General features: G+C 63.5%; 110 protein-coding genes and 1 tRNA gene (3 of these 111 running past the window's edge). 68 read left to right on the top strand and 43 right to left on the bottom strand.

Annotation, left to right across the window (positions count from 1 at the left end; translation table 11 throughout):
• Positions 1–1,088: the 3' portion of a formate-dependent phosphoribosylglycinamide formyltransferase gene (gene purT / locus LCM24_RS04695; protein WP_224802959.1), read on the top strand. It extends 85 nt beyond the left edge of the window; 1,088 of the gene's 1,173 nt are visible here — the last part of the coding sequence; its start codon lies beyond the left edge, outside the window; it ends in the stop codon at positions 1,086–1,088.
• A gap of 65 nt (positions 1,089–1,153) precedes the next feature.
• Complete coding sequence (locus tag LCM24_RS04690) at positions 1,154–2,170, top strand: NAD(P)H-dependent flavin oxidoreductase (RefSeq protein ID WP_224802958.1); 1,017 nt, start codon at positions 1,154–1,156, stop codon at positions 2,168–2,170.
• Positions 2,171–2,231: 61 nt separating this feature from the next.
• Here LCM24_RS04690 and LCM24_RS04685 read toward each other — a convergent pair whose 3' ends face one another.
• Complete coding sequence (locus LCM24_RS04685) at positions 2,232–2,591, bottom strand: MarR family winged helix-turn-helix transcriptional regulator (RefSeq protein ID WP_224802957.1); 360 nt, start codon at positions 2,589–2,591, stop codon at positions 2,232–2,234.
• 197 nt (positions 2,592–2,788) lie between these two features.
• On the opposite strand from LCM24_RS04685, the gene LCM24_RS04680 reads away from it, so the two are divergent.
• Positions 2,789–4,438 (top strand): YadA-like family protein, encoded by a 1,650-nt coding sequence (locus LCM24_RS04680; protein WP_224802956.1) that lies wholly within the window; start codon positions 2,789–2,791, stop codon positions 4,436–4,438.
• Positions 4,439–4,581: 143 nt separating this feature from the next.
• Entirely contained in the window at positions 4,582–5,436 is an 855-nt protein-coding gene (purU, locus tag LCM24_RS04675) for a formyltetrahydrofolate deformylase (RefSeq protein ID WP_224802955.1), read from the top strand.
• Here purU and LCM24_RS04670 read toward each other — a convergent pair whose 3' ends face one another.
• Complete coding sequence (locus tag LCM24_RS04670) at positions 5,437–7,584, bottom strand: PQQ-dependent dehydrogenase, methanol/ethanol family (RefSeq protein WP_224802954.1); 2,148 nt, start codon at positions 7,582–7,584, stop codon at positions 5,437–5,439. It lies immediately after the preceding gene.
• Between the two features lie 129 nt (positions 7,585–7,713).
• Between LCM24_RS04670 and LCM24_RS04665 the strand changes: the two genes are divergently transcribed.
• Positions 7,714–8,580, top strand: a complete 867-nt coding sequence (locus LCM24_RS04665; RefSeq protein WP_224802953.1) for a dienelactone hydrolase family protein — start codon at positions 7,714–7,716, stop codon at positions 8,578–8,580.
• 1 nt (position 8,581) lies between these two features.
• Here the strand turns inward: LCM24_RS04665 and LCM24_RS04660 are convergent, their stop codons facing one another.
• A complete protein-coding gene (locus tag LCM24_RS04660) occupies positions 8,582–9,532 on the bottom strand; it encodes a complex I NDUFA9 subunit family protein (protein ID WP_224802952.1) in 951 nt (316 codons plus the stop codon).
• A gap of 172 nt (positions 9,533–9,704) precedes the next feature.
• On the opposite strand from LCM24_RS04660, the gene LCM24_RS04655 reads away from it, so the two are divergent.
• Positions 9,705–9,791, top strand: a tRNA-Leu gene (locus tag LCM24_RS04655).
• A 59-nt stretch (positions 9,792–9,850) separates the two neighbouring features.
• Here LCM24_RS04655 and LCM24_RS04650 read toward each other — a convergent pair.
• The 3 genes from LCM24_RS04650 to LCM24_RS04640 all read right to left on the bottom strand — a co-directional run bounded on the left by LCM24_RS04650 (position 9,851) and on the right by LCM24_RS04640 (position 12,494).
• The gene (locus LCM24_RS04650; protein WP_224802951.1) at positions 9,851–11,389 is read right to left on the bottom strand and encodes a hypothetical protein; all 1,539 of its coding nucleotides are present in this window, start codon (positions 11,387–11,389) and stop codon (positions 9,851–9,853) included.
• 113 nt (positions 11,390–11,502) lie between these two features.
• The gene (locus LCM24_RS04645) at positions 11,503–11,841 is read right to left on the bottom strand and encodes an ArsR/SmtB family transcription factor (protein ID WP_224802950.1); all 339 of its coding nucleotides are present in this window, start codon (positions 11,839–11,841) and stop codon (positions 11,503–11,505) included.
• Positions 11,838–12,494, bottom strand: coding sequence for a peroxiredoxin (locus LCM24_RS04640; RefSeq protein ID WP_224802949.1), 657 nt, complete (start codon positions 12,492–12,494; stop codon positions 11,838–11,840). The genes LCM24_RS04645 and LCM24_RS04640 overlap by 4 nt, the downstream gene beginning before the upstream one ends.
• A gap of 72 nt (positions 12,495–12,566) precedes the next feature.
• Between LCM24_RS04640 and LCM24_RS04635 the strand changes: the two genes are divergently transcribed.
• The 9 genes from LCM24_RS04635 (at position 12,567) to LCM24_RS04595 (ending at position 20,416) form a co-directional block, all read left to right on the top strand.
• Entirely contained in the window at positions 12,567–13,499 is a 933-nt protein-coding gene (locus LCM24_RS04635) for an MBL fold metallo-hydrolase (protein WP_224802948.1), read from the top strand.
• Entirely contained in the window at positions 13,496–13,957 is a 462-nt protein-coding gene (locus tag LCM24_RS04630; RefSeq protein ID WP_224802947.1) for a YeeE/YedE family protein, read from the top strand. Before LCM24_RS04635 ends, LCM24_RS04630 begins: the two co-directional genes overlap by 4 nt.
• Positions 13,954–14,373 (top strand): DUF6691 family protein, encoded by a 420-nt coding sequence (locus LCM24_RS04625; RefSeq protein ID WP_221563379.1) that lies wholly within the window; start codon positions 13,954–13,956, stop codon positions 14,371–14,373. Before LCM24_RS04630 ends, LCM24_RS04625 begins: the two co-directional genes overlap by 4 nt.
• Positions 14,373–14,783, top strand: coding sequence for a TIGR01244 family sulfur transferase (locus LCM24_RS04620; protein WP_224802946.1), 411 nt, complete (start codon positions 14,373–14,375; stop codon positions 14,781–14,783). Before LCM24_RS04625 ends, LCM24_RS04620 begins: the two co-directional genes overlap by 1 nt.
• Positions 14,780–16,003 (top strand): FAD/NAD(P)-binding oxidoreductase, encoded by a 1,224-nt coding sequence (locus LCM24_RS04615; RefSeq protein ID WP_224802945.1) that lies wholly within the window; start codon positions 14,780–14,782, stop codon positions 16,001–16,003. Before LCM24_RS04620 ends, LCM24_RS04615 begins: the two co-directional genes overlap by 4 nt.
• Before the next feature lie 15 nt (positions 16,004–16,018).
• Positions 16,019–17,776, top strand: coding sequence for a SulP family inorganic anion transporter (locus tag LCM24_RS04610; RefSeq protein WP_224802944.1), 1,758 nt, complete (start codon positions 16,019–16,021; stop codon positions 17,774–17,776).
• A gap of 74 nt (positions 17,777–17,850) precedes the next feature.
• The gene (locus LCM24_RS04605) at positions 17,851–19,293 is read left to right on the top strand and encodes a cytochrome ubiquinol oxidase subunit I (RefSeq protein WP_224802943.1); all 1,443 of its coding nucleotides are present in this window, start codon (positions 17,851–17,853) and stop codon (positions 19,291–19,293) included.
• Positions 19,293–20,288: a cytochrome d ubiquinol oxidase subunit II gene (gene cydB, locus LCM24_RS04600; RefSeq protein ID WP_224802942.1), complete on the top strand. Its 996-nt coding sequence runs from the start codon at positions 19,293–19,295 to the stop codon at positions 20,286–20,288. The genes LCM24_RS04605 and cydB overlap by 1 nt, the downstream gene beginning before the upstream one ends.
• Positions 20,288–20,416: a DUF2474 domain-containing protein gene (locus tag LCM24_RS04595; protein ID WP_224802941.1), complete on the top strand. Its 129-nt coding sequence runs from the start codon at positions 20,288–20,290 to the stop codon at positions 20,414–20,416. Before cydB ends, LCM24_RS04595 begins: the two co-directional genes overlap by 1 nt.
• Positions 20,417–20,467: 51 nt before the next feature.
• On the opposite strand, the gene LCM24_RS04590 is transcribed toward LCM24_RS04595, so the two are convergent.
• Both LCM24_RS04590 and tdh read right to left on the bottom strand, forming a co-directional pair.
• A complete protein-coding gene (locus tag LCM24_RS04590) occupies positions 20,468–21,652 on the bottom strand; it encodes a glycine C-acetyltransferase (RefSeq protein WP_224802940.1) in 1,185 nt (394 codons plus the stop codon).
• A gap of 9 nt (positions 21,653–21,661) precedes the next feature.
• Positions 21,662–22,690, bottom strand: coding sequence for an L-threonine 3-dehydrogenase (tdh, locus tag LCM24_RS04585; protein WP_224802939.1), 1,029 nt, complete (start codon positions 22,688–22,690; stop codon positions 21,662–21,664).
• A gap of 74 nt (positions 22,691–22,764) precedes the next feature.
• Here tdh and LCM24_RS04580 point away from each other — a divergent pair, with 74 nt between their 5' ends.
• Entirely contained in the window at positions 22,765–23,331 is a 567-nt protein-coding gene (locus LCM24_RS04580; protein ID WP_224802938.1) for a helix-turn-helix domain-containing protein, read from the top strand.
• Between the two features lie 19 nt (positions 23,332–23,350).
• On the opposite strand, the gene LCM24_RS04575 is transcribed toward LCM24_RS04580, so the two are convergent.
• Both LCM24_RS04575 and LCM24_RS04570 read right to left on the bottom strand, forming a co-directional pair.
• Positions 23,351–24,823 (bottom strand): SLC13 family permease, encoded by a 1,473-nt coding sequence (locus LCM24_RS04575; RefSeq protein ID WP_224802937.1) that lies wholly within the window; start codon positions 24,821–24,823, stop codon positions 23,351–23,353.
• Positions 24,810–25,655, bottom strand: coding sequence for a DUF4886 domain-containing protein (locus LCM24_RS04570; protein WP_224802936.1), 846 nt, complete (start codon positions 25,653–25,655; stop codon positions 24,810–24,812). The genes LCM24_RS04575 and LCM24_RS04570 overlap by 14 nt, the downstream gene beginning before the upstream one ends.
• Before the next feature lie 140 nt (positions 25,656–25,795).
• On the opposite strand from LCM24_RS04570, the gene LCM24_RS04565 reads away from it, so the two are divergent.
• The 4 genes from LCM24_RS04565 (at position 25,796) to LCM24_RS04550 (ending at position 32,796) form a co-directional block, all read left to right on the top strand.
• Positions 25,796–26,713, top strand: a complete 918-nt coding sequence (locus LCM24_RS04565) for a LysR family transcriptional regulator (RefSeq protein WP_224802935.1) — start codon at positions 25,796–25,798, stop codon at positions 26,711–26,713.
• 103 nt (positions 26,714–26,816) lie between these two features.
• A complete protein-coding gene (locus tag LCM24_RS04560) occupies positions 26,817–29,948 on the top strand; it encodes a TonB-dependent receptor domain-containing protein (RefSeq protein ID WP_224802934.1) in 3,132 nt (1,043 codons plus the stop codon).
• Between the two features lie 23 nt (positions 29,949–29,971).
• Positions 29,972–31,189, top strand: a complete 1,218-nt coding sequence (locus LCM24_RS04555; RefSeq protein ID WP_224802933.1) for a M14-type cytosolic carboxypeptidase — start codon at positions 29,972–29,974, stop codon at positions 31,187–31,189.
• Positions 31,186–32,796 (top strand): N-acyl-D-amino-acid deacylase family protein, encoded by a 1,611-nt coding sequence (locus LCM24_RS04550; RefSeq protein ID WP_224802932.1) that lies wholly within the window; start codon positions 31,186–31,188, stop codon positions 32,794–32,796. The genes LCM24_RS04555 and LCM24_RS04550 overlap by 4 nt, the downstream gene beginning before the upstream one ends.
• Here the strand turns inward: LCM24_RS04550 and LCM24_RS04545 are convergent.
• Positions 32,793–34,013 (bottom strand): FAD-dependent oxidoreductase, encoded by a 1,221-nt coding sequence (locus tag LCM24_RS04545; RefSeq protein WP_224802931.1) that lies wholly within the window; start codon positions 34,011–34,013, stop codon positions 32,793–32,795. The two genes, LCM24_RS04550 and LCM24_RS04545, sit on opposite strands and share 4 nt — an antisense overlap.
• Positions 34,014–34,504: 491 nt before the next feature.
• On the opposite strand from LCM24_RS04545, the gene LCM24_RS04540 reads away from it, so the two are divergent.
• Complete coding sequence (locus LCM24_RS04540) at positions 34,505–37,078, top strand: TonB-dependent receptor (protein ID WP_224802930.1); 2,574 nt, start codon at positions 34,505–34,507, stop codon at positions 37,076–37,078.
• Positions 37,079–37,151: 73 nt separating this feature from the next.
• Here the strand turns inward: LCM24_RS04540 and LCM24_RS04535 are convergent, their stop codons facing one another.
• Together LCM24_RS04535 and LCM24_RS04530 are read right to left on the bottom strand one after the other, a co-directional pair.
• Positions 37,152–38,432, bottom strand: coding sequence for an acyl-CoA dehydrogenase family protein (locus LCM24_RS04535; protein WP_224802929.1), 1,281 nt, complete (start codon positions 38,430–38,432; stop codon positions 37,152–37,154).
• Entirely contained in the window at positions 38,432–39,751 is a 1,320-nt protein-coding gene (locus LCM24_RS04530) for a phosphotransferase family protein (RefSeq protein ID WP_224802928.1), read from the bottom strand. The genes LCM24_RS04535 and LCM24_RS04530 overlap by 1 nt, the downstream gene beginning before the upstream one ends.
• 196 nt (positions 39,752–39,947) lie before the next feature.
• Between LCM24_RS04530 and LCM24_RS04525 the strand changes: the two genes are divergently transcribed.
• From LCM24_RS04525 to LCM24_RS04485, 9 genes are all read left to right on the top strand, one after another.
• Complete coding sequence (locus LCM24_RS04525) at positions 39,948–41,129, top strand: molybdopterin molybdotransferase MoeA (protein WP_224802927.1); 1,182 nt, start codon at positions 39,948–39,950, stop codon at positions 41,127–41,129.
• Positions 41,130–41,152: 23 nt separating this feature from the next.
• Positions 41,153–42,148, top strand: coding sequence for a GTP 3',8-cyclase MoaA (moaA, locus tag LCM24_RS04520; RefSeq protein ID WP_224802926.1), 996 nt, complete (start codon positions 41,153–41,155; stop codon positions 42,146–42,148).
• 79 nt (positions 42,149–42,227) lie between these two features.
• Entirely contained in the window at positions 42,228–43,316 is a 1,089-nt protein-coding gene (locus LCM24_RS04515; protein ID WP_224802925.1) for a CaiB/BaiF CoA transferase family protein, read from the top strand.
• 28 nt (positions 43,317–43,344) lie between these two features.
• On the top strand, positions 43,345–44,763 hold the full coding sequence (locus tag LCM24_RS04510; protein ID WP_224802924.1) for an aldehyde dehydrogenase family protein: 1,419 nt from the start codon (positions 43,345–43,347) through the stop codon (positions 44,761–44,763).
• Entirely contained in the window at positions 44,763–45,212 is a 450-nt protein-coding gene (locus LCM24_RS04505) for a MaoC family dehydratase (protein WP_224802923.1), read from the top strand. The genes LCM24_RS04510 and LCM24_RS04505 overlap by 1 nt, the downstream gene beginning before the upstream one ends.
• A gap of 55 nt (positions 45,213–45,267) precedes the next feature.
• A complete protein-coding gene (locus LCM24_RS04500) occupies positions 45,268–45,936 on the top strand; it encodes an exopolysaccharide biosynthesis protein (protein ID WP_224802922.1) in 669 nt (222 codons plus the stop codon).
• 50 nt (positions 45,937–45,986) lie between these two features.
• Positions 45,987–47,915, top strand: coding sequence for a DUF3604 domain-containing protein (locus LCM24_RS04495; protein ID WP_224802921.1), 1,929 nt, complete (start codon positions 45,987–45,989; stop codon positions 47,913–47,915).
• Positions 47,912–48,694 (top strand): peptidyl-prolyl cis-trans isomerase, encoded by a 783-nt coding sequence (locus tag LCM24_RS04490; protein WP_224802920.1) that lies wholly within the window; start codon positions 47,912–47,914, stop codon positions 48,692–48,694. The genes LCM24_RS04495 and LCM24_RS04490 overlap by 4 nt, the downstream gene beginning before the upstream one ends.
• Complete coding sequence (locus LCM24_RS04485) at positions 48,691–49,662, top strand: HupE/UreJ family protein (RefSeq protein WP_224802919.1); 972 nt, start codon at positions 48,691–48,693, stop codon at positions 49,660–49,662. Before LCM24_RS04490 ends, LCM24_RS04485 begins: the two co-directional genes overlap by 4 nt.
• On the opposite strand, the gene LCM24_RS04480 is transcribed toward LCM24_RS04485, so the two are convergent.
• From LCM24_RS04480 to LCM24_RS04465, 4 genes are read right to left on the bottom strand one after another with little or no spacing between them, the layout of a single operon-like run.
• Positions 49,632–51,059, bottom strand: coding sequence for an efflux transporter outer membrane subunit (locus tag LCM24_RS04480; RefSeq protein WP_224802918.1), 1,428 nt, complete (start codon positions 51,057–51,059; stop codon positions 49,632–49,634). The two genes, LCM24_RS04485 and LCM24_RS04480, sit on opposite strands and share 31 nt — an antisense overlap.
• Positions 51,056–52,048 carry an efflux RND transporter periplasmic adaptor subunit gene (locus LCM24_RS04475; RefSeq protein ID WP_224802917.1) on the bottom strand — a complete coding sequence of 331 codons (993 nt, stop codon included), beginning with the start codon at positions 52,046–52,048 and terminating at the stop codon, positions 51,056–51,058. The genes LCM24_RS04480 and LCM24_RS04475 overlap by 4 nt, the downstream gene beginning before the upstream one ends.
• Position 52,049: 1 nt before the next feature.
• On the bottom strand, positions 52,050–52,757 hold the full coding sequence (locus LCM24_RS04470) for an ABC transporter ATP-binding protein (protein WP_224802916.1): 708 nt from the start codon (positions 52,755–52,757) through the stop codon (positions 52,050–52,052).
• Entirely contained in the window at positions 52,754–53,887 is a 1,134-nt protein-coding gene (locus LCM24_RS04465; RefSeq protein WP_224802915.1) for an ABC transporter permease, read from the bottom strand. Before LCM24_RS04465 ends, LCM24_RS04470 begins: the two co-directional genes overlap by 4 nt.
• A 74-nt stretch (positions 53,888–53,961) precedes the next feature.
• Between LCM24_RS04465 and LCM24_RS04460 the strand changes: the two genes are divergently transcribed.
• The 4 genes from LCM24_RS04460 to LCM24_RS04445 all read left to right on the top strand — a co-directional run bounded on the left by LCM24_RS04460 (position 53,962) and on the right by LCM24_RS04445 (position 57,483).
• A complete protein-coding gene (locus tag LCM24_RS04460; protein WP_224802914.1) occupies positions 53,962–54,606 on the top strand; it encodes a TetR/AcrR family transcriptional regulator in 645 nt (214 codons plus the stop codon).
• Positions 54,607–54,686: 80 nt separating this feature from the next.
• Complete coding sequence (gene ftsH, locus LCM24_RS04455) at positions 54,687–56,651, top strand: ATP-dependent zinc metalloprotease FtsH (RefSeq protein WP_090476457.1); 1,965 nt, start codon at positions 54,687–54,689, stop codon at positions 56,649–56,651.
• A gap of 74 nt (positions 56,652–56,725) precedes the next feature.
• Positions 56,726–57,109 carry a hypothetical protein gene (locus LCM24_RS04450; protein WP_224802913.1) on the top strand — a complete coding sequence of 128 codons (384 nt, stop codon included), beginning with the start codon at positions 56,726–56,728 and terminating at the stop codon, positions 57,107–57,109.
• A gap of 74 nt (positions 57,110–57,183) precedes the next feature.
• Positions 57,184–57,483: a hypothetical protein gene (locus tag LCM24_RS04445; RefSeq protein WP_224802912.1), complete on the top strand. Its 300-nt coding sequence runs from the start codon at positions 57,184–57,186 to the stop codon at positions 57,481–57,483.
• A 6-nt stretch (positions 57,484–57,489) separates the two neighbouring features.
• Here LCM24_RS04445 and LCM24_RS04440 read toward each other — a convergent pair whose 3' ends face one another.
• Positions 57,490–58,641 (bottom strand): DUF3667 domain-containing protein, encoded by a 1,152-nt coding sequence (locus LCM24_RS04440; protein ID WP_224802911.1) that lies wholly within the window; start codon positions 58,639–58,641, stop codon positions 57,490–57,492.
• A 108-nt stretch (positions 58,642–58,749) separates the two neighbouring features.
• Complete coding sequence (rpoZ, locus tag LCM24_RS04435; protein WP_100259777.1) at positions 58,750–59,094, bottom strand: DNA-directed RNA polymerase subunit omega; 345 nt, start codon at positions 59,092–59,094, stop codon at positions 58,750–58,752.
• Between the two features lie 109 nt (positions 59,095–59,203).
• Between rpoZ and LCM24_RS04430 the strand changes: the two genes are divergently transcribed.
• Positions 59,204–60,385 (top strand): phospholipase D-like domain-containing protein, encoded by a 1,182-nt coding sequence (locus LCM24_RS04430; protein ID WP_224802910.1) that lies wholly within the window; start codon positions 59,204–59,206, stop codon positions 60,383–60,385.
• 3 nt (positions 60,386–60,388) lie between these two features.
• Here the strand turns inward: LCM24_RS04430 and LCM24_RS04425 are convergent, their stop codons facing one another.
• Positions 60,389–61,912: a replicative DNA helicase gene (locus LCM24_RS04425; protein WP_177201767.1), complete on the bottom strand. Its 1,524-nt coding sequence runs from the start codon at positions 61,910–61,912 to the stop codon at positions 60,389–60,391.
• A gap of 135 nt (positions 61,913–62,047) precedes the next feature.
• On the opposite strand from LCM24_RS04425, the gene LCM24_RS04420 reads away from it, so the two are divergent.
• The 4 genes from LCM24_RS04420 to LCM24_RS04405 are packed head-to-tail and all read left to right on the top strand — an operon-like array spanning position 62,048 to position 64,679.
• Positions 62,048–62,551, top strand: coding sequence for a UPF0262 family protein (locus LCM24_RS04420; RefSeq protein WP_224802909.1), 504 nt, complete (start codon positions 62,048–62,050; stop codon positions 62,549–62,551).
• Between the two features lie 4 nt (positions 62,552–62,555).
• A complete protein-coding gene (locus LCM24_RS04415; protein ID WP_224802908.1) occupies positions 62,556–63,263 on the top strand; it encodes a glycoside hydrolase family 25 protein in 708 nt (235 codons plus the stop codon).
• Positions 63,264–63,282: 19 nt separating this feature from the next.
• Entirely contained in the window at positions 63,283–63,687 is a 405-nt protein-coding gene (locus tag LCM24_RS04410; RefSeq protein WP_224802907.1) for a cytidine deaminase, read from the top strand.
• Positions 63,684–64,679 (top strand): S66 peptidase family protein, encoded by a 996-nt coding sequence (locus tag LCM24_RS04405; RefSeq protein WP_224802906.1) that lies wholly within the window; start codon positions 63,684–63,686, stop codon positions 64,677–64,679. Before LCM24_RS04410 ends, LCM24_RS04405 begins: the two co-directional genes overlap by 4 nt.
• A 10-nt stretch (positions 64,680–64,689) precedes the next feature.
• Here LCM24_RS04405 and LCM24_RS04400 read toward each other — a convergent pair whose 3' ends face one another.
• The 3 genes from LCM24_RS04400 to LCM24_RS04390 are packed head-to-tail and all read right to left on the bottom strand — an operon-like array spanning position 64,690 to position 66,850.
• A complete protein-coding gene (locus LCM24_RS04400) occupies positions 64,690–65,049 on the bottom strand; it encodes a hypothetical protein (RefSeq protein WP_224802905.1) in 360 nt (119 codons plus the stop codon).
• Between the two features lie 46 nt (positions 65,050–65,095).
• Positions 65,096–66,235: a M14-type cytosolic carboxypeptidase gene (locus LCM24_RS04395; protein ID WP_224802904.1), complete on the bottom strand. Its 1,140-nt coding sequence runs from the start codon at positions 66,233–66,235 to the stop codon at positions 65,096–65,098.
• On the bottom strand, positions 66,236–66,850 hold the full coding sequence (locus tag LCM24_RS04390; protein ID WP_224802903.1) for a DUF4136 domain-containing protein: 615 nt from the start codon (positions 66,848–66,850) through the stop codon (positions 66,236–66,238).
• Between the two features lie 103 nt (positions 66,851–66,953).
• Here LCM24_RS04390 and galE point away from each other — a divergent pair, with 103 nt between their 5' ends.
• The 3 genes from galE (at position 66,954) to LCM24_RS04375 (ending at position 68,892) form a co-directional block, all read left to right on the top strand.
• A complete protein-coding gene (gene galE, locus LCM24_RS04385; RefSeq protein WP_090476430.1) occupies positions 66,954–67,967 on the top strand; it encodes a UDP-glucose 4-epimerase GalE in 1,014 nt (337 codons plus the stop codon).
• A gap of 93 nt (positions 67,968–68,060) precedes the next feature.
• Positions 68,061–68,186 (top strand): type B 50S ribosomal protein L36, encoded by a 126-nt coding sequence (gene ykgO, locus LCM24_RS04380; protein ID WP_007165381.1) that lies wholly within the window; start codon positions 68,061–68,063, stop codon positions 68,184–68,186.
• 91 nt (positions 68,187–68,277) lie between these two features.
• Entirely contained in the window at positions 68,278–68,892 is a 615-nt protein-coding gene (locus LCM24_RS04375) for an HAD family hydrolase (protein WP_224802902.1), read from the top strand.
• A gap of 84 nt (positions 68,893–68,976) precedes the next feature.
• On the opposite strand, the gene LCM24_RS04370 is transcribed toward LCM24_RS04375, so the two are convergent.
• A complete protein-coding gene (locus tag LCM24_RS04370) occupies positions 68,977–69,318 on the bottom strand; it encodes a CC_3452 family protein (protein WP_224802901.1) in 342 nt (113 codons plus the stop codon).
• 187 nt (positions 69,319–69,505) lie between these two features.
• On the opposite strand from LCM24_RS04370, the gene LCM24_RS04365 reads away from it, so the two are divergent.
• The 3 genes from LCM24_RS04365 to LCM24_RS04355 all read left to right on the top strand — a co-directional run bounded on the left by LCM24_RS04365 (position 69,506) and on the right by LCM24_RS04355 (position 70,821).
• Complete coding sequence (locus tag LCM24_RS04365) at positions 69,506–70,060, top strand: winged helix-turn-helix transcriptional regulator (RefSeq protein WP_224802900.1); 555 nt, start codon at positions 69,506–69,508, stop codon at positions 70,058–70,060.
• Positions 70,061–70,101: 41 nt separating this feature from the next.
• On the top strand, positions 70,102–70,362 hold the full coding sequence (locus LCM24_RS04360; protein WP_224802899.1) for a hypothetical protein: 261 nt from the start codon (positions 70,102–70,104) through the stop codon (positions 70,360–70,362).
• A gap of 111 nt (positions 70,363–70,473) precedes the next feature.
• On the top strand, positions 70,474–70,821 hold the full coding sequence (locus LCM24_RS04355; RefSeq protein WP_224802898.1) for a hypothetical protein: 348 nt from the start codon (positions 70,474–70,476) through the stop codon (positions 70,819–70,821).
• A 16-nt stretch (positions 70,822–70,837) separates the two neighbouring features.
• On the opposite strand, the gene LCM24_RS04350 is transcribed toward LCM24_RS04355, so the two are convergent.
• A complete protein-coding gene (locus LCM24_RS04350) occupies positions 70,838–71,881 on the bottom strand; it encodes a type I restriction endonuclease (protein WP_224802897.1) in 1,044 nt (347 codons plus the stop codon).
• Positions 71,882–71,931: 50 nt separating this feature from the next.
• On the bottom strand, positions 71,932–73,440 hold the full coding sequence (locus LCM24_RS04345) for a YifB family Mg chelatase-like AAA ATPase (RefSeq protein WP_224802896.1): 1,509 nt from the start codon (positions 73,438–73,440) through the stop codon (positions 71,932–71,934).
• Positions 73,441–73,732: 292 nt separating this feature from the next.
• On the opposite strand from LCM24_RS04345, the gene LCM24_RS04340 reads away from it, so the two are divergent.
• The 6 genes from LCM24_RS04340 to yihA all read left to right on the top strand — a co-directional run bounded on the left by LCM24_RS04340 (position 73,733) and on the right by yihA (position 78,138).
• Positions 73,733–74,482, top strand: a complete 750-nt coding sequence (locus tag LCM24_RS04340; protein ID WP_224802895.1) for an alpha/beta hydrolase — start codon at positions 73,733–73,735, stop codon at positions 74,480–74,482.
• A gap of 148 nt (positions 74,483–74,630) precedes the next feature.
• Positions 74,631–74,765, top strand: coding sequence for a 50S ribosomal protein L34 (gene rpmH, locus LCM24_RS04335; RefSeq protein WP_090478272.1), 135 nt, complete (start codon positions 74,631–74,633; stop codon positions 74,763–74,765).
• 290 nt (positions 74,766–75,055) lie between these two features.
• Positions 75,056–75,439, top strand: coding sequence for a ribonuclease P protein component (gene rnpA / locus LCM24_RS04330; RefSeq protein WP_224802894.1), 384 nt, complete (start codon positions 75,056–75,058; stop codon positions 75,437–75,439).
• Positions 75,436–75,645 carry a membrane protein insertion efficiency factor YidD gene (gene yidD, locus LCM24_RS04325; protein ID WP_100259760.1) on the top strand — a complete coding sequence of 70 codons (210 nt, stop codon included), beginning with the start codon at positions 75,436–75,438 and terminating at the stop codon, positions 75,643–75,645. The genes rnpA and yidD overlap by 4 nt, the downstream gene beginning before the upstream one ends.
• A 70-nt stretch (positions 75,646–75,715) precedes the next feature.
• The gene (gene yidC / locus LCM24_RS04320) at positions 75,716–77,473 is read left to right on the top strand and encodes a membrane protein insertase YidC (protein WP_224802893.1); all 1,758 of its coding nucleotides are present in this window, start codon (positions 75,716–75,718) and stop codon (positions 77,471–77,473) included.
• Between the two features lie 11 nt (positions 77,474–77,484).
• Positions 77,485–78,138, top strand: coding sequence for a ribosome biogenesis GTP-binding protein YihA/YsxC (gene yihA / locus LCM24_RS04315; RefSeq protein WP_221563481.1), 654 nt, complete (start codon positions 77,485–77,487; stop codon positions 78,136–78,138).
• 22 nt (positions 78,139–78,160) lie between these two features.
• Here the strand turns inward: yihA and LCM24_RS13070 are convergent, their stop codons facing one another.
• The 3 genes from LCM24_RS13070 to LCM24_RS04300 form a co-directional block, all read right to left on the bottom strand.
• The gene (locus LCM24_RS13070; RefSeq protein WP_224802892.1) at positions 78,161–79,033 is read right to left on the bottom strand and encodes a helix-turn-helix domain-containing protein; all 873 of its coding nucleotides are present in this window, start codon (positions 79,031–79,033) and stop codon (positions 78,161–78,163) included.
• A gap of 117 nt (positions 79,034–79,150) precedes the next feature.
• On the bottom strand, positions 79,151–80,179 hold the full coding sequence (locus LCM24_RS04305; RefSeq protein ID WP_224802891.1) for a cupin-like domain-containing protein: 1,029 nt from the start codon (positions 80,177–80,179) through the stop codon (positions 79,151–79,153).
• A gap of 55 nt (positions 80,180–80,234) precedes the next feature.
• Positions 80,235–80,651, bottom strand: a complete 417-nt coding sequence (locus tag LCM24_RS04300; protein ID WP_224802890.1) for a VOC family protein — start codon at positions 80,649–80,651, stop codon at positions 80,235–80,237.
• A gap of 281 nt (positions 80,652–80,932) precedes the next feature.
• On the opposite strand from LCM24_RS04300, the gene LCM24_RS04295 reads away from it, so the two are divergent.
• Together LCM24_RS04295 and LCM24_RS04290 are read left to right on the top strand one after the other, a co-directional pair.
• The gene (locus tag LCM24_RS04295; RefSeq protein ID WP_221563490.1) at positions 80,933–81,592 is read left to right on the top strand and encodes a glutathione S-transferase family protein; all 660 of its coding nucleotides are present in this window, start codon (positions 80,933–80,935) and stop codon (positions 81,590–81,592) included.
• On the top strand, positions 81,559–82,452 hold the full coding sequence (locus LCM24_RS04290; protein WP_224802889.1) for a S1/P1 nuclease: 894 nt from the start codon (positions 81,559–81,561) through the stop codon (positions 82,450–82,452). The genes LCM24_RS04295 and LCM24_RS04290 overlap by 34 nt, the downstream gene beginning before the upstream one ends.
• Here the strand turns inward: LCM24_RS04290 and LCM24_RS04285 are convergent.
• On the bottom strand, positions 82,449–82,916 hold the full coding sequence (locus LCM24_RS04285; RefSeq protein WP_224802888.1) for a cupin domain-containing protein: 468 nt from the start codon (positions 82,914–82,916) through the stop codon (positions 82,449–82,451). The genes LCM24_RS04290 and LCM24_RS04285 overlap by 4 nt on opposite strands.
• Positions 82,917–82,945: 29 nt before the next feature.
• Between LCM24_RS04285 and dapE the strand changes: the two genes are divergently transcribed.
• Positions 82,946–84,079 carry a succinyl-diaminopimelate desuccinylase gene (dapE, locus tag LCM24_RS04280; RefSeq protein ID WP_224802887.1) on the top strand — a complete coding sequence of 378 codons (1,134 nt, stop codon included), beginning with the start codon at positions 82,946–82,948 and terminating at the stop codon, positions 84,077–84,079.
• Positions 84,080–84,117: 38 nt separating this feature from the next.
• Positions 84,118–85,356 (top strand): dicarboxylate/amino acid:cation symporter, encoded by a 1,239-nt coding sequence (locus LCM24_RS04275; protein WP_224802886.1) that lies wholly within the window; start codon positions 84,118–84,120, stop codon positions 85,354–85,356.
• Between the two features lie 306 nt (positions 85,357–85,662).
• Here the strand turns inward: LCM24_RS04275 and nth are convergent, their stop codons facing one another.
• Genes nth through dapB form a run of 3 tightly spaced genes read right to left on the bottom strand, consistent with a single transcriptional unit; the run spans position 85,663 to position 87,879 of the window.
• A complete protein-coding gene (gene nth, locus LCM24_RS04270; protein ID WP_224802885.1) occupies positions 85,663–86,313 on the bottom strand; it encodes an endonuclease III in 651 nt (216 codons plus the stop codon).
• Positions 86,310–87,146, bottom strand: coding sequence for an ion transporter (locus LCM24_RS04265; RefSeq protein WP_224802884.1), 837 nt, complete (start codon positions 87,144–87,146; stop codon positions 86,310–86,312). Before LCM24_RS04265 ends, nth begins: the two co-directional genes overlap by 4 nt.
• A 4-nt stretch (positions 87,147–87,150) precedes the next feature.
• A complete protein-coding gene (gene dapB, locus LCM24_RS04260; RefSeq protein WP_224802883.1) occupies positions 87,151–87,879 on the bottom strand; it encodes a 4-hydroxy-tetrahydrodipicolinate reductase in 729 nt (242 codons plus the stop codon).
• 35 nt (positions 87,880–87,914) lie between these two features.
• Here dapB and LCM24_RS04255 point away from each other — a divergent pair, with 35 nt between their 5' ends.
• Both LCM24_RS04255 and LCM24_RS04250 read left to right on the top strand, forming a co-directional pair.
• Entirely contained in the window at positions 87,915–88,619 is a 705-nt protein-coding gene (locus LCM24_RS04255; RefSeq protein ID WP_224802882.1) for an NAD-dependent deacylase, read from the top strand.
• A gap of 31 nt (positions 88,620–88,650) precedes the next feature.
• Entirely contained in the window at positions 88,651–89,127 is a 477-nt protein-coding gene (locus tag LCM24_RS04250; protein WP_224802881.1) for a hypothetical protein, read from the top strand.
• On the opposite strand, the gene LCM24_RS04245 is transcribed toward LCM24_RS04250, so the two are convergent.
• From LCM24_RS04245 to rpsT, 4 genes are all read right to left on the bottom strand, one after another.
• Complete coding sequence (locus tag LCM24_RS04245; RefSeq protein ID WP_224802880.1) at positions 89,124–89,888, bottom strand: HesA/MoeB/ThiF family protein; 765 nt, start codon at positions 89,886–89,888, stop codon at positions 89,124–89,126. The genes LCM24_RS04250 and LCM24_RS04245 overlap by 4 nt on opposite strands.
• Complete coding sequence (locus LCM24_RS04240; protein WP_224802879.1) at positions 89,885–90,316, bottom strand: DUF983 domain-containing protein; 432 nt, start codon at positions 90,314–90,316, stop codon at positions 89,885–89,887. Before LCM24_RS04240 ends, LCM24_RS04245 begins: the two co-directional genes overlap by 4 nt.
• Positions 90,317–90,427: 111 nt before the next feature.
• Positions 90,428–91,885, bottom strand: coding sequence for a chromosomal replication initiator protein DnaA (gene dnaA, locus LCM24_RS04235; RefSeq protein WP_224802878.1), 1,458 nt, complete (start codon positions 91,883–91,885; stop codon positions 90,428–90,430).
• A gap of 456 nt (positions 91,886–92,341) precedes the next feature.
• The gene (gene rpsT, locus LCM24_RS04230) at positions 92,342–92,602 is read right to left on the bottom strand and encodes a 30S ribosomal protein S20 (protein WP_090476377.1); all 261 of its coding nucleotides are present in this window, start codon (positions 92,600–92,602) and stop codon (positions 92,342–92,344) included.
• 222 nt (positions 92,603–92,824) lie between these two features.
• On the opposite strand from rpsT, the gene msrB reads away from it, so the two are divergent.
• Positions 92,825–93,223 (top strand): peptide-methionine (R)-S-oxide reductase MsrB, encoded by a 399-nt coding sequence (msrB, locus tag LCM24_RS04225; protein ID WP_224802877.1) that lies wholly within the window; start codon positions 92,825–92,827, stop codon positions 93,221–93,223.
• Positions 93,224–93,330: 107 nt separating this feature from the next.
• Positions 93,331–95,535, top strand: a complete 2,205-nt coding sequence (locus LCM24_RS04220) for a transglycosylase domain-containing protein (RefSeq protein WP_224802876.1) — start codon at positions 93,331–93,333, stop codon at positions 95,533–95,535.
• 79 nt (positions 95,536–95,614) lie between these two features.
• Here LCM24_RS04220 and LCM24_RS04215 read toward each other — a convergent pair whose 3' ends face one another.
• The 3 genes from LCM24_RS04215 to hflK all read right to left on the bottom strand — a co-directional run bounded on the left by LCM24_RS04215 (position 95,615) and on the right by hflK (position 99,254).
• Complete coding sequence (locus LCM24_RS04215; protein ID WP_224803463.1) at positions 95,615–97,165, bottom strand: Do family serine endopeptidase; 1,551 nt, start codon at positions 97,163–97,165, stop codon at positions 95,615–95,617.
• 132 nt (positions 97,166–97,297) lie between these two features.
• Complete coding sequence (gene hflC / locus LCM24_RS04210) at positions 97,298–98,131, bottom strand: protease modulator HflC (protein WP_224803462.1); 834 nt, start codon at positions 98,129–98,131, stop codon at positions 97,298–97,300.
• A 13-nt stretch (positions 98,132–98,144) separates the two neighbouring features.
• Complete coding sequence (gene hflK, locus LCM24_RS04205; protein ID WP_224802875.1) at positions 98,145–99,254, bottom strand: protease modulator HflK; 1,110 nt, start codon at positions 99,252–99,254, stop codon at positions 98,145–98,147.
• 312 nt (positions 99,255–99,566) lie between these two features.
• On the opposite strand from hflK, the gene LCM24_RS04200 reads away from it, so the two are divergent.
• From LCM24_RS04200 to LCM24_RS04185, 4 genes are read left to right on the top strand one after another with little or no spacing between them, the layout of a single operon-like run.
• Positions 99,567–100,334, top strand: coding sequence for an Mrp/NBP35 family ATP-binding protein (locus tag LCM24_RS04200; RefSeq protein WP_224803461.1), 768 nt, complete (start codon positions 99,567–99,569; stop codon positions 100,332–100,334).
• Complete coding sequence (locus LCM24_RS04195; RefSeq protein WP_224802874.1) at positions 100,313–102,637, top strand: xanthine dehydrogenase family protein molybdopterin-binding subunit; 2,325 nt, start codon at positions 100,313–100,315, stop codon at positions 102,635–102,637. The genes LCM24_RS04200 and LCM24_RS04195 overlap by 22 nt, the downstream gene beginning before the upstream one ends.
• A gap of 10 nt (positions 102,638–102,647) precedes the next feature.
• On the top strand, positions 102,648–103,670 hold the full coding sequence (gene hemH / locus LCM24_RS04190; RefSeq protein ID WP_224802873.1) for a ferrochelatase: 1,023 nt from the start codon (positions 102,648–102,650) through the stop codon (positions 103,668–103,670).
• A gap of 48 nt (positions 103,671–103,718) precedes the next feature.
• Complete coding sequence (locus tag LCM24_RS04185; protein ID WP_224802872.1) at positions 103,719–105,119, top strand: cytochrome P450; 1,401 nt, start codon at positions 103,719–103,721, stop codon at positions 105,117–105,119.
• A gap of 135 nt (positions 105,120–105,254) precedes the next feature.
• Here the strand turns inward: LCM24_RS04185 and LCM24_RS04180 are convergent, their stop codons facing one another.
• On the bottom strand, positions 105,255–105,413 hold the full coding sequence (locus LCM24_RS04180) for a DUF1674 domain-containing protein (RefSeq protein ID WP_224802871.1): 159 nt from the start codon (positions 105,411–105,413) through the stop codon (positions 105,255–105,257).
• A gap of 56 nt (positions 105,414–105,469) precedes the next feature.
• Here LCM24_RS04180 and LCM24_RS04175 point away from each other — a divergent pair, with 56 nt between their 5' ends.
• Positions 105,470–106,717 (top strand): RsmB/NOP family class I SAM-dependent RNA methyltransferase, encoded by a 1,248-nt coding sequence (locus tag LCM24_RS04175; protein ID WP_224802870.1) that lies wholly within the window; start codon positions 105,470–105,472, stop codon positions 106,715–106,717.
• A gap of 2 nt (positions 106,718–106,719) precedes the next feature.
• Here LCM24_RS04175 and LCM24_RS04170 read toward each other — a convergent pair whose 3' ends face one another.
• Both LCM24_RS04170 and msrA read right to left on the bottom strand, forming a co-directional pair.
• A complete protein-coding gene (locus LCM24_RS04170) occupies positions 106,720–108,528 on the bottom strand; it encodes a hypothetical protein (RefSeq protein ID WP_224802869.1) in 1,809 nt (602 codons plus the stop codon).
• Between the two features lie 281 nt (positions 108,529–108,809).
• The gene (msrA, locus tag LCM24_RS04165) at positions 108,810–109,349 is read right to left on the bottom strand and encodes a peptide-methionine (S)-S-oxide reductase MsrA (protein WP_224802868.1); all 540 of its coding nucleotides are present in this window, start codon (positions 109,347–109,349) and stop codon (positions 108,810–108,812) included.
• A gap of 101 nt (positions 109,350–109,450) precedes the next feature.
• On the opposite strand from msrA, the gene LCM24_RS04160 reads away from it, so the two are divergent.
• Positions 109,451–110,356 carry a class I SAM-dependent methyltransferase gene (locus LCM24_RS04160; protein WP_224802867.1) on the top strand — a complete coding sequence of 302 codons (906 nt, stop codon included), beginning with the start codon at positions 109,451–109,453 and terminating at the stop codon, positions 110,354–110,356.
• An 8-nt stretch (positions 110,357–110,364) separates the two neighbouring features.
• A complete protein-coding gene (gene aguB, locus LCM24_RS04155) occupies positions 110,365–111,240 on the top strand; it encodes an N-carbamoylputrescine amidase (RefSeq protein ID WP_224802866.1) in 876 nt (291 codons plus the stop codon).
• Positions 111,241–111,242: 2 nt separating this feature from the next.
• Positions 111,243–111,660: the 5' portion of a hypothetical protein gene (locus LCM24_RS04150; RefSeq protein ID WP_224802865.1), read on the top strand. 5 nt of this gene lie beyond the right edge of the window; only the first 418 of its 423 coding nucleotides appear in the window; the start codon lies at positions 111,243–111,245; its stop codon lies beyond the right edge, outside the window.
• On the top strand, positions 111,652–111,660 hold the beginning of the coding sequence (gene folK, locus LCM24_RS04145; protein WP_224802864.1) for a 2-amino-4-hydroxy-6-hydroxymethyldihydropteridine diphosphokinase. Its footprint extends 489 nt past the window's final position; only the first 9 of its 498 coding nucleotides appear in the window; it begins with the start codon at positions 111,652–111,654; its stop codon lies off the right edge, out of view. Before LCM24_RS04150 ends, folK begins: the two co-directional genes overlap by 14 nt.

The following is a 111,660-nucleotide window of genomic DNA, read 5'->3' as shown; positions in this document are numbered from 1 at the left end:
ATGTCGTGGCCTGCGATGCCTATGACGATGCACCCGCGATGCAGCTGGCGGATGCCCGCGAGGTCTTCTCGATGCTCGACGGCGAAAAGCTGCGAGACGCGGCCGAAAGGCACCAGCCGGACTATATCGTTCCGGAGATCGAAGCCATTCGCACGTCGGTCCTCGCCGAACTGGAGGAAGAGGGTTTCAATGTCGTTCCCTCGGCCAGGGCGGCGCAGCTGACCATGAACCGCGATGCGATCCGCGACCTCGCCGCGCACGATCTCGGTCTCGTGACCTCGAAATACCGCTATGCGAAGAACCTCGACGAGGTGCGCGCAGCGGCAAAGCACACGGGGTTTCCCTGTGTCATCAAGCCAGTGATGTCCTCGTCCGGCAAGGGCCAGAGCACGGTCCGCGACGACGACGGGCTCGAGCCGGCCTGGGATTACGCCTGCGCCAATATGCGCGGCGACCGCAGCCGCGTCATCGTCGAGCAGTTCGTCGACTTCGACTACGAGATCACTCTCCTGACCATCCGGCACAAGGATGGCGTGAGCTTCTGCCCGCCGATCGGCCACCGGCAAGAGCGCGGGGATTACCAGGAGAGCTGGCAACCCACGCCGATGAGCGATGCGGCGATCGCGAAAGCCCAGGACATGGCGCGCACCGTGGTCAATGAACTGGGCGGCCACGGTCTGTTCGGCGTAGAGTTCTTCGTCAAGGGCGAGGAGGTTATCTTCTCCGAACTCAGTCCCCGCCCGCACGACACGGGCATGGTGACGCTGGTCAGCCAGAACCTGACCGAGTTCGACCTCCACGCACGCGCCATCCTCGGTCTGCCGGTGCCCGACCAACTGCGCGCGCGCCCCTCCGCCAGTGCCGTCATCCTGGCGAGCCAGAACAGCGATGCGCTTGCGTACAGCGGGCTGGCAGAAGCCCTCTCCCAGCCCGGCACGGACCTGCGCATCTTCTCGAAGCCGACCAGTCGACCCTTTCGCCGGATGGGCGTGGCGCTGGCGACGGCAGGCGATACCGACGAGGCGCGGCGGAAGGCCCGCGATGCGGCGGCCAAGGTCAGGATCCATTACGGCGATGTCGCCGGTTAGAACGTTGCGCAAAGGCGCGGCCATCCGCTTGCCGTAAGGGCGCTTGCGCCGTAAGCGCTTTTGCCATGAGCAGCTATCCCAAGACCGACCGCCTGATGCAGCGCGGCGCCGACTTCCTCGGATCCGAAACCGCCATCCTGTGCGGTGCGATGAGCTGGGTGTCGGAGCGAAACCTCGTTTCCGCTATTTCGAACGCCGGTGGCTTTGGCGTTATTGCATGCGGCGCGATGACGCCCGAATTGCTCGAAGCCGAGATTGCGGCGACGCAAAAGCTGACCGACAAGCCGTTCGGCGTGAACCTCATCACCATGCATCCGCAGCTCTTCGACCTCATCGAAGTATGCGACAAGGCAGGTGTCAGCCATGTCGTGCTGGCAGGTGGCATTCCGCCCAAGGGCAGCGTCGAAGCCATCAAGGGCGGCGCCAATCCCGCCAAGGTGATCTGCTTTGCCCCCACGCTTGCCCTGGCGAAGAAGCTCCTCCGCTCGGGCGCGGACGCACTCGTCATTGAAGGCATGGAAGCGGGCGGGCACATCGGCCCGGTTTCGACCAGCGTACTGGCGCAGGAAATGCTGCCCGAACTGGCCGAGGACCACATCATCTTCGTCGCGGGCGGCATCGGACGCGGGCAGGCGATTGCAGGCTATCTCGAAATGGGCGCTGCAGGGGTGCAACTCGGCACCCGCTTCGCCTGCGCGAGTGAAAGCATCGCCCATCCCGATTTCAAGAAAGCATTCTTCCGCGCCAATGCGCGCGACGCCGTTGCAAGCGTGCAGGTCGACGCGCGCCTGCCCGTCATCCCGGTGAGGGCGCTGAAGAACAAGGGTACGGAAGAGTTCACTGCCAAGCAGCGCGAAGTCGCCGGCACCCTCGACCGCGAAGAAATCGCGATGGAAGAAGCTCAGCTGCAGATCGAACACTATTGGGCTGGTGCCCTGCGCCGTGCGGTGATTGACGGCGACGTCGAAAACGGCAGCCTGATGGCAGGCCAGTCCGTCGGGATGCTGAAAGCGGAAGAGCCTGTCGCCGACATCATCCAGAAGCTGATGGCCCAGAGCGAAGAGGCCCTGTCGCGCCGCTAACTCAGGCTCGATCCTTCTGGTAATTCGTATGGCGGCCCGCCTTAGGTGAGGCCCCGCGCAGTCAGCATTCGGTTTCCATCATCCGCAGCTGTTCGGGTATTTCGTTCAGCCGGATGAGCCGCGCGCGCCTGTCGTTCGGGTCGATATCCGCCGTCACCAGGCCTTTGGCCTTGAGGCGCTCGATCGCGAGATAAAAGCCGCGATAAGAGGAGCCCGAGGCGTGCAGCAATTCCTTGATTCGCGAACTGCCGTTGTTGAGAAGATGGATAATAATCCTGCCCTCAATAGTGAACACCTCGACCCCCGAACGACCGAACTCGTTCGAAAAATTCTCTAATAGTTTCTGCACTTGCCCGCCCGTTCCGATTCGCGGGAAATACACCCGACCATCGACCAAAATCTGTAAATGGCCCCCAAGCATTCACCGAATAGCGAGATGCCAACCATTATTTGCATCAAGTATTATATGAATAAAAGGCCTACAAGTATATCTTGTATATATAATATAAGACCTCAAAAGCGATATGAATGCCCCTACAAATCGCGTAGCTCCACGTCAACTGGGTCCTCGGATCGCCTGGTTTAATAAATGTTAAATACCTTTTGAGGGGTTACTTTATGCGTACTATGAATATTGCGGGTCGTGCAGCTGTTGCCGGCCTGATGACGAGCGTCGCAGGGGGCGCGCTTCTGGTTGCTTCGCCCGCGGCCGCGCAGGCTTCGGATGAAACTTGCTTCCGCTTTTCGGACGGTACTGTTCAGTGCTCCGAACCCGGTGATTTCGACGTCTTCATTGGCTCGACGGACTACGGCGCTTTTGCTGATGGTGCCTATGACAATCTCGACAGCAAGATCGAGCAGACGGCTCCGACCGAAGCTGAAGTCGCAACCGCGCAGGCAGAACTCGACGCAGCCAATGATGCTGCCGATACTCTCGCAACGGACCTGGCTGCAGTCGAAGCCACGCTCACCGACGACAACCTCGCCGCGTTCGACGATGTAGCATCTGCCGAGGCCGCTCTTGAAGCCGCCCAGGCTGCCGAAGCGGAAGCTCTGGCCGCTCAGACCGATGCGCAGACCGCATTCGATGCGGCTGCTGACGATCTGACCGATGCCAACGTCGCTCTCGGCGCTGCCCAGACCGATCTGTCGGACGCTCAGGATGCTGTCGACACCGCCCAGGCAAATTATGACGCCAACCAGACCACTGCGAACCTCGCAGCTCTGAATGACGCTCTGGCCGACCGTGCCGACGCTCAGCTCGCTCTGGACGCTGCCGAAGAAGATCGTGCCGATGCTCTGGCCATCGCAAACGAAGCCGCCGCAGAACTGACCGCCGCACAGACCGCGTTCAACGACGCAGCCGACGCGACTGTTGCTGCGAACGACGACTTCTCGGACGCCCTTACGGCACTCGACACCTCGCTCGCTTCGAACGATGATTTTGTTGACGCGATCACCGCTGCTGGCGGCGGCTACGCTGCCAATGCAAATGGCCTTAACACCCTCAGCAACGACGCAACCGCCGCTGCGGATCAGGCTGTTGTCGAGCAGGCACAGTTCGACGCACTCGATGATGCGACCAACACCTTCACTCGCGCTCGCGACGTTCTCGTCCCGGCTGCCGAAAGTGACAATGCGGCAATCGCTGCTGCTTCGCAGGCTCTTCTCGGCGACCCGCGCGCTGATGAGACGAACAGCGAAGTCGAAGTGATCGCTGCTCTGGTCGATCACGAAGAGCGTATCACGACCAACACCGCCGACATCGCGACTAACGCTGCGAACATCGCCGACAACTCGGCTCGCATCACGGTCGTCGAAGAAACGCTGGTCGAATACGACACGCGCATCACCGCCAACGCCGATGCGATCGTCGCTGAATCGGAAGCGCGTGCCGCTGCCGACGCTCAGCTCCTCGATCAGCTGACTGCAGAAGAAAACGCCCGTATCGCTGGCGACGCTGCTCTGCAGACCCAGATCGACGGCCTGGGTGGTCGCGTTGGTCTCGTCGAAGCACGCATCGACCAGCTCGATGACCGTATCTCCAGCTCGACCGCTACGGCGATCGCACTGGGCGGCATGGGCTTCCTGCCCGACACGCGTTTCAACCTGTCGGTTGCAGGCGGTTTCTACGAAGGTGCCAACGCAATCGCAGCCAACGCCGGCATCCGTGTCAGCGACAAGGTTGCGATCACTGCCGGTATCGGCGGCGGCCTGAACAAGAACGGCAAGGTCGGTGGCCGTGTCGGCATCATCTTCGGCTGGTAACTCCTAGCAGTCTTATTGGCTGACTACACCGAGGCGGCCCGGAGAGCGATCTCCGGGCCGTTTTTGGTGTCACAAGCGTGGCTTTGAAGCCGTCGAGGAACTCCAGCTTGTTCTCCGGCATGGAGGCGGTCATTTAGCGACGCATGTCCGAACCTCTTGTCCTGACCCTGTCCTGCGCTGATCGACCCGGGATTACCGCGCGCGTGGCCTCGTTCCTGTTCGAACGCGGCGGGAATATTCTCGAGGCGCAGCAATTCAACGACCTGGGCTCTGACGCGTTCTTCATGCGGGTCGAGTTCGATCCCGGCTCGACAGGGCGCGAGCGACTTCGCAGTGACTTCTCATCCCTAGCCGGTGAGTTCGCGATGGAGTGGAAGCTGGCCTTGCGGGATCGGCCCCGGCGTGTGCTGCTGATGGTCAGCAAGTTCGATCACTGCCTCGCAGACCTGCTTTACCGTTGGCGGATCGGTGAATTGCCGATGGATCCGGTGGCGATCATATCCAACCATCCGCGGGACGCCATCGCCCATACCGACATCGGCTCGGTACCTTTCCACCATCTGCCCATAACCCGCGAAACGAAAGCGGCGCAGGAAGCCGAAGTCCGCCGGATCGCGCAAGAGTGCGAAGCGGAGCTGGTGGTCCTGGCGCGCTATATGCAGATCCTTTCGGACGATCAGGCCGCGCACTTCGCCGGGCGGTGCATCAACATCCACCACTCTTTCCTGCCGGGTTTCAAGGGCGCCAAGCCCTATCACCAGGCGTACGAGCGCGGGGTCAAGATGATCGGCGCGAGCGCGCACTACGTCACTGCCGATCTCGACGAAGGCCCGATCATCCACCAGTCGGCAGAACCGATCAGCCACGCAGACAGCCCCGACGAGCTTGTCCGGAAGGGCCGCGAGATCGAAAGCCGCGTGCTGGCCGAAGCCGTCCGCTTGCACCTTGAGGAAAGAGTGCTCCTCAACGGCAAGCGAACGGTCGTCTTCCGCAGCTGATCAGCGCTTCGCCACCCGCGTCTTGGCGCGCTCAGCTTCCATCGCCTTGTCTTCGTTGGCGCGCTTGATGACATACTGGCGGATGGCCTCGATCTCGTCCTCGGAAAGCGAACCGGCAAAGCTTGCCATGCCATTGTCCTGCAATGCGCCCCCATGGACGATCTGAAGCCATGCGGCGGGGTTCTCGAGCGCGCCGGAGCGGCGCAGATCGGGCAATTCCGTCGATCCGACTGCTGCAGGCGCGTGGCAGACGGCGCAGTAGCGAGCGTATTTCGCCCGTCCTAGATCGATCGTCTCGGCACTCGCCCGTGAAAGCGGCGGATCGAGCGGCGCGAGCGCGAAGTCAGGCTCGGCAGGAAGCTGTGCCTCACCGCCCAGCTTGAAGACCAGCAGTCTGCTGATGTTTCGCACCGGCTTCATCTGGTCGATGAGTTCACCGTCCACCGACAGAGCGAAAGCGCCGCCCCAGCCTGCCAGCACGGCCACATATTGCTCGCCGTTGACGGTATAGGTCATCGGCGGTGCGACTACGCCGGTTTGCGCTGCGAACGACCATAGCTTGTCGCCGGTGGCGGAGTTGTAGGCCGCGAATTCGCTGCCCGAATTGCCTTGGAACACCAGGCCGCCGCCGGTCGCCAGGAGCCCGCCGTTCCACGGTCCGGGATGTTCGACTTCCCAGCGCACTTCTTGCGCCACCGGGTCCCAGGCCAGCAGCTTGCCGCTGATCGTGCCCTGGACTTCTCGCCGGATGCCAAGGTCGGGCGGCAGATCGCCTGCGCCAAGATCGTATCCAACGTTGAACCCGCGCGCCCGGTCGGGTTTCCAATTGGCTTCGGGCGCATAGAGCATCGCAGCCTCGAATGCCGGAATGTAGACGAGATTCTCGTCCGGGTGATACGCCATCGGGTGCCAGTTATGCCCGCCGAGCGGTCCGGGCATGACCAGCGCCGGCTCGCCGGTAATATCGACCCGCGTTTCCGGGTTCATGACGGGTCGGCCGTCCTCCGACATACCGGTCGACCAGTTCTGCGGGATATACGGCTTGGCGGACAGGAATTCGCCCGTCGCACGGTCCAAGACATAGAAATAGCCGTTCTTGGGGGCCTGCATCAGCACCTGCCGCTCGCGCCCGTCGATCTCCATGTCGGCAAGGATGATGTGCTGGGTGGCGGTGTAATCCCAGGTCTCTCCCGGCGTTGTCTGGTAGTGCCAGACATAATCGCCGGTATCGGGCCGGATGGCGACGATGCTGGAGAGGTAAAGGTTGTCTCCCTCGCCTTTTCCGTCGGGGCCGGGGCTGCGATAGGCGCGGTTCCACGGGCTGCCGTTGCCAACCCCGAAATAGAGCAGGTCGAGTTCCGGATCGTAGGCCATAGAATCCCACACGGTGCCCCCGCCGCCGATGCCGTCCTCGCTGCCGAGCACGTCGCCACTCCAGGTCGCGGCGGCCGCCTTCAGATATTCGGGCTCATCCTCGTTCGCGCCGCCAGGCACGGTGTAGAAGCGCCAGAGCTCGTCGCCATCCTCCGCGTCATAAGCGGCGATGTAACCGCGCACGCCGAATTCGGCCCCGCCATTGCCGATAAGCACTTTGCCGTCGATGACGCGCGGTGCGCCGGTAATGGTGTAGCTCTTCGACTGGTCGACAGTCACCTTTTCCCAGGCGACCTCGCCGGTTTCGCGGTCGAGCGCGACCAGGCGCCCATCGAGCGTGCCGAGATAGAGATTGTCGCCCCATGCAGCGAGGCCGCGGTTCACGACATCGCAGCAGGCCTTCACACCGGTTTCGCCGGGGACCTGCGGATCATAGCTCCACAGCGGCTCTCCGGTAGCAGCATCGAAAGCAAAGACCTTGCTCCACGCGGTCGTCACGTAGAGCTTGCCATCCATCACGAGCGGCGTGGCTTCCTGCCCGCGTGCGGTATCCATATCCACGAACCAGGCGAGGCCGAGATCCGACACGGTTTCGCGGTTGACCTGGTCGAGCGGGGAGAAGCGTTGTTCGGAATAGGTGCGGCCATGACTGATCCAGTTCGCGCTGTCCTGGTCTGCATTGACCAGGCGCATCGCGTCGATGCCGCCCTCGCTCTCCGCCGAATTGCACGACGCAAGCAGCAGCGCGGCCGCAGCCGCCAAACCGTATTTCATCGCTAATGTCTCCCTCATCGGTCTTCCCGGACCGCTCAACCCGATTGCATCCTGCCTTCGAACTCGGGCCTTGTCCATCGCGAGGACTGGTCTAGGTTGGTCTGCGGACGGGGTAGAGGAGAGACTGCGATGTGTGATCAGGAACGCTTGGCCGATTGGGCACGGAGCGGAATTTCCAGGCGGACGTTCGGTGCAGGTGCCCTTGCCGGCACGGCAGCTGCCTGCACCTCGATGGAGCCGACAAGCGAAGACGCGACCGAGAACATCATCATGCGCAGCACGGTCAGTTTCGCCACCCCTGACGGGACCATGGACGGCGAGTTCTTTCATCCCTCCGACGGGACACACCCTTCGGTGATCTTCTGGCCCGACATTGCGGGCATCAGGCCGGCCAAGCGCCTCATGGCAATCCGGCTTGCGGAGGCTGGTTATGCCGTCCTTCTCGCCAACCCCTATTATCGGGATGTATCCGGCCAGCAGTTCGAAGATTTCGCGGATTTTGCCGGGAATGGCGGATGGGACAAGGTGAAGCCTTGGCGAGCGCGTTTCGACCATGAAACCATCCAGCGCGACAATGCGTCCTGCGCTGCCTGGCTACAGGAACAGCCTGCGGTCGAACCAAACCGGGGTGTGGGCGTCCAAGGCTATTGCATGACCGGCAGCTTTGCCGTGCTGGGCCCACGGTCGGAAGACATGATCTCAGCCGGAGCAAGCTTTCACGGCGGAGGCCTGGTGCGGGACGGCGAATACAGCCCCCATCGCCTGTTGCAGGACGATGGCCATTATCTCATCGCAATTTCGCAGGATGACGATGCGAAGCAGCCCGAAGCGAAAACTTCGCTGCGTGCTGCCGCTCAGGATGTAAACAACCGGACCGAGATAGAAGTCTATCCCGCCGATCACGGCTGGTGCGTGCCGGATTCACCCGCCTACGACCAGGAACAGGCCGAGCGTGCGTGGGCGCGCTTGCTGGTCCTCTACAAGGAAGCGCTGTAGCTTACGCGCTCAGGCGTTCTGCAAAGCGGCCGTGCTTGCGATAGCGCGTCATCCACTTGTCGAGGAACAGGCCGAGCGGCTTGGGCTCGATGCCGAGCTTGGAGAAGCCGGGAAAGTCGCCTGAAACCGTGTTGCCTTGCGCCAGCAAATTCCACTGGTCGCTGCTCATCGGCGTGCCGGGCAGCGCGGCGAAGGTTGCCGAGAGCGGATCGGGCATCGGCAGGAAGGTGCGCTTGCGGCGCTGGGCTTCGGCAATCCGGCGATTGATTTCCAGCATGGTCAGCTTTTCCGGGCCGCCCAGCTCGAAGGTCTTCCCGCCGAACTTTCCGGGGTCTTCGAGGGTCCGCGCGACGGCTTCGGCAACATCGTCGACATAGACCAGCTGAAGTTCCGAATCCGGTCCGAAGACGGGAAGGATGGGCAGGGTGGAGATCAGCTGCCCGAACATGTTCAGGAAATTGTCGTCCTTGCCGAACAGGATCGATGGGCGCAGCACGGTTGCATTGGGGAAGGCTTCGAACACGCGCTTTTCGCCGAGGCATTTCGCCGCTGCATAATCGTTCGAAGTGTCCTCGTCGGGCTCTGCGGCGATCGCGCTGATATGGACGAACGCGCTCGCGCCTTCCTTGGCTGCGGCCTCTGCCATCCAGCCTGGGGCCTCGCCCATGAGCGTGCGAAGATTGTCTTCGAACGAACCGACCAGGTTTACCACTGCATCGGCGCCTTCGATGCATTGTTCGACACTGCGGCGGTTGGTCGCGTCGCAGCGGGCGAATTGCATCTGGCCGAGATTGGCGAGAGGCTTGAGCTTGAATGCCTTTTCGGGATTGCGGCTGGCGATCCGCACGCGCGCGCCCCGCTCCAGCAGCGCCTGCGCCACGTAATTGCCGATGAAGCCGCTTCCGCCCATCAGCACTACCAGCTTGCCGTTCAGTGCGCTGTCTTTTGCCATTTTGATGCCTGTCTTTTCCGGTCTAGAATTCGTGTTGCGCCCCTAGCCACAACCTGCGCGTGCCTGCAAGCGTTCCAAGTAGCGCGATTGCAGTTGACAAGAATCGCCCCCCTTCGCTAGTGGCGCGCTCCTACCTGCGGGCCGGCGAAGGATGACCGGTCGTGCAAAGTGTGCCCAGATGGCGGAATTGGTAGACGCACCGTCTTCAGGTGGCGGCGCTCGCAAGGGCGTGGAGGTTCGAGTCCTCTTCTGGGCACCATTTCCATCGGCCTCGAAAGCGCAAGCGCGAACCTGATAGGTTTGCGACTGTCTCCGTGCTCAAGCTCTCGCAAGGCCCGAGACGAAGTTTACGCCGTCTCGATGGACCACCGAAACCTTCTTCCCGACCAGATCTTCGCTTTCTGCCAGGACTGATCCGGAGTTGGCGTCCTGCGTGTCGACCCGTGCTATGACGCGTCCATTCTCGTTGCGAGCAATGACGTAAGCACTGGCCGGGCCATCCCTGCCGTGAATCACGGTATATGCCTCAACCTCGGCCTCGCAGTCCTCGTTGATTAGCGCAATTTCAGGCCGTTCAGCGATTTTGGCTTGTCGCGCTTCACTGGAGATAGGAGCCCAGGTTGTGGGTGCAGCGGCCGAATAGATGCCGACAGACTCCTTGCTGATGAAGCCCCCGTTGGCGAGGACGAGGCCGTAGGCGTCACGATCGTTTCGCAGTGTCTCGACCATGCTGGCGATGGCGTGCATCGAATAGTTGTTACCCGGCCCGCCGAAGAACGGCAGCCCTCCGGTAACAGTCAGCCGGTCATTCAGAGGATCGAGCCCGAGTGCTTCTGCGGCGAGCATGGGGACGATCGGGAAACAGCTGTAGAGATCACGATGCGCGATGTCGGAACTTTTGAGATCCGATGCCGTCAACGCCTGTTCGAGCGCCAATTCGATCGCCGCGGAACGAGACAGGTCGGGCCGCTGGGAAACCAGCGCATCCTTGATGTCGGCATGGCCGTGCAGGAAAATCTGCTTTTCTTCCGGGATGCCCAGTTCGCGTGCCTTGCCGACGGTGGTCATGACCAGCGCAGCCGACTGGTTCACGGCGTCCTGTGCGACATGCCATTTCAGCAACGGGTCGCACATCGGGTAATTCTCTCTCGACGGGGTGGCGAGAAATTCGGCGCTCAATGCCTTTGGAAACTGCGCGTATTCGTTGGCGGCTGCCACCTCGGAGAACCTGGAAAACATCTTGCTGGCAAGCTCGCGCCATCCGGCGGTCGAAAGGCCATGTCGTGCCCGCCATGCCTGTTCTTGCGCGGCATAGGTCTGGGGCGGCATCCCGAGACCATTGGTCAGCTCGTAACGGGAAAGGAGAGGTTCGCCTTTACCACGGTCTTCGACCGGGCCGTCGGTCCCATCCGACCAATCCAGCCGGTGTCCGTGCTTCATCGCCGCCTTCATGGCGCCAATGACCTCTCCGCCTGCAATTATTGCGACCTCGCATTCGCCCGATGCCAGCGATGCGGCGAGTTCATTGACCATCGCCTGTGGCTGGTCACCGCCAACAGCTGAATAGATCACCTGGCGGGGTGCAAGATCTGTCTTCGCCAACACGGCCTGCGGCAAATTGCTGATCGTGCCGAAGGGGATAACCGGTTCCCTCAGCGAGTCCGGAAACGTGCGAATAAACGCTGCGCAGTCAATCGCAGGGCCGACATTGCTGCTGCTCGTGTCCTCGATCGCCAAGGTCATCGCAGCCCGGATCATCGCGAGCGGATGCGGCGCCTTTTCGGCATCCTGTCCATCCCAGTGGTCGACCACCTGGCCTACGCCGACGATGACAGGAAGATTGTCCTTATCGTGCATATTCGATCGTTCTCCGGTCAACGAGAGCTGAGAGGTGTATCGTCACAATTGCCGGAAACGCCCTCTCCAGCAAATGCGAAACACCGCAATTGCAGGGCGTGAGGCCCGGACCTTCACGAAAGGCGCGCGAAGTTCGCGACACCGGGTGCTGGCCGCCGGGTCTGGCGGGTTTGCGCGTCCTGGCCTGCGTCGGAGTTGCCGATTAGCGCTGCCAGCTTGGCGAGGCGGTCGGCAGCGAGGCTGTAGTAGACCAGCTTCGCCTCCTTACGGGTTTCGACAAGCTCGGCTTTCCTGAGCACGCCCAATTGCTGCGAAAGGGCCGGTTGGCCGATGCCCGTAGCCTGCTCGATCTCACCGACGTTGAGCTCTCCCGATTTGAGGACCTGGAGTATCTGGAAGCGCAAGGGGTGGGCGAGCGCCTTGAGCTCGGCGATCGGCGCGTTCTCGCTCATGCTTCAGCTCCATTGCCCGCTTTTCGCAGGAACCAATCGGTTTCCCTCTGCGCGGCAAAGACGTCGTCGAGTGTCTGGCTTGGCGGTTGGAGAAGAGGCGTGCCGGGCGTCCAGTTGGCGGGCGCCAATCCGTTCTGTTCGTCGATCGCCTGCAAGGCATCGAGCATGCGCAGCATTTCCGGGATCGATCGGCCCATGTTTGCCGGGTAGCAAGTCATCGCCCGGACAACGCCTTCCGGATCGATGAAAAAGGTCGAGCGGACGGTAGCACTGTCACTATCCTGCGGGGACACCATGCCGAAAGCGCGCCCGATCACGAGGGTCGGATCCTCGACGATCGGAAAGCGCACTTCGACATCGAAGCGGTCGCGGATCAGGCGCAGCCACGCGAAATGCGAGAACAGGCTGTCGACCGAAAGTGCCATGAGCGCGCAATCGCGACGCTCGAATTCCTTAGCTTCCCGCGCGAGCTCCACGAACTCGGTCGTACAGACGGGTGTGAAGTCGGCAGGATGCGAGAAAAGGATGAGCCACCGCTCGCGGAAATCCTTCAGGCGCACCGGCCCGACGGTGCTGCGCGCCTCGAAATCAGGTGCGAAGTCGCCAATGCGCAGGCCCGCGGCCTGCTGCGGTGTGGGGTGCTCGATGGTCATGGCTCGTTCTTACCACTTGACTCTGCAAAAGCAATACATATACACATTTAACGTAAATAAAGGAGTTTGGCTATGGCTGGCAACGACACGGCCCTTCAGGCTGCAACGGACCAAATCAATCGCGCCGGAGCTGAAAAGGCTCTTCGCCCGACGATTGCGGGCTTTTTCGACGAGGCAACGTATACGGTCAGCTATGTAGTGCATGACCCGGTGAGCTGCGAGGCGGCGATCATCGACTCGGTCCTGGATTACGAGGCTGCCGCCGGACGCACGTCCTACGGCTCTGCCGACCGGATAATCGAATATGTCACTTCGAATAATTTGAAAGTGACTTGGCTGATCGAAACGCATGCCCATGCCGACCACATTTCGGCAGCGCCGTATCTGCAGGAAAAGCTCGGTGGCAAACTGGCCATCGGCGCGGAGATCGTCCGCGTGCAAGAGGTTTTCGGCAAGCTGTTCAACGCCGGCACCGACTTCGAGCGCGACGGATCGCAATTCGATCACCTGTTTACCGATGGCGAGACGTTCAAGCTGGGCGAAATCGAAGGCATTGCGCTGCACGTGCCCGGTCACACCCCTGCCGACATGGCTTTCATCATCGGTGACGCGGCATTCGTGGGCGATACGATCTTCATGCCGGACTTCGGAACCGCGAGGGCCGACTTCCCTGGCGGCGATGCGCGGCAGCTGTTCCAGTCGATCCGCCGCCTGCTTTCGCTGCCTAACGACACGCGTCTGTTCCTGTGCCACGACTACAAGGCACCGGGCCGTGACGAATATGCGTGGGAAACCACAGTGGGTCAGCAGCGCACTGAGAATGTCCATGTGAAGGACGGCGTGAGCGAGGACGAGTTTGTCGAGATGCGGACCTCGCGCGACAAGACACTGGCGATGCCGACGCTCATCATGCCTTCGGTACAGGTGAACATCCGCGGTGGTCGCCTGCCCGAGCCCGAAGAGAATGGTGTAAGCTACATCAAGATACCGGTGAACGCGGTATGATCGCGGCTTTCACACTCTCCGCATTCCCCGATGCGGCACCGATGGACGGCCTGTTCGGCGGCATCCTGATCGGCCTGGCGGCGGCGCTGATGTTGCTCGGCGCTGGCCGGATCGCGGGCGTGTCTGGCATCGCGGCGCGGGCCACGGGCATAAGCGACAGCGGCATGTCCACATCGAGCGCCTGGATGTTCCTGATCGGCTTGCCGGTCGGGGCCGCCATCGTCGCGATCGCCTCGGGCGGGATGGAGCCCAGCTTTGCAAGCCCGATCTACCTGATCGTCGCAGGTCTGCTCGTCGGAGTGGGCACGCGGCTCGGCAGCGGTTGCACCAGCGGGCATGGCGTTTGCGGTGTCAGCCGCCTTTCGCAGCGGTCCATCGTTGCAACGCTGACATTCATGGCCGCCGGTATCGCGACCGTCGCGATCATGAATGCTGCCGGCCTGGAGGTGCTGCCATGATGCGCCGTCTCCTTCCCCCGCTGGTGTCCGGTTCGCTCTTCGGCGCGGGTCTCGCGCTCGGCGGCATGACCGATCCGGCTCGCGTGCGCGGCTTCCTCGACATTTTCGGCGACTGGGACCCGACCCTGGCCTTTGTCATGGGCGGAGCCGTCATCGTCATGGCGATCGCCTGGCGCTTTCGCGAGCACATGGCGCACCCGCTGTTTGCTGAGAAGTTCTCTTTGCCCGATCGTAGCGATCTGACCGGCCGCCTGATCGGCGGGTCTGCCCTGTTCGGGGTCGGCTGGGGGATAGCCGGACTGTGTCCGGGGCCGGGCATAGCTGCGCTGGTGATCGAACCGGCAAGCGCCGCCATCTTCGTCGTCTCGATGCTGGCGGGCATGTTCCTCGTGCGGCTGGTCGAAGGGAACGCGTAATGGAAATTTCCGAGGTCACCCCCGAATTTGCGGTCGCTCCGCAAATCAGGCCCGAAGACGTCGCCACGCTGCACGAGCGTGGGATCGTCGCACTGATCTGCAACCGGCCCGACGGCGAGGAAGAAGGCCAGCCTGAAGTGGCGGCCATCAGGCGCGCTGCCGAAGAGCAGGGCATGGCCTTCCACCATATCCCCGTCTCCGGCGGCAATTTTCCCGACGGTGCGGTGGCGGCTTTCCGAGCGGTAAGGCGCGGCTCGGGCGGCCCTATCCTCGCTTACTGCCGGACCGGCACTCGCTCGATCACGCTCGATACTCTCGCCAACCCGGATGGCGTGAGCCCTGCCGAACGCGTTCAGCGGGCGAAGGCCGCCGGCTACGATCTATCCGCCATCGAAGGGCAGCTGACATGAAACAATCCCACCAGGTCGTTGTGATAGGCGGCGGTTCTGCGGGGATCGCTACGGCTGCTTCCATGCTGCGGCGGCGATCGGATCTCGACATCGCCATCGTCGAGCCGTCCGACTTCCATGCCTATCAACCCGGCTGGACCATGGTCGGCGGCGGCGTTTTCCAACCCGAACAGACACGCCGTTCCACCGCGAGTGTGCTGCCGAAGGGCGTCAGTTGGATCAAGGCGCGCGCCGCGTCCTTCCAGCCCGAGAACAATCTCGTGAAGCTCGAGGATGGCAGCGAGATCGGCTACGATGTCCTGGTCATGGCGCCGGGCATTCGTCTCGCCTGGGAAAAGATCGAGGGTCTTGAAGAAACTCTCGGCAAGAACGGCGTTACCTCCAATTATCGCTATGACCTTGCTCCCTACACATGGGAGCTGGTGCAGCGGATGAAATCGGGCAAGGCGCTCTTCACGCAGCCGCCGATGCCGATCAAATGCGCAGGCGCCCCGCAGAAGGCGATGTACCTGTCCTGCGACCACTGGAACCGCAGCGGCAACCTTGGCGATATCGAAGTCGAGTTCTGCAACGCAGGCGGCGTGCTTTTCGGCGTGCAGGATTATGTCCCCGCGCTGATGAGCTATGTTGAGAAATACGACATCGCGCTCAAGCTGGGCAACAACCTCGTTGCCGTGGATGGCCATGACCAGATCGCGACATTCGCGACGGACGATGGCGAAGTGACGCGCGACTTTGACATGATGCATGTCGTTCCGCCCCAGGTCGCGCCGCAGTTCGTCGCCGACAGTCCCCTCGCTGCGGAAAGCGGCTTCGTCGATGTCGACCAGCACACGCTGCAGCACGTGCGCTATCCCAACGTCTTCGGGCTGGGGGACGGTTGTTCTGCACCCAATGCCAAGACCGCCGCTGCCGCCCGAAAGCAGGCGCCCGTCGTGGCTGTGAACGCCCTGCGACAGCTGGACGGCAAGGGGCCTACGGCAGGATATGACGGCTATGGATCTTGCCCGCTTACGGTCGAACGCGGCAAGATCGTGCTGGCGGAGTTCGGCTACGGCGGGAAGCTCGCGCCCAGCTTCCCCACTTGGCTGATCGACGGCACCAAGCCGCAACGCCTCTCATGGATGCTCAAGGCTGACGTCTTGCCGTGGATCTACTGGAACGGCATGCTCAAGGGGCGTGAATGGCTTGCCGGACCCGGCGGGCTTATCGCCCAATAACGAGGGGCCTGCTTGATGCTCTCGCGTTACCTGCCGATCCTCGAATGGGGTCGGACATATAATCGGTCGATCCTGACCAACGACCTGATGGCCGCGGTGATCGTGACCATCATGCTTATTCCGCAGAGCCTCGCCTATGCCTTGCTGGCGGGATTGCCGCCGGTCGTGGGCCTCTATGCCTCTATCCTGCCGCTGGTCCTCTATGCCATTTTCGGCACCAGCCGGACCCTGGCGGTGGGGCCTGTCGCGGTCGTCTCGTTGATGACGGCGAGCGCGGCTGGCGCGGTGGCGGCGCAAGGGACGGCGGAGTATCTGGAAGCAGCGATCACACTGGCGATGCTGTCCGGTGTCATGCTGGCCATTCTCGGCCTGCTGCGCGCCGGATTCCTCGCGAACCTGCTGTCGCACCCGGTCATCAGCGGCTTCATCACCGCCAGCGGCATCCTGATCGCAACCAGCCAGCTGAAGCACATCCTCGGCATTACCGCTGGCGGCGACAACTGGCCAAGCATGCTCGGGTCTCTGGCGAGCTCGATCACCGAAACCAATCCCTGGACGCTTGCCATCGGCATCCCGGCGACGATCTTCCTGTTCTGGGTCCGCAAGGGCGCCAAGCCAGCATTGCAACGCTTGGGCCTTCCCGCTCGCGCCGCCGACATGACGGCCAAGGCGGGGCCGGTCGTTGCTGTGGCGCTGACGATCATGGCCGCAATGGCGCTCGATCTTGGCGACAAAAGTGTGAAGCTGGTCGGCGCTATCCCGCAGGGCCTGCCGCCGTTTGCCCTCCCGTCGACCGACCTGTCGCTGATCCAGCAATTGTGGGTCCCGGCGTTGCTCATTTCGATCATAGGCTTCGTGGAGAGCGTGTCCGTCGCCCAGACGCTGGCCGCCAAGCGCCGCCAACGCATCGAGCCGGACCAGGAACTGATCGGCCTTGGCGCTGCCAACATCGCCAGTGCTTTTTCGGGGGGCTATCCGGTCACCGGAGGCTTTGCCCGCTCGGCAGTGAACTTCGATGCCGGCGCTGAGACGCCTGCTGCCGGAGCCTTCACCGCCGTCGGTATCGCGCTGGCGACGCTGTTCCTTACCCCGCTGCTGTTCAGCCTGCCGATTGCGACCCTCGCGGCGACGATCATCGTGGCGGTTCTGAGCCTCGTCGACATGAAGACGCCGGGGCAGCTGTGGCGCTATTCCAAGGCCGATTTCGCCGCGCATGTCGCGACCATCGCCGTCACCCTGATCGCCGGGGTCGAGCTTGGCGTGATTACGGGCGTGGCGGTCGGCCTCCTGCTCTATCTCTATCGCGCCAGCCGTCCGCACGCCGCCATTGTCGGGCGCGTGCCGGAGACCGAACATTTCCGCAATGTCGAGCGGCATTCCGTCTTCACCGTGCCGCATGTCCTCTCGATCCGCATCGACGAGGCGCTGACCTATCTCAACGCGCGCTGGCTGGAAGAATATGTGCTCGAGCGTGTCGCCGAACGGCCGGAACTGAGGCACGTCATCCTAATGTGCAGTGCCGTGAACGAGATCGATGCTTCCGGCCTCGAGAGTCTCGAGGCGATCAACCATCGCCTCGGTGACGGCGGGATCGGCCTGCACCTGTCCGAGGTGAAGGGCCCTGTGATGGACCGGCTGAAGCGCACGCATTTTCTCGATGAATTGAACGGCAAGGTCTTCCTGTCGCAGGACCGGGCATTTGCCGAAGTCTCGAAAGACAATGGCGAACCGCCGCCTCCGGTGGATCACTATCTCGCCCGCGGAATGATCTGATTGTTGCACCCGGGGCAAGTTCCGTTGTGTTTGTTCGACTGCTCCCGTCGCCCCGAATGATGTAAGGCCGTTTCATGCTCGATTTTCTCGATGCTCTGATGCTTGCGCGCATCCAGTTCGCCTTCACGGTGAGTTTCCATTTCTTCTTCCCGGCGTTTTCGATCGGGCTGGCCAGCTACCTCATGGTACTCGAGGGCCTGTGGCTCAAAACCGGGCGGCAGATTTATCTCGACCTGTTCAAATACTGGCTGAAGATTTTCGCGATTGCCTTTGCGATGGGCGTCGTGTCGGGGATCGTGATGAGTTATCAGTTCGGCACGAACTGGTCGGTGTTCTCCGATGTGGCAGGGCCGGTGATCGGGCCGCTCATGGCTTACGAGGTGCTGACGGCCTTCTTCCTCGAAGCAGGGTTCCTCGGTGTCATGCTCTTCGGCATGAACAAGGTCGGCAAGAAGCTGCATTTCGCAGCGACCTGCATGGTGGCGCTCGGCACCTTCGTGTCGGCTTTCTGGATCCTGTCGGTGAACAGCTGGATGCAGACGCCGACGGGGTACGAGATCGCTGCGAACGGCCAGTTCCTGCCCGGGCCGAGCTGGTGGGACATCGTGTTCAATCCAAGCTTCCCGTACCGCTTGGTGCACACTGTCATGGCCGCTTACCTGACGACCGCCTTCGTCGTGGGCGGGGTTGGCGCGTGGCACCTGCTCAAGGACAGCACCAACCTGCACGCCCGCAAGATGTTCTCCATGGCGATGTGGATGGCGGCGATCGTGACGCCGCTGCAGATTTACGCAGGCGACATGCATGGCCTCAACACGCTGGAGCACCAGCCGCAGAAGGTCATGGCGATGGAGGGACACTTCGAAAGCCATCCCGACGGTGCGCCGCTGATCCTGTTTGGCATTCCCGATAGCGAGGCCAAGACGGTCCGCTACGCGATCCAGATACCCAAATTGTCCTCGCTGATCCTCAAGCACGATCTCGATGCGCCCATGGCGGGGCTCGACACGATCCCGGACGATGAAGAGCCGCCGGTGGGCGTGGTGTTCTGGTCCTTCCGCGTGATGGTGGGGATCGGTTTCGCCATGCTCGGCATCGGTGCCTGGAGCCTGTTCGCGCGGTGGCGCCGCAAGCTCTACGATTGGCCGTGGCTGCACAGGGCTGCGCTCGTCATGGCGCCTTCAGGCTTCGTGGCCGTGCTGGCAGGGTGGATTACCACCGAGGTCGGGCGGCAGCCTTATGTGATCTACGGATTGCTGCGCACGGCAGATGCCGCAAGCCCGCTGGACGCACCGGCCGTGGCAGCATCGCTGCTGGCCTTCATCGTCGTGTACTTCGCCGTCTTCGGCGTTGGCGTGTGGTACATCCTGCGCCTGATGGGCAAGGTTCCGCACGTAGGCGAAGCAGGGGTCAAACGCGGCGACACCGGTCCGATCCGCACGGCCGGTATCACCCCGGGCCCGACCCAGAACCCGGGCCATGACGAGCCGCTTCCTGCCGATAAGGAGGACGTGTGATGGACCTGACCGTCATCTGGGCCTTCATCATCGCTTTCGCCGTCTTCGCCTATGTGGTGATGGACGGGTTCGACCTCGGCATCGGCATCCTGTTCCCGACCCTTAAGGTGGGGCAGGGCCGGGACCGGGCGATGAACTCCATCGCCCCGGTGTGGGACGGCAACGAGACCTGGCTGGTGCTCGGCGGGGGCGGTCTGTTTGCGGCATTCCCGCTGGCCTATGCAGTCGTTTTGCCTGCCACCTATCCGCTTATCATCGCCATGCTGCTCGGCCTCGTGTTTCGCGGCGTCGCCTTCGAGTATCGCTGGCGCGATCCGGCACACCGGCCGTTCTGGGACGCAGCGTTCTTCGGCGGATCGCTGGTGGCGGCGATGGCGCAGGGCATGACGCTCGGCGCGCTGTTGCAGGGTGTCGAAGTGGTCGACCGGGCCTATGCCGGGAGCTGGTTCGACTGGCTGACGCCCTACACGCTGCTGTGCGGGATGGGCGTGGTCGCAGGTTATGCACTGCTCGGTAGCACGTGGCTGATCTGGAAGCTCGATGGTGGCGCACAGAAGCATGCCCGCTGGCTCGCGCTTCGCGCCGCAATTGCCACGATCGTGCTGATGGGAGCAGTCAGCCTATACAACATCTTCCTCAACGCCGAATATGCCGAACGCTGGCTGACCGCGCCGGAGATCTACTTCGCCGCGCCGGTGCCGATCATCACGGCGATCATCGCGGTTTCGATGCTGCGGGCGATCGGCACGGACCGCAACAGCAAGCCGTTCTGGCTCTCGATCGCGCTGTTCCTGTTCGGAATGCTGGGGCTGGGCGTTACCATGTGGCCCTATGTCGTGCCGCCGGGTCTCACCATTTGGGATGCCGCGGCGCCCGAGCGAAGCCAGTTCTTCATGCTTGTCGGCGTTGCGATCACAATGCCGCTGATCATCGCCTATACCGCGTGGGCCTATTGGGTCTTCCGCGGCAAGGTTTCGGACGAAGGCTACCACTGATGGCGGACCCCACCGATCCGCAGTCGCCGCTATGGAAGCGGCTGGCCTGGATGGCCGCGATCTGGCTCGCCAGCGTCGCCGTCCTGGGCGCGGTGGCGATGGTGATCCGCTTCTGGCTGAAGGTCTGAGCTGCCCCGGCTGCGCATGGAGCCGGGGCAGGACTCAATTTCTTTCCGCGCTTATTTGCCGAGGCTGGCCCGCGACTGCGTGAAAACGTCCACCGCATGGTCGATGTCGTCGCGCGTGATGGCGGAGGACATCTGCGTGCGGATACGGGCCTTGCCCTTCGGGACGACGGGAAACGAGAAGGCGGTCACGTATATCCCGTTGGCGCGGGCATGGGCGGCGAAATCGGCCGCATCCTTCGCATCGTAGAGCATGATCGGGATAATCGGATGCTCGCCCGGCAGGATGTCGAACCCTTCGGCCTCCAGCTTTTCGCGAAAATAGCGGGTGTTCTCCCACAGCTTGGCGCGCTGTTCGCCGCGGCGGGCGAGCTCGAGCGCCTTGATCGAACCTGCAACCACGGGCGGCGCGACCGAGTTCGAGAACAGGTACGGGCGCGAACGTTGGCGCAGCATCGATACGATCTCCGGCCGCGCGCTGGTGTAGCCACCGCTTGCCCCGCCCAGCGCCTTGCCGAGCGTGCCGGTGGTGATGTCCACCCGGTCCATGCAATTGCGATATTCATGCGTGCCGCGGCCGTTTTCGCCAAGGAAGCCGGTGGCGTGGCAATCGTCGAAATGGACGAGCGCGTCGTATTTTTCGGCAAGGTCGCAAATCTCGTCGAGGCGGGCGATGAACCCGTCCATGGAAAAGACGCCGTCGGTCGTAATCAGCTTGAACCGGGCGCCGGCGGCATCGGCTTCCTTCAGCCGTTCTTCCAGCTCGCCCATGTCGTTATTGGCGTAGCGATAGCGCTGCGCCTTGCACAGGCGCACACCGTCGATGATGCTGGCGTGATTGAGCGCGTCGGAAATGACCGCATCCTCGGCGGTCAGCAGCGTTTCGAACAAGCCCGCGTTGGCATCGAAGCAGGAGGGATAGAGGATCGTTTCGTCGAAGCCGACGAAGTCCGAAATGCTCTGCTCCAACTGCTTGTGGATGTCCTGCGTGCCGCAAATAAAGCGGACCGAGGCCATGCCGAAACCATGGGTGTCGAGCCCTTCGCGCGATGCCGCGCGGATTTCCTCGTTATCGGCGAGGCCGAGGTAATTGTTCGCGCACAGGTTCACGACCTTGCGCGATCCGAGGTCGACGGTTCCGCTTTGCGGCGAGGTGATTTCCTGTTCGGACTTGAACAGGCCCTGTTCCTCGATGCTCTCCAGTTCCTGGGCGAGATGTTCGTAAAAGCGCTGGCTCATCGTATTTCCTCAATTATCCCAGTTCAGCACGACCTTGCAGGCCTCGCCCGAGGCCATGGCCGCGAAGCCTTCCTCGAAGCGGTCGACCGGCAGACGGTGGGTGATGATCGGCGAAAGATCGAGGCCCGACTGGATGAAGACCGACATCTTGTACCAGGTCTCGAATATCTCGCGGCCATAGACGCCCTTCAGCGTCAGCATGTTGAAGATGACCTTGTCCATGTCGACCTTCGGCGCTTCTGCAGGCAGGCCGAGGATTGCGACCTTTCCGCCATGCGCCATGTTGTCGATCAGCGAAGCAAAGCCCGCGGGCGATCCCGACATTTCGAGGCCGACGTCGAAGCCTTCGGCCATGCCGAGTTCGCGCTGCATGTCCTCGATCGTGCGCTTGGTCGGATTGACCGTCGCGGTGGCGCCCATCTTGAGCGCGAGAGCGAGGCGGTCTTCGTTGAGATCGCTGACGACGACGTGGCGCGCGCCTGCGTGACGGCAGACGGCGGCAGCCATGATGCCGATGGGACCCGCCCCGATGATCAGCACGTCTTCACCCAGCACGTCGAACTGAAGCGCGGTGTGCACGGCATTGCCGAAGGGATCGAAGATCGATGCGACATCGAGGTCGATGCCCTGCTGGTGCACCCACAGGTTCGCTGCCGGGAGCACGAGATATTCGGCGAATGCGCCCGGGCGGTTCACGCCGATGCCCTGGCTGTCGGCACACACGTGGCGGCGACCGGCCATGCAATTGCGGCACCGTCCGCACACGACGTGTCCTTCGCCCGAGACGATCTGGCCGACTTCGAAACCGGAGACGTTGTCGCCGAACTCGACGATCTCGCCGACGAATTCGTGACCGACCGTCATGGGAACGGGGATCGTGCGCTGGGCCCATTCGTCCCAGTTCCAGATATGCATGTCGGTGCCGCAAATCGCGGTCCTGCGGATCTTCACCTTCACGTCGTTCGAGCCGACCTCGGGCTCGGGCACGTCCTGGAGCCAGAGCCCCTTTTCCGCCTTGGCCTTGACCAATGCCTTCACAAACCGTCTCCGTCACTATATCAGAATGGCGCCTCTATACTGGAAAAGCGCAACGGTGCAACAAGGGTCCCAGCATGTCGGATAATGCCATCAGCCAGGAGTTCGGTCGCCGTGTGGGGGTCATGCGGCGCACGCACAAGATCACTCTCGACCAACTGGCCGAACGCTCCGGTGTAAGCCGTTCGATGCTCTCCCAGATCGAGCGCGGGAAGGCCAATCCGACCCTCGCGGTAGCGGCGCGGATCGCCGATGCCTTCGGCCTGTCGATCGTGCATTTGATCGAAGAGGAAATCCGCCCGTCGCTGGTCGAAGTCGTCGACGCGGACGACGAGCAGGCCCTGTTCAGCGAGAAGAACGGCTGCCGCCTGCGGACGCTGACCCCGCTGCACATGGAAAAGAACGTCGAGTTCTACGAGCTCACCTTCGCGCCGGGGGGCGAACTCGACAGCGATGCCCATTTTGCCGGAACGCGCGAGATGCTCAGCGTGGCCAAGGGCGCTGTCGAAGTCGCAGTCGGGGTAGAACCGCCCACATCGCTTGGGCAGGGCGATACCGCGCATTACCCCGCCGACCGCAAGCACAAGATCGCCAACCGCGGCAGCGAAGACGCGGTCTGCTACCTCGTCGTGTCCTACGCCTGACCGGCAGGCGCAGCCTTCGTCAAAGTACTGCGGGAACCAGCCAGACCGCGATGATCGAAACCAGGATGATCGCGACGATATTGAGCCATAGCCCTGCGCGCATCATGTCCTTGATCGCAACGTCGCCGCTACTGAAGACGATCGCATTGGGCGGAGTGGCGACCGGCAGCATGTAGGCGCAGCTTGCCGCGATGGTGACCGGGACGACGAGGATCAGAGGGTCGATCCCCAGCTCGATTGCCAGCGCAGCGACAACCGGAAGAAGAGTGGCGGTTGTCGCAACATTGCTGGTCAGCTCGGTAAGGAAGATCACCAGTGTGGTCAGCGCAATCACGAGCAGGATGTGGTTGATTTCGCCCAGCGGGGCGAGCTGCTGGCCCAGCCACAGGGTGAGGCCGGTGGACGATAGCGCTGCGGCCAGCGACAGACCGCCGCCGAACAGGATCAAAACGCCCCAAGGGAGGCGCTTCGTATCTTCCCAGGTGACGAGCGCGTGGCGATCGACGCCGCTCGGGATCAGGAAAGCGAGCAGGGCGACGGCCATCGCTATGCCCGCATCGGTCAACCCTTCGATACCGAGCAGGCCCGAAAGCGGCTTGCGCATGATCCAGCCGAAGACGAGTAGGGCGAACAGGGCCGCCGTGCGCTTTTCGGCAATGGTCATCTTGCCAAGCGCCTCGTGACGCCGGTCCATTTCGGCAATCGTTTCGGCAGACGACACGAAGTCGACCGGAAACAGGAAGCGCGTAAGCAGCAGCCAGCCGAGCGGAAGCAGGATGACGGAGACCGGTACGCCGATCATCATCCACTGGGCGAACGGGATCTCCACTTGGTATTCGCTTTGCAGGAACCCGGCCATGAAGGCATTGGGCGGGGTGCCGACCAGCGTGGCGACACCGCCGATCGAGGCGCCGTAAGCAAGGCCGAGCAGCAGGGCGAGCGTGAAATCGCGCTTTCCCTTTTCGCCCAGTCCCGGGGACGTTTCGCCCACCACGAGCGCCAGCGATACCGCGATCGGAAACAGCATCAGCGTGGTCGAGGTGTTCGAAATCCACATGCTGAGCAGGGCTGCGGCGAGCATGAAACCTGCGACAAGACCCTTCCCGGTGCTGCCCATGTGGCGGAAGATCGCGAGGGCCAGGCGGCGGTGAAGCTGGCTTCGTTCTACCGCCAGGGCGACGAGGAAGCCACCGAGGAAAAGGTATATGATGGGATTTGCGTAGGGCGCTGCAGCTTCGTCGACCGTGGCGATGCCTGCCAGCGGGAACGCGATTATCGGGATCAGAGCCGTGACCGGAAGTGGTACCGCTTCGGTGGCCCACCAGATCGCCATCAATACCCCGATCGCAGCGGCGATCTGCGCGGGGCGATCCAGTTCGTCCGGACTGAACGCGAAAAAGAAGACCGCAAAGGCGACAAGGCCTGCGATGAGGCCGATCGGATTGAACCCGCGCGGCTGGTCGGCGCTGGCGGCCGGGTTAGGCTGGGTCATTCGCTGTCCGTTCGAAGAAACTTGATACGGTATCCTGCGCAACCTGCTGCAGGAAGAGTGCGTCCTCAGCGCTCACCGCGCCGAAATAGTCGTAGGGGTTTCCGACCGGCGATTGTCCGTAGAGCGTCGCGAAGACCGTCGCCGCGGCAAGGTAAGTGCCGAGCATGCTCGGGTGAGAGGAATCGAATGGCTTGTGCAGGACGATATCGGGACGCCGCCGCAATGCCTCTTCGAACGCCAACCCGACGGGGATGACCATGGCATCGAGCCGGTTTGCAGTGTCGATATAGAGCCGCGCGGTCTGCGCGGTCATGTCTGGCGAATACCGGCGATGCGCAGGCGCATAGGCTGGCGTCATGTAGAAAACCGGTTTCGCACCGGTGGCGCGGATTGTCGCCGCGTGCTTCGTGGCTGCCTCGTTGAAACGCTTCCTGCTTTCTTCGGTGAGGGCGGCGGAGCTGATCCCTTGCAGGATTACCAGCTCGAAGGGGTCATCGACCCTAAGGTTGGCATGATCGACCAGGTGCGACACGGCATGATCCCGCAGCGCCGCGCCGCCGATGGTGGCAGATTTGTAGGATGGCTCCGCATCGCCCAGCACTCCGGAAGCGACGACCATGCGCTGGACGTGGTTGTGCAAGCTGTCGTTGTAATAAAAGTAGCTGTTGCCCACGAAGAGTATCGTCTGCGGCTTTGCCTCATCCAGCTGCCTGACTGCGGAAGCCGGTAATGCCTCGGCCGCCGTTTGCGCGGCAAGCGGGGCGCACCCTGTGGCGAACGGCATCGCTGTGACAGCCGACAGCACCAGCAAGCCTGCACGTAAGAACGCCATCGCACTCCCCCAATTCGCCGACCTCTCCCGAACGGCTCCGAGCGAGTGATGCAGGTAGACTGCAGAATCTGCAAGCCGTCCTGCGCCGCCTTGACGAAATGGAGCTTGCCAAGCGGCTTTAGGCGTAGCCATTAGACCTGATGCGACTGCGCCAGATCGAAATTTTCTATCATGTGTACCGGACTGGCTCGATCAGCGCAGCAGCCCGCGATCTAAACGTTTCGCAGCCTTCGGTAAGCAAGGTGCTGCGGCATGCGGAAGACCGGTTGGGGTTTGCACTGTTCATGCGCCGCAAGGGGCGCCTGATCCCGACGGCCGCTGCAGATGAACTTTTCGTCGAGGCCGAAGACATTTACGCCCGGCTCTCCACTTTCAACCGTTCGCTGGAAAACATGCGCAGCAGGAAGGGCGGCCACCTGAGGCTGGGAGTGCTGCCCTCGCTCAGCCTGTCCGTCGGGCCCGAACTGGTTGCGCACCTGCGCGACCAGGACCCCGATCTCAGCTTCGAGCTGACGACCTTGCATTCGGTCGAGATAGAAGCGGCGCTGCGTGAAAAGCGTGTCGACATGTGCATCGGGTTCGAGCCGGTCGACGATCCGCGTATCCAGAACCACCACGTCGGTGACGGCCGCATGGTCATAGTTTCCGGGCAACCTCTCGCCGGCTCTCCTGCAGAGGTGAGCGAACAGGTCCTGCACGGTGCCGAGATGATCGGCATCAGCGAAAGCGGTCCGTTGGGCACGATGATAAGGCAGCAGCTCGACGATCGCGGGATCGTCCCGCAGGAAGTCGCGACCGCCCATACATATCACGTGGCCCTGTCCTTGGTGCGCAAGGAGGTAGGGCTTGCGCTTACGGACCAGTTCACCGCCTATTCCCACCTTGGTGCGGGTTTGCAGCGTTACCTTTTGTCGGATTTTCCCGGCTATTCGATCTACGCCATCACGCTGGCCGACCACCCCGATGAGGGCAAGGTTGCGCCCGCCGTCGACGCGTTGCGCGAAGTCGTCGCAAGGGTCGCCGAAGGTATCCGTAGTCTCCAGCCCAGGGAGCCATAACCTTTCGCTATACCAAGCTTGTGAGAAATTAGCTGAAAGGAATTGCCGTTTTGGCGAAATTCCGTCAGCTTTGTCTCGGGACGCTCAGTGGGGAGAGGTTTTTATGAAATTCGGTGGCAAGACTACGTCCGCGCTGTTCTGCGGCACGGCCCTGGCGCTGGTCGCGGCGCAGCCCGCTTTCGCGCAATCGACTGAAGAAGGTGACGACGAGGACCTTTACGCTGAAGACGCTGCTGCGACAGACGAAAATCTCATCGTCGTAACCGGTACGCAGATCCGCGGCGCTCAGGTCGACGATGTCCTGCCGGTCACGGTGGTCGGGGAAGAGCTTATCGACGCCATCGACCCTGCTTCCGGCGACGAATTGTTCCGCGCAATCCCACAGGCGGGCAGTGTCGAATTCAACGAGCAGAACACGACAGGCGGCGTCAACGGCGCCCGCGGCGATATCGCTTCGATCAACCTGCGCGGGCTTGGCACGGGCAACACCTTGCTGCTGATCAACGGCCGCCGCATGGTGCTCAATCCGGGTTTCCAGACCGAACTTTTCGTTCCGGTCGTATCGCCCGACACCAACACCATCGTGCCCGGCAGCATCCGCCGCGTCGAAGTGCTGCGCGACGGTGCCTCGGCCGTATACGGCGCCGATGCCGTTGCGGGCGTCGTGAACACCATCCTGCGGGGCAATCGTACAGGCGGGTTCATCCAGGGCAATTGGCGCGCCTCGGAAGGCACCAGCCTCTACAGCTATTCGCTGCGCGGCGGTTACGGGTTCGATTTCGCGGATGGGCGAGGTAATCTGACCCTCAACGGCTACTATTTCCACGAGAACGGCCTGCGCGCGACGGCACGCGATTATTCCGCGTCGAGCGACCTGCGCCCCTTCCTTGTCGGCACACCGTTCGAAGGCGATACGCAATTCGACAACCGCTCGATCAATTCTCCCTTCGGTGCCTTCGATATCCAGGGGTCGCGCGCCACATCGTCGAACACCACGGCGCTGCGCGACGATGACTTCCACATCCAGCCGTGCATCAACTTCGGCCCGAATGGCGCCGCAGACAGCGATGGCCGGGTGATCGACCTCGGCAACGGCTTATGCGCCGACAATGGCGGGACCATCGATCGTAATCTGCGTCACGATCTTGGCGCCAATCGGTTCCTCTTCTCAGAGAAGGACCGTTATGCGGCGCAGGCGCTCTTCAGCTACGAGATCAGCCCGTCGGTAGAAGCCTATCTCGAAGGCTCCTACTACCGCTCGGAATCCTTCCGCGAGCGTGAACAGAGCACCATGCTCAGTGCCGTTCCGCTGGGCGTAGAGGCGAGCGCTTACTGGAACCCGCTTGGGCCTACCCTGCTGGCGGACGGCTCGCCCAATCCCAACCGCGCGGATAACGGCCTCGGTTCGGGTGTGACCGACGAAGGCCGCGCGCTCCTGATGGAGGATTATCGCTTCATCGATGCAGGGCCGCGGCGCGGCTATGTCGACAAGGACACCTATCGCATCGTGGTTGGCCTGCGCGGCGACCTGTGGGGATGGGACTTCGACACCGGCTTCCTCTATTCGCAGGCCAACACCACCGATCTTACCGAAAACCGCATCTCGAGCACGCTCGCTCAGGATGCGATCAACCGCACCGATCCGACGGCCTACAATCCCTTCAACGGCGGGTGTTTCCCCGGCGAACTCGGCGCGAATACTGCCGACTGCACGCCCAATCCGCAGTCGGTCATCGATTCGATCACGGTCGACGTCTTCCGCAAGGGCGAGACCACGCTCGCGCTGGCCGACTTCAAGGTTTCGAAAGCGAATATACTCGAACTGCCTGCCGGCGGTGTCGGTCTTGCGGCCGGCGTGGAATTCCGCCGCGAAACCTTCGAGGATGACCGCGATCCGCGTCTCGACGGGACGATCACCTTCACCAATGCCGTGAACGGCGACTTCTTCGGCAGCGACGTCCTCGGGTCCAGCCCATCGCCCGACACCAGCGGCAGCCGCGAGGTCTATTCGGCCTTTGCCGAAGCGCTGATCCCGGTCGTGTCGCCCGACATGGGCATTCCGTTGGTGAACGAGCTGGAAGTCCAGCTCGCCGCCCGCTTCGAGGATTTCTCGGATTCGACCAGCGCCTTCGTGCCGAGGGCTGCAGTGGCTTGGCGTCCGTTCTCCGACCTGCTGCTGCGCGGCGCCTATTCGCAGGGCTTCCGCGCGCCGAACCTTATCCAGATCAACGACGAGGGGACGACGCGTTCCAACTCGGTGGTCCGGGCCGTCGAATGCGTCGCAGAGATCATCAAGGGCGACGAGGACGATGTGCCAGATTGCGGCACGGTCGGTACGATCGACTTCCGGACCGGGGCCGGAACGCTGGAGCCGGAAGAAACGGAAAGCATCAATCTTGGTGCGGTCTTCGAGCCGAGCTTCATCCCGGGCCTGACGCTCACTGCCGACTATTGGCGCGTGAAGCAGGATGGCATCATCGGCATCTTCGGCAATCGCAATGCACTCTTGCTCGACCTCGTTTTGCGTCTTCAGGGCAGCTTCAACCCGAACGTCGTCCGCGACGATCCGGACGCAGGCCAGATCGCACTGTACGAGGGAACGGGTATTCTGCCTGCCGGCGACGTGCAGCAGATCCTCAACCCCTATCGCAACCTCGACCAGCGCACGTCGGAAGGGCTCGATTTCGGGCTCTTCTATGAATTCGGCACCGGCTTCGGCGACTTCGACATTCAGGTCAACGCAGCGCGCCTGCTCGGTTTCGAGCAGGAAGCGGGCCCCGAAGCCCTGCCGCTGTTCACCGAGCTCACGCCGCTGCTGGAGGCAATTCCGGAGCTTTCGATCAGCGATGTTGCGGCCCTCCAGCCGACCGGTTTCGGCGAATTGCTCGAAATCGATGGCCGCCCGAAATGGCGTTATTCCGGCTCGATCACCTGGAGCGATGGTCCGGTGCGGGTGAACCTGTTCGGTCGCTATGTCGGCAGGGTCTTCGATCCCAGCGCCCAGAACGACGAGACGGCCGAATTTTTCGAGGTCGACGACTGGTTCACCATGAACGCATCGATCAGCTACGAGATCGAGGCCGACAACGCTCTCGATGGAACGCGCCTGCGCTTCGGCATCAATAACATCACCAACGAAGCGCCGCCGATTGCCGATGAAAGCTACGGGTTCTATGGCAGCCTGCACAGCGCTCGGGGACGCCAGTTCTCGATCGACCTGCGCAAGGAATTCTAAGGCCCGTCAGCCGGGAGACAGCGATGAATCGCGGAATTTCCGCATGCCTTGCCGGCGCGATATGGCTTAGCGGCTGTGTCGCGCCGGGGACGGCATCACTTGATCGTGCAGTGGAGCCGCTTGCGGTTGCCGACGCGCGTTGCAGCGACGGCTCGGTTGCGATCGACACGGCATTCGATGCCGGCGCGCTTGCTTCCTGCACCGTGGGAGATGATGGACGCATCTCGATCACCCTGTCTCCCGAAGACGCTCCGCCGATAAATTGCAGCGCGTGGTATGCGTTTCGCCTGCACAGCAATGCGCCTCGCTTGGTCGGTATCGACCTCAATTACACCGCCTGTGGCCACCGGTACGAACCCAAGGTCAGTTACGACGGGGTCGAGTGGACGTATCTCGATCCTTCCATGGTCGAAGTAACGGAGATCGACGGTACCAGGATGGCGCGCCTTTCCGTCCGCACCGACGGACGCCCGCTGTTCGTCTCCGCGCAGGAGATTATTGGTCCCGCGACTTACGATGCATGGCTCGACGGGCTCGAAGAAACCGCAATGGTCGAGCGCGAAACGCTGGGACCTTCGGCAGAAGGTCGCGCCATCGAGATCGTGTACCTCGGCAATCCGGCCGCACAGGAGCAGGTGGTCCTGGTCGGCCGCCAGCATCCGCCGGAAGTGACCGGTGCATTGGCGATGTTCCCCTTCGTGGAAACCTTGCTCGAAGACACCGAATTGGCCCGCCGCTTTCGCGAACGATTCCGCATCTCGGCGGTCCCGCTCCTCAATCCCGACGGCGTGGTGAAGGGCCATTGGCGGCACAACACCGGCGGGGTCGACCTCAATCGCGACTGGGGTCCTTTCACCCAGCCCGAGACGCAACTGATGCGGGATGTGCTTGTCGCTATCGACAATGACCCGGACAAGCGCCTCCGCTTGCTCCTCGACTTTCATTCCACCGGCCGCGACATCTTCTATACGATCCCCGACGAACTGCCGACCGATCCGCCGCTCTTCACGCGCAACTGGCTGGCCCGCTATCAGGACCGGATGAGCGGGTATGAAGTGACCCGCGATGCGCGACACGAGGCCGGTCGCCCGATTTCCAAGGCACACGCTTTCGATACCTACGGTGTGCCCGCGGTGACATTCGAGCTCGGTGACGAAACCGACCGGACGCTCATCCGTCGCATCGGGCGCGAAGCAGCCATAGCGATGATGGAAGAGCTGCTCGCAACCAAGCGGCCATGAAAGTTGGCAACGCCGCCCTTCCGGCGTTTGCCGCGATCTTGGCGGGGTGCCAGTCGCTGCCGGGCGATGCGCCGCTTGTTCCCGTCGACCTCCTCATAAGCGGCGGAACGGTTTACGACGGGACCGGTAGCCCGGCGACGGCAGACGACCTGGTCATTTCCGGCGGTCTCGTCGCTTATCTTGGACCTGACGCACGGAGCAGATTTCTCCCGGCGCGCGAGATCGATGCGACCGGCCTGGTCGTTGCCCCCGGTTTCATCGATCCACACACTCATGCGGCGGGCGATCTGTCCTCCGATCGAGCGGACCGCCGCGCCAACCTGCCTTTCGCTTTCCAGGGCGTCACGACGGTGGTGGTGGGGAACGACGGGGGCGGAAGCCCCGACGTTGCCGCGCAGGCCGAACTGGCCAGGGCACAAGGCATCGGCACGAATGTCGCCTATCTCGCCGGCTTCGGCCCCATCCGCGAGGAAGTGCTCGGCAAGGAAGATCGCGCGCCCGAGGCAGATGAGATGGCGGTCATGAAGGCGCGCCTGCGCGGCGCCATGTGCGAAGGAGCATGGGGTTTTTCCGCGGGTCTCTATTATGTGCCCCAGGCCTATTCCCAGACCGACGAGGTTGTCACCTTGGCCAGAGTCGCAAGCGGCCTGGGCGGCTATTACGACACGCATATGCGCGACGAGAGCACGTATAACGTGACCGTCACCGGCGCTCTGGCGGAGACGCTGGAGATAGGGCGCCTGGCCGATATCCCCGTACACATTGCGCATATCAAGGCTCTGGGACCTGCGGTCTGGGGGCACAGCACGAGAATGATCGAGGCGATCGAGGACGCCCGTGCTGCCGGGCAGCGCGTGACCGCGGATCAATATCCGTGGGAAGCGTCCGGCACCCGGATCAGCGCGGCCCTTGTCCCGCGATCAGCCCTCGAGGGTGGCCTCGACGCTTTGCGGAAGCGATTGAAAGAACCTGAGACCCGCGCAGCCATCCGCGCTGCGATGGTCGACGGGATTGCGAGACGGGGCGGAGCAAGCAAGCTCCTGATTACCGGTCGGCTGGGAGAGGCAGAAATCGATACCGGCCTGACGCTCGAGGAATATGCAGAGGCTGCAAATATCGAGCCGGTGGACGCGGCGATTGCAATCCTGATGCAGGGCGATGCCCGCGTTGCTTCCTTCAATATGAGCACGGACGATATCGCCGCATTCGCGGTGCGCGACTGGGTAGTGACGGGTTCCGACGGATCGAGTGGACATCCGCGCAAATATGGCAGCTTCCCGAAGGCCTATCGCGACCTCGTCCTGGGCGAGCCGGGCATGGATCTGGCGCGGTTCGTCGAGCGTAGCAGCGGGCAGACGGCGAAGCTGATCGGCCTTCAGGATCGCGGTCGCCTCGCGCCCGGGATGGCCGCCGACGTGGTCATCTTCGATCCTGTAACATTCGCCCCGCAAGCGACCTATCAGGCGCCGCGGGAACTATCGGTTGGCGTGCGGCACCTCTTCGTCAATGGCGAGCAGGTGATTGCCGAAGGTGCGTACACCGGCAGCCTGCCTGGTCGCCCCTTGCTGAAACGTACCGCTTGCGCACAGGGCAACGACGACAGTTAGGCGGGCGAACCTACGATCTGGGCGAGCCGGTTGGAAGAACCCATCGCCAGTGTCCATCCCAGCATGCCGTGACCGACGTTGATTGCCAGCGAAGACGAAAGCTTGCGTGTGACCGGCAGCGAATTCGGGGTCATCGGACGAATGCCCGCCCACCCTTCGTCGCTTGCCGAATAATCTGCGGCATGGGGCATGACCGCCTGTGCCTGCCTTTTCATCGCCTGAAGGTGGCCGGCGTCGACTGCGGCCCGACTCTCTCCAAGCTCGGCGCGCCCGGCGACGAGGATCCGGTCTTCGAGCCGCGTGAAAACCAGCCTGTTCGCACTGTCGGTAATCGAGACTTCGGGTGCCTTGCGTCCGGCAGGCGCGGTAAAGGAATAGCCCTTCATGGGCACGATCGCTTGCCTGTGGCCGAGCGGGGCAAGCAGCCGGTTCGCCTCGTGCCCGCCTGCCACGACTACCATCGATGCCGAGTGGGCATCGCCATTGGCGAAACGGACAACGCTCTCCGCGTTTCCATCCTCGATCTCGACTGCCCTCATGCCACCCCGGAAGATGGCTCCGTATTCCTTCGTGATGGTCTCGAGCAGGCGCTTGCAGAACAGGGCGCAGTCTGCCGTCTGGTCTTGCGGCGCATGGACGGCGCCGGCGAATTGCGGAGCGAAGCCTTCGAGCGCAGGCTCGATCTCCATCGCAGCCGAGCGTGAAACGATGTCCTGCGGCTGGCCGAACTGCGCAGTCAGGCGCAACGTGGCGCGCGCATCCTCGACCGATTTCGTAATGGGCAGCAAGACCAGCTTGCCGGCATCGCGCAGGCCGAAGGAAAGGGCGTGATCGTCCAGGAGCCTGTCCATGGCGCGGCGGGATTCGCTTGCCAGCCGGCTGCATTCCAGCGTGTTGCGCGCGTAGGCACCACGGCGGCACTGCCAGATGAAAGATGCCAGCCACCGGGCGTAAGCAAGGTCGGGCCTGAGGGAGAGCCGGAAGGCGGGGTCGTATCCAAGGGCGAGCTTGGGCAGTTTCGCGACAAGGCTCGGCGAGGCGAGCGCGCCCGTATGCGAATAACTCAACTGACGACCGTTTCCCCGGGAAGCTCCGGCCGCCACATCAGGGGCGGCGTCGACCAGTTCCACCGTCCATCCCTTCCGTGCGAGGGCATAGGCGCTGGTTACGCCGATCACCCCGGCGCCGATGACAATGGCAGTCCCCGTCGAACCCATGGGAGATAACCTGCGCTCTTGGGAAACAGCACGCCAGAGCGAGGCGTGATGCTTGGCATAGCCCCCATCTATGGCTTGGCTGGCGGCATCCGATGCCGCGCCTTCAAGCACACCCAGTGTTGCAGCACTGCACGGTGCGCCGCTCTCGCGCCAGGTTTGGCAACGCGGGCCCTTTTCTTTCCGGCCATCAATTTCTTAACTGGTCTGCAAGTGCGCTTCATGCAGAGGTCCGGCTTCCGTAGCGTCACCCCAAAGGCACAGGCCTGGGTGCATTGGGCTGGCTGAAGGTCCTTGTCGATTAGGGCAAATAGGGTTTTGACAAAGATGACCTGAACGTGGTGAATTCCGCCCGGGTTGTTGGGAAGAGAGCTGGATCCGGGAAAACCCGGACAAGTCTGGAGAGAGAGATGAACTACCGAACCAAGATAGTAGCGGCTGCATTGTGCGGGACCGTATTGTCCACGCCGGCCTTCGCGCAAAACACCGAACCGATGGATTCCAGCGCGTCGACCGACGGGCAGATCGACGGCGACAGCGAACTTCTCGGCGGCGACACCGACGTCATCATCGTGACCGCGACCAAGCGCGCGCAGGACGTGCAGCAAATCCCGCTGGCGGTGACGGCAGTCAGTCCGGCACAGCTGGAACAGCAGGGTGTCGTGAACGTCCAGAACATCACCCAGGTTTCACCCAGCTTCTCGACCTCGCAAGCGCAGAACTCTTCCGGCACGGTGGTGTTGCGTATTCGCGGTGTCGGTACGACATCGAACAACATCGGCTTCGAAAGCGCGGTCGGTATCTTCGTCGACGGCGCCTACCAGTCGCGCCCGGGCATTGCGCTTTCCGAATTCGTGGACGTCGAGCGCGTCGAGGTTCTGCGCGGTCCGCAAGGTACGCTCTTCGGACGCAACACCTCTGCCGGTGCGCTCAACATCATCAACAAGCGGCCCGACCTGTTCGAATTCGGCGGTTTCGTGAATGCGACCTATGGCAATTACGACCAGCTGAGCGTGCAGGGCGCGGTCAACATGCCGATCGTGCAGGACAAGGTCGCGGTTCGCCTGACCGGTGCCTGGCGCGAACGTGACGGCTTCATCACCGTCAACGACGCGAACGGCAACTTCCTCGAAGACACCAACAGCGTCGACCAGTTCCTTGTTCGCGGGCAAATCGGCTGGGAAACCGACGGCGGCTTCCGCGGCCGGATCATCGGCGATTATTCGGAATCCAGCGGCGACTGCTGCGGTCCGGTAGAGTTGCTGCAATCGCCGGTCGAAACCGGCGGTCTCTTCGGGATTGTCGGCGTCGGTCCGCGGGGCGGCATGTCGGCTCCGGTCGTTGCCACCAACCCTTTCGACACGACGACTGCCGAAGAAGCGACCGAAAACCAGATTGCATCGGCCGATACCGAACACCTGTCCTCGACAAATCAATGGGGCATCCTCGGCGAATTCGAGCTCCCGCTGAGTGACAGCATCGATGCGGTCTACATCGGTTCGTACCGCAAGTACGAGAACGACGAGAGCTACGATTCCGATTTCTCGGGCCTCGATGTGTTCAACATCCTTCCCGGTGGCGGCACCACGATCGAGACCATGACGCACGAGCTTCGCTTCCAGGGCGATGCCGGCCGACTGCAGTGGATGCTGGGCGGATACTACTCCAACGAGAAAATCGACCAGACCGTCGTCGCCGGGCTCGGCGCCGACTACGGCGAGCTGTCCGGAGCTTTGCTGGCCGGCGGCAGTGCGCCGATCGTACCGCCGCTGGGCATTTTCTATGCCGCTGCGGCCAACGGGCTTGCGCTCGATCCGGCCAACCCGCTCACATTCCTGAGTGGCGGTGTCGACCCGGCAGGCACGACCAGCACCAATTTGTTCGAACAGGACAGCACCAGCTGGTCGATCTTCACGCACAACACGTTCGACGTGACCGACAGGCTCAGCCTGACGCTCGGTGCGCGCTGGTCGGATGAGAGCAAGGACGGCAGCTTCGACCAGCTGGCGGTCAACAATCCGACCTGCCTCGGCTTCCTGAATGGTGGCGTGACCCGTCTCGGCCAAGCAACTGGCGCGGCGGGCGTTCCCGCGGCTGCGATCCCGGGCGTGGTCGGTGCGCTGGCCCCCACGGCTTTCGTGCTCAGCTGTTTCCCCTTTGTGGCACCGGCCATCGGCACGGACGCAATCCCGCTTCCGCTGCCGCGCGAATTTGCCGGCGAGTTCAGCGATGAAGAGCTGATCTACACGGTCAAGCTGGGCTACGATTTCGGCGATGTGAATGCCTACGGCAGCTTCACGCACGGCTACAAGGCGGGCGGTTTCAACCTCGATTCCACTGCCGCGGTCGGCGGCGCCGACCCGCGCTTCGATAGTGAAGAAGTCGATGCCTACGAACTTGGCCTCAAGGGCCGGTTCCTCGATGGCGACCTGACAACCAATATCGCTATCTTCTACCAGGAATTCAGCGACTTCCAGGTCCTCGAATTCACCGGAGCCCAGTTCCAGACCTTCAACGTGCCCAAGGCGCTGTCGAAGGGCATGGAATTCGAAGCGCAGATCCGCCCCGCTGCCGGTCTGACGGTCAATGCGGGTGTTACCTACACCGATGCGTCCTATCCGGACGATTGCGCGACCGATGCCGATCCGCTGCGGGTGCGCAACCTGTGCGGTGCTCCGCTCACCAACGCCCCGGAATTCGTGTCGATCGTCGGCACGACCTATCGCGGTGATATCGGCAACAGCCTGAGCTTCTTCCTGAACGGCCAGATCCGTGCGGAGAGCGATCGTCGCACCTCGACGCAGCCGCGCGAAGTGCCGACAACCGCAGCAGATCTCGGCAACACGCCGCTGCTGCCGTTCGATTACCAGGACGGCAACATCAAGATCAACCTGCGCGCCGGTATCGGCGGAGCGGATGAACGCTGGGGTATCGAAGGTTGGGTCACCAACCTCACCAACGTCGTCACGCGCGGTGTGACCTTCAACACGACCCTGCGGTCGGGTTCGCGGTCTGCCTTCACGCAGGAACCGCGGATGTATGGTGTGACGGTCCGCGGCAAGTTCTGATCGCGGGACATGTCGATGAATTGGGGGCGGCCTTCGGGTCGCCCCTTTTTCGTTGCGGGTAGCGGCCGGCGTTCTAGCCCTGCCGTCTTGGGCCCAGATAGCCGAACAGGTAGGCGGCAACCTTGCGCATCTGGATTTCCTCCGCGCCTTCGGTGATCCGGTAGCGGCGGTGGTGGCGATAGATATGCTCGAACGGCTTGTGGCGTGAATAGCCGATCCCGCCATGCACCTGCATCGCGCGGTCGGCAGCTTCGCAGACCAGGCGGTTCGCCCAGTAATTGCACATGGACACCTTGTCGGAGATCGTCCGCTCGATCTCCTCGTGCGGCATATTGTCCATTTCCCAGGCAGTCTTGTAGATCAACAAACGCAGCATTTCGCATTGCGTCGCCAGTTCGACCAAGGGGAACTGGATCGCCTGGTTGCGCGCCAATTCCTCGCCGAAGGGTTTGCGTTCACGCGCGTATTTCACGCTCTCCTCGACGCAATAGGTTGCTGCGCCAAGGCTGCTCGCGGCCTGCCGGATGCGGTTCTGGTGGACGAAGCTCTGCGCCAGCGCGAGGCCGCGACCTTCTTTGCCAAGGATCGCGCTATCGGGCACCCATACATCGGTGAAGCTTAAGCGCGGATGGTCGGTGGGCATGTTGAAGGTCCACATCCACTCTTCGATCTCCAGTCCTTCGGTCGGATTGGGGACGAGGAAACAGGTAATCCCGCGCGCCGCGCCGTCTTCACCGTCCGTGCGGGCGAAGAGCGCGCAGTGCGTGGCGACATGCATGCCGGTGATCCACATCTTCTCGCCGTTGATCCGCCAGCCGTCGACACCGTCGCGCGTTTCGCGCACCGCGCGGGTTTCCATGTGGGTGGCATCCGAACCGTGGTCGGGCTCCGTCAGGCCGAAGGCGACGCGCCGCGTGCCCTCGAAACCGCCGAGAATGAATTCTTCTTTCTGTGCCTCTGTCCCGAAGGTCTCGAACATGGCGACGAAGGGGAAATTCCCGACAATACTGTGTTCGTTCTGGAGGTCGTTGTGCAAGCCGAGCCCACGCTGCGCGAAACGGTCGCGGATGACTGCCATCCACAGGTTCGACCCGTCCTTGCCGCCGTATTTCTTCGGCGCGGAAAAGCGCCAGTGGCCGGCCTCGTCCGCCACTTTGCGTGCCTGGCGCAGCAGGTCTTCCCACTCGTGGTTCGGTAAGCCGCCCCGTTCCCAGTCGGTGCGCGCATTTTCGCGGCGGTGGTCGAAGAAACGGATGTTGTCGTCCTTCGCGACCAGCGGTTCGATCTTAGCCTCGATGAAGGAAACGAGTTCGGCGTAGTAGTCCTCGAGGTCCTGCGGAATGCTGAAATCCATCAATCGTCTCCGATCCATTGGCGCCGCGCCACCGCGAGCGAGGGGTATTTGGGCACATCCGCCGAAAGTTTTGCGAAGGCCATCTCGCGCAATTCGGCGAGCAAGCCGGGGGACGCGAGATCGATTTCGCCTTCCAGCAGTGCCTCGGCAAGCTCGGCATCACCTTCGACCGGCATGAGCGCATCGTCCCGGGCGATCATCCCCAGAGCGTTACGGGCAACCGCGAGCTGGAAGCGGTCGTGTCCTTCCATGCGGTCCTTGATCGTCGCGAGCCATTCCGAGATGGCCGTCGCGATTTCACCGCTGGTCGCCTCTCCCTGCGCCTTGGGCGCTTCGGGCGCAGCGATCGACTGGCCGCGTTCTTCCTCCGGTGCATCCTCCTCCAGCAACAGCAGTAGGTCCAGTTCCTGCTCACTGGTCCGGCGCGAAATGACCACGCGTTCCAGCATGCGGTCGTCGCCGCTGCGCCAGTAACTCGCCATCTTGAGGCAGCCCAGCGCCCACCAGACGGTGCGATAGACAGTCCAGAAGCGGAACCGGGCCGGATCGACGGTTCTGCCGCCAGCCGCCTCATATGCCGCGAAGTAATCTTCCAGCGAGCCGAGGCCGAGGGCCGGACGATCGTACCCACCGAAACGCCAAACGGCCATGCATCCGAAGGCGAGGTCTTCGTGCCAGTCCCCGAAATGCGCCAGCTCCCAGTCGAGCACGCCGGTCAGGTGGCTGTCCTCGGCAAGTAGATTGCCCAGCCGGAAATCGCCATGATTGAGAACCGGATCGACCGGGTCGGGCAGATTGTCCATTAGCCAACGCAGGCCCAGGGCAATGATCGGCCTGTCGCCGGCTGCATCCTCAAATTGCTGGCGCAGGTTCGCCACCGCTTCGGCGTAATCCATGACGGGGACATCGTCCGGAAGATCGCTAGCGCGGAGCGAATGGATGCGGGCGAGATCTCCGGCAGCCTCGACCAGAATTTGCCGCTGGGCGTCCATCGACTGGATTGCGCGCGGATCGGGCGTGCCGGGCAGCGCTTCCATGATGAAGCCGGAGCCAAGGCCGTCGCTTTCCTCCAGGACACCGGCAATGCGGGGCGCGGTCACGCCCTTCTTTTGAGCCGCCTCGATGATTGCCGCTTCGGTGGCATGGCCGAACGGGCGCTCGGTCATGAACGCCATGCTCGGCGCGCGGCGCAAGACGTAGTCCTTGCCGCCCGCGTGGAAGCGCCAGCTCTCCATTGTGGCGCCGCCGGTCAGGCGTAGCGCTTCGCCGGGCGTTCCAAGGCCGAGGCGTGCGCACGCCTGTTCGAGTCCCGTGTGCATTGCGTCCGATTTTCCCCCTTGGTCCATAGTGGGTGTATGTGCCCCATGACTGCCGCGCCCTCAAGGATGGTCTCGCACGGTTGCATGGCTGTCGCCCTTCGCTAGGGGTGGGGCGTTAACGAAGCGGGATGAAGAGAAAGCGAATGACCGATCGTCAGCTGAAAAATGCTTTCCCTGCCGCGGTCGGGCCGAAATCTTGATATCGTTCGACGAAGCCAGCGCGATCCTGCGCGAAGCGGCACGGCCCCTGGAAGAGGTGCTGGTCGCGATCGGGGAGGCTGCCGGACTGCGTCTTTCGCGCTCCGTCGAGGCCCGCATGGATGCACCGCGTTTCAATGTCTCCGCGATGGATGGATACGCTGTGCGCGATGCCGACCTTCCCGGACCTTTGCGCGTCGTCGGCAAATCCTATGCCGGTTCGCAAGCGCTACAGGCTATTTCGCAGGGCGAAGCGGTCCGCATTTTCACTGGCGCGCCGGTTCCCGAGGGTGCCGATCGCGTGCTGGTGCAGGAGATCGTCGAGACGCGGGGCGAGCAGCTCGAGATCGTCGGCGAATATGGCGAAGCGCGGCACATCCGCGCCCGGGGGTCGGACTTTCGCGAAGGCGAGACCTTGCTGGAGGCAGAGACACGGTTGGGGCCACGGCAACTGGTCGCTGCTGCCGCCGCCGATTGCGCAGAGGTCTGGGCGTGGCGGGCACCGCGGATCGCGATCCTAGCCACCGGGGATGAATTGGTCGCGCCCGGCACAGCTAGCGACCGTCCCGGCGCCTTGCCCGACAGCATCACGCCGGCCCTTGCCGAGATGGCCCGCCAGTATGGTGCGACGATCGTCGGCAGCGAGGTCGCACCGGACGATCCCGACAGGATCGAGGAACTGGCCGCCCGATTGCTTGACCGGTGCGATGTCCTGGTAACGATCGGCGGCGCATCGGTGGGAGAGCGCGATTTTGCCAGTCGTTCGATAGAAGGAGGTAACTTTCGCACTCTCTTTTCCAGGATCGCAATGCGCCCGGGCAAGCCTGTCTGGTGCGCGAAGGGTGATGGTGAGCGCTTCGTTCTCGGCCTGCCGGGCAACCCGACGTCTGCGCTCGTCACTGCGCGGCTCTTCCTCGCTCCGCTTGTCACCGCGCTTGCGGGTGGAAGTTACGACGAGGTGCTGGACTGGCGAGAACTCGCACTGGCGGAGGACCTGCCCGCCCCCGGTCCTCGCGAACATTTCGGGCGCGGCGCTCTCAGCAAGGGGAAGGCACTGCCCTTCGCCAACCAGCAATCGGGGGCGCAGGCCTTGCTGGCAAAGGCCGATCTGCTCCTGCGTCAAACCGGAGGATCCGGCGGTCTTTCGGCAGGGCAGTCCATTCAGGCGCTCGACTTCTGACCGGGCGTAGCTACTCTCCTGGCATGCATGATGCGGCGCCCCTGATCGACGGCTTCGGCCGGCGGATCGACTACGTGAGGATGTCGGTCACCGACCGGTGCAACTTGCGGTGCACCTATTGCATGGCAGAGGACATGCAGTTCCTGCCCCGGCGCGACCTTTTGACGCTGGAAGAGCTTGCGGGACTTGCGCGCCATCTCGTCGCTCGCGGCGTGAAGCGCATCCGCCTGACGGGTGGAGAGCCGCTGGTCCGGCGCGGATTTCTCAACCTCGCGAGGGAACTCGGCGCCCTTCGCGCAAATGGGCTGGAAGAGCTCACCCTGACAACCAATGGCGTCCTCCTGTCCCAGATGGCGGAAGAGCTTTTCGCGGCCGGGATCGAGCGGATCAATGTGAGCCTCGATACGCTCGCCCCGTCGCGCTTTGCCGCGATTACGCGGGGCGGGGATGTGGCGCGCGTGATCGAGGGGATCGATGCAGCGCGTGCGGCAGGCATTGCGGTCAAGATCAACATGGTCGCCATGCGAGGCGTGAACGATACCGAGTTCGTATCCATGGCGCGCTGGTGCGGCGAGCGCGGCTGCGACTTGTCACTGATCGAGACCATGCCGCTCGGCGAAGTGGAGGGTGAGCGGGCCGACACGTACCTGCCCCTCACGCACGCGCGCGCGGCTCTCGAACGCGAGGTGACCCTGATGCCGACGAGCTACCAGACGGGCGGTCCGTCGCGCTATTTGGAGGTGGCCGGGACCGGGCGCCGGATCGGCTTCATCACGCCGCTGAGCGAGAATTTCTGCTCTTCCTGCAACCGCATCAGGATCGCGGCCACGGGCACGGTTTATGGCTGTCTGGGGCACGACCAGAAGGTCGAGTTGCGGAACATCATGCGTGAAGGCGGCGAGGGCGCGCTCGATGCGGCGATGGACGCGCTCCTGGCAGGCAAGCCCCGGCGGCACGACTTCGATATTGCGGCCGATACGCCTGCGACCTCCCGCCATATGAGCGTTACCGGAGGCTAGACGCGAAAAGCGTTGCAATTGCGAACCGTTTCGACTTGTCTCCGGGTCAGAGAGAAATCGAGATCGTGGAGAGAGAAGAATGGCCGAACACGCCGCACACGGACCGCTGACCGGATTGAAGGTGGTGGAGTTCCAGGGGATCGGCCCGGGACCGCACGTGGCCATGATGCTGGCGGATCTCGGCGCGGAAGTCGTGCGGATCGAGCGTCCGGGACACCAGCCGATGAACCCCGTCGTAGAACGGGCCCGCCATCGTGCCGCCGTCGACCTCAAGAGCGAGGAAGGACAGCAATTCGTCCATGAGGCGTTGAAGCATGCGGACGTTCTGGTCGAAGGCTTTCGTCCCGGCGTGATGGAGCGGCTGGGCCTTGGCCCCGATGTGTTGCTCGAAGCCAATCCGCGCCTCGTCTATGCGCGCATGACCGGATGGGGGCAGGACGGTCCGCTGGCGCAGGCTGCCGGGCACGACCTCAATTATATCGCCATCACCGGCGCACTCGATTCCATCGGGGCGAAGGGCGAACTGCCGATCCCGCCGCAGAACCTCGTCGGCGATTTCGGGGGCGGGTCGATGTATTGCGCCATGGGTATTCTCGCCGCGCTCTACGAGCGTGAGCGCAGCGGCAGGGGACAGGTCGTCGATGCGGCGATCGTCGATGGCGTGACCAGCCTGATGAGCTTTTTCTACGGACAGCCGCACAGCGCCCTGCGGACAACCGAACGCGGCGCTGGGCTGCTCGGCGGGGCGGCGCATTTCTATCGCTGCTACACCTGTGCGGATGGCAAGGAAGTCAGCGTCGGTGCGATCGAGCCGCAATTCTATGCCGAACTGCTTCAGCGCGCGAATGCCCCTGAGGAATTGCGCGAAGGGCAGATGAACCCGGCGAACTGGGACGATTACACCGAGAAGCTCGCGGCCCTGTTCAAGACGAAGCCGCAGGCGGAATGGGTCGAACTGCTCGAAGGCACCGATGCCTGTTTCGCCCCGGTCGTCCCGCTCGACGAGGCGAAGGATCATCCGCACATGAAGGCGCGCGGTGCTTTCGTCGAACATGGCGGTCGCTCGCACACGGCGCCCGCTCCGCGCTTCGACCGCACGCCGGGCACGATCCGCGACAGTGCACAGGACGGCGAAGAGGTGGTGGCGCGCTGGTCGCAAGGGAGCTAATGGACCGCGCATAAGGAGAGAAATTCCCATGCGCGATTGCACCAAGTTCTACATCGACGGCCAGTGGGTCGACCCGGTCACTGAGAATACCCAGCCGGTCGAGAACCCCGCAACGGAAGAAACCATCGGCCACATCAGCTTCGGCAGCGCGGCCGATGTCGACAAGGCGGCCAAGGCCGCGCGCCGTGCGTTCGAGACGTTCAGCCAGACGAGCAAGGAAGAGCGCCTTACCCTGCTGCGCGCGATCCAGGCCGAGATCGCCAATCGCAAGGACGATCTCGCGCTGGCGGTCTCCGACGAGATGGGCGCGCCGATGAGCCTCGCGAACGGCCCGCACACCGGCCTCCTCGCAGGCCACTGCCAGACCGCAATCGAAGTGCTGGAAAAGTTCGAATTCGAACGCCAGGACGGCCCGACGCTCCATATCTGGGAGCCGATCGGCGTGGTCGGCATGATCACCCCGTGGAACTGGCCGCTGAACCAGATCGCCTGCAAGGTCTTCCCCGCGCTGGCGACCGGCAACACGATGATCCTCAAGCCGAGCGAGATCGCACCGTTCGACGCCTATATTTTCGCGGAGATCATGGATGCCGCTGGCGTTCCGGCTGGCGTGTTCAACCTCGTGAATGGCGATGGCCCCGGCGTGGGTGAAGCCATCTCGGGCCATCCCGACATCGACATGGTCAGCTTTACCGGCTCGACCCGTGCGGGCGTGCTCATTGCCAAGAACGCCGCCGATACGGTCAAGCGCGTGGCGCAGGAATTGGGCGGCAAGAGCCCCAACATCATCCTCGACGACAGCGCCTTCACCCAGTCGGTCATGCGCGGCACCACCGCGATGATGGGCAATTCGGGCCAGACCTGCACGGCACCCAGCCGCATGCTCGTGCCTCACAAGCGCATGGAAGAAGCCAAGGCTGCGGCCAAGGAAGCTGCCGATGGTGTCATTCCTGGCGACCCCAAGGGCAATGCCACCATCGGCCCGGTCGTGTCGAAGGCCCAGTGGGACAAGATCCAGGGCCTCATCGAAAAAGGCATCGAGGAAGGCGCGACGCTGGTCGCGGGCGGTCCCGGAAAGCCGGAAGGCCTCGAGACCGGCCATTACGTCAAGCCGACCGTCTTCGCCGATGTCACCAACGACATGACCATCGCGCGCGAGGAAATCTTCGGGCCGGTCCTCGCGATGATCGGCTATGACGATTACGAGGACGCGATCCGCATCTCGAACGACACCGAATACGGCCTCGCCAGCCACATCATGGGCGAGGATATCGAGACCGCGAAGAAGCTCGCCAAGCGCATCCGTGCAGGCCGTGTCGCCATCAACGGCGGCTACGACATGAACGCGGCGTTCGGCGGCTACAAGAAATCGGGCAACGGCCGCGAATGGGGCGAGTGGGGCTTCCACGACTTCCTCGAAGTCAAGGCCGTCATGGGGCATAGCTGATGGCGGGCCGGCATTTTGACGAATGGCAGGTCGGCGACAGACTGACCCATGAAATCCGGCGTACGGTGACAGAGGCGGACAACCTCTTCTTCACCGTGATGACCCACAATCCGCAGCCGCTCCACCTCGACGTGGAAGCGGCCAAGGAAAGCGAGTTCGGGCAAATCCTCGTCAACGGGACTTATACCTTCTCGCTGATGGTCGGCCTGAGTGTGGGCGACACAACGCTCGGCACGCTGGTCGCGAACCTCGGTTACGACAAGCTGGTGATGCCCAAGCCGGTGTTCATCGGAGACACGCTGCATGCCACCAGCGAGGTCATCGCCCTGCGCGAAAGCAAGTCGCGGCCCGACACCGGCATCGTTACCTTCCTGCACGAAGCGGTAAACCAGCGCGGCGAAGTGGTCTGCCGCTGCGAACGCTCGGCCCTCCTGAAAAAGAAGGGCTGACCCTCGCCTGCACCCCTTTTCGCCCTTCGCGCGTTGAAGGGCGAAGGGGAGCGCAATGGCCGAAGAAAAATCCCAGTCCGAACCCGATGGCGTCGAGAGCGTTCTGGGCGAACTCGACGACCTGACGACCAAGAACGACAAGGTTTGTGTCGGCGACGTCCTCGACGATTTCGGCGGGCGCAGTTTCGGCCCCTTCATCATGATCCCGGCCCTGCTGGAGATCACGCCGGTCGGCGGCATTCCCGGCGTGCCGAGCTTCCTTGCCGCGGTCATCGCGCTGATCGCCGTGCAACTCCTGTTCGGCAAGGAGCATATCTGGATGCCGCAATGGCTCCAGGAACGCGCAGTCGAAAGCAAGAAGCTCCACAAGGGCATCGCCAAGCTGCGCGGGATCGCCCACTGGCTGGACGAACACAGTCACGGACGCCTCGAGGGACTTACCGAGGGCGTGTGGATCAAGATCGCGGCGGTGGTCATCCTGTTGCTGTGCGCAACTGTCCCGCCGCTCGAAGTCCTGCCGTTTGCCAGCAGCGCGCCCATGCTGGCGATCGCCGCCATCGGCCTGGCGCTGACGGTCCGCGACGGGGTCATCATGCTCGCAGCACTTGCGCTCGCCATCGCGGCGATCGGCGGCGGCACCTATTATTACTACACTTCGGACGAAGAGGGTTCGGGCGGCGGCATGGCCATCATCCAACCCGCTGCCTATCGCATAGTTGCTTGACGTAAACGCGATTGCTCTTGCACATTCCCCAGCGGATGAGGGGATGATGCATGGACTTTCGTATCGGCGTAATCGCGAGCGCTCTGGTGCTGGCAGGCTGCGACCTTATGAGCGGTGGGGGCGTCAGCGAGGAGCAGCGCGGTGACGGCACCGATACCATCGAACTGGCCGAGTTTCCCGACCGGCCCTATTGGGGCGACACCCACCTCCATACCGATGTTTCGGTCGATGCCTTCGGCTTCGGCGTGCGGCTCGGCCCGGAAGACGCGCTGAAGTTCGCGCGTGGGGAAGAAGTCACCGCGACCACCGGCATGAGCGCACAGCTCGACCGGCCGCTCGATTTCCTCGTCATTGCCGATCACTCCGATGCGATGGGGGCGACCCGCAGGCTCTATGATGCACCGCGCATGATGGTGCGCGACCCCACGCTGCGCCGCTGGCGCGACATGATGCACGAAAGCTCCGACCAGTCGACCCGCGCGGTGGCGGAACTCATTACCGCAGCTGCAAATGACGAGATACCCGAGGCGCTTCGCGATCCCGAGCGCCAGGCCAAGGCGACGCGCGAATTGTGGGACCGGCACCTGGGCCTGCTCGACCGCTATAACGAACCCGGCAAGTTCACAGCCTTCGCCGGCTTCGAATGGACGCTGATGCCGGGCGGAAACAACCTCCACCGCGTCGTCATGTTTCGCGACGGCAGCGCGCGGACCGCGCAGGTCCTGCCCTATCCGGGACTGGACGGCGATGTCACCGGCCTGTGGGATTACATGGATTCCTACGAACAGAGCACCGGCGGCAAGGTGCTGGCCATCCCGCACAATTCGAACCTGTCGAACGGCAAGATGTTCGAATTCTCGGGCCCCGACGGCGGACCGATGGACGCCGATTACGCCCGCCGCCGCGCGCGCCACGAACCGGTGGTCGAGGCAACGCAGATCAAGGGCGACAGCGAGACGCACCCCTTTCTGTCACCCAATGACGAATATGCCAGCTTCGGCGTGGCGGGATGGGAGCTGGGCAATCTGCCGCTCACCGCGCGCAGTACGCCGGACATGTTCGCGGGCAGCTATATCCGCTCGGCCCTCTTGCGCGGCCTGACGCTGGAACAGCAAATGGGCGAGAATCCCTATGCCTTCGGCCTGATCGGATCCACCGACAGCCACACCGCGCTGGCCACGGCGGACGACGACCAGTTCTTCGGCAAGCATACCGGCAACGAACCGCGCGCCGACCGCGCAATGGCGGCGCAGAACCTTGGCACAAGGCAGGGCCGTTTCGGCTGGCACTATCTCGCCAGCGGCTATGCGGCAGCCTGGGCGCGCGGCAACACGCGCGCGGAGATCTTCGATGCCTTCATGCGGCGCGAGGTCTATGCAACGACCGGCCCGCGCATGGTGGTGCGCCTCTTCGCAGGTTTCGATTTCGGCGAAAGCGACTGGGAAGGCGACTGGGTGCGCGCAGGCTATACGCGCGGCGTCCCCATGGGCGGCGACCTGGTGGATGACGGCAGGGCGCCGACCTTCCTCGTCAGCGCGTTGAAGGACCCCGACGGGGCCAATCTAGACCGGGTGCAGATCGTGAAGGGCTGGGTCGATGCGAACGGCGCGGAGCAGGAAAAGGTGTTCGACGTCGCGTGGAGCGCGCGCCCCATGGATGCCGCCTCCAACTCGCCCGTGCCGCCGGTGGGCGATACGGTGAACCGGTCCGAGGCGACCTATGAGAATTCGATCGGCGCGGCTGAATTGCGCGCCACCTGGACCGATCCCGAATATCGCCGGGGCCAGCGCGCCTTCTACTATGTGCGCGTGCTCGAAATCCCCACGCCGAGCTGGGTGCTCTACGATGCCAAGCGCTTCGGCCTGACGCTGCCGAGAGAGGTGGTGCAGGCCAACGTCATCCAGCAGCGGGCCTATTCCTCGCCCGTCTGGCTGCGTCCCCGCGGCACCCCGGGCGATGCACCGCCGATCATGCGATGATGCGCCGCCTGCTGCGCGATCCGCTCGCGCATTTCCTGGTGGCGGGGGCTGCTATCTGGGCCGCGCTGTCCTTTGCGGGCGAGCCGGTCGATCCGGCCGAGCGGACCATTGCGCTCACGAAAGAGGAGCAGGCGAACCTCGCGCTTGGCTTCGAGCGCACGATGGGCCGCCCGCCCACCGATGCGGAGCTGGATGCGCAGATCGAAAGCTGGGTGCGCGAAGAGGTGCTCTACCGCGAGGCGCTGCGACTTGGACTCGATGCGGGCGATCCGGTCGTGCGGCGGCGATTGTCGACCAAGATGGACGATCTGGCAGGGGCCGAGGTGGAAACCGCCCGGCCGAGCGAGGAGACGCTGGCGGCGTGGCTGCGCGACCATCCCGGCCGGTTCGCGCAAGGCGAGCGGTTCACCTTCTCGCAGGTATATTTCCGGAGCGAAGATGCGCTGCACGAAGCGCTCGACGCAGCGGGAGATGCATACGGGGACGCCATCTCGCTGCCGGAGCGCATGACCGATGCCAGTTATGCGGACATCAAGGCGGTCTTCGGATCGCAATTCGCGTCGCAGATCGCCCGGATGCATGAGACCTCCGGTGCGCAGGTGACGTCGGGCTACGGCTACCATCTCGTCGACATCGAAGAGCGTGTCGAGGGGCGGCAACAGCCCCTGTCGGAAATCCGCGACAGGGTGGAGGCCGACTGGCGTAGCTCGACTGCTGCCGCGCGGCGCGCAAGGGCATTCGAGCTCCTGCGCGAAGCCTACCGGATCGAGGTCGAATGATCCGCTGGCTGCTGGCGCTCGCCGTCCTCCTCATCGCAAGCCCCGCCTTGGCGGACGAGTTGCGGCCCGTCTCGATCCAGCTGGAGCAGGTCGACGAGGAGCGCTGGAACCTCGGCTGGAGGCAACCGCTCGCTTCGCCGCAGGCCGACCGGACCGCGCGTCCGGATTTGCCGGAAATCTGCGATTTTCCGGGCGAGCCGGTGCTCGATAATTCCGCGCTCGCGGTGGCCGGACGCGCGCAAGTCACCTGCGAGGGCGATATTGCCGGGAGCCGCGTCGGCTGGCCCGCCCTCTTCGGACAAGGCGATGCGATCCTGCGCGTGGCCCCTCTGGATCGACCGGTCCAGGTCTACCGCCTGACCGCTCAAGAACCCTACGCCGAGGTCGAAGCGCGGCCATCAAGCATGCAGGTCTGGCGCGGCTATTTCGTGATCGGGGTGGAACATATCCTGGCGGGATGGGACCATTTGCTGTTCGTGATCGCGCTCGTCCTGCTGGTCGGGCGGACTTGGCCGGTGGTCAAGGCGGCGACGGCCTTCACGGTGGCGCATTCGATCACGCTTGCGGCGACGACGCTGGGGGTCACCGGCTTGCCGCAGCGTCCGGTCGAGGCCTTGATCGCGCTCTCGATCGTGTTTCTCGCGGTCGAGATCGCGCGCGGCACGAAGGATACGATCACGCGCCGCCTACCGTGGCTGGTCGCCTTCGCCTTCGGCCTCCTCCACGGCTTCGGTTTCGCAGGAGCCCTGCGCGAGATAGGCTTGCCGGAAGGCGAGGTGCCTGCAGCGCTCGTCAGCTTCAATCTCGGCGTAGAGGCAGGGCAGCTGCTGGTGATCGCCGCCGTCCTCGCTGCCTTGGCAGTGATCCGGCGCGTGCGGGCAGGGGCCGAAGCGCCCGCCTTGCGTATCGCCTCCTACGCCATCGGCATTACCGGGGCCTACTGGCTGGTGGACCGCGTGATCGGCTGAGTGTCGCCGCCCAGCGCCTGCCACAAAATCACCCGTGCGCGCTCCGCCCGTCCAAGGGCCGCAGCCGCGCGTTCGCCGCTGGCATCGGCCGCACGGCGGGCTTCTAGAACGGTCAGGAAATCGGCAAGGCCTGCGCGTTGCCGCACTTCGGCGAGCGAGGCGGCGCGTTGCAGGCTGGCGGCTTCCTGCGCGGCAGCGGCGGCTTCGCGGTCGGCGGCAGCGACGAGACCATAGGCCCCTTCCGCATCGCCGAGGGCGGTGTAGACGGCACCGCGATAGGCTTCGAACGCAGCGCGTTTTTCGGCAGCGGCACCGTCGATCTCGGCCTCGATCCGTCCGAAATCGAGCAGGGGTGCGGCCGCGGACGCGGCTAGGCTACCGATAATGGAATCGCTGTCGAACAGGTCGCCCGGGCTGAAGGCCAGCAGGCCAATGGCGGCCGACAGGTCGAATACCGGGAAGCGGCGGCGGGCGGCTGCGGCCAGTTCCGCATCTTCCGCGGCGAGCGTCGCTGCGGCGGCAAGAACATCCGGGCGATTGGCAAGCAGGGCGCTGGGCAGGGTGGCGGGCGCAGCAGGCAGTCCGCTTTCGCGAGGCGACATCGCCAGGGCCGAGCGAACCTGGGCGCCGCCCTGCGCGGTCAGGGTGACGAGGCGGCCGATCAGGCGGGCTCGCTCACTCTCCAATGCAGCGAGGCGGCTGCGCGAGGCGTCTGCCGCACTTTCCGCTCTCACGCGGTCGAAGCCGGGCGCGATGCCCGCATCTTCGCGCACCCTGGACAGACGGGCGAGCTCTTCGGCTGCGGCAAGGTCGTCCTGGATGGCGCCGGCCCTTGCATCGAGCGTGCGCCAGTCGATCACGCTGGCGGCGATCTCCGCGAGCAGGGAGTTGCGCACCCCGCGGGCGCTGGACGATGCGGCATCGATCCGGGCGAGCGCTGCGCGTTCCTGTGCGCGCAGGCGGCCGAAGATGTCCGGGTCCCAGCGCGCGGTGACATTGGCGGCATAGGACAGTTGTTCGGTGTCGAACGCGATAGCGGACGGCAGGTCGCCGCCGAATTGCGCCGGGTTGCTGCGGCGCCCCTCGACCGTTGAATTCGCGCCCACGGAGGGAAGGCGGTTCGCGCCCCGCAGGTCTGCGCCTGCACGCGCCTGGTCGATCCGCGCTAAAGCCTCGCCCAGCGTGGGCGAACTGGCGAGAGCCTGCGCGGCCAGCGTGTCGTAGGCAGGATCGTCAGCCGGAAGCAGGTCGGCGAGGCCGGTCGCCGAGGCGGCGTCGGGAGCGAACAAATATTCCGGCGGCAGGACCGGTGTGGGTGTGGCGATTTCGGGCGGCGGCCCGGCAACGCACCCGGCCAGCGCCAGCGCGCAGGTGGAGGCGAGTAGCAGGCGCATCATTCGCCGCCCTTGGCCGGGATATAGGCATCGACCTGCTGGCCGACCCGGAACAGCGTCTCGCCCGTCGATGCCGCTTCGGGCAATTCGTAGAGCACTTGCAGCACCCGCACGTCGACGCGCTCGGCAGCGGAATTGGTCAGCGAGCGCTTGGGTACCACCAGCGGTTCGGCGCGCACGAAGGTCGCTTCTACCTGCTGGTCGGATGCGCCACGCGGGCTGACGGTCGCCGCTGCGCCCATGTCGAGGCGGGGCGCCTGCTCCTCGTCGATATCGATCCGGACATAGAGCGGCTGCGTCTGGCCCATCTCGATAAAGGGCTGCGATCCGCCGCCGCCCATGGTGCTGACATATTCGCCCTTGCGGATATTCACCGCCAGGATCTCGCCCGCGATGGGGGCGCGGACGGTCAGGCGGCCGATTTCGGTCCGCGCGCTGGCGGCCCGCGCCTCGGCGGCTTGCAAGCGGGCACGGGCAAGTGTCAGGCGCTGGGCAGCGGCGCTCGCTTCGCCTTCGGCGCGGATTACTTCGGAACGGCTGACGGCGGCGGGATCATCGACATTGCGATAGAGTGCCAGTTGCTGCGATGCCGTGGCGCGCGCGGTCTCCGCCTCGGAAATCGCGGCGCGCGCTTCGCCGATGGCGGCTTCCGCTTCGCGCAGGGCAGAGCGGGCTGCGCGGTCGTCCACCGTGAACAGCGTCTGGCCCTCGCTCACGCGGTCGCCGGGCTGGACGAAGAGGCCGGTGACGAGGCCCGACAAGGCCGAGCCGATCTGCACCACCTCGCTCGACGGTTCGACCACGCCCGATCCGGCGACGCGTGGCGCATCGGCCAGCTGTTCGGGGGCGCGCGGCGGCTCGTTTTCCGGCTCGGACAATTCGCGATCGGGCAGGCCCGAGACGATGAAGACAATGGCGAGCAGCAGCGCCAGCCCGGCGATGGCGGGCAGCACCTGCCGGGAAAAGCTGAGATTGCGGAGATTGAAAGCCATATCAGTGTTCCTCGGGCATTTCGGTGCCGTCATGGATGATCTTGCCGTCCTCGAGCACGAGGATGCGGTCGGCGAGATCGAAAACGCGATTGTCATGAGTGACGATGATGCAGGCGCGATCTTCGGCGACGGCCACTTCGCGCAAGAGGTCCATCACCCGCCTGCCGGATGATGCGTCGAGCGCGGCGGTGGGTTCGTCGCACACCACCAGGCGTGGTTCGTGGACGAGCGCGCGGGCGATGGCGACGCGCTGCTGCTGTCCGCCCGAAAGCTGGTTCGGCAGCTTGTCGGCCTGGTCCGCGATATTGAGCTTGGCCATCATTTCGACCGCACGTTCGCGGGCCTCGTGACGGTCCATGCCCTGTGCAATCAGCGGGACGGCGGCATTGCTGGCCGCATCGATGGCCGGGATCAGATTGTACTGCTGGAAGATGAAACCGATGTTGTTGAGGCGGAACTCGACCAGTTCGGTATCGCTCAACTCGTAAATGTCGGTGCCGAAGACCTGCACCTCGCCCTCGGTCGGCCAGAGGATCCCGCACATGATCGAGATCATGGTCGTCTTGCCCGAACCGCTTTCCCCCACGAGATAGGTCAGCTCGCCCGCGCGGATGTCGAGGTCGATGCCGTGCAGGACGGTTATCGTCTGCTGGCCGGCCTTGAAGTCGCGGGTGACGCCGCGCGTGCAGATGGCGGGGGCCTCGCTCACCGGAACACCGCCGCAGGTTCGGTCTTGAGGACGTTGCGCAGCGCCAGCCAGCCGGTCAAAGCCAGAATCAGCGTCACCGCGACCAGGCTGATGATCGGAATCTGCCAAGGGATGTAGAAGCCCTTGAAAGTCGGGTTGGCCGAAAAACTCCAGATGAAGGCCAGCGTGCCCAACACGCCGAGGCCGTAGCCGACGAAGCCGACCAATGCGGCCTGCGCGGCCACCATCTTGCGGATCTTGCCATTGGTGACGCCGATCGCCTTCAGCGCCCCGAACTGCTTGATATTGTCGCGGATGAAGAGGCTGAAGGTCAGGCCGACGATGGCGACCCCGACGATGAAGCCGAGCGCGACGGTGATCCCGAAATTGAGCGGGATGCCGGTATTCTCGATAATGAAATCGACGCCGTCGCGGGCGAATTCGTCGCGCGTCTGCGCCTTCAGTCCCGTCTCGCGCTCGATCTTTTCCGATAGCGCCTTGGCCTGCGAGGGGTCTTCCGCGCCGACCAGCACGAAGGACAGGCGGTTGCGCGTACCGGGCACGTAATTCAGCGCCTGGCTATACTTTGTGTAGAGCACGACGGTGCTGGTGAAACTGGGCGTCGCATCGGCAATGCCGCGGATCACGGCGCGCTGGTCGTTCAGTTCCAGCCGCTCCCCGATGGGCGACTGCCCGGGGAACATGCGGGTCATGCCGACGTCGTCGATAATCACGCTGTCGGGCTGGGAGAGGACGTCGGGAGAGCCTTCCACCATGTTCTTGGGCAGGCCGATCAGCGTCGCATCGTCCACGCCGATCACCGCCACGCCTTCAAGGTCGCCGCTCTTGGTGCGCACGCTGGCCTGGGCGCGGATATGCGGCACGGCCCATTCGACACCGGGCACGCCGCGCACCTTGTCGAGCGCGGTGGAAGGAAGGGCATAGGATACGTCGGTCGTGCGGCTGACCGGGTCCATCACCCAGACGTCGGCGCTGGAGACATTGTAGACCCCGCTGGCCCCGCGCTCGAGCAGGTTGACGAAGATCGTCAGCTGCTGGGTGATGAGGAGCGTCGAGAACGCGATGCCGAAGACCAGCCCGTAGAACTTCTGGGCATCCCCGGTCAGCATTCTGATTGCGATCCAGATCACGGCGCTTGGTTGCCTTTGCTGTGCGACTCGTTCATTAGTGAACGCGGGCGTTCAACTGAACGGGACCGTTCACTTTGTCAACTGCTGCTGAAAAGCGATCGATCGGAAGGCCGGCGGACCAGGCCAAGCGGGAAGCGATTCTTGCTGCGGCCGCCCGCTCCTTTTTCGAGAAGGGCTTTGCCGCCACCTCCATCGAGCAGGTTGCTGCGGATGCCGGCGTATCGAAGGTGACGATCTACAATCATTTCGGCGACAAGCAGGCGCTGTTCGCGGCCTCGGTCGACCGTGAGTGTGCGACCATGCGCTCCAGCCTGGAGCTGACCTCGCTGCCGACGGGGACCTTGCGCCAGCGGCTAACCGCGATTGCAGAGGCGATGGTCGCCTTCCTGACGCGCGATGAAATGGTGCAGTTCGACCGGCGCATTGCCGCCGAAACCGAGCGTGATCCCACCATCGGCGAGGCGTTCCTGGAAGCAGGCCCCTACCGTATGCGCACAGCTTTCGCGGGCCTGCTCGACACGATGGTCGCAAGCGGTGAGCTGGCGATCGACGACACTGCGCTCGCGGTCGAACAGTTCGTTTCCATGTGCAAGGGGATGGGCGATCTGGAGCGCCGTTTCGGCCGCCCGGTCGACGCGGAACTGGAGCGCAAACGCATCGATGGCGCCGTCGATGTCTTCTGCCGCGCCTATGCCGTCGAAGAGTGTGATCGGAAATAGGACGAATTGGCGAGCCGTCTAAACTTGCCATTCACCTGCGCGATCCTACATTCTGGTGAGATTGAAAGGAATGTCCGCTCATGCGCGATCAGAATCAGGACCAGCAGCCCGATCCCGAGGGTAACGGCCCTAACCCCTGGCTGAAGAGTCTCCTCGTCTGGGGCGGGGTATTTCTCGGCCTGCTCCTGGTCGTCTCGATGTTCGGCAACTCGTCCGGTGGCGGCGGTACGCCGCTGCTCTATTCCGACTTCAAGGAACGCGTCGCAGCAGGCGATGTGAAATCGGTCGAGATTTCCGACGAGCAAATCACCGGCACGACCAAGGAAGGCGAGGTGTTCAGCACCGTACCGGTCGCCAGCGACACATCTCTGCCCAAGCTGCTGGAAGACAATGGCGTTCAGTATTCGGGCAAGGAAGCTGGCAGCCAGAACATCCTGCTTTACGCGCTCATCAACATGCTCCCCTTCATCCTGATCCTCGGCATCGCGATCTTCGCGCTGCGGCAGGTGCAGAAGGGCGGCGGCGCCGGCGGCGCAATGGGCTTTGGCAAGTCCAAGGCCAAGATGCTCACCGAGAAGCAGGGCCGCGTGACCTTCGAAGACGTGGCCGGCATCGACGAAGCGCGCGAAGAGCTGGAGGAGATCGTCGAGTTTCTCAAGGATCCGAGCCGCTTTTCCAAGCTCGGTGGCCAGATCCCCAAGGGCGCGCTGCTGGTCGGCTCGCCTGGTACCGGTAAGACGCTGCTCGCACGCGCCATCGCGGGTGAGGCGGGCGTGCCTTTCTTCACCATTTCGGGTTCGGACTTCGTTGAAATGTTCGTCGGCGTCGGTGCAAGCCGTGTACGCGACATGTTCGAACAGGCGAAGAAGAACGCGCCCTGCATCGTCTTCATCGACGAAATCGACGCGGTCGGTCGCAGCCGTGGCCATGGCCTCGGCAATTCGAACGACGAGCGCGAGCAGACGCTGAACCAGCTGCTGGTCGAGATGGACGGCTTCGAAGCCAATGAAGGCATCATCATCATCGCGGCGACCAACCGCCCCGACGTGCTCGATCCCGCACTGCTGCGCCCGGGCCGCTTCGACCGCCAGGTTGTGGTGCCGGTCCCCGATATCGACGGGCGCGAGAAGATCCTTGCCGTCCACATGCGCAAGCTCCCGCTCGCTCCCGACGTGAACCCGCGCACCATCGCGCGCGGCACCCCGGGCTTCTCGGGTGCCGACCTTGCGAACCTGTGTAACGAGGCGGCCCTGCTGGCTGCGCGCCGCAACAAGCGTCTCGTCGCGATGCAGGAATTCGAGGACGCGAAGGACAAGGTTATGATGGGTGCGGAACGCCGCTCCATGGTCATGACCGAAGACGAGAAGAAGATGACCGCCTATCACGAGGCAGGCCACGCGCTCGTTTCCATCAATGAACCGGCATCCGACCCGATCCACAAGGCAACGATCATCCCGCGCGGCCGTGCGCTGGGCATGGTGATGCGCCTGCCGGAACGCGACAACTACTCGTACCACCGCGACAAGATGCACGCGAACCTTGCTGTCGCCATGGGCGGCCGCGTGGCGGAAGAAATCATCTTCGGTCACGACAAGGTCTCGAGCGGTGCGAGCGGGGACATCCAGTATGCCACCGACCTCGCGCGCAACATGGTCACCAAGTGGGGCATGAGCGACAAGCTCGGACCCCTCCAGTACGAGCAGAGTCAGGAAGGCTATCTCGGCATGGGCCAGACTGCGCGGACCATGGGCGGCGCGGAAACCAACAAGCTGATCGACGCCGAGATCAAGGAATTGGTCGAAGGTGGTCTCAAGCGGGCGACCGACGTGCTGACCGAGCAGGAGGACAAGCTCCACCTGCTCGCCCAGGCGCTGCTCGAATACGAGACGCTTACCGGTGAAGAAATCGACCAGCTGATGAAGGGCGGAAAGATCGACCGTCCCGATGCTCCGACCGGCCCGGTCGCGGTCAAGCCGACCACCGGCAGCGCCGTGCCCAAGTCGGGCAAGAAGTTCGGCGGAGGAACCGCGCCGCAGGCGGGATAAGGACTCCGTTCGGCTGGCGTTCAGCGCCGCTAGGAAAAGGCTCCGTTCCCGGACAAAGGGAGCGGAGCTTTTTCATGTACAGGCAGATTCTCGGCGGCATTGCCGCACTTACCCTCGCAACCTCCGCACAGGCCGGTCCGGCCGATGTGAATGCGCAGGCGTTCTATGTCGATGCGGTGGAATTGGTGGACAAGGGCATGGGCGCCCTGTTCGACAAGCGCACCAAGCCGCGCATGGCGCAGCTGAAGGCGGCAGGGCAGCTGGCGAGGGAAGAGAACGAGGCCGGGAAAGCCAAGGGCAAGCCGGTCTATTGCGTGAGCGAGGCGGAGCGCAAGAAAGGGCTGGATGCCAAAGCGGCGGTCAGGATCCTTGGTGCGCTGCCGGAAAGCGATCGCCGCAAGATGACGCTGGCCCAGGCCTGGCGCGCGGCGCTGATCCGCGAATACCCCTGCCGCTGAACCGCTGGCGGAAACGCAGACGGCACATCGGGCGTTATGAAGGTCGAACCGTCATAATTGCGAGGATGCCGCACATGAACCGTCTTGCCATTGCCAGCCTGTCTGCCCTTGCCCTTGCGGGCGCTACCGCCTGCTCCGACCAGACGCAGGAGGATGCATCGCGCACAGCCGAACTGGCCGGAGACGATATCGAAGCGAATGCCGCAGTCGTCGGCGAAGTCATCGAGGAAGGCGCGAAGAATGCGGCCGGTGCAGTGAGCGAAGGCGCAGCCGACGTGGAACGGCATATCGAACAAGGCGACAAGGAAACGCCGGACACCGCTCCCATCCTTGGCGACAATCTGAACCAGGATCAGGAAGATCCAGCCGGCTGAGCGGCCTCAGAACGCTCCGAGTACGAGGAGCAGCTGCAGGAACAGCGCCAGGATCACGATGATGAATACGGACATCAGCGCGAGCCGCCAGATCGCCGAGAAGCGCGAGAGGCCATAAGTGCCTCTCAAATGCTTGTAGATATGGATCGGCGGGATGAAGATGCTTGCCAACGCCACGATTTCGCTCGAGATGCCGCTAATCCCCACGATGGTGAGGCCGAGGGTCAGCAGCGTCATGAAACTGAGCGAATAAGTGACGAAAATGGCGTGGTCATACGCCTTGAACTGCCGCTTCCACGCGAACATCAGCCACACGAAGGGTATGGATAGCGGGATCAGTAGCCAGCTGAACTTGTAGAAGTTCGTCTGCAATTTGTAGAGCATCAGCCCCGGGTTCTTGCGCCACTTTTCGACCGCACCGTCGACCCAGTCGACGCCAGAGCCGCTGACCCGCATGGTGGTGCCGTCGACTTTTTCGAGCGGGATGACCATCTCTCCGTTCTGGATCAATTCGTCGCCCGTGCCTTCCTGCCTCAGGAAAGGCACATTCTCCTGCGCCTGGCGCAGCGCCGTGATCTGGTCGGTGTATTCCTGTTGCCGTCGCTCGAGAACCTCCCTGCGCCCCGGATCGAGGTCCGGCTCGGCCAGTTCTTCTTCCGTGCTCTCCAGCAGCTTTTCCCGGCGGTCGAGTTCGGTCGCGGTGAATTCGGCCAGCTCTTCGCTATTGTCGCCCGGAATATCGGTCGGTGCGCTGATCCCGGCCAGCTGGAACACGGCGAACATCAGGAAGATCGAGAACAGGAACAGCGCCATGGGCGACACGAAGCGCATGCGCTCCCCGTCGATATAGCGGCGGGTGAGTTCGCCGGGCTTGAAGAACAGTTTTGGCAGCGTGCGCCAGGTCTTGCCGTCGAAATGCAGCGCGCCATGCATCAGATCGTGCAGGAATGCGCCCATCGTGCGGTGGAGATGCGCTTGCTGACCGCAGGAGTGGCAATGCGCTCCGATCAGTTCGGTGCCGCAATTGAGGCAGGCGTTTTCGGCGAAATGGCCCTTTTGGAGCGGCGTATTACCCGCGCGTCCCGCGCCGCCGCTGACCGCCTTGGCAAAGAGCCCCCCTTCGACGGCCGTCCCCAGACCTTCCCCGATATCGCTCAACCGATCCTCCTGTCGCAGGCGAATCTATGCGTGGATTGCGCGCGCTGCAACGCAAAAGGCCGCCCCGAGGGACGGCCTTTTACCTGACTTGCGAAACTGGGAAGGCGATCAGCCTTCGTAGTCGGCACCGATCGAGGTCGAACGGGTCGGGGCCGAAGCGGTGATCCGCAGTGCCTCTGCCGACTGGCTGAGCGAACCGATTTCGTCCATCTCGTCGTCGTCGTCCGGGAGGATCTTCTGCAGGTTGGTCACCGCAGCTTCCTTGAGGTCCTTGGGCTTGACTGTCTGTTCGGCGATTTCGCGCAGGGCGACGACCGGGTTCTTGTCGCGGTCACGCTCGAGAGTGATTTCCGCACCGCCCGAGATTTCACGTGCCCGCTGGGCAGCCAGCAACACGAGATCGAAACGGTTGGGGATCTTGTCTACGCAGTCTTCGACGGTAACGCGCGCCATTGGGCACTCCGATATATTCTAGAGAATCCGGGAAAGAGGGCCAAATAGGTGCACAGGCGCAAAAGGTCAAGAATTTGCGCCTTTCGCACCAGCCGCTAAGGCAGGGGTGATGGGAGCAAGCGAAATGCAGGGCGAGGCCACTCAATTCCGCGATCCGGAGCCGTTCGAGTTTGATGCTGCCGGCCAGCACCTGGCCTTCTATCCGGCCGGTGCCGATCGCCGCGCCGCGCTGTTCGAGCTGGTCGAAAGCGCAAAAGAGAAGCTCGACGTGTGCTTCTATATCTTTGCCGAGGACACGGTGAGCACCGAATTTCGCGATGCGCTGGTGGCGGCGGCGAAGCGCGGGGTCGACGTCACGCTCATCGTCGACCGGTTTGGGGCGGATGCATCTGATCTTTTCCTGCGCCCGCTGATCGATGCAGGCGGCACCTTCCTGGTCTTCTCCGCCAAGTGGACGCGGCGCTACCTCATCCGCAACCACCAGAAGCTGGTCGTCGCCGACGGCAAGAGGGCGATGTTCGGCGGTTTCAATATCGCCGACGACTATTTCGCGCCGCCCGAAGAGAACGGCTGGAACGACCTCGGCATCGTGATCGAAGGTTCGGCGGTCGAGGGGCTGAACGACTGGTATGCCAAGCTGCGCTCATGGACCGAGCGCGAGGAGCAGCACGCCCGTGAGATCGCGCGTACCGTGCGCGACTGGGAATGGAAGGAACCGGACGCCACCTGGCTTGTCGGCGGGCCGACACGCGGCTTGTCGAGCTGGGCGCGCTGCGTGTCGGACGATCTCGTCGAAGGCGAGCGGCTGGATATGTTCATGGCCTATTTCAGCCCGCCCAAAAAACTTCTGAAGCACATGGGCCGCATCGCGCAGAAGGGCGAGACGCGGCTGGTGATGGCGGGCAAATCGGACAATGGCGCCACCATCGGGGCGAGCCGGTCGCTCTATGATTTCCTGCTGTCGAAGCGGGCCAAGATCTGGGAATTCGTGCCGTGCAAGCTGCACACCAAGCTGATCGTGCTGGACGATTCCGTCTATATCGGCAGCGCCAATTTCGACATGCGCAGCCTCTACATCAATCTGGAGCTGGTGCTGAAAATCGACGATGCCGCGCTGGCTGACCGGATGCGGCAGTTCGTCAGCGATCACATCGCGGCATCGCAGCAGGTGACGATCCCGCTGCACAAGAAGCGCGCGACCTTGTGGAACCGGATCCGCTGGAACCTGAGCTGGCTGCTCGTCTCCGTGGTCGACTACACCGTTACGCGCAGGCTCAACCTCGGCATCTGAACTCTATTCGTAATCGTCGTAGCCGCCGCGCAGTTCGGGCGAGGTGAACTTGGTGAACTCGCTCTGGAACAGCAGAGGCACGTTGCCGGTCGAACCGTGACGCTGCTTGGCGACGATCAGCGTGGCGCGATTGACCAGTTCGAGGTGCCGCGCTTCCCAGTCGGCATATTTCTGGCGCACGTCCTCGCTGCTGGTTTCGTCCGGCGTGTCGGGCTTGAGCGCGTTGTGGTAATATTCGCCGCGGAAGATGAACCACACCATGTCGGCGTCCTGCTCGATCGAGCCGGATTCGCGAAGGTCGGACAGCTGCGGGCGCTTGTCCTCGCGCTGCTCCACCGCACGGCTGAGCTGCGACAGCGCGATGACGGGCACGTTCAGTTCCTTGGCCAGCGTCTTCAAGCCACGGCTGATTTCCGAGATTTCGTTCACGCGGTTGTCGTTTGCGCGGCCCGAACCTTGCAGAAGCTGCAGGTAGTCGACGATGACGAGGCCGATGTCGTGACGGCGCTTCAGGCGGCGGGCGCGGGTGCGCAGCGCGCCGATGGTGAGGCCGGGCGTGTCGTCGATATAGAGCGGGAGCTCGTTCAATTCCTGGCTGGCAAAGGACAGGCGCTGGAATTCCTCGCGGCTCAGCTTGCCCGAACGCAGTTTCTCACTGGAAATTTCCGCAGTCTCGGCAAGGATACGCGTGGCCAGCTGGTCCGCGCTCATTTCCAGGCTGAAGAAGGCGGTGCCAGCGCCCGGGGATTCGCTGCGGTCGATGCCGATCTTTTCGTCGTCCATAAGGCGCCGTGCGGCATTGAACGCGATGTTCGTGGCAAGCGAGGTCTTGCCCATGCCGGGACGCCCGGCAAGGATGATAAGGTCGGAATTGTGCAGGCCCGAAGTCTTGTCGTTGACCGTGTCGAGGCCGGTGGTCTTGCCCGAAAAGCGCCCGCCCGAATTGATCGCCGCCTCGACCATCTTCAGCGCGCCGAGCGCCGCGGTGCGGAAATCCTGCGCCTCGTTACCGGAGGTCGCGCCTTCCGCGACCTTGTAGAGATCGGCTTCGGCCTGGCTGATGCGGTCCATCGGCGCGACTTCGTCCGAGGTGTCGAGCGCCCCTTCGACGAGGTTGCGGCCCACGTGGACCAGTTCGCGCAGCAGGGCGAGGTCGTAAATCTGTTCGGCCAGCTTGCCGGTTGCCAGCAGGCCCTGACCGTCCTGCGTCAGTTTGGCGAGATAGGTGACGCCGCCCAGCTGTTTCAGCGCCTCGTCGCTTTCGAAATAGGGCTTCAGCGTCACCGGCGTCGCGATCGAATTGCGGTCGAGCAGCTTGTGGATGCGCTCGTAGATGCGCTGGTGCACCGGTTCGTAGAAATGATGCGGCTGGAGCGGGGTATTGAGCTCCTGCACGACCTGGTTGTCGATCAGCACCGCGCCAAGGAATGCGGCCTCCGCCTCGATGTTACTGGGCAGGGTCTGGCCCTGCTTGTCGGGGGTGGAAGTCGAATCATCGGCGGGGAAGAGGAGATCGGTGTCGGCCATGCGCGGCACCATGTGGCATTATGGACCGCTCATAAACCGCCAATATTAATCGGTCGCGGATAGCCCTGTGGATGGACAGATAAAAGTTCAACCTTGCCCCGTCGTGTCGCAGTTGCGAAAGCGTCACTCACGACCATGACCGAATCCGCACCTTCCAACCCCGATCACCGCATTGCGCATATCGATCTCGATGAAGAGACGATCATCTGGCGCAACGCGGATATCGAACAGGAACGCCGGATCGCGATCTTCGACCTGATCGAGGAAAACACCTTCAAGCCGCTCCGCGCGGTGGAGCGCGGGGCGGATGGCCCCTATCACCTGACGCTGGCTGTGCGGGACGGGCGCTTGCTGATGACCATCGCCAACACCGAGGGCGAGATGGTCGAGGAATTGCTGCTGGGCCTGGCGCGTTTCCGCCGCCCGATCCGCGAATATTTCGCCATCTGCGACAGCTATTACCAGGCGATCCGCAAGGCGACCGCGAACGAGATCGAGACGATCGACATGGCCCGGCGCGGGGTGCACAACCAGGCGGCCGAGCTGTTGCTGGAGCGGCTGGAGGGCAAGATCGAGACCGACTTCGCCACCGCACGCCGGCTGTTCACGCTGATCTGCGTCCTGCACATCAAGGGCTGAAGGCATGGCGCGGCGCAAGAAGAAGCCCGGATCGGGCTGGTTGCTGAAGCTGGTGTTGCTCGCTGCGGTCATCGCAGGCGTCGCGGCGATCTGGCTGTGGAACGAGAAACGCTATTGGCGGCCCGACGAGGACACCTATCCCGACCAGGGCGCGCTGATCGGCGAAGAGGACGAGAACGTCGACTTCGAAGTGCTCGCGGGACTTGGCGCAAGCTTCGTCTATCTCGAAACCAGCAAGGGTGCCCGCGACAAGGATTCAGGCTTTTCGGACAATCTCATTGCAGCGCGCGAGGCGGGTCTGGAGGTCGGCACGGTGCATGAATTCGACCCGTGCGAGCGGGCCGACGGACAATCGGCCAATTACGTCACCATCGTGCCGCGCGACGAACAATTGCTCCCGCCCGCGATCCGGCTGGCGCGCACCGCCGACGAATGCCCGACACGGGTTTCCGACGCCGCGGTGCAGAGCGAATTGCTGACGCTGGTCAACCAGATCGAAGCCCACGCGGGTGCGCCGGTGGTGCTGGCGCCTAGCCGCGATTTCGAGGAACGCTATCGCCCCGCCGCGCGGCTGGAGCGGGCGCTATGGCTCGAAGGCGACATGGACGAGCCGGGCTATGCGGGAAGGCCATGGACGGTCTGGACAGCGAATGCGTCGCACATGACGCAGGCTGCCGATACGCCGCTACGCTGGCTGGTCGTGCGGCCCTGATCCGGCTAGGTGGTAGCGCATGACCGATGACAACCTGATCGCCGCCGCCCGAGAGGCTGCCGCACATTCCTATTCACCCTATTCCAGTTTCGCAGTCGGGGCCGCCTTGCGCTTTGCCGACGGTAGCGTCGTGACCGGCACCAATATCGAGAATGCGAGCTACGGGCTTGCGCTGTGCGCGGAAACGTTGGCGGTGTCGAAAGCCATGGCCGACGGGGTGCGCGGCGGGCTGGAAGCGGTCGCAGTCACCGGACCGGGCGACATGCCGATCACACCCTGCGGACGCTGCCGCCAGGTGCTCAACGAACTCGCGCAGCTTGGCGGGACCGATCCGCTGATCCTGTGCGTCGGCCCCGATGAAGTGCGCCGCACCACGCTGAGCGCGCTCTTGCCCGAAGCTTTCGGCCCGGCGAGCCTCGTTTGATCACGCGGCGCAGCGCGATGGGCGGATTTGCCGCCGCCTGCGCTGCGCTGACCGTCTCTCCGCTTGTCGCTGCGCCCAAGCGTGTCCGGCCCCCGCGCTTGCAGGCAGGGGACAAGGTGGCACTGGTGGCGCCGGCCAGCGCCGTGTCGGCTGCCGAGATCGAGCGTGCGCGGCACTGGGTGTCCAGCATGGGGCTGGTCCCGCAATTCGGAGCGAATGCCGAGGCGAAGTTCGGCTATCTGGCAGGCACCGATGCGCAGCGGGCAGCGGACCTCAATGCGGCCTTTGCCGATCAGACCATTCGCGGCATCTTCGCCATTCGCGGGGGCTATGGCGCGGCGCGCATCCTGCCTTCGCTCGATTGGCCGACCATCCGCGCCAATCCCAAACTCTTCATCGGGTATAGCGACAACACCGCCCTCCATCTCGCGATCGCGCGCGAGGCGGGCTTTGCGACGCTCCACGCGCCCAATGCGGCGAGCCCGTGGAGCGAGGCGGCGAGTTGGGAAAGCCTGTGGCGGCTGGCCTTTACGGGCGAAATGCCGGTGCTCGAGTTGGGTGCCGATCGCATGCTCAAGTCCGGGAAGGGCGAGGGGCGGCTGCTGGGCGGTAATCTCACCATCTTTTCCACCCTGATGGGCACGGGCCGCCTGCCTGCAATGGAGGGTGCGGTGCTTTTCCTGGAGGACGTGAACGAGGAGCCGTACCGGATCGACCGGATGCTCCAGCAGCTGAAGCTGGCGGGCGTTCTCGATGGCGCTGCGGGCGTGATCTTCGGGCGTTGCCGGGCGTGCAGTGTCGCCGATCCGGAAGGCGAAAGCTTCACGCTCGACGATGTGCTGGACCAGCATCTCGGCACGTTGGAATGCCCCGTCGTGACCGGCGCGAATATCGGCCATATTCGCGGCCAGCTCTGCCTGCCGCATGGCGCACGCGTCGCATTCGATGCGGATGGCGGGACGTTGACGCCGCTGGAGCCGGTAACCGCCTAGCCGGGCCGTATCAGCTTTCCTTGCAGCGGATCCACCGGGTCCGGCCGTCATATTCGACCTGTCCGTCGAAATGATAGCCTACCCGCTTCGTGCGCATCAGGAGCAGCGATTTCATCGCATCAGGTGAGGTGAGCTGGAGCCGCATTTCGTCATCGTCGAGCCACCATTGCGGTGCGTACGAGGCGATCAGCTTGCCGTCCACGCGCAGCCGGTGCCCGACCAGCGGCGCGCCTGGCACATGGCCGAAGCCGAGCGCGATCTCGATCTGAGGACCGGTGGCGGTCTTGCACAGGAACCCCCCAGTCGCCTGCGCGGGGGCGGCGATGGCGGAAAGGCCGATCAGGCCGAGAAGGGCGAGGGGCAAGCGCATGGGTATCGCCTACCCTGCGCTCGCTTAACCCAGCATTTCCGGTAGCTTACGCCTCGCGCGCTTCCAGCCACTCGAGCAGGCTCGCAAGGCAATCGCGCGCGAGCATCTTGCAGCGTTCGGGCGACCAGCCCTGTTCCGGCTCGGGGCTTGCGGGATTGTCCTTGTAAGGCATTTCCAGCGTCATCGCGGTGGCGCCGAAACGCTCTGCGACCTGGTTGGTGCTCATCGACAGGTTCGCCTTGCCGGGAGCGGCCTTGGTGTAGCCCTGTTCGGTCTGGAAATCAGGAGTCCGGCGATCGAGGATCGCCTCGTAACCGTAATAGCTGTCGCCTTGCTCGTCGGTCCAGCCCGGGATGCCTTCGAAGCCTGCAAGGAAGCTCACTGGAATGGCTTCGTCGCCGTGGACGTCCATCGCGAAATCGACGCCGGTTTCATCCATGCGGTTGCGGATGGCGAGGACTTCGGGGCTCTTTTCGGCGCTGGGATCGTCCCATTCGCGGTTGAGGTTGGTGCCTGCCGCGTTGACGCGCAGATTGCCGCGCTTCGACCCGTCGGGATTGCAGTTGGGCACGATATGGAGGCGGCATTTCTCGCGCAGGAGGCGGCCGACGCTGTCGCTCGGATCGGTGAGCACTTCGAGAGCGCCTTCCATCCACCATTCGGCCTGCGTTTCGCCGGGATGCTGGCGGGCATAGAGCCAGACCTTGAATTCGCCTTCGCCCATTTCGAGGCAGTCGATCGGCTGCCCGTCGAGCGTGGTGCCAAGGTGCAGGTGATCGACGCCTTCCGAGGCGGCCGCTTCGGACACGAGGTCGTGATGACGCTCCATCGAATAGGGCGCGAAATAGGCGAACCAGGCGATGTCGCTGGCAGGCGTATAGCGGATCGTCAGCGTGCCGCCGTCTTCGTTCTTGTCATAGGACGATGCGGCGCGGCCCCAGTAGTCGCGGTCTTCCGAAACGCAGGCGTCGTAGCCGGGCCAGCCGCCGGGATAGGCGCTGGATTCCAGGTCCGTGATCCTGAGCACCAGTTCGCGGCCCTGTGCCCCGCTGACGCGGAAGTGGAACCACTGCTTGAATTCGCTGCTGGTATCGAGCGGGATAGCGAGCTTCGCGCTCGCGCCGTCGATGGAAAGGACTTCGATATTGCCGCTGTCGAAAGCCGCATCGATCCGGATATCGCTCACTTAGGGAACCTCGATTTCTATCGTTTCGCCATTATTGCCGGGAAAATCGCTGAACAGCGCGGCGGCGAGGGTTTGTGCGTTTGCTTGCGCCGGTGCAAGCTCTGAATTGTCGGGAACGCGCAGGTCCGCGCGGCCTTCCCACAGGTTTGCTTGCGAAGCGGCGCTGCGGATCGTGACCGACAGTTCGCTGCCGACCTTGTCGCGCTCTCCGCCGCCAAGATTGATGCCGATGCCGACACCCACGCCCGAACCATAGGAGCCGGTGCGACCGCCCACGCCGACGCTGACCGGAGAGCGGCGACCCTGCGCGGTGAGGACATAACGCTCGATCCTCACGGTGGCGACCTGGTCCGCCGATGCGCGGTCGGTCTCGACATAGCCGAGGCTGCGAAGTTCTTCGGCGACGGCCGATTTATACGGCATCAAGGCAAGGCTGTTGTCCTCCCCATCTTGCGCGCTGGCGACGAAGATCGTGCCTTGGCCAAGCTGCGAGGCGGCCTCCGGCGCTACGAAGCGCGTCACCTCGACCGGGCCGGGCGTGGTGGCGCAGGCGGTGAGGGCGAGGGCCGAAAACAGGGCCAGGGGTGGCGCGATGCGGCAGGTGGTGCGACTCATGGGCGGGGTCTTTCCGATATGGGCGTTAAAGAAAGAAGAACGCGCCAGAACCGGCAAGGCTCCGAGATTGCCCCTCGCGCGATTTCTGCTAGGGGCCGCTGCCATGGACAGGGACGCGAAAGTACCGGTGCTCGTCACCGGCGGTGCAGGATATATCGGAAGCCACGCAGTCTTGGCGCTGCGCGATGCGGGCTGGCCCGTGGCGGTCATCGACAATCTGTCGACCGGCTTCGCTTTTGCTGTGCCTGAGGATGTGCCGCTGTACGAAGGCGATATTGCCGACGCCGTCCTGCTGGAACAGATTTTCCTCGAACAGGGCACCAAGGCGATCATGCATTTCGCCGGCTCGGTGGTCGTCCCCGATTCGGTCGAAAACCCGCTTGGCTATTACGAGAACAACACGGTGAAGAGCCGGACCCTGATCGAGGCTGCCGTGCGCGGCGGGGTGGATCATTTCATCTTCTCCTCGACCGCGGCGACCTATGGCACGCCCGAGACATCGCCGGTCACGGAAGATACTCCCAAACAGCCGATCAACCCTTATGGCTGGTCGAAGCTGATGACGGAGCAGATGCTGACCGATGCCAGCGCCGCCCACGGGTTCAATCACTGCGCGCTGCGCTATTTCAACGTTGCCGGTGCCGATCCCCAGGGGCGCACGGGCCAGTCGACCGCGGGTGCCACGCATCTCATCAAGGTCGCCTGCGAGGCGGCCACGGGCAAGCGGGACGGGGTGTCGGTTTTCGGGACCGATTTCGACACGCCGGACGGCACGGGCGTGCGCGACTATATCCATGTCAGCGATCTCGCTGCCGCCCATGTGCTGGCACTGGAAGCGCTGATCGAACGGCCCGACCGTTCGCTGACGATGAATTGCGGCTACGGGCGCGGGTTCTCGGTTCTGGAAGTTCTCGATGCTGTCGACCGGGTGACGAACGTCACGATCGAGCGCCGGATGGAACCGCGCCGCGCGGGCGATCCGGGCGAACTGGTGTCCGATCCGTCACGCATCAGGGCGACCCTGCCATGGAAGCCGCAATATGCGGACCTGGACCAGATCATTACCCACGCGGTGCAATGGGAACGCAAGCTTGCGGAAATTCGCCGCGAAGCTTGACGGGAATCACCACCGCCGCTAACGGGCGCGCTTGAAATTGGCGCGTCGGGGCACCATCTCCGGCGCGTATTTATTTGTGAAACGAGACTTATCATGAAGATCCGCAACAGCCTCAAGTCGCTCAAGAACCGGCATCGCGACTGCCGCGTGATCCGTCGTCGCGGGCGGACCTACGTCATCAACAAGACCAACCGCCGCTTCAAGGCCCGCCAGGGCTAAGCAGCGATGTGGGGCATCTGCCCCGCAAGCGTCATGAACCGGCCCGGCTCCTGCAAGGGAGTGCGGGCCGTTCGTGTATGGAAGGCGCATGATGGGCGATAATTCAATCGAGGCAGTCGTATTCGACGTCGGCCGGGTCCTATACCAGTGGCAGCTCAGCGCCCTGTTCGAAAAGATCGTCGACGATCCAGAGCGGCTGGAGAAGGTGCTGGGCGAAGTCGTGACCGAGGAATGGCATTTCCTCCACGATGCCGGACGTCCGCTTGCACAGATGGTGCCGGAACGTATCGCGCTCTATCCCGACTTCGCGGAGGAAATCCGCGCCTATGCCACCCGCTTCAACGAGACCATCCCGGGGCCTGTCCCGGGTAGCCATGTGCTGGTGGAACGGCTCGACGAGGCGGGCATGCCGCTGTTTGCGATCACCAACTTCGGCGCAGAATTCTGGGCCGGCTTCCGTCCGCAGGAACGCATCTTCGACCGGTTCCGCGATATCGTGGTCTCGGGCGAGGAGCGGGTCGCCAAGCCCGATCCGGCGATCTTCGCGCTGGCGGAACGGCGCTTCGGCCTGCCTGCCGCCTCAATGCTCTTCATCGACGATAATCCCGCTAATATCGAGGCGGCACGCAACTGCGGCTGGCAGGTGCATCACTTCACCGAGGCTGGCCTGCTCGAGAAGGATCTGGCTGAGCGCGGCCTTATTTGAACAAAAAAGGCCCCGACACGAATGCCGGGGCCCTTGAGTTCCACCCTGATGGAGAGGGGGTGGGGGATATGATGGTGCGCGGGATCAGCCGTTGCACTTCGCCAGCTTCTCGGCGTCCAGTTCCTTGCCCTTGGCGGTGAAGGCTTTCACTTCGCCGAGGTCGCGCTTGAGGTCGCGGCAAATGCGCACCGGGCGCGAAGTGCCCTTGCGAGCGACGCAGCTCGTTTCCGAGCAGATCCATGCAACGCCGCCTGCAACCGTGGTGCGTTCTGCAGCAGGCTGGGCGAGTTCGGCGGTGTAATACGGCACTTCGCTGCGTGCTTCTGCAGCGGTGGGGGTGGTAAGGGCGCCGAAGGTGAGAGCGGTGTAGGCGAAAGCCGACACGAACACGCTGATCTTGGCGCTACGATCGAGGGAGAGGGTCATCGTACATTCCTTCAGTGCATTGCGTTTTTCTCAACTGGCCGTGCGAAAAATGCAATGTAGGTTTCAATTTGCAACCAGTTGCGAATCACCACCTAGATAATTAGGTTGCGCGATGCAACCCATTTTTCAAAGAATTTGGCTTTGCGACGAAAAGCGGTAAATAGGTTGCACGAGAAGGACTGAATTTATGGGCGATATCCGCGAACCACTACGCGAACTGACAGAATGCGGCCTGCCGCAGGCACTCGAGGTCATGGGCGAACGCTGGAGTTTCATGATCCTGCGCGCCAGCTTCAACGGCCTGCATCACTTCGAGGAATTCCTCAGTGAGCTGGGCATTGCGCGGAACATCCTGTCGAACCGCCTCGCCAAGCTGGTGGAGCACGGGATCCTCAAGCGCGATCCCTGCCCGGACGACCGGCGCAAGATCGAATACCGCCTGACCGATAAGGGCTTCGACCTGCTGCCGGCCATGGTGGCATTGCGCCAGTGGGGCCAGAAATACGGCGGCGAGATCGTCGAGAACCCAGTACTGGTGGACGAAATCGACCGCCTGCCGATCGGGCCGACCTCGATCCTCAGCCATGACGGACGCATCCTTGGCCCGGCCGATCTTGCCCTGGTGGAGCGCAAGAACCTCGGCGTGCGCGCCGACGGCTCGACCGCCAGCCCGGTCATGACGCTCGAGAACGGCTCGGTGGTGGACATCGCCACCGCGCGCAAGGCCAAGGACGCCGCCTGAGCGATTCCGTCGAACGCACCGACGACGGGCGCTACATCATCGTGCGCGGCCGGCTGTGGCGCGCCTCCAATCCCGATTTGCCGGAAACCGAGCGAGCGCGTCTCGTCGCGCAGCTGATGGATGCGCGCCGTGCAGTCGGTGCGGCGCTGCGCGATAAGGACGCGGCGGCAGAGCGAGCCGCCCGCCAGCAGGTGCATGAAGCCAAGGTGGCGCTGGGCGAACGCGGGCCTGTGTGGTGGGACGACGGCGCGCCCGATTACAATCGCCACTTGGTGAAGAACACGCCCTACGCGCAAAAGTGACGTCACTTTTCACGGTGGCTCCGTGACGTCATCGTTAAAACGATCTCAACGCCTTGCTGTCATCGCGGTGTCTGCACACGGGATTCATTCCCCAACAAGCCGGGCCATAATGTGATCGAAATCGAAGTTCAGAACGAGACCCACCAGTCGGTCTTCCGGATCAAGACCGTGGCGGTGCCGCGCATCGGCGAGGGCATCCGGCTGCGCGAGCCGGGCGGATCGTGGGCGTCCTACGACATCCTCGACGTATGGTACCAGCAGGCCGATTTCGGCGAGGTCTGGATGCCCTACATCCACGTCCGCATGACGCCGGACGAATTGAAGGCCGTCGAAATGGCCAAGTCGAACCCCATGGTCGACAAGGCGCAGGCCGTCCCGATCGAGGACTTTCTGAAGAAATTCGAAGGCGATGCAGAGCACGAGCCGACCAGGCTCAACCTCGATATGTCCGAGAGCTGAGGATCGGGGTTCGTCCCTATCCCTCTTTTAGCATGATGCGAATGCGCTCCAGAATCGACTCACGATATTTGTAGATGTCGCGGGTTTCCGAAACGGGGTTCAAAGTCTCATTCTTGTCCGCGTCAAATGTTCCGAGATGCCGTGTAGTCTGAGAATTGAACCTAAGGCGCGCGATAGGCTTGCGATTGTTGTCGTCCAACAGGACCGCACAATACGATTGAGAGTCCCGCATGGCGATGCGAGTTGGCTCGACAAGTTCTGAACCGATAGCGCTAATTATACGGAAGCCTTCCAGTTCGTCTTCGGTAGTTTCGATCTCAGAAGTGCTGGCTGGTTCACTATCAGATGTGTCCGTCATTGCGGAAGTCAGGCGTTCATTCAGACGTTCACGGATGATGGCGTTGAATGCGTTGGGAATGTGCCGCGCAACCGCAGCCTTCAATCCCGCAGTCAGGTTTCTATCGGTCACTTGGCGCGCGATTAATTTGACGAGTTCGGGTGATGGATTTTCCATCTCGTTCTCGATTGCCTTAGTCACAGCACCTTCCATCTGAAGGCTCGCGGCGGTTTCAACGATACGCCCGATATCAAAATCAGCGCGTTGAAACTTCGCTAGCGCTCGAACGTCCGACTTCCGCAAATGGCGTAGGTCGAACTCAAAAAAGGGTTTCTCATCCATCCTGTTCGTTGAATCGAGGTCAGAATAGAATTTGAACTCGGCGCCGTTCGTGAGAATGGCAAACTTCGCTTCCGTCACCCCGAAATACCGATAGAGCTGCGAAGCGTGCTTGAGGTTCAGCGCCTGAGTTGAGGGCTTGCATTCGATGAGCAAACTGATTTTACCGTCCACCCGGATGGCATAATCGACCTTCTCGCCCTTCTTTGTGCCTACGTCGCACGTGAACTCAGGGATCACTTCTTCGGGATTGAAAACGTCATATCCTAGAGCTTGTAGGAATGGCAGAACCAATGCTGTCTTCGCTGCTTCTTCTGTCGATAAGACATCTTGGTGTTGCTTGACCTTATTCGCTAATATTTCGAGACGGTTTTCCAGTTCCATTCCATTCCCTCCAAAGTCACGGAACTAGTTCCAACGTTTTTTTACTGTGGTCAAGCGCGCGGAGGTTGCCGCCGGTAGCTCAATGCCTCCGCTACATGGATCCGCCCGACCTGCTCTGAACCTGCGAGGTCCGCAATCGTGCGCGCGACGCGGAGCATGCGGGTATAGGCGCGTGCAGACAGGCGCATGGCCGTCGCCGCCTGTAACAACAGCGCCCGTCCGTCCTCGTCCGGCGCGGCAAAGCGGTCGAGCGCGTCGCCCTGCAATTCCGCATTGGTGCGCACGCCGGTTTCCTCCTTGCGCGCAGTCTGACGCTTGCGGGCGGCTGTCACCCGCGCTGCGACCTCGGCGCTTCCTTCTGCCGGAGGCGGCAGGGCGAGGTCCGCCGCGCTGACGGGATCGACCTCTACATGCAGGTCGATCCGGTCGAGCATGGGGCCCGAAACCTTGCTCTGGTAGTCGGCGGCGCATTTGGGAGCGCGCGAACAGGCGAGGGCCGGGTCGCCCAGGTGCCCGCAGCGGCACGGGTTCATCGCCGCGATCAGCTGGACATTGGCGGGGAAGGTGACGTGCGCATTGGCGCGCGCCACATCGACCTTGTTTGTCTCCAGCGGCTGGCGCAGCGAATCGAGCACGGCCCGCTGGAATTCCGGCAGCTCGTCGAGGAAGAGCACGCCGAGATGCGCCAGGCTCACCTCGCCCGGCTTCACCCGCAATCCACCGCCGGTCAGCGCCGCCATGCTCGCCGAATGGTGCGGTGCGCGGAACGGGCGCGCCCGGCTGATGCGCCCTTCTTCGAGGATCCCCGCCACCGATTGCACCATGCTGACTTCCAGCGCCTCTGCCGGGGTCAGTTCGGGCAATATGCCGGGAAGACAGCTCGCCATCAGCGATTTGCCGGCGCCCGGAGGGCCGACCATCAGCAGATTGTGCCCGCCCGCCGCCGCGATCTCCAGCGCGCGCTTGGCGGTTTCCTGACCCTTGACCTGCTTGAGATCGGTGAAGGGCGCGGGCTCTTCGATAAGGCCGCGATCGGGTTCGGCAAGCTGGGCGGTGCCCTTCAAATGGTTGAGCAGGCTGACGAGGTCGGGGGCGGCAAGGACCGGCACATCGCTCGCCCATTTCGCTTCCGCCCCTTGGGCTGCAGGACAGATGAGGCCCTTTTCCGCCTCGCTTGCATGGAGCGCTGCCAACAGGACGCCGGGCGACGGCGCGACGCGACCATCGAGGGCCAGTTCGCCCACCACGACCCAGTCCTCCAACTGCTCGGCATCGGTGATCCCCATCGCCGCCAGCACGGCGAGCGCCACGGGCAGGTCGTAATGCGAGCCTTCCTTGGGCAAGTCGGCCGGCGAGAGATTGATGGTGATCCGCTTGGGCGGCAGCGCGAGGCCCATCGATGCAAGTGCGGCGCGCACGCGCTCCTTGCTTTCGCCGACCGCCTTGTCGGCCAGACCCACGATATTGAAGTTGGGAAGGCCCGGCGCGAGGGAGCATTGCACCTCCACGCTGCGCGCCTCCAGCCCGAGATAGGCCACCGTCCGGACCAATGCGACCACGCTTAACCCCCGCCTGAGTATTCGTCCGCAGGCACTGCCAAGAAAGCCTTTGATTGTCGAGGCTTGCACGCGAAAAGGCGTGGGGAAGAGGTGCGGTTAACCCGGTGTTGACCATGACCCTTGGCAGGTCGGAAAGGGAGCCGGGCGCATGGGGTGGCCCATGCTTCGCGCGGCCCTCCTTCTGCTAGCCATGCTTGCCTCTGGATTTGCCTCCCCTGTTGTGGCGCAGTCGTTGGGCCTCGTGAAGCTGCCAGCTGCCTTCGTCGGGAAGCCTCCCGTATATATGGCGCCCGTGAGCGCCATCGCTGAGGTCGCGCCGCACAAGGCCGCCGTCAGTGCGGACACGCTTGTGCTCGCACCGCCACCGCCCGCCGCCACGACGCGCTTCGTGCCGCGTCCCGTGCCGCAGCCACAGGCGATCACGGCAAAACCCTATTCCGCCGTCGCGCACCGCCTGCCGTCGATCGACACCAGCGCGCGCAGCTATGCGGGGGGTATCGCGCAATATGGCCCCTTCCGCGTGATCGACGAGAATCGCGTCGCGCTGATGGGCGAAACCGACCGCGAGAGCCCGCGCTGGTTCCGCGTTATGCTGCGCAACCATCCCGGCCTTTCGCAGATCGACATGGTCGAATGCCCCGGAACGCGGGACGATATCGCCAATCTGAGGCTTGGCCGGATGATCCGTTCCGCCGGCCTTTCGACCTATGTTCCGCGGCGCGGTTCGGTGCGTTCCGGCGCGGTCGAGTTGTTCCTGGCAGGTGCGGTGCGCGAAATCGCGGAAGGTGCCGAGTTCGCCGTGCACAGCTGGATGGACGAACAGGGGCGGGAAGCGCACGAATTTGCCATGGATGCGCCGCAGAACCGCCGCTATCTGAGCTATTATCGCGAGATGGGCATGAGCGAGCGTGATGCCCGCGCATTCTACAGCTTCACCAACTCGGTTCCGCATCGCGAAGCACGCTGGCTGGGTGCCCGCGAAATGCGGCGCTGGATTGGCGGCGCACCGCGTCCTGCGCAGATTGCCCATGCCGCGTTTTGAGCGCCTTGAAGGACTTGACCGACACTAAGCTTTGGCCTAAGCGCCCCTCCACCAATGCGGTCGCCGGAAGCGGCGGCCCTTTTTGTTGGCGCGATTCGCCTCTTCGCGTGTTGCCCGACGAACAACGAATTTTTTGAAGGACCATCCGATGAAGCGGACTTTCCAGCCCTCGAACCTCGTGCGCGCCCGTCGCCACGGTTTCTTTGCGCGCAAGGCTACCCCGGGTGGCCGCAAGGTGCTTCGCGCTCGCCGCAACCGCGGCCGCAAAAATCTGTGTGCCTGAGGCCCACAGGTTTTTGCTGATTTTTGATTTTCGCACGCCCATCCGGGCATGCGATATCCTCGCTCCCACGACCTGAAGGTCGTGTCGCTGCGGACGGGCAGTCGCCCTTGCGGGTCGCATTTGCGACCCGTTTTCGTGCCAGCTTCCCATTTTGGCGACGGCAGTCAAAGCGCGACCGCGCGTCGCGGCTGATGCCGCGAAGCCAAGCCGCACGGATGTGCGGCGCCCGGCGTTTGAGGGCGCGAACAAAAGACTCAAAAGCCTCTCCTCATTCGACTAGGCCTATCGGCATGCCCCACGGTCTTTCCGTCATCCGCAAGCGCAGCGACTTCCTTGCTGCCAACCGTGGGCTGCGCAATGCCAAGCCCGGGTTCGTGCTGCTGACGCGGCCGAACGAGGGCAAGGGCAAGCGCTATGGCATCACCGTCACCAAGAAGGTCGGCAATGCGGTGGTCCGCAATCGGATTAAGCGCCGGTTTCGCGAATTGCTCTGGGCCGCGCTGCCGGAACACGGCCTTGCCGATCACGACCACATACTGATCGGTAGGGACGGTTCGATCGAGCGCGATTTCGCCGCGATGACACAGGAACTCGAGGCAGCGTTGTCGAGAGCGAGCGAGGGCAAGGGCGACCGCGCGCGTGGCCCCCGCAAACGCCGGAGCCCGCGCGCATGAAGTATCCGCTGATCTGGATCGCGCGCGCCTGGCAGCTCGGCCCCAGCCGCATCCTCCCGCCGACCTGCCGCTTCACCCCCTCGTGCAGCCAGTACGCGATCGAGGCGCTGCAAAAATATGGGGCGATCAAGGGTGGATGGTTGGCGTTCAAGCGGCTATTGCGCTGCCAGCCATGGGGGGGCTGCGGGCACGACCCAGTACCGTAAGCACCGCCTACTGTCTTGACTAGATAACACACCATTCCCATCTGAACCGAAATCAAACCCGGGATCGACCTTGGAAAACTCGCGCAATATCATCTTCGTAGTCGTGCTCTCGATGGCCCTGCTGTTGGGCTGGGACGCTGCGATGAACTACTTCTACCCGCAGCCGGACGAACCCGTGGTCGCGGCAGAGACGGCGACGACTCCGGTCGAAGGCGGCGAGGTCGTGCATTCGCGCACCGGCGGGCTGACCGATCCGGCGGCCATCGCGCAGGAAGTGGCCGATCTCGACACGGCGCTGGCATCGGGCAACCGTGTTGCCATCGATTCGCCCAAGGTCGCCGGTTCGATCAACCTCGTGGGCGCAGTGGTCGACGACCTTGTGCTCAAGGATTACGCCGAGACGACCGACAAGGACAGCGGCCCCGTGCGCCTCTATTCGCCGCGCGGAACCCCGGCACAGCATTTCGCGCAATACGGTTTCCTCGTGAACGGCCAGAAGGTGCCGGACGAAACCGTGTGGAGTGCCGATGGAGAGGTTCTGTCTGTCGGAACCCCCGTCACGCTCACGCATGATGCGGGCAACGGGCTGGAAATGCAGCTGCGCTATTCGATCGACGAGAACTACATGATCTCGGTCGAACAGAGCATTGCCAACCGTTCGGGCGTGCCCATCGTGGCGCAGCCCTATGGCCTCGTCAGCCGCACCTCGGACACGGCCAGCGCCGACTTCTTCATCGCGCATTCCGGACCCATCGGCGTGTTCGGCGACAGCGCGAATTACGATTTCGACTATAGCGATCTCGACGATGACGGTCCGGCAAATCCGGAAGGCCGCGCCGAGTGGCTCGGCTTCACCGATATCTACTGGCTGTCGGCCCTCGTGCCGCAGGACGGCGCCGCACCCGAGGCGACTTTCCGCGCTCTGGGCAACGACACCTATCGCGCCGACATGATCTACGATCCGGTGACCATTCCTGCCGGGCGCAAGTACACGACGGATTCGCGCCTCTATGCAGGCGCCAAGGATTCCACCATCCTCGACGCTTACGAAGATGCGGGCCTCCAAAAATTCGGCCTCGCCATCGACTGGGGCTGGTTCCGCTGGTTCGAAAAGCCGCTGCTGTGGCTGCTCAAGAACCTTTACGACCTGGTCGGCAATTTCGGCGTGGCAATCATCGGCCTCACCATCGTGGTGCGCGGCGTGATGTTCCCCATCGCGCAGAAGCAGTTCGCTTCCATGGCAGCGATGAAGGCCATCCAGCCGAAAATGAAAGCGCTCCAGGAAAAGTACAAGGAAGACCGCGTCAAGCAGCAGCAGGAAATGCAGAAGCTGTTCAAGGAAGAGAAGGTCAACCCGCTGGCCGGCTGCCTGCCCTTGCTGCTGCAGATCCCGATCTTCTTCGCGCTCTACAAGGTGCTATACCTCGCGATCGAGATGCGTCACCGCGACTTCCTGTGGATCGACGACCTGTCCGCGCCCGATCCGGCGACCATCCTCAACCTGTTCGGCCTGCTGCCGTTCACGCCGCCCAGCTTCCTCGCCATCGGCGTGCTGGCCGTGCTGCTGGGTGTCACCATGTGGCTGACGTTCAAGCTGAACCCGTCGGCGATGGACCCGATCCAGCAGCAGGTGTTCTCGATCATGCCGTGGGTGCTCATGTTCATCATGGCTCCGTTCGCAGCAGGCCTGCTGCTGTACTGGGTAACGTCGAACATCCTGACGCTGGCGCAGCAGAAATACCTCTACTCCAAGCATCCGCAGCTCAAAGCCGCGGCTGAAAAGGAAAAGGCCGAGAAAGCTGCTGCGGCGGCCAAGGCCAAGGGCTGATTGGGCAGACAATGACCGACGAAGAAGCCGCCGAACTGGCCCAGCTGGAACGGCGCGCGAACAAGCTGTTTTCGGGCCGGGTGGAGTTCCTCCTCTCGGCTCCGCAGCTTAAATTCCTGCCCGAGCCGACCGTCCCCGAAATTGCCTTTGCGGGGCGTTCGAACGTGGGCAAGAGCTCGCTGCTCAATGCGATCACCGGTCGCCGCTCGATCGCGCGTGCTTCCGTGACGCCGGGCCGCACGCAGGAACTCAATTTCTTCGAAGTGGGCGAACCGACCCAGTTCCGCCTCGTCGACATGCCCGGCTACGGCTTTGCCAAGGCGCCGGTGAAGGTCGTCGAGAAATGGAAGAACCTGGTGCGCACCTATCTGCGCGGCCGCCAGGTGCTGGTGCGCAACCTCGTGCTGGTGGATGCCCGTCACGGGCTGAAGGACGTCGACCGCGAGATGATGAAAATGCTCGACGAGGCGGCCGTGGGCTACCGCGTGGTGCTGACGAAGGCGGACAAGATCAAGGCGAGCGAACTGGCCAAGACCGTGGCCGCGGTCGAGGCAGAGGCGAAGACCCACGTCGCCGCCTATCCGCAGATCCATGTGACCAGCAGCGAAAAAGGCATGGGCATCGGCGAATTGCGCGCCGCCCTGCTTCAGGACGCCGGTATCTAAGACCCGGCATTGCCGCCGGCTGTCATTCCTCGTCGGAAATGAAGCCGCTTGGCGGCTGGAGCACCTGCATAGGCTTGCCGGCAATCTCCGTGCGCGCCTTGGCGGCGGCCCACAGCACCGGATGAGGCTGGGCCGCGTAGGCGCTGGGCGTCGTATCCATGAACCGGCGAAAGTCGCGAATGAAATGCGCCTGGTCGACATACTGGCTGTCGAGCGTGTCGATCCACGCCAGCGACGGGTCGAGCATGAATTGCGCAAGGCTGCGCAGAAAACGCTGGCGGCGCAGCAGCAGCCGGGGGCTGAACCCGAAGACGGCAAGCGACAGCCGTTCCAGCGCCCGCACCCCGATCCCCGTCTGCTCCGCGAGCGCAGCGACGGAATTGACCTCCGGATCGAGCAGGGCGCGGTGGGCCCTGTAGATCACCTCTTCCCTGTGCGCCGGGCGATCCAGCATGGCGAGCAGGTGCTTGTCGATGCGCGCGGCCACTTTCGGCAGGCTCTGATGGCGCCGGTCGCATTCGAGCAGGGGTGCGAAATCCGCGAACGGGCTGTCTTCGCCGATCACCTCCCAATAGTCGGCGAACTCGTTTGCGCGCAGGTCGAGGAACCGCGCCCAGCCGAGCGGCAGCAGGCTGATCGACCAGTAGCGGCCCGGCGCGAGCGAGAAATGCGTGGCGTGCGTGGTCGGACCAATCGCGCAGATCGGATTGCAGTCGACCAGCTGGCCGGGACCGGTGCAGGCTGCCATGTCGCCACCCACCGACATGCGGATATTCGGCCATTCCGGATAGACCTGGTCGAATATCGTCGGGGTGTCCGGATCGACGATGGTCAGCGAATAGGTGGAGACGTAGGGCCGCAAGGCAGGAGCAGGCAGCGCGTAGCTGACAGTCACACCCGTATCCAGGTTTGCGGCTCGATCTAGTACTGCGAACTCTCCGATGGCGGTTCACTTGACCGGTACATCTACCTGAGAGGGCCGGACAACTCCAGCGGCTTGTCGCGCGATGGCCTAGCGACGGAAACGAGGGCTGAAGACCTTCTCCATTGTCTTCGACAGACCCGCCCCCAGCGATTGCCACATCTGCACACGGCTCTGCTCGGTATGCGGGCCGAGACCGCCCCTCAACTGCGGCTCGACGTGGTCCATCGGCTCGCCGTGCTGCTTGAAAACAAAGGTCTCGAACATGGTCTGCCAGGCATCGCGCATGGGTTCGGGCAAGTCGCGCACCGCGAGGATCGAATGGAGCATGGCATCGAGCGGGGTGCCCATTCCCTCGTGCTCGTTCCACCAGTAATTCACGAGCACGTTGAGATCGCCCTCGGCCTTCACATGGTGCCACCACATATAGGGAATGAAGATACCGTCGCCCGGCTCGAGATCTGCGACCAGCGCCTGTTCCTGCGCCTCGCGAAAGCGCGGGAAGCGCTCGAAATCGGGGTCTTCCAGCTTGACCATCGACACCGGAGCATTGGAGGGAGACGCCTCGAACGGGGCCATGTAGAGATTGGGCGTCTGGTCGGGCGGGAAGAGGGTGAAGCGCCGCTTGCCGCTGAGAACGTATGCGACGTTCTGCATGACGTCGAAATGGGTGTGCGTGCCGGTATTGTTGCCCATCCAGACGCGCGGCTGGACCTGTGACGACAGGATCGGCAGGTGCAGCGCGCTCGCCAGCTCTTGGCTGAGGTCTGCCACCTTGGTCGATTCCAGATAGAGCATCTGATCGCCCCTGTCGGGTGACAGGACGCTGTCGATGAAGCGCGAGAATGGCATATTGCCGCGCTGGAAATTGAGGCGCGAGACATCGCCGTCGAAGAAGAAGGTCGGGCCTGCATCGGGGTTGGAGGCGAGCACGTTGATCGCACGCTCTCCGATCGCCTGCTTGAGATATTCGGCCAGCTCGCCCGTGCCGCGTTTCGCCATCTGCACGGGCGCGAGGTCTGCGGCCACTTGTCGTAGGATCGCCGGGCGGGCTGCGGGATAGATCTCGTCCCTGAAGGTCTGGGCGCTCGGGCGCTCGTATTCGCGTAGTTCGGGCATTGCCGCGCGTGCCTAGCCTACAATTACGTGGAAGGGAAAAGCTGTGGGCGCGCGATCATGTCGCGAACAGCATCGCATCGTCGGCAAAGGCCTTCATCTCCAGCGCATTGCCGCTGGGATCGCGAAAAAACATCGTCGCCTGTTCGCCTGGCTGGCCCTTGAAACGGATCGTCGGCTCGATAGCGAATTCGACCCCTGCCGCGACGAGACGGTCGGCCAGCGCCTGCCAGTCCTCCATCGTCAGCACCACGCCGAAATGCGGCACCGGCACGTCATGCCCGTCGACCGGATTGCTCGCGCGGTCACCTGCTTCGCCGCCGGTATGCGCTACGATCTGGTGGCCGAAGAAATCGAAGTCGATCCATTCGTCGCTCGATCTTCCTTCCGCGCAGCCCATCAAGCCGCCGTAGAAATTGCGTGCCTCTGCAAGGTCGCGGACGGGAAAGGCGAGGTGGAAGGGGCGCAGTCTCATGGCCGAAGGATAATGGACCGGCCGCCTGCAATAAAGGATTTCCTACGCGGCGATGGCTGTGCATGGCCGGTTATCGGAAGTCGCGGTTGGTGGACGGTGCGGGGGGACGACTGTCACCCTGTCGTCAATTGCATAAGGCCATGAACTATAACCGGAATATCCCTTAAGTCCCGGGTGACAATGTGTCGCCTTCGTCAGCCGCCCTCGCTTCACCCATTCAGGCTCGACAGCAGGTTGCTGAACGCCTACCCCGCATGATGCAAGGCAATGGTGGAGCCCGCATGAAGATCATCGTCGGTAACAAGAATTATTCGAGCTGGTCGCTGCGCGGCTGGCTGGCCGCAAAGCAATCGGGCCTGTCGTTCGAAGAGATCGTCGTGCCCCTGTTCGGCGAAAACTGGGAAGCCACCAAGCAGGGCGGGGAAATCCGTCCCTCCAGTGGCAAGGTGCCGATCCTGTGGGACGACGAGGTCGTCGTGTGGGACAGCCTCGCCATCCTCGAATATCTTTCGGACAAGGTCGGGCGCGACCGCTTCTGGCCCAAGGACGACGCAGCCCGCGCCATGGCCCGCTCGATGGTCGCCGAAATGCATTCCTCCTTCGCCGCCCTGCGCAGCGAATGCCCGATGAACGTGCGTAAGCGCTTCGACGGGTTCGAGCCGAGTGAGGCCTGCAAGGACGACATCCTGCGCATTCTCGGCCTGTGGGCGGAAGCGCGCAGCCGCTTCGGCAGCGGCGGGCCGTTCTTGTTCGGCACCTTTGGGGCGGCGGACATCTTCTTTGCGCCCGTTGTCAGCCGGTTCATCAGCTACCAGATTGCGGTCCCCGGCTTTGCGGCGTCCTATATGCAGGCGCTGTGGGAGCACGAGTGGATGCAGGCATGGATTTCGGCATCGGAAAGCGAAGAATGGGCTATCGAGCAATACGACACGGTCTCCTGACCGCACTGGCGGCGCTGGCCGCGCTGCTACCGGCACAGGCGAGCGCGTGGGGCTTCTACGCCCACCGCACCACGGCCGAGATCGCGAATGAGAACATCCGCCCGGAAACGCGCGCCGGTATTGTGAAGCTGCTGCGCGCCGCGCCGGAACTCGGTGTCGCCGGCTGCGACCTCGCTACGCTGGAGGATGCGAGCGTTTGGCCCGATTGCCTGCGCAAGGATTACTGGCGCTGGGGGTACACTTTCGCCTGGCACTATCGCACCACGCCGGTGTGCGAGGCGTATGAGCCGCGCAAGAATTGCTCGGGCCAGAATTGCATCCTCGCCCAGATCGAACGCAACCAGCGCATCCTTGCCGACGAAGGCCTGCCGGCGAATGTCCGCCTGGAAGCGCTTGCCTTCCTCGTCCACTTCATCGGCGACGTGCATATGCCGCTGCATTCGGGCGATCACGAGGATCGCGGGGGCAATGACATCGAAACCGCCTATGGCATCGCGCCGGGATTGAACTTGCACTGGATCTGGGACGGCCCGCTGGCGGAACGTGCGATAACCTCTTCGCCCACGCCGCTGGTGCGTCGCTACAGCGCCGAAGAACGCGCTCAGCTGGGCGGCGGGACACCTGCCGATTGGGGTCGCGAGAGCTGGGAGACGAGCCGCGATTTCGTCTATCCCAACGCTTTCGACCGGCCCCCGTGCGAAGGTGCGGACCTGCCCGAAGAAACGGCGCTGACGCAGGAAGATATCGAGCGCGCGATCCCGATCTCGCAGCGCCGCGTCGTGCAGGCGGGCATTCGCATGGCCGAATATCTCGATGCCGCCTTCGCCCCCGGCCCGCTGCCGGAACCGGAGCGGAATTAGGGCACGCGGCTGGTCGGGTAGGGCGTGCCGTCTTTCCTGAAATAGCCATCGGGCGTGAAGACCATGTCGATGTCGGGATATTCGCCCCGGTCGGTATCCCTGTCGCCCCCGCTAATGGCGATGAAGACGCAGGGAAGGTCGCCGCGATTATGGAGCCGGTGCCCGTTCGGCTCTCCTGCGGGCCAGGCAAGGATATCGCCGGGGCCGACGGGAATCTCGCCCTCGTCCTCGATGAGGACGGCCTCGCCCTGGAGCATGATGACCAGCTCGTCCTGCCCCTCGTGCCAGTGCCGCTGCGAGGAATAGGCGCCCGGGTCCAGCACCACATGGCTCGCGCCGAGCTTGGTGAGCCCGGCGACCGGCGCGAGGCGGCGGTAGTTGCGCCCCGCCACGTCGGCATCGAAGGGCGGCGGATAGCCGGTCGCATTGGTCTGGGGGATGGCGTCGAGATCGAGCTTGGGCATTGGCACTCACTCCTGCTAGCGGACACAACATGACCGAAGTCCTCGAACTCGCCAAGCGGTTGATGGCCGCTGAAAGCGTCACTCCCGCCACGGGCTCCGTCTTCGACCGGCTCGAGGCCATGCTCGGCCCGCTTGGTTTTGCCGTGCACCGCTTCACCCGCGGCGATGGCGAGCCGGGCAGTCCCGAAGCGCCGGTCGAAAATCTCTTCGCCATTCGCCGCGGGCCCGAGGGTTCAAAGCATTTCGCCTTTGCCGGGCACCTCGACGTTGTCCCCCCGGGCGGCGGCTGGCACTCCGAAGCCTTCGAGCCGGAAGTGCGCGGCGACTTGCTCTATGGCCGCGGCGCTGTCGACATGAAGGGCGCTATCGCCTGCATGGTCGACGCGGTCGCCCATGTCCCTGCCGATGCCGGCACGATCAGCTTCATCATCACCGGTGACGAAGAGGGCCCGGCCCTTCACGGCACCCGCGCGCTGATCGACTATATGGGCGAACACGGACACCAGCCCGACCTGTGCCTCGTCGGAGAGCCGACCAGCGTCAATCGCCTGGGCGACATGATGAAGATCGGTCGCCGCGGCTCGGTCAATATCTGGCTCGAAGTCGAGGGCACGCAGGGCCACGTCGCCTATCCGCACCTGGCGGATAACCCCATCCCCAAGCTGGTCGCCATGCTGGCGGAACTGGATGCGCTCGTGCTCGACGAAGGGAACGACTGGTTCCAGGCGTCGAACCTGGAAATCACCGATCTCGAAGTCGGCAACATGGCGCATAACGTCATTCCGGCGAAAGCCGAGGCGCGTATTTCGATCCGTTTCAACGACGAACATTCCGGAGCTTCGCTGTCCGAACTTGTCGGGTCGATTGCGGAAAAGCACGGCGGCGTGGCGAAGCCCATCATCTCTGGCGAACCTTTCCTGACCCCGCCCGGCGAGTTCAGCGATGTGATCGCCCGCGCTGTGAAGGCGGAGACGGGGATCGACCCCGAACCTTCGACGACAGGCGGCACTTCGGATGCCCGCTTCCTGCGCGCGGTTTGCCCGGTGATCGAGTTCGGCCTCGTCAACGCGACCATGCACAAGAGTAATGAGGCTGTGGCCATTGAGGACCTTTCCACGCTAAGCCGCATCTATACAGCGATTGCGAAAGACGCGCTGGGTTAGACACACCGGCACGAAGACCGGGACGAGAGGGGATAAGAATGCTGAAGGTCTGGTTCGAAATTCCGCTTTGGCAGCGCGTGCTGACCGCCCTGATCCTGGGCGTGCTGACCGGCTATAGCTGGGGCCCGGATGCGGAAAGCATCAAGTGGATCGGCGACTTCTTCATCAAGTCGATCAAGATGCTGGTCGTGCCGCTGATCTTCTTCAGCCTGGTGGCCGGTGTCGCTGCCATAGGCGACCTCAGGAAACTGGGCGCTGTCGGCGGCAGGGCCATGCTGCTCTTCATCGTGACCGGCCAGATCGCGGTCTGGCTCGGCCTCGCGCTGGGCACGCTGGTCAAGCCTGGTGCGGGCGTCGACACCAGCGCCATTGCGCGCGGCGAGACGCCGGTGCCGAACGAGACGACGGCGGTCGACATGATCCTGTCCATCGTGCCTGAAAGCCCGGTGCAGGTGATGGCCGATGTTGCGGTGCTGCCGCTGATCGTCTTCTCGCTCCTCATCGGGATCGGCATCCTGATGGCGGGCAAGGACGGCGAGCCGGTCCAGAAGATCTTCGATAGCGGCGCAATCGTGATGCAGAAGGTCACGATGATCGTGATGGAACTGACCCCCTTCGGCGTCTTCGCGCTGATGGCCTGGGTGGCCGGCACGCTCGGCCTCGACGCGCTGGTCAGCCTCGCCAAGCTGGTGGGCCTCAATTACCTCGGCTGCCTGCTTATCATCGGCGTGATCTACGGCAGCATGATCAAGTTCCTCGCCAAGCTGCCGGTGCGCGACTTCTTCCGCGGCATCGTGGACGCGATGGCGGTGAGCTATTCGACCGCTTCGTCCAATGCCACGCTGCCGGTGACGCTGCGCTGTGCAGAGCGCAACCTGGGCGTGTCGAACTCGGTCGCGGCTTTCGTGATCAGCCTCGGCGCGACGATCAACATGAACGGCACGGCCATGTACCTCGGCCTTGCCACGCTGTTCGGGGCGCAGATCTTCGGGGTCGACCTGTCATGGGGCGACTACTTCCTGATCTCGATCCTGGCGACGCTCGGCGCAGTCGGCGCGGCGGGTATCCCGGGCGCAGGCCTCATCATGATGGCGCTGGTCTTCGGCGCGGTCGGCGTGCCGCTCGAAACCATCGCCTTCGTGGCAGGCGTGGACCGGATCATGGACATGATGCGCACCACCACCAACGTCAGCGGCGATGCTGCCGTGGCGACCACGGTGGCGGTGATGACGGGCGAGATCGACAAGGCCGAGATGGTATCGGCGGACGATGTTTAGCGGGGAGGTACATAGCCCCTACCGCAGGGGACGGCGACACATGTTCCTGATTGTGGGAGCGGCACTCGCAACTGTTTGGGGGGTCCCGTTCATCGGGTTGCGGCTCGGATATGAGTTCGGCGATTTACAAAACATCATCCTTCCGCTCATGGCAGGGTTGCTGCTCTTCCATGCGCGATCGTTCTTTATCCGTTGCCCTCAATGCGGGCGTTCTGTTTTCAAGAGGGATTACGGAATAGGTCTCCCTCTTTGGTCGCCAATCCCAGCGAAGAAATGCGGCGGGTGTGGTCGCGATCTGACTCAGGTCTAGCGCCCCTTCGGCTTCTCCAGCACCTTCTTCCGGTAGCTGCACAGATCCACCACCTTGCACCGCCAGCACTCCGGCGTGCGCGCCTTGCAGACATAGCGGCCGTGCAGGATCAGCCAGTGATGCGCACCGAGGCGGAAGGGCTGGGGAACGCGCTTTTCCAGCTTCGCCTCGACCTGCTCGGGCGTCTTGCCCTTGGCGAGGCCGGTGCGGTTGCCGACGCGCAGGATATGCGTGTCGACCGCGAAGGTCTCCTGCCCGAACCAGCAATTGAGCACGACGTTCGCGGTCTTGCGGCCCACGCCGGGTAGCCGGACGAGGTCATCGCGCGTGTCCGGCACCTCGCCATCATATTCGTCGACGAGCAATTGCGAGAGCAGGATGACATTCTTCGCCTTGGAGTTGAACAGGCCGATCGTCTTGATGTGCTCTTTCAGGCCCTCTTCGCCCAGCTCCAGCATCTGCTGCGGCGTCTCGACCTCGCGGAAGAGGGTGCGGGTGGCCTTGTTCACGCCGACATCGGTCGCCTGCGCTGACAGGGCCACGGCCACCACCAGCTGGTAGCAATTGCCGTATTCAAGCTCGGTCTCGGGCGAGGGATTGTCCTCCGCCAGGCGGCGGAAGAATTCGAAAATCTGGTCCTTGGTCACGTATCCTCGCGGGTGTCTTCGTCGTCGAGCTCGCCCCTCTCGCGGGCTTTCTCGTTGGCTCTTCCAAGGGCTTTCTGGATTTCCTCGCGGCGGTGCTGCATCGCATCGCTGAAGGCGGCGGCGACGATGCCGGTCGGCAGCGCCACCAGCAGGACGCCGGTGATCGCCACCAGCGATCCGACTACGCGGCCCGCCGAGGTAATGGGATAGGCATCGCCATAGCCCACGGTGGTGAAGGTGATGACCGCCCACCACAGCGCACGCGGGATGCTGCCGAACGCCTCGGGCTGCAATTCGCCCTCGATCCAGTAGAGCGCGCTCGCTCCGCACAGCAGGAATACAAATGCGAAGGCGATGCAGACCAGAAGGTCATAGCTGCGCTCGCGGATGGCCATCGCCATTTCCTTCGTCGCCGCGGTGAAGCGGCCGAACTTCATGATCGAAATGACCCTGAGCAGGCGCACGACGCGCAGGGCTGCGGCATTGGCGATGAAGAACGGCGCAAAGGTCACGAGGATGACGACGAGGTCGATCACGCCGAGCGGCGAGAGCATGAAGCGCAGCCGTTTCGACAGGGCCGAGCCGGGGCCGGGATGTTCCGGCGCCGCATAGATGCGCGCCGCATATTCGGCGAGGAAGACGATCCCGAACACCAGCTCCGCCATCAGGATTTCGTCGTGCCACTGGCGGTCGAACTCGACCTCGGTCGACATGATCGCGGTGACGACGGCGGCGATGATGACCCAGACCAGCACGATGTTCAGCAGCGTCAGGCGGCCATCGGTCTTCGCGCCGATATGAAGCTGGTGGTAGAGGAGCTGCCGCAGGTTCATCGTGTCAGAGGCCGAGGACCTCCTCCATGGTGTAGCGCCCTGCCTCGCGCGACAGCAGCCATTCGGCGGCCTTCACCGCGCCGCGCGCGAATATCTCGCGGTTTTCGGCGCTGTGCGACAGCGTCAGGCGCTCCTGCTCTCCGGCAAGGATGACGCTGTGTTCGCCGGCAACGGTCCCTCCGCGCAGGGCGGCAAAGCCGATGGCACCGCGAGCGCGTGCGCCGGTCTGTCCGTCGCGCCCGCTTTCGCGGTTATCGGCAAGGTCGATCCCGCGTCCCGTGGCCGCAGCTTCGCCCAGCAGCAGGGCAGTGCCGGAAGGTGCATCCACCTTGCGGCGGTGATGCATCTCGACGATCTCGATATCCCAGTCGTCGCCAAGGCGCTCTGCCGCCTCGCGCACGAGGTGAGCCAGCAGGGTGACGCCGAGCGAGGTATTGCCGGTCTGCAAGACTGCTGTCGCGCGGGCCGCCTCGTCGATCGCGTCGTGATGCGGCTGTTCGAGGCCGGTGGTGCCGATCACGATGGGCACCCCTGCGCCAACGGCGGCGTGGAGGTTGGCGGCCAGCGCACCGGGTGCGGAAAAGTCGATCAGCGCATCGCTTGAATCGGCAAGCGCCGCCGGATCGCCGCCCTTGTCGATCCCGCCCGCATAGTCGTGGCCCGATGCCTCGATGACGCGCTTCAGCGCCTCGCCCATCGCGCCTTTGCTGCCGATTACGCCGAAACTTGCCATTGCCCCTCCTTGCACTTGTGTGGTTCATGGAACCTATGGCCGAGCTACGCAACATTGTCGTCCTGACCGGGGCCGGCATTTCCGCCGAAAGCGGGATCGATACCTTCCGCGACGCAGGCGGTTTGTGGGATAAGCATCGCGTCGAGGATGTGGCTACGCCGCAGGGGTACGAGCGTGATCCGGCGCTGGTCCAGCGCTTCTACGATGCGCGGCGCGAGGCGGTGCAGAAAGTGGCGCCCAATCCGGCGCACGAGGCGCTGGCGCGTCTGGACCGGGAATGGGAAGGCGGGTTGCTCATCGTCACCCAGAATGTCGACGATTTGCACGAGCGCGCCGGGGCGAGCCGCGTAGTCCATATGCATGGTGAATTGCTCAGCGCGCTATGCCCGATTTGCGAGCGTCGCCACCGCTGGACCGGTCCGCTGATCGATCGCCCGGAATGCCCCAGTTGCGAGGCGCGTTCGCTCAGGCCCGATGTCGTCTGGTTCGGCGAGATGCCTTACCAGATGGACCGCATCTATGCCGCCTTGCGCAGCGCGCACCTCTTCGTATCAATCGGCACGAGCGGCGCGGTCTATCCCGCCGCAGGCTTCGTCAGCGACGCGCGCGAGCTGGGTATGAAAACGCTCGAACTCAACCTCGAACGCAGCGAAGGATCGCACTGGTTCCACGAATCGCGGGAGGGACCGGCCGGCAAGCTGGTCCCCGAATGGGTCGATGAATTGCTCGGAACGGGGTAATTTCTCAATGTTTCGCGGCTAGGGAGGGGTCATGTCGCGCAGAGCCAAGACCATTTGCGCCATCCTGGCGCTGCCGTATCTCTATGTCGCCTATTTGTGGTGGGAGATCCTTTCGTCCGAAAGGGGCCTGCTCACGGGCGACGTGATCTTCTACACGCTGGCCCTCCTGGTCCTGACCCCGGTCGTGATGGTGATTGCAGGCGGCACTGCCTTCGTCAGCGCGCGCCGGAATACGAAAGCGAGCCTCGCGCAACACGACTATGCGGGGGCAGCGAAGAGCGGAGGATGCGCCTATTATGGCCTGCGCGCATTGATCAGCGGCGGGCTGCTGCTGGCCGGAATGGTGTGGTGGGTGCTCGATACGCCGGAGCCGGGGCGCGACCGGCTCGGGCGGATATGCGAGGAAAGTCGAAACGGGTCGAGCGTGCGCTGCAGGCCCGATCCGGAACGCAAGAAATCGGCGCTCGACCAGGCAAACGAGAAACGCCAACAGGATTGGTGGCGCTAGCCGCAGCCGTTGCAGGCCGGATCCTTGGCGATCGAAAACGCCCGCAGCCCGGGATTGAGGCCGTCCAGCAGGTAGACCTTGCCCCAGTCGGACCGCCCGAAGGCGCTGACCCCGTCCAAAAGGATGCGGACTGCCTGCATTGCACCGAATGTCGCCACCCATCCGGCCATCGCGCCCAGCATGCCGTCTTCCGCGCAAGTGTCGCAATCCTCGGCATCGAAGGCATCGCCGACGAAGCAGCGATAGCATGACTGGTCCGGCAGATGTCCGGCAAAGGCCCCGACCTGTCCCTGGAAGCGCCCCACTGCGGCAGAAAGCAGCGGTACGCCTGCCCTGACGCAGGCGTCGGAGACCGCCAGTCGTGTGGCGAAATTGTCGGTCCCGTCCATCACGAGATCCGCGCCTGCGACCAGCGCATCGACATTGTCCGCATCGATCCGGCGGTCGCTGATTTCCACCTCCAGCACGGGGTCGAACAGCTTCACCCAGCGCTTGGCGCAGGTCGCTTTCCCGTAGCCGATATCGCGATCGTTATAGAGGGTCTGGCGCTGGAGATTGCTCGCATCGACCTTGTCGTCGTCCACCAGTGTCAGTCGGCCGATCCCGGCGGCGGCGAGATACTGGAGAGCGGGAGAGCCGATCCCGCCGAGGCCGACCAGGACGAGATGCTTGTCCGCCAGCGCGACCTGTCCCGCGCCGCCGATCTCGGGCAGCACGATATGGCGGGCGAAGCGTTCGAGGCGCTGTTCGCCGAGGCTCACGGCTGCGTGTCCTCATCGATCTCAGGCAAGCGCTCCTTGCGGAAACCGTGCATCCCGTTCCACCACTGGAGCCCGATTACGGCACCCTTGGAGGGCTGGAGCATGAGCACCATCATCGCGACCGCCAGGGGTATGATGATGGCCAGCACGGCCCAGGCAGAAAGGGTCTCGCTCGAGCCGAGCGCAATGATGACGGGTGCGAGGAGGTGGCCGGTGACGAAGATCGCGATGTAGGCGGGAAAATCGTCGGCGCGCTGGCCCGAGATATCCAGCTCGCAGGAGGGGCACGTGTCCACCGGCTTCAGCCAGCGGCGGAAGATTCTTCCGTCACCGCACCGCGGGCAGCGGCAGCGCGCTCCGCGCAGCAGGGTTTCCCAGATCGAGGCGGGCAGGTCGGGGCGCTTGGCCGATGGATCGTCGAGGGGCATACGCAGCCTTTGCCGCGTAAGACGCGCGCTGTCGACAACCCTGTGAACAGGGTGTCGACAAGCGGTGTGCTGGTTGTGGAGCGATCCGAAGGGCCGCGGCGGTGCCCGCCGTCAGCTTTCCAGTTGTCTCAGCAGGCTGCGCACGTCGCCGTCCATGTCGGCATCGCGCTCGCGCAGGTCCTCGATCAGGCGCACGGCATGGATCACGGTAGAGTGATCGCGGCCACCGAACTTGCGCCCGATTTCGGGATAGCTGCGCGGCGTCAGCACCTTGGAGAGATACATCGCCACCTGGCGCGGGCGCACAACCGCACGTGCACGGCGCTTGCTGCTCATTTCCGAGCGGTCGATCCGGTAGAACTGGCAGACCGTGCGCTGGATTTCGTCAATGGTGATCCGGCGGCGGTTGGCCGACAGGATATCGGTAAGCTGCTCTTCGGCCAGCTGTAGCGAGACTTCCTGGCCCGTCAGCTGCGCATAGGCGATCAGCTTGTTGAGGCCGCCGACCAGCTCGCGCACATTGCGCGTGATGGTGCGGGCGAGGAATTCGATCACGTCTTCCGGCACGGCCAGCGGCGCGAACTTGCTCAGCTTGGAGTGCAGGATCTTCTTGCGCAGTTCGATGTCGGCGGGCTGGATGTCGGCCACCAGGCCCATCGACAGGCGCGAGAGGAGGCGCGGTTCGACACCGTCGAGCGCCTGCGGTGCGCGGTCGGCGGCAAAGACCAGGCGCTTGCCTTCGTTCAGCAGCGCATCGATCGTGTAGAGCAGTTCTTCCTGGGCGGAAGCCTTGCCGATGATGAACTGGATATCGTCCACCAGCAGCAGGTCGAAGCTGCGCAGGCGGGCCTTGAATTCGATCATCCGGTTGGCCTTCAGGGCCTGGACGAATTCCACCATGAAGCGTTCCGCGCTGCAGTAGAAAATGCGGCTGCGGGTGTGGGTCTTCAGGAAGGTGTGACCGATGGCGTGCAGCAGGTGCGTCTTGCCCTGGCCGGTCGCGGCCTTGAGGTAGAGCGGGCTGAACTGCGGCTTTTCCGTCGCGGCCATGCGCTGTGCGGCGTTGAAGGCGAGGATGTTCGCTTCGCCGGTTACGAATGCGGCGAAGCTGAGCGATGCGTCGAGGCCGACGCTGGAAGTGAAGCCCTGGTCGCCGAGCGTATCGGCGCCGATAGCCATCATCGAGGTGTCGCTGTCGTTGGCGGGGCGACGGCCATCGCCGTGGAGACGCAGGTCGGCAACCTGACGGCGGCCGGGGTGAACCGAAATGTTCACCTTGCGCACTTCGCTGCGGGCGATCTTCCAGGCCAGGCTGAGGCGATCCGCAAACCGGTCCTTTACCCAGTTGGCGCTGAATTCGGTCGGCAGAAAAAGGTCGAGCGTGCCGGTTTCGGCGTCGATCTTCCCGACCTGGATCGGCTTGATCCACTGGCTGTGCAATTGATGTCCCAGATCCTTGCGCAGGCCCTGGCTGATATCAGCCCAATCGGCTGCCAGGTTTACCGCTTCCAGATCCTCCATCTCGTCTTTCGCTTTCCGCTTATTGGCGAGGTCACCCGATTTGACCATGTAAATTCAACCCCCCGTATCCGGACCCGTCCAAAGGCCGGAAAATTCTGTTCTTGTCGTAGGGGCGGCACGGCTCCGCCGTTGCCCGGAATCGCATGATTCACGGGCATCCCCCCACTTGACCGTCGATGTAAATGGCCTGGGCTGTCCCCCCCAGGCAGAACCATTTGATAGGTCGCAGACGGGATGAGTCGCAAGGGGGATAACTGCAAAAAATCTGAAATAAACTTGTTGACTCGCGCAAGGCCGCAGACCGCCGTTCAAACCCCTGTTTTTCCGTCGATATGCTCGTCCGGCAAAGGCGAATCGTTGGAAACGCTCACTTTTGGTCGAGGCGCCCGCGAAAGGCTCTCACGCAAATCCGTTGCTCGACCCCAGATGTGTCAAAGGGGCCGACACCTGTGGCGTCGACCCCTTTGTCAATTTCGTGCCCGGCGTTGCCGCCGGAGCCGCGAATCAGAGCGCAGCGACGCGCTTCGAAAGACGGCTCAGCTTACGCGAGGCCGTGTTCTTGTGCAGAACGCCGCGAGCAACGCCGCGAGCCATTTCGGGCTGGGCTGCCTGGAGGGCGGTCTTGGCGGCATCCTTGTCGCCAGCTTCGCAGGCCGTTTCGACCTTCTTCACGAAGTTGCGGATGCGGCTCATGCGCGCACCGTTGATTTCGGCGCGGCGTTCGTTGCGGCGGATGCGCTTTTTGGCTTGCGGCGTATTGGCCATGTCTGTCCTCGGTCGGGCCGCATCAAACTTGCGGCGGAAATCTGTTTGGTCGTGTCGAAAGAGGCGGATGCCCCGCCGGAAAGCGGCGCACTTAGCGGCGGGTGTCCGAATCGTCAAGCAAATCGTCCAGCCCAACGCGACACGGCATCGCATCGAAGCGAGGAACCGCGTGCACCGCCTCCTGTTGCTCCTATATGGGTAGGGTATGCGAAAGGACAATATGTGACCGACAAGCTGATCAAGAGCGATGCCGAATGGCGCGAAGAGCTCACGCCCGAACAATATCACATCCTCAGGGAGAAGGGCACGGAGCGCGCCTTCACCGGCAAATACGACAAGAACGCTCAGGAAGGCGAATACCACTGCGCGGCGTGCGGCCAGCTCTTGTTCGAAAGCGACGAGAAATACGACAGCGGCTGCGGCTGGCCGGCCTTCACCGCTCCGGCAGATGATACCGCCGTCGAAGAGCATCGCGATACGAGCCACGGCATGATCCGCACGGAAGTGGTGTGCTCCAATTGCGAGGGCCACCTTGGCCATGTCTTCCCCGACGGCCCGGGCGAAACAGGCCTGCGCTATTGCATCAACTCGGCTGCGCTGGACTTCGAACCGGAAGAGTGATCGTAAATGCGTGCAAAGAACCGTGCGTTCAGCCGGGGTTGAGGCTCGCCATGCGAAATTGCGGCATCTATAAGGCACGGCTTGCCGCATGAGGGAATTTTCGACGGATGGATAAACGAGGCAGCCGGCGCAAGAGGGCAACGCGCGCAGAGCGGGCGAAACGTGCCGAGGCCGATGGCCGCAACCCGCCGAGCCGGTTCTGGCGCTGGATCAAGCGGCTGTTCCTCTGGGGTGCCGTCGCCGCTGTCCTCGGCGCTGTATTCCTCGCTATCGCCGTCGGATTCGCCGCGCGATCGCTGCCAAGCTATTACCAGCTGAAGGCGACCCAGAACGCGCAGACGATCGTCGTGCGTGCACGCGACGGCACGGAGATCGTCGAGCTCGGGCCCAGCTACGGCAAGTGGCTGTCGTCCGACGAAATCCCGCAGGTCATGAAGGATGCGATGATTTCGGTCGAGGACCGGCGTTTCTATTCGCATCCCGGCGTCGACCCTTACGGCCTGACACGTGCCGTCTATGTCTGGGCGACCGGGCAGAACCGGCTGGGCGCGACATCGACCATCACGCAACAGCTGGCCCGCAACGTCTTCCTCAATTCCAATCGCACGATCGACCGCAAACTGCGTGAAGCGGTCCTGGCGATGGCGCTGGAATGGAAGTTCTCGAAGGAGCAGATCCTCGAGCTCTATCTCAACAAGGTCTATTTCGGCGGCGGCGCCTACGGCATCGATTCCGCGAGCCGGAAATTCTTCAGCCACCCGGCAAGTGAACTGTCGGTGGCCGAGGCCGCGATCATCGCCGGTCTCGTAAAAGCCCCAAGCCGCTATTCGCCCACCGCAGACGTCGATGCTGCGGTCGGGCGCGCCAGCGTCGTCCTGCGCCTGATGCGCGAGCAGGGACGCATCACGGCAGACGAGGCCCGCGTGGATGTTTCGGCCGTCAATCTGAAGGAAGAGGTGGGGCAGAACTCCGTCCGCTACTTCACCGACTGGGCGCTCCCGCAGCTCGACCTGCTGCTCCCGGAGACCTTCGAGCCGATCGAGGTCTGGACCACGCTCGATGTCGGCATGCAGCGCGCCGCAACCGCAGCAGTGCAGGCGAACGTGCCCGAAGGCACGCAGGGCGCGCTGGTTAGCCTCGACCGCGACGGTGCCATCCTGGCGCTTGTCGGCGGCACCGATTACGTCGAGACCAATTACAATCGCGCGACCAATGCGCTGCGCCAGCCCGGATCGAGCTGGAAGCTGTTCGTCTATCTCGCAGCGCTGGAAGCAGGCTACACGCCCGACGACCGCGTGGTGGATACGCCGGTGAAGATCGGCGACTGGAGCCCGCGCAATTCGAACGGGCGCAATATCGGCGAAACCGACCTGCGCACATCCTTCGCCTATTCGGTGAACACGGTGGCGGCGCAGCTCGGCAACGAGGTCGGTTTCGGATCGGTCGCCTCCATGGCGCGCCGGTTCGGCATCACCACGCCGATCAACACCTATCCCGCCATGGTGCTGGGATCGAACGAGGTTCGCCTGATCGACATGACCCGCGCCTTTGCGGCCATTTCGGCAAAGGGCGCCTCGGTCGAACCCTATGGTATCGTCAAGGTGACGACGGCGGATGGCGAGAAGCTCTACGAACACAAGCAGGCCCGCAGCTCGCAGCTCGTGCCCGACCATGTCGCGGCCGGCATCACCGACCTGCTTCAGGCCGCCGTCCAGACCGGCACCGGCCGCGCCGCGCAGATCGGGCGGCCCGTGGCGGGCAAGACGGGTACCACCAGTTCCAACAAGGACGGCTATTTCGTCGGCTTCTCGTCCGGCATCACGACCGGGGTCTGGATGGGCCGGGACGACAACCGTCGAGTGGGCGGCTTGCAAGGTGGCCGGGCGCCTGCACAGGCGTTCTCGGCCTATATGCGCTATGCCGTGAAAGACCGTCCGGTCGAGGAATTCGACACCGACCTCAAGCTTCCCGACTGGCAGATCGAGGAGGATGACGAATACTTCTTCGGCGATCCGGAAGACTATTACTACATCGACGAGCAGGGTAACCTGATCGAGCCGGGCCGCCAGCCGGCGGGTCCCGAGGGACAGTTGCCGTTCCCGGTAGAGGGCGAAGGCATGCCGCAGCAGCAGCCGCAAATGCAGCCCCAGCCGCGCCCGCAACCTACCGACCCGACGCGGCCCCCTCTACGCGAGCAGCCAGCCACCGGGCGCGGTGCCGACGGTGCACCGCAGGCCATCGGCGACGACTTCCTTGACCGGGCGACGGGTCGGAACCAGCCGCGCCAGCAAAGCGACAGGCCCCGCCAGTAGCCGGGTAGGTCGAAGGGAAAGAAAAAGGCCCTCCCGGCGCGAACCGGAAGGGCCTTTTTCTTTGGCTGCGTCCTCGGCCTTAGCGGCTGAGGCGGACAGCTACATACTGGGCCGGACGACCGCGGCGCTGGACGCGCAGTAGAACTGCTTCGCGATTCTCTGCCTGTGCCGTGCGGACCGCGCCTTCAAGATCGGCAACGGTGGTGACCGCACGATAGTTGGCGCTCAGGATGATGTCCCCGCGCTGCAGGCCTTTGCGGGCTGCGTCGGAGTTCTGGTTCACCGCCGCGATAACGAGACCGTCGGTATCCGCGCCTGCACCAAGCTGGCGGGCGATCTGCGGCGTGATTTCCAGCACCTGGAGACCCAGGCGATCCTCGATGATCTCGCTGTCGGCAGGTCCCATGTCTTCTTCGGGCTCTGCATCGGGATCGAACATCTGGCTCTGGCGAAGCTCTTCTTCGCTGGGGCGCTTGCCGACCGTAACGTTGAGACGGCGACGTTCACCCTCGCGGAAGATTTCGAGCGGGATGGTCGTGCCCGGCGCGATATTCGCCACGAGATAGGACAGGGTCTGGTCGGGCGTCACTGCACGGTTGTTGACCGACAGGACGATATCGCCCGGTTCCAGTCCGGCCTCCTCGGCAGGCTGGCCCGGCTGGACCGACTGCACGAATTCGCCGCGATTGCGCTGCAGACCGAGCGATGCTGCCACGTCTTCGGTCACCGGCTGGATCTGGATGCCCAGATAACCGCGCTCGATCTCCACGCCTTCGCGCAGTTTCGCAACGATAGGCGCTGCGGTCTCTGCCGGGATGGCGAAACCGATGCCCACGCTGCCGCCGGACGGCGAATAGATGGCGTTGTTGATGCCGATCACATTGCCCTGCATGTCGAACAGCGGACCGCCCGAGTTGCCGCGATTGATCGCTGCGTCGGTCTGGATGTAGCGGTCGTAAGCGCCCGCGCCGGTGTTGCGCAGCACGCTGGAGACGATGCCGCTGGTAACCGTTCCGCCGAGGCCGAAGGGGTTGCCGATCGCGACCACCCAGTCACCCACTCGGGCCTGGCTGGAATCGCCGAAACGGACGAAGGGGAAATCTTCGCGACGGTTCACCTTCAGCACGGCAAGGTCCGACTGCGCGTCGGTGCCGACCAGTTCGGCTTCGTATTCGCTGCCGTCGGGCAGGGTCACCGTGATCTCTTCAACCGTGCCGCGGCCCGAGGGGCTGACGACGTGGTTGTTGGTGACGACATAACCGTCGGCCGAGATGAAGAAGCCCGAACCCAGCGACTGGCCTTCACGATACTGAGGTTCACGCTGCTGGCCACCGTTGCGGCGGTTGAACAGGTCTTCGAAGGGAGTGCCGGCGAAAGGATTGCCGTTATTCGTCGGCACCTCGATCCGCTGGCGGGTCGAGATGTTGACCACGGCGGGCTGCAATTGCTCGGTCAGGTCGGCAAAGCTTGCCGGCGCTCCGGCACGCGGCACGACATTGGACATGCGCATGTCGTCGTTCTGCGCGACCTGGGCACCTGCGGGATAGCCTGCGAGCGAAAGGGCTGCGCCTCCGGCAAGCAGGGCGGCGGTTACGGAATAGGCATATCGCACTGGCTTCACGTCCTTCATTTCCTCTTCGATATTATCTGCGCGCGGCACGCATCTCTTCTATGCGGTCCCGCGCCTGCGGTTCCGGAAAGAAGAGAGTGCAAAGGGGCGCTGAATGCCCCTTGAACGCCGCACGGGCGGTTCGACGAACGGTCAACGCCGTCCGCGGAACTGCCTCAGATACTCATTGTCCGGCGACAGGATGATGCTGCTTTCCGCATCGCCGTTCTCGGGTGCGAAGGTAGCATCATAGCTCTGCATGGCGCGGTAGAAGTCGTAGAACTGTGCATCCTTGCCGAAGGCTTCGGCATAGATCCGCGCGCTTTCGGCGTCCGCTTCGGCGCGAATGATCCGCGCATCCCGGCCACCCTGTGCACGAATGGTGCGCGCTTCACGCTCACGGTCCGATTCCATGCGGCGGAATGCGGATTGCAGCGGCGCGTCGGGCAGGTCGGTGCGAGTGATCTTCACGTCCACTACCTCGGCACCGTACTGGCGTGCCTGGCGGTCGAGATTAGCGGTCACATTCGCCAGCGCACTGCCGCGCTCTGCGGTCAGCATGGACTGGAAGGTGCGGCGACCGAGTTCCTGACGCAGGACCGAGTTGAGGATCGGCTGGAGCGCATTGCGCACCCCGTCGGTCGATCCGGCACGTTCGACCATGGTCACCGGGTCGGTGATGCGGAAGCGCGCGTAAGCGTTGACGAGCAAGCGTTGCTGGTCGTTCGAGAGCACTTCCTCGTCGCTCATCTCGAGGTCGAGCAGGCGCTTCTCGATGCGCACGACGCGGTCGATGAAGGGCACGCGGAAGTAAAGCCCCGCGCCGGTGTTGCCATTGGGCGTATTGACCACGCCGACGGGCTCACCGGTCCTGACGATGACGACCTGTTCTTCTTCAGGCACGACATAGGCGCTCATCAAGAGGCCGACGAGCACGAAGCCGAGGACGACGAGGGTCGCCTTATGATCTTCCCAGATGCGTTGCATGTTCATGGCCATGTTACTGGCCCTCCTGCGCGGTGACAGTCGTGGTCGGGTTCGCCTGCTGGGCACGGCGCCTCAGTTCGGGCAGCGGCAGGTAGGTCTGCACCCCGCCAGTTTCGACCACGGTCTTGTCGGTCTTCGACAACACGCGCTCCATGGTTTCGTAATAGAGACGCTGGCGCGTCACTTCGGGGGCGAGGCGATACTGTTCGTAGACCTTGTCGAAGGCCTCTGCCTCACCTTCTGCCTGTGCCAGCACCTGCTGCGCATAACCGCGCGCCTGGTTGCGCGCCGCGTCGGCGTTCTGTTCGGCGACCTGCACGTCACGGAAGGCATCGACCACCTGTGCGGGCGGGTCGGCCTTTTCGATTTCGACACCCAAGACGCGGACACCGGCTTCATAGCTGTCCAGCGTTCGCTGCATCCGCTCGCGCACATCCTGCTCGATGGCGGCACGGCCCTGGCCCGAGAAAGTCTCGTCCAGTTCCTTTTCCGCAACCGCAGCACGCATGGCGGCTTCGGCGACTTCGTTCACCGTTTCGACCGGATCGACCAGTTCGAACTTGTAGTTTTCGAGGTCCTTGATGTTCCAGCGCACGATGAAGCTGAGGTCGACCAGGTTCTGGTCGCCGGTCAGGATGAGTTTCACCTGCTGGCTACCCTCCGGAACGCGCACGACGCGGACGCCCTGAACGTCTTCCACGTCGACGGTTTCGATCGGGAAGGGGGCGGAGAAGTTAAGGCCCGGCTCCATCGAGCGGGTGTAATTGCCCAATGTCTTGACCACCGCTTGCTGCTGCGGACCGATCAGGTGGACGCTGGTTGCCAGCAGGCCCAGCACGATGATCGCCACCACGGCAATCGGGAACCAACTCTTGCCGCCGGGGCGCTGGGGCATGCGGAAATTGGGGCCCCCGGGACCACCGGTGCGGCGCGGACCTTCGGGGCCGCGGCTCTTGAAGATATCTTCTATATTGGGACCGCGGCGGTCCCCGTCACCGCCTCCGCTGCCTGGCGGGAGCCACGGGTTCTTCGGCCCGTTCGACTTGCCGCCCTTGGGCGCATCGCCATCACCGTCTCCGGATGATCCGCCCTTGGATCCCCAGGGATTCTTGCCACCAGCCATTGCAAGGCCGATCCTTTTTCCAAACCCGTCCATAATTCTCATAAATGTCTTATAGGTAGCCTTTGCGGGAAAAACAGGGGTTGCGGCCTGTAATTCGATGCTACAGCAGCCCCCAGCATGGCGACGAGCGATTTTACCGACAACCTGCCCCCCGAATTTGCCGACCGCGTGAGCGGTGCGACATTGAAGGAAGGGCGCGCGACACTGGTGCTGGATGCCGCAGGGCTGGGCGAGGAACAGCGCGCCGCGCTGGAGCGCGACATCACCCAGCGCCTGACCGCACGCGACGATGTAGAAGAAGTGCGCGTCGTCATGACGGCAGAACGCAGCGCACCGCTGTTGATCGCTGTCGGATCGGGTAAGGGCGGCGTTGGCAAATCCACGCTCACGGCGAACCTCGCCATCGCCTTGGCCCGTCGCGGTACGAAGGTCGGGCTCGTCGATGCCGATATATACGGCCCGTCGCAGCAGGTGATTTTCGGCACTGCCGATGCCAAGCCCGAAGCACGCGACAACAAGCTGGTGCCGGTGGAAAGCCGGTTCGACATCCCGATGCTTTCGATGGGGCATCTGGTCCAGCCGGGCCGCGCGATCGCGTGGCGCGGGCCGATGGTCGGCAATGCTTTGTCGCAGATGATCGACGCGCATTGGGGCGACCGCGAAGTCATCCTGATCGACCTGCCGCCGGGCACGGGCGATGTTCAGCTAACCATGCTGCAGAAATACAAGCCGGCCGGCGCCGTGCTGATTTCGACACCGCAGGATCTCGCGCTGATCGACGCCGCGCGCGCAGGACAGCTGTTCGAGGCGGCCGGGGTTCCGGTTATCGGGCTGGTGGAGAACATGGCAGGATATGCCTGCCCCCATTGCGGCGAGGTATCCGACCCGTTCGGGGCGGGCGGTGTGGAAGCTGCTGCGGAGAGGCTGGAACTGCCGTTCCTTGGTCGCATACCGCTCGACCTTGCGATCAGGCAGGGCAGCGATGCGGGTGATCCCCCGGCTGCCGGAGACACCGAGCTGGCAGCCCCTTTCAACGCAATCGCCGACAGGTTGGCCGAATGGATTTCCGCGAGAAGCTGATCTCTGCCAAGGACCGGGTCAAGTTGCCCGATGTCTCCCGCCGCCAGCTGCTGGTCGGCGGCGCTGCGGCTGGCGGCTTGCTGGTCGCCTGGACGCTCTGGCCGCGAAATTACGCCACCACCCTGGTCCCGGGAGAAGCCGAGGCAGATTTCGGGGGTTGGCTGACCATAGGCCGCGATGGCGTGGTGACGGTCGCTATTCCCCAGCTTGAAATGGGGCAGGGCGTGACCACCCTGCTGGCCCAGATCGCCGCAGTCGAACTGGGCGCGGACTGGCGCCAGGTCGGGGCGGAGCCGGTCATGCCTTCCGGCCTCTTCCCGAACCTGCCGCTGGCCGCGGACTGGGCACACTTGTGGGCGAATTTCCCGTCGCTGGCCGATACGCCCGATGCCTGGCTGGTCGACCGCTTCGCTTCCGCGCAGGCCTTTAACGCGACCGCCGCCGGCACCAGCCTTGCAGCCTACGAAATGCCCCTGCGCATCGCTGCCGCCAGCGCGCGCGACATGCTGGTGCGCGCCGCTGCCGAGCGCTGGGACGTCGTGCCCGAGGAATGCGAGGTTGCAGACGGCTTCGTGCGCCACGCCACCGGAGGCGCGCTGCGGTTCGGCGAACTGGTCGACGAGGCCCGCGAACTCGATCCGCCCGATCCCGCGCCGCTGCGCCCACAAGCAGCGTTCGAACAGCCCGTATTCGGCGAAGCGGATGCGCAGACCAGCTTCCCGCGCATCGACCTGCCCTCCAAGGTCGACGGCAGCCATTTGTTTGCAGGCGACATCCGCCTGCCCGGCATGGTCTTCGCCTCCATCCGGCACGGCCCGGTCGGCCTGCCCGAACTCTTCCGTTTCGACGCCGATGCGGTTGCGGGGATGCGCGGGCTGGTCGGGGTTGTCAAATCGAAGCGCTGGCTGGCCGCCGTCGCGGAAAGCTGGTGGATCGCGGACCAGGCGCTCTCACGGATGCGCGCCCATTTCACCGGTCCCGGCGCACTCGAACAGGCCGTACTCGACACCGATCTCGAACGCGCGTCGGAGCAGCGCGAAGAACTGGCAGAGCGGATCGTCGAAGTCGGCGATCCCGACGCGATGCTGGAAAACGCGCCGTTTGTCCGCCGTTATGAGATAGCGCCTGCGGTCCATGCCCCGCTCGAAACGGCGAGCGCGACGGCTCGCTTTGTCGACGGGCGGCTGGAATTGTGGATGGCCTCGCAGGTGCCCTCGCTGGCGCGCGAGGCGGCTGCAAAGGCGATCGGCATTTCTGCCGAGGACGTTGTGCTTTATCCGGTGGCCGCAGGGGGCAGTTTCGATGCGCGGCTGGAAAAACAGCACGCCATCGAAATCGCCCAGATCGCGGCGGAGATCGGGCGGCCCGTCCAGCTGACATGGTCGAGGGTGCAGGACTTGCAGGCGGTCCCTCCGCGCGCTCCGGCAACGGCGGACATGGCCGCTGTGACAGGCGCGGACGGCCAGCCGCTGGCGTGGCGGGCGCGGATCACGACGCCGCCCTTCATGCGCGAGATGGGACACCGCCTGTTCGACAACCTCGTGCCGGAGGCGGCGCGTGCGGAGAGCCGGGGCGAAGCGGACGCGCTGGCAGTGGCTGGAGGGATGCCGCCCTACGGCATCTCTGACGTCGCAGTCGACCACGTCCCGGCCAGCATTCGCCTTCCCGTCACGCGGATGCGCGGCGGGGCGGAGGCTATGACGGCGTTCTTCACCGAATGCTTCATCGACGAACTGGCTGTCGAAGCAGGACGCGATCCCTTCCTGTATCGCATGGCGTTGCTAGGCGGCGCGCCGCGCATGGCGGAATGCCTGCGCCGTGCGACGAGGCTGGGCGAATGGGACGGCGCGCGCTCGGGTAGCGGGCAGGGCGTGGCCATGGTGCGCATGGGCAACGATCCGCAGACGGCAGGCCATATCGCCTGCGTCGCGCAGGCGGGGATGGGCGCCGGCGGTGCGCGGGTGACAAGACTGTCCGCCACGGTCGACATCGGCAGGATCGTCAATCTCGACATTGCCCGCCAGCAGATCGAGGGCGGACTGGTCTTCGGACTTTCCTTGGCGCTCGGTTCTTCGGTCAGGTTCGAAAACGGCCACCCGGTGCCGCGAAACATGGGGGCGCTGGGCCTGCCGCGCCTTGCCGATTGCCCGGACATAGTGGTCGATTTCATTTCGAGCGATGCGGAACCCTTCGATCCGGGAGAACTTGGTGTAGCCGTGGCGGCGCCCGCCATCGCCAACGCCCTGTTTGCGGCGACCGGCCTGAGGATGCGGCGCCTCCCGTTGTTGTCAGAAGGTTTGTGAGAGGTTCGTTTTGACCTGGCAGGATCAGAAACTTCCCCATGATCATCCGCCCGTGAAATCGGGCAAGGTCGGCGTGCTGGTGGTGAACCTCGGCACCCCCGACGCGCCTGAGAAAGGCCCGGTGAAGCGCTACCTTGCCGAATTCCTGTCGGACCGCCGCGTGGTGGAGATCCCCGTGATCGCCTGGCAGCCTATCCTGCGGGGCATCATCCTCAACACGCGTCCCAAGAAGAGCGCGCATGCCTATTCGCAGGTCTGGACCGAGGATGGCTCTCCGCTCGCGGTAATCACCCGCAAGCAGGCCGAAGCGATGCAGGCGCGGCTGGGCGATGGCGTGATCGTCGACTGGGCCATGCGCTACGGCACGCCGTCGATACCCGAGCGGATACAGGCGCTGATGGACGAGGGATGCGAGCGCATCCTCCTTGCCCCGCTTTACCCGCAATATAGCGGGGCGACGACTGCGACGGTTGTGGACAAGGCTGCGGACAAGCTGCGGGAAATGCGTTGGCAGGCGAGCTTGCGGACCCTGCCGCCCTATCACGACGACCCGGCCTATATCGATGCGCTGGTGGCGGATCTGACCCGCCAGCTGGACGCGCTCGAGTTCGAGCCGGAAGTGCTGTTGCTCAGCTTTCACGGCATGCCGCAGCGCACGCTGGAACTGGGCGATCCCTATCACTGCCATTGCCACAAGACCTCGCGTCTCCTGCAGGAAAAGCTAGCCGGGACGGGCCTTCGTTTCCGCACGACGTTCCAGTCGCGCTTCGGTCCCGCCAAGTGGTTGGAGCCTGCGACGGATGCTGTTCTGGAAGAAGAAGCAAGGGCCGGGACCAAGCGCCTCGCCATCGCGGCGCCGGGCTTTTCGGCCGATTGCCTCGAGACGCTGGAAGAGCTCGCGATCCAGGGCAAGGAGCAGTTTACCGAGGCGGGAGGCGAGCAATTCGCTGCCCTTTCCTGCCTCAATGCGTCGGATGCCGGGCTCGACATGCTGGAGCATATCTTGCGCAGGGAATTGTCGGGCTGGATTTAGGCTGCGCGATTACTTACAAGGAGGTAAGTAGTCAGGAGCAACCTAATTATGGCCACCCTCGCACCGCACCAACCGGCTGAAATCGCACCCACTCACTGGACCGAAGGCAATCCTTCGCCCGACGAGTTGGCGCATATTCCGGGAGAGGGCGGTTGGCCGGTCGTCGGCAACACTTTCAAGATGCTGGCCGATCCGCACGGCTTCACGCGTCGCGCGGTGGAGAAGTATGGCCGTGTCTACAAGAACAAGGCTTTCGGTGGTTGGAATATCGCGCTGATCGGTGCGGACGCGAACGAGCTGGTGCTGTTCGACCGCCAGAAGCTATTCAGCAGCGAACAGGGTTGGGGGCCGATCCTCGACCAGCTTTTCCCGCGCGGGCTGATGCTGATGGATTTCGACCATCACCGCGTCGACCGCCGCGCGCTTTCCATCGCGTTCAAGCCCGGCCCCATGCGCCATTATTCCGGCAGCCTCAACCGCGGCATCGCGCAGCGGATGGAGGAATGGGGCGCAGGTAGCCTGCAGTTCTATCCTGCCATCAAGGAACTGACCCTCGACCTCGCGGCAGACAGTTTCATCGGCATCCCGTGGGGGCCGGAAGCCGACCGCATCAACGAGGCCTTCGTCTACATGGTGCAGGCCAGTGTCGCCCCGGTGCGCAAGCCGCTGCCCTTCACCCTCATGCGCAAGGGCGTGAAGGGCCGCGAATTCCTGGTCGACTATTTTACAAAGGAAACCCATCGCCGTCGCGCCGAAGGGGGCGGGCAGGACATGTTCAGCCAGTTCGCCACGGCGGAATATGAGGATGGTTCGCTCATGCCGGTGGACGAGGTTGTCGACCACATGAACTTCCTGATGATGGCCGCGCACGACACGATCACCTCCAGCGCGACTTCGCTTGTCTGGTTGCTGGCGAAGAACCCCGAATGGCAGGAAAAGCTGCGGCAGGAGATCGAAAGCGTGACCGGCGGGCTAGGCGCGTCGGGCAAGCCGCGCGATCTTGCCTACGAGGATCTCGGCAAGCTCGAACTCACCGAAATGGCGTTCAAGGAAGCGCTGCGCATGGTGCCGCCCGTGCCCTCGACCCCGCGGCGGGCGCTACGCTCGTTCGAATATGGCGGATACCGCATTCCGGCGGGCGCACATGTCGGGATCAATGCCCACTTCGTCCACCACGAGGAAGAGCACTGGGAAACGCCGCACGAATTCAACCCGATGCACTTTACGCCCGAAGCGGTGAAGGCGCGTCATAAATACGCCTGGATCCCCTTCGGCGGCGGTGCGCACATGTGCCTGGGCCTGCACTTTGCCTATATGCAGGTGAAGGTGCTGATGGCGCAGATGCTGCCGCGCTACCGTATCGAACTGGCCGGCGGCGATCCCGATTGGCAGGCTTGGCCGATCCCCAAGCCCAAGGACGGGCTGAAGGTGGTCCTGAAGAAGATTTGAAGGTTTCTGTGTCGCACCCGCCTCCGCGGGTGCGTCCTCGGCGCTGTTCCTCCGCTACGCTACGGGCGCCTGCGGGCGGGCGGTCGCCCTTGCGGCCCGCAAGAAGCGGGCCGGCTCTCCATCACGGAGCTACCACTAAAAATCTATCGCGATGCCGTCCTTGACCCAGTCGCCATAGCGGGTCGGGCTGAGGTCCTCGTCGACCTCGCCTTTCTCGGGCTTGGGCGGCGGTTCGCTGCTCCAGTGTTCGGGCTTCTCGAATTTCTCGGGCCGCTTGGTCGCGCGTTTGGTCATGCATATGAAATGCGCAGGCTGGCGCACGGTTTCAAGAGCGGGTAGGCGCTTCGCCCATGGCACAGCCCCCCGGAATTCATGCGCGCAAGGCCGCGCTTCGCCTGCTCGATGCAATCATGCGCCGCGGCGAGACGCTCGACACCGCCTTTGGCGCGGCCACGAAGGACGTGCGCAAGTTCGAGGATAAGGCCCTTGCGCGCGCCATCGCGAGCGAGGTTCTGCGTTGGATGGTCGATCTCGATGCGGCAATCGACAGCGCGACGAAGAGCAACCTGCCAGGCGATGCCAAGGCGCGCATGGTGCTGCGCATGATGCTGGCCCAGTGGCTGCGGCTGGACACGCCGCCGCACGCAGTGCTGGCGACGGGCTTGCCGCTGCTGGCCGGTGGGCCGCGCCGCTTGGCGCATGGCGTATTCTCGACGCTGACGAAACAGGAATTGACGCTGCCCGTAGCGCCGACGCTGCCGTCCGATGTGGCCCAGCGATGGGGAGACCGAGCAGGCCCGATCGCCATCGGCCTCGCCGAACCGCCCCCGCTCGACCTGACGCTGAAGGATGCGGGCAATACCGAGATCTTCAAGGCGAAGCTTGCCGCCGACAGCCTGATGCCCGGCCATTTGCGCCTGCCGCGCGGTGAGAATGTCGAGAAGCTGGCGGGCTTCGGCACTAAAGACGGTGGCGGGGCATGGTGGGTGCAGGACCTTGCCGCTTCTCTGCCTGCGCGCCTGCTGGGCGAAGGCGAAGGCCGTCACGTGCTCGACCTGTGCGCTGCGCCGGGCGGCAAGACCCTGCAGCTGGCAGCGCAAGGGTGGAAGGTCACCGCGCTCGATATTTCGAAGCGCCGTCTTGACCTCTTGAAGCAGAACCTGAAGCGCACCGGGCTGAAGGCCGGAGCCGTGCGCGCCGATGCGCTGGCGTGGGAGCCCAAGCACCAGTTCGACGCGATCCTGCTCGATGCTCCCTGCACGGCAACCGGCACCTGCCGCCGCCACCCTGACGTGCTCCACCGCATCGGCCAGCGCCAGATCGAGGAAATGGCCGAGCTTCAGTCCGCATTATTGGAGCGCGCCCAAGGCTGGCTGAAGCCCGGCGGCACGCTGGTCTACGCCGTTTGCTCGCTGGAGGGTGAGGAAGGCGAAGCGCAGGCCGAACGCGTGACTTTGCAACCGCACCCGATCACGCAGGAAGAGTTGCCCGAGGGCCTGTCACCCACCCCCGCAGGCTGGCTGCGCACCGATCCCGGAATGCTGCCGGACCACGGCTGCCTCGACGGCTTCTTCATCGCGCGCTGGCGGGTGCAGTAACGTTACTTGCCCGTCAGATTGAACGATTTCTGATAGATGAGCTTCACCGAAACGTCGTCGTCCTGATCCAGACCTTCGGCATCTTCCTTGCCGGATGCCCAATCTATGCGAAAACCAACGGCGGAAGTTTTGTCGGCATCCGTGAATGCAAGTACGGGAAGGGTCACCAGCCACGGCTGGTCCTTCAGCCTGTCTTTGTCATTCCAGCTCACTTTCGGTGATGCAATCAGGTTGACGCCGCCCCACTCTGGAAAGGCTGCTCTCATCTCCAGCGCGATCGTCTCCACGGTTTGCAGATCGGGTTCTTTCCCGTTGAACCTTGCGCAGTCATTGGTCGTGAATGGGGTATCCGCACTGATACCCGGACAGAAAAGCGGTCTTTGATAGGACGATGAGTAGCCGAGCGTTTTCGCGATCGAATATGAAGGTATGAGCGAAATTCCGAATTTCGAATCCGCGGGCGTGAGCCTGACAAAGGCGTAGGGGGATACCTCCGATACCCATTCGGACTGGCGCTGCAGGGCGCTCTCCTTGAACGCATCGTCAAACTTCCCGGCGAAGTTCGCAAGAAACAGATCAGGTAGCAGGTACTCGTGCGAAGAGCGGCCCAATTCGACGTTCACGCCCACACCCCACCTGGGTATTGGCTTCCTGCCAGAGAAATAAAGGGCAGTAACCTGGTTGGCGATGTCTTCGTTGACCAGCTTGCCTTTGTCGTCGCGCGCATAAACCCAATTGGTGAGCGACAAGCCCTGGCAATCGGTGGGGCTGGAATTGGAAGCGAGGCTGCGCGCTTTTTCGCAAGCTTTCACCGCGTCTGCTGACACTTTTTCGGCGCGGGCTTGCCACACCTTGCGCCGTTCTGATGAGTAGAAATTAGCAGATAAGGAGGCCGTCAAAGCTGCCTTACTGCCGATCTGATCGGCCGTGTCGAGGGATGTGTTCCGTTTGAACAGGGTGCCGTCGCCCGCCTTCAAACCCACGCTGGCACTGAAATAGCCCGCTTGTTGAACGAAAGGGTTCTCAGCCCCTTGGGAGCGTGCGCCGAACCGTCGAAAGTTCCAACTGTCTGAGAAGGATAACGATACCTCACCGCCGGATTCCGCGCCTTCCAAAAGCGCTGTGAGGCCTAGGGGTGTAAGGACACTCCCAGGTATCTTGACGTCCGCGCCGGGAAGCTCCCTTGGAATTACGGACTGGTTCGCTAATTCGGGCGCCAAGACTTGGCATGAGCCGACGTCCAGCCCGATTGCCGGATCAGCGACCATTGACCGGCAACCGTCCAGAATTTCGGGTTTGGTTTCGTCGGCCGCGCTTGCTGCAAGGTCTGTAACCACGGCTCCCTGATCTTGGGCTAATTGCGCATACCGGAAGCCGGCGGCACGAGCTGTCTTTACCTCTGCAGTAAGCGCATCCGCCTGTTGGGTGAGCTCTTTGACGAGCATATCTTCATACGCTCTTATGGCCGGATCCGAGGATGCATCCCGACGCACGATGGCCGCGGCCTTTCGCTTCTCGACATTCGTAAGAGTTTCAGAGCGCTTCGCAAAGTCCCTCAGGGTGGTCACCGCGTTGTCTACCGGCGCCTTTCCCTCTTCGATCACGATTTTCTCGGCGCTATCGTCCGGGAGATTGTCGATACGGGCCTGTAGCTGCATCTGAGCTTTCTCGAGCAGGGCCAGGCAAGACCACAATTCCGGGTTTTCCGAGGAACAGGGGTTAGAGCCCGGCACCTGTCCGGTATCCGCCATCGCGGCATTGCTCATCCCGAGCAAGAATGCTGCTCCAATAAAAACATCTCTATTTCGCATAATCGCCCCCTGATTATCCGAAATGACCCATACACTATTCCACCGAAATAATGAAGTCTGCAACATTTGGCGGGATGGAGCGAGAAATTCTTTTCCTAATCTGGCGAATTATGTCCTTTTGCGAACCTCGCCGGGAATCCTTCTACTCATCACGCTTCTGATCTTGGGAAAGGCGGACTATGGGTCCAAAGCTTCTCCCCCAGGACCGTGTTCCACCCGTTCCACTCTGTAGGGCAGGCAGGGGGCAATCCTACCTGCGTCCTACAGCGGGAATGAGGGGCTCAGGCTTCGGGCTTGAGGTACTTCTGGAAGCTCTTCCTCAGCTTCATCAGCTTGGGGGGGATGACCGCGAGGCAGTAGGGATTGCGCTGGCCTTCGCCGTCCCAATACTCCTGGTGGTAGTCTTCTGCCGGGTACCATTCGCCGGTCTCGATCGTGGTCACCGCGCTCTGGCCGGCGTGGTCCTCGTTCCAGCGCTGGATCGCCGCTTCGGCCTCTGCGCGCTGGTCGTCATCGAGGGGGAAGATGGCGCTGCGGTACTGGGTGCCGATGTCGCCGCCCTGGCGGTTGAGCTGGGTCGGATCGTGCGTGCCGAGGAAGACGTCGTAGAGATCAGCGAGCGCAAGCTGTTCGTCGTAGAAGGTGACGCGCACGCCTTCGGCATGGCCGGTCGTACCGGTGCAGACCTCCTTGTAGGTGGGGTTCGGCTTGTCGCCGCCGATGTATCCGCTCTCGACCTCGCTCACGCCGATCACGTCCTTCATCACCGCTTCGGTGCACCAGAAGCACCCGCCTGCGACAATCGCCTGTTGCTGCGCCATGTAGTCATTCTCCTTGTTGGACTGCGAGATAGGAAGCCTCTCCCCGCTTGTCATCCAGTGCGTGTGCAGGCAGGAGGCGCGGAACAGTTTCAAGGAGAGACATGATGCGTACACTGCTTGCCGCCGCTGCCGCCGCGACCACCCTGGCGATCGCAGCGCCTGCCATTGCCGACGGTCACGGCAAGGGAGAGCACATGGGTCATCACGCCGGCCACGATATGGCCGAGCATGTGAAAGACACCGCCACCTTCATGAAGCACCACGGCGAGGCCCTGTCGGGTGCCATCCAGCATCCCACCCGCGCCGAAGACAGCCAGCGCGACGCGTTCCGCCACCCAGCCGAAACGCTCGCGTTCTTCCACGTAGGCCCGCACATGAAGGTGGGCGAATACGCCCCCGGCGGCGGCTGGTATTCGCGCCTGCTCGGCCACTATCTCGGCGGCGAGGGCGAACTGGTCGGCCTCTATGCCAACCCGCTCAACGCAACCAGCGATGCTGAGCGACAGGACCGCATCCGTGCCGCAGTTGCCGGCTTCGGCGAGGAATTGGCGGGCTATACCGGGCTCGCCGCAGACAACTTCTCCGGCATGACGCTGGAGACGATCCCGGATGACCAGAAGGGCACGTTCGACCGGATCCTCGTCATCCGCAGCCTCCACGGCATCACCCGCGCCGGCATTGCCGATACCGAGATCCGCGCCATGCGCGAACTGCTCAAGGACGACGGCTATCTCGGCGTGGTCCAGCACCGCGCGAAAGCCGATGCACCCTGGTCCTATGCCAATGGCATTAAGGGGTACTTGCGCCAGCAGGACGTCGTCGATTTCATGCGCCTCAACGGCTTCGACCTCGTCGCTTCGAGCGAGATCAACGCCAACCCCATGGATAGTGCCGACCATGAAGGCGGCGTGTGGGAAATGCCGCCGGTCCAGAGCACCAAGCGCGCCGATCTCGCCGACAAGGGCGAAAGCGACCGCATGACGCTCCTGTTCAAGAAGCGTCCCTGAGGCCCGCCATGCGCCAGCTGACCGTCGCCGTCCTCCAGCTTGCCCTTGCCCGCAAGGACGAGAGCGAGAACGTGGCCGCCGTGGCCGCGCTCGTGGAGGAGGCGGCAGGCAAGGGCGCGCAGGTGATCCTGCCGCCCGAGCTGTTTGCGGGCGAGTACTTCTGCCGCGAAGAGGACGAAGCGCTGTTCGCCCGCGCGCGCCCGACGGCGGAGCATCCCTCGGTCCTCGCCATGCAGGAGCTGGCGGCAAAGCTGAAGGTGGCGATCCCGACCAGCTATTTCGAGCGTGACGGGCACCACTATTACAACACGCTGGCGATGATCGGGCCCGATGGCGTGATCATGGGGACCTATCGCAAGAGCCACATCCCCGATGGCCCGGGGTACGAGGAAAAGTACTACTTCCGGCCCGGGAACGACGGGTTCAAGGTTTGGGATGTGCCTTGCACTGGCGGAACTGCCCGGATCGGCGTCGGCATCTGCTGGGACCAGTGGTATCCCGAATGTGCCCGCGTCATGGCACTGAAGGGCGCCGAAGTCCTGCTCTATCCCACGGCAATCGGATCGGAACCTTACGATGCCGATCTCGACACCAGCCGCATGTGGCGGCGGGCCATGATCGGCCATGCCGTGTCGAACTGCATGCCCGTCGCAGCGGCGAACCGGATCGGCCACGAAGGGCCCGACGACCGCCAGCAAAGCTTTTACGGACACAGCTTTATCAGCGACGAATGGGGCGACCTGCTTGAGCAGTTCGGGAGCGACGAGGACGGGGTGCTGGTGGCCACGCTCGACCTCGATCGCGCCGCGACCCATCGTGCGGGAATGGGTTTCTTCCGCGACCGCAGGCCGCAGCTCTATTCCCGGATTTGCGAGGATATCTGACCTTGGGTGATGGGGGCATCGACCAGGGTCAGCTTGACCGACTGTTCACCTCCGCACTCGAAGCGGCGGTGGCCCGGATCGAGAAGGACGGCCATTTCTTCCCCTTGATGTTCGAGCTGAGGGCCAGCGGCGTCATCCACAATCTGGCCGTGCTCGACCTCGCGCCCATCGACGGGAAGGAGGGGGTGCAGGATCGCCTCGCCGCCCTGCTGCGTCCGAGGGCGGAAAGCGGGCTGATCCACGCGGCGGCCATCATCACGCACCGCGCCTCCGACAAGTCCTTCTGCGTCCAGGTGCGGGCGTCCAACTATAGCCAGGATATCGAGGTGCCGTTCAGCGTCGGTGTAGAAGGACTGATCAAGCGTCGGCGCAGGGTGACGCTTGGCGACTTCTCCGCAAAAGAAGCGGCCAATGCGATCT

This window comes from Qipengyuania aquimaris (assembly GCF_020171965.1).
GTDB lineage: Bacteria > Pseudomonadota > Alphaproteobacteria > Sphingomonadales > Sphingomonadaceae > Qipengyuania > Qipengyuania aquimaris_A.
This window is presented reverse-complemented; position numbering and strand designations above follow the sequence as displayed.

Excerpts from the sequence above, each read along its gene's own strand:
- LCM24_RS04690 (WP_224802958.1), top strand. The coding sequence starts at position 1,154 with ATGAGCAGCTATCCCAAGACCGACCGCCTGATGCAGCGCGGCGCCGAC.
- LCM24_RS04685 (WP_224802957.1), bottom strand. The coding sequence starts at position 2,591 with ATGCTTGGGGGCCATTTACAGATTTTGGTCGATGGTCGGGTGTATTTC.
- LCM24_RS04680 (WP_224802956.1), top strand. The coding sequence starts at position 2,789 with ATGCGTACTATGAATATTGCGGGTCGTGCAGCTGTTGCCGGCCTGATG.
- purU (WP_224802955.1), top strand. The coding sequence starts at position 4,582 with ATGTCCGAACCTCTTGTCCTGACCCTGTCCTGCGCTGATCGACCCGGG.
- LCM24_RS04670 (WP_224802954.1), bottom strand. The coding sequence starts at position 7,584 with ATGAAATACGGTTTGGCGGCTGCGGCCGCGCTGCTGCTTGCGTCGTGC.
- LCM24_RS04665 (WP_224802953.1), top strand. The coding sequence starts at position 7,714 with ATGTGTGATCAGGAACGCTTGGCCGATTGGGCACGGAGCGGAATTTCC.
- LCM24_RS04660 (WP_224802952.1), bottom strand. The coding sequence starts at position 9,532 with ATGGCAAAAGACAGCGCACTGAACGGCAAGCTGGTAGTGCTGATGGGC.
- LCM24_RS04650 (WP_224802951.1), bottom strand. The coding sequence starts at position 11,389 with ATGCACGATAAGGACAATCTTCCTGTCATCGTCGGCGTAGGCCAGGTG.
- LCM24_RS04645 (WP_224802950.1), bottom strand. The coding sequence starts at position 11,841 with ATGAGCGAGAACGCGCCGATCGCCGAGCTCAAGGCGCTCGCCCACCCC.
- LCM24_RS04640 (WP_224802949.1), bottom strand. The coding sequence starts at position 12,494 with ATGACCATCGAGCACCCCACACCGCAGCAGGCCGCGGGCCTGCGCATT.
- LCM24_RS04635 (WP_224802948.1), top strand. The coding sequence starts at position 12,567 with ATGGCTGGCAACGACACGGCCCTTCAGGCTGCAACGGACCAAATCAAT.
- LCM24_RS04630 (WP_224802947.1), top strand. The coding sequence starts at position 13,496 with ATGATCGCGGCTTTCACACTCTCCGCATTCCCCGATGCGGCACCGATG.
- LCM24_RS04625 (WP_221563379.1), top strand. The coding sequence starts at position 13,954 with ATGATGCGCCGTCTCCTTCCCCCGCTGGTGTCCGGTTCGCTCTTCGGC.
- LCM24_RS04620 (WP_224802946.1), top strand. The coding sequence starts at position 14,373 with ATGGAAATTTCCGAGGTCACCCCCGAATTTGCGGTCGCTCCGCAAATC.
- LCM24_RS04615 (WP_224802945.1), top strand. The coding sequence starts at position 14,780 with ATGAAACAATCCCACCAGGTCGTTGTGATAGGCGGCGGTTCTGCGGGG.
- LCM24_RS04610 (WP_224802944.1), top strand. The coding sequence starts at position 16,019 with ATGCTCTCGCGTTACCTGCCGATCCTCGAATGGGGTCGGACATATAAT.
- LCM24_RS04605 (WP_224802943.1), top strand. The coding sequence starts at position 17,851 with ATGCTCGATTTTCTCGATGCTCTGATGCTTGCGCGCATCCAGTTCGCC.
- cydB (WP_224802942.1), top strand. The coding sequence starts at position 19,293 with ATGGACCTGACCGTCATCTGGGCCTTCATCATCGCTTTCGCCGTCTTC.
- LCM24_RS04595 (WP_224802941.1), top strand. The coding sequence starts at position 20,288 with ATGGCGGACCCCACCGATCCGCAGTCGCCGCTATGGAAGCGGCTGGCC.
- LCM24_RS04590 (WP_224802940.1), bottom strand. The coding sequence starts at position 21,652 with ATGAGCCAGCGCTTTTACGAACATCTCGCCCAGGAACTGGAGAGCATC.
- LCM24_RS04580 (WP_224802938.1), top strand. The coding sequence starts at position 22,765 with ATGTCGGATAATGCCATCAGCCAGGAGTTCGGTCGCCGTGTGGGGGTC.
- LCM24_RS04575 (WP_224802937.1), bottom strand. The coding sequence starts at position 24,823 with ATGACCCAGCCTAACCCGGCCGCCAGCGCCGACCAGCCGCGCGGGTTC.
- LCM24_RS04570 (WP_224802936.1), bottom strand. The coding sequence starts at position 25,655 with ATGGCGTTCTTACGTGCAGGCTTGCTGGTGCTGTCGGCTGTCACAGCG.
- LCM24_RS04565 (WP_224802935.1), top strand. The coding sequence starts at position 25,796 with ATGCGACTGCGCCAGATCGAAATTTTCTATCATGTGTACCGGACTGGC.
- LCM24_RS04560 (WP_224802934.1), top strand. The coding sequence starts at position 26,817 with ATGAAATTCGGTGGCAAGACTACGTCCGCGCTGTTCTGCGGCACGGCC.
- LCM24_RS04555 (WP_224802933.1), top strand. The coding sequence starts at position 29,972 with ATGAATCGCGGAATTTCCGCATGCCTTGCCGGCGCGATATGGCTTAGC.
- LCM24_RS04550 (WP_224802932.1), top strand. The coding sequence starts at position 31,186 with ATGAAAGTTGGCAACGCCGCCCTTCCGGCGTTTGCCGCGATCTTGGCG.
- LCM24_RS04545 (WP_224802931.1), bottom strand. The coding sequence starts at position 34,013 with ATGGGTTCGACGGGGACTGCCATTGTCATCGGCGCCGGGGTGATCGGC.
- LCM24_RS04540 (WP_224802930.1), top strand. The coding sequence starts at position 34,505 with ATGGATTCCAGCGCGTCGACCGACGGGCAGATCGACGGCGACAGCGAA.
- LCM24_RS04535 (WP_224802929.1), bottom strand. The coding sequence starts at position 38,432 with ATGGATTTCAGCATTCCGCAGGACCTCGAGGACTACTACGCCGAACTC.
- LCM24_RS04530 (WP_224802928.1), bottom strand. The coding sequence starts at position 39,751 with ATGCACACGGGACTCGAACAGGCGTGCGCACGCCTCGGCCTTGGAACG.
- moaA (WP_224802926.1), top strand. The coding sequence starts at position 41,153 with ATGCATGATGCGGCGCCCCTGATCGACGGCTTCGGCCGGCGGATCGAC.
- LCM24_RS04515 (WP_224802925.1), top strand. The coding sequence starts at position 42,228 with ATGGCCGAACACGCCGCACACGGACCGCTGACCGGATTGAAGGTGGTG.
- LCM24_RS04510 (WP_224802924.1), top strand. The coding sequence starts at position 43,345 with ATGCGCGATTGCACCAAGTTCTACATCGACGGCCAGTGGGTCGACCCG.
- LCM24_RS04505 (WP_224802923.1), top strand. The coding sequence starts at position 44,763 with ATGGCGGGCCGGCATTTTGACGAATGGCAGGTCGGCGACAGACTGACC.
- LCM24_RS04500 (WP_224802922.1), top strand. The coding sequence starts at position 45,268 with ATGGCCGAAGAAAAATCCCAGTCCGAACCCGATGGCGTCGAGAGCGTT.
- LCM24_RS04495 (WP_224802921.1), top strand. The coding sequence starts at position 45,987 with ATGGACTTTCGTATCGGCGTAATCGCGAGCGCTCTGGTGCTGGCAGGC.
- LCM24_RS04490 (WP_224802920.1), top strand. The coding sequence starts at position 47,912 with ATGATGCGCCGCCTGCTGCGCGATCCGCTCGCGCATTTCCTGGTGGCG.
- LCM24_RS04485 (WP_224802919.1), top strand. The coding sequence starts at position 48,691 with ATGATCCGCTGGCTGCTGGCGCTCGCCGTCCTCCTCATCGCAAGCCCC.
- LCM24_RS04480 (WP_224802918.1), bottom strand. The coding sequence starts at position 51,059 with ATGATGCGCCTGCTACTCGCCTCCACCTGCGCGCTGGCGCTGGCCGGG.
- LCM24_RS04475 (WP_224802917.1), bottom strand. The coding sequence starts at position 52,048 with ATGGCTTTCAATCTCCGCAATCTCAGCTTTTCCCGGCAGGTGCTGCCC.
- ftsH (WP_090476457.1), top strand. The coding sequence starts at position 54,687 with ATGCGCGATCAGAATCAGGACCAGCAGCCCGATCCCGAGGGTAACGGC.
- LCM24_RS04450 (WP_224802913.1), top strand. The coding sequence starts at position 56,726 with ATGTACAGGCAGATTCTCGGCGGCATTGCCGCACTTACCCTCGCAACC.
- LCM24_RS04445 (WP_224802912.1), top strand. The coding sequence starts at position 57,184 with ATGAACCGTCTTGCCATTGCCAGCCTGTCTGCCCTTGCCCTTGCGGGC.
- rpoZ (WP_100259777.1), bottom strand. The coding sequence starts at position 59,094 with ATGGCGCGCGTTACCGTCGAAGACTGCGTAGACAAGATCCCCAACCGT.
- LCM24_RS04430 (WP_224802910.1), top strand. The coding sequence starts at position 59,204 with ATGGGAGCAAGCGAAATGCAGGGCGAGGCCACTCAATTCCGCGATCCG.
- LCM24_RS04425 (WP_177201767.1), bottom strand. The coding sequence starts at position 61,912 with ATGGCCGACACCGATCTCCTCTTCCCCGCCGATGATTCGACTTCCACC.
- LCM24_RS04420 (WP_224802909.1), top strand. The coding sequence starts at position 62,048 with ATGACCGAATCCGCACCTTCCAACCCCGATCACCGCATTGCGCATATC.
- LCM24_RS04415 (WP_224802908.1), top strand. The coding sequence starts at position 62,556 with ATGGCGCGGCGCAAGAAGAAGCCCGGATCGGGCTGGTTGCTGAAGCTG.
- LCM24_RS04410 (WP_224802907.1), top strand. The coding sequence starts at position 63,283 with ATGACCGATGACAACCTGATCGCCGCCGCCCGAGAGGCTGCCGCACAT.
- LCM24_RS04400 (WP_224802905.1), bottom strand. The coding sequence starts at position 65,049 with ATGCGCTTGCCCCTCGCCCTTCTCGGCCTGATCGGCCTTTCCGCCATC.
- LCM24_RS04390 (WP_224802903.1), bottom strand. The coding sequence starts at position 66,850 with ATGAGTCGCACCACCTGCCGCATCGCGCCACCCCTGGCCCTGTTTTCG.
- galE (WP_090476430.1), top strand. The coding sequence starts at position 66,954 with ATGGACAGGGACGCGAAAGTACCGGTGCTCGTCACCGGCGGTGCAGGA.
- ykgO (WP_007165381.1), top strand. The coding sequence starts at position 68,061 with ATGAAGATCCGCAACAGCCTCAAGTCGCTCAAGAACCGGCATCGCGAC.
- LCM24_RS04375 (WP_224802902.1), top strand. The coding sequence starts at position 68,278 with ATGGGCGATAATTCAATCGAGGCAGTCGTATTCGACGTCGGCCGGGTC.
- LCM24_RS04370 (WP_224802901.1), bottom strand. The coding sequence starts at position 69,318 with ATGACCCTCTCCCTCGATCGTAGCGCCAAGATCAGCGTGTTCGTGTCG.
- LCM24_RS04365 (WP_224802900.1), top strand. The coding sequence starts at position 69,506 with ATGGGCGATATCCGCGAACCACTACGCGAACTGACAGAATGCGGCCTG.
- LCM24_RS04350 (WP_224802897.1), bottom strand. The coding sequence starts at position 71,881 with ATGGAACTGGAAAACCGTCTCGAAATATTAGCGAATAAGGTCAAGCAA.
- rpmH (WP_090478272.1), top strand. The coding sequence starts at position 74,631 with ATGAAGCGGACTTTCCAGCCCTCGAACCTCGTGCGCGCCCGTCGCCAC.
- rnpA (WP_224802894.1), top strand. The coding sequence starts at position 75,056 with ATGCCCCACGGTCTTTCCGTCATCCGCAAGCGCAGCGACTTCCTTGCT.
- yidD (WP_100259760.1), top strand. The coding sequence starts at position 75,436 with ATGAAGTATCCGCTGATCTGGATCGCGCGCGCCTGGCAGCTCGGCCCC.
- yihA (WP_221563481.1), top strand. The coding sequence starts at position 77,485 with ATGACCGACGAAGAAGCCGCCGAACTGGCCCAGCTGGAACGGCGCGCG.
- LCM24_RS04305 (WP_224802891.1), bottom strand. The coding sequence starts at position 80,179 with ATGCCCGAACTACGCGAATACGAGCGCCCGAGCGCCCAGACCTTCAGG.
- LCM24_RS04300 (WP_224802890.1), bottom strand. The coding sequence starts at position 80,651 with ATGAGACTGCGCCCCTTCCACCTCGCCTTTCCCGTCCGCGACCTTGCA.
- LCM24_RS04295 (WP_221563490.1), top strand. The coding sequence starts at position 80,933 with ATGAAGATCATCGTCGGTAACAAGAATTATTCGAGCTGGTCGCTGCGC.
- LCM24_RS04290 (WP_224802889.1), top strand. The coding sequence starts at position 81,559 with ATGGGCTATCGAGCAATACGACACGGTCTCCTGACCGCACTGGCGGCG.
- LCM24_RS04285 (WP_224802888.1), bottom strand. The coding sequence starts at position 82,916 with ATGCCCAAGCTCGATCTCGACGCCATCCCCCAGACCAATGCGACCGGC.
- dapE (WP_224802887.1), top strand. The coding sequence starts at position 82,946 with ATGACCGAAGTCCTCGAACTCGCCAAGCGGTTGATGGCCGCTGAAAGC.
- LCM24_RS04275 (WP_224802886.1), top strand. The coding sequence starts at position 84,118 with ATGCTGAAGGTCTGGTTCGAAATTCCGCTTTGGCAGCGCGTGCTGACC.
- LCM24_RS04265 (WP_224802884.1), bottom strand. The coding sequence starts at position 87,146 with ATGAACCTGCGGCAGCTCCTCTACCACCAGCTTCATATCGGCGCGAAG.
- dapB (WP_224802883.1), bottom strand. The coding sequence starts at position 87,879 with ATGGCAAGTTTCGGCGTAATCGGCAGCAAAGGCGCGATGGGCGAGGCG.
- LCM24_RS04255 (WP_224802882.1), top strand. The coding sequence starts at position 87,915 with ATGGCCGAGCTACGCAACATTGTCGTCCTGACCGGGGCCGGCATTTCC.
- LCM24_RS04250 (WP_224802881.1), top strand. The coding sequence starts at position 88,651 with ATGTCGCGCAGAGCCAAGACCATTTGCGCCATCCTGGCGCTGCCGTAT.
- LCM24_RS04240 (WP_224802879.1), bottom strand. The coding sequence starts at position 90,316 with ATGCCCCTCGACGATCCATCGGCCAAGCGCCCCGACCTGCCCGCCTCG.
- dnaA (WP_224802878.1), bottom strand. The coding sequence starts at position 91,885 with ATGGTCAAATCGGGTGACCTCGCCAATAAGCGGAAAGCGAAAGACGAG.
- rpsT (WP_090476377.1), bottom strand. The coding sequence starts at position 92,602 with ATGGCCAATACGCCGCAAGCCAAAAAGCGCATCCGCCGCAACGAACGC.
- LCM24_RS04220 (WP_224802876.1), top strand. The coding sequence starts at position 93,331 with ATGGATAAACGAGGCAGCCGGCGCAAGAGGGCAACGCGCGCAGAGCGG.
- LCM24_RS04215 (WP_224803463.1), bottom strand. The coding sequence starts at position 97,165 with ATGAAGGACGTGAAGCCAGTGCGATATGCCTATTCCGTAACCGCCGCC.
- hflC (WP_224803462.1), bottom strand. The coding sequence starts at position 98,131 with ATGCAACGCATCTGGGAAGATCATAAGGCGACCCTCGTCGTCCTCGGC.
- hflK (WP_224802875.1), bottom strand. The coding sequence starts at position 99,254 with ATGGCTGGTGGCAAGAATCCCTGGGGATCCAAGGGCGGATCATCCGGA.
- LCM24_RS04200 (WP_224803461.1), top strand. The coding sequence starts at position 99,567 with ATGACGGCAGAACGCAGCGCACCGCTGTTGATCGCTGTCGGATCGGGT.
- LCM24_RS04195 (WP_224802874.1), top strand. The coding sequence starts at position 100,313 with ATGGATTTCCGCGAGAAGCTGATCTCTGCCAAGGACCGGGTCAAGTTG.
- LCM24_RS04185 (WP_224802872.1), top strand. The coding sequence starts at position 103,719 with ATGGCCACCCTCGCACCGCACCAACCGGCTGAAATCGCACCCACTCAC.
- LCM24_RS04180 (WP_224802871.1), bottom strand. The coding sequence starts at position 105,413 with ATGACCAAACGCGCGACCAAGCGGCCCGAGAAATTCGAGAAGCCCGAA.
- LCM24_RS04175 (WP_224802870.1), top strand. The coding sequence starts at position 105,470 with ATGGCACAGCCCCCCGGAATTCATGCGCGCAAGGCCGCGCTTCGCCTG.
- LCM24_RS04170 (WP_224802869.1), bottom strand. The coding sequence starts at position 108,528 with ATGCGAAATAGAGATGTTTTTATTGGAGCAGCATTCTTGCTCGGGATG.
- msrA (WP_224802868.1), bottom strand. The coding sequence starts at position 109,349 with ATGGCGCAGCAACAGGCGATTGTCGCAGGCGGGTGCTTCTGGTGCACC.
- LCM24_RS04160 (WP_224802867.1), top strand. The coding sequence starts at position 109,451 with ATGATGCGTACACTGCTTGCCGCCGCTGCCGCCGCGACCACCCTGGCG.
- aguB (WP_224802866.1), top strand. The coding sequence starts at position 110,365 with ATGCGCCAGCTGACCGTCGCCGTCCTCCAGCTTGCCCTTGCCCGCAAG.